Annotated in this window: 117 protein-coding genes and 1 tRNA gene (2 of these 118 cut by a window edge); 89 read left to right on the forward strand and 29 right to left on the reverse strand. The window is 38.0% G+C overall.

Annotation, left to right across the window (positions count from 1 at the left end; genetic code table 11):
* On the reverse strand, positions 1-741 hold the 5' portion of the coding sequence (gene nadE, locus G440_RS0117930; protein ID WP_026452556.1) for an NAD(+) synthase. 48 nt of this gene lie to the left of the window's left edge; 741 of the gene's 789 nt are visible here — the first part of the coding sequence; it begins with the start codon at positions 739-741; its stop codon lies off the left edge, out of view.
* 311 nt (positions 742-1,052) lie between these two features.
* Between nadE and gldB the strand changes: the two genes are divergently transcribed.
* The gene (gldB, locus tag G440_RS0117935; RefSeq protein WP_026452557.1) at positions 1,053-2,009 is read left to right on the forward strand and encodes a gliding motility lipoprotein GldB; all 957 of its coding nucleotides are present in this window, start codon (positions 1,053-1,055) and stop codon (positions 2,007-2,009) included.
* The gene (gldC, locus tag G440_RS0117940) at positions 2,009-2,350 is read left to right on the forward strand and encodes a gliding motility protein GldC (RefSeq protein ID WP_026452558.1); all 342 of its coding nucleotides are present in this window, start codon (positions 2,009-2,011) and stop codon (positions 2,348-2,350) included. Before gldB ends, gldC begins: the two co-directional genes overlap by 1 nt.
* Before the next feature lie 30 nt (positions 2,351-2,380).
* Here the strand turns inward: gldC and yihA are convergent, their stop codons facing one another.
* Positions 2,381-2,986, reverse strand: a complete 606-nt coding sequence (gene yihA, locus G440_RS0117945; protein ID WP_026452559.1) for a ribosome biogenesis GTP-binding protein YihA/YsxC — start codon at positions 2,984-2,986, stop codon at positions 2,381-2,383.
* A 105-nt stretch (positions 2,987-3,091) separates the two neighbouring features.
* A complete protein-coding gene (locus tag G440_RS0117950) occupies positions 3,092-3,856 on the reverse strand; it encodes an alpha/beta fold hydrolase (RefSeq protein ID WP_026452560.1) in 765 nt (254 codons plus the stop codon).
* A gap of 204 nt (positions 3,857-4,060) precedes the next feature.
* On the opposite strand from G440_RS0117950, the gene mraZ reads away from it, so the two are divergent.
* From mraZ to G440_RS0118035, 17 genes are all read left to right on the forward strand, one after another.
* Positions 4,061-4,534, forward strand: a complete 474-nt coding sequence (gene mraZ / locus G440_RS0117955) for a division/cell wall cluster transcriptional repressor MraZ (protein ID WP_026452561.1) — start codon at positions 4,061-4,063, stop codon at positions 4,532-4,534.
* The gene (gene rsmH, locus G440_RS0117960) at positions 4,521-5,417 is read left to right on the forward strand and encodes a 16S rRNA (cytosine(1402)-N(4))-methyltransferase RsmH (protein WP_026452562.1); all 897 of its coding nucleotides are present in this window, start codon (positions 4,521-4,523) and stop codon (positions 5,415-5,417) included. The genes mraZ and rsmH overlap by 14 nt, the downstream gene beginning before the upstream one ends.
* Positions 5,418-5,492: 75 nt before the next feature.
* Entirely contained in the window at positions 5,493-5,813 is a 321-nt protein-coding gene (locus G440_RS0117965; RefSeq protein ID WP_026452563.1) for an FtsL-like putative cell division protein, read from the forward strand.
* A gap of 70 nt (positions 5,814-5,883) precedes the next feature.
* The gene (locus G440_RS0117970) at positions 5,884-7,884 is read left to right on the forward strand and encodes a penicillin-binding protein (protein ID WP_026452564.1); all 2,001 of its coding nucleotides are present in this window, start codon (positions 5,884-5,886) and stop codon (positions 7,882-7,884) included.
* The gene (locus tag G440_RS0117975; protein WP_026452565.1) at positions 7,881-9,344 is read left to right on the forward strand and encodes a UDP-N-acetylmuramoyl-L-alanyl-D-glutamate--2,6-diaminopimelate ligase; all 1,464 of its coding nucleotides are present in this window, start codon (positions 7,881-7,883) and stop codon (positions 9,342-9,344) included. The genes G440_RS0117970 and G440_RS0117975 overlap by 4 nt, the downstream gene beginning before the upstream one ends.
* Before the next feature lie 3 nt (positions 9,345-9,347).
* Entirely contained in the window at positions 9,348-10,580 is a 1,233-nt protein-coding gene (gene mraY / locus G440_RS0117980; RefSeq protein WP_026452566.1) for a phospho-N-acetylmuramoyl-pentapeptide-transferase, read from the forward strand.
* Positions 10,581-10,687: 107 nt separating this feature from the next.
* Positions 10,688-12,025: a UDP-N-acetylmuramoyl-L-alanine--D-glutamate ligase gene (gene murD / locus G440_RS0117985; protein ID WP_026452567.1), complete on the forward strand. Its 1,338-nt coding sequence runs from the start codon at positions 10,688-10,690 to the stop codon at positions 12,023-12,025.
* Between the two features lie 66 nt (positions 12,026-12,091).
* The gene (locus G440_RS0117990) at positions 12,092-13,282 is read left to right on the forward strand and encodes an FtsW/RodA/SpoVE family cell cycle protein (protein WP_026452568.1); all 1,191 of its coding nucleotides are present in this window, start codon (positions 12,092-12,094) and stop codon (positions 13,280-13,282) included.
* Between the two features lie 107 nt (positions 13,283-13,389).
* A complete protein-coding gene (murG, locus tag G440_RS0117995) occupies positions 13,390-14,481 on the forward strand; it encodes an undecaprenyldiphospho-muramoylpentapeptide beta-N-acetylglucosaminyltransferase (RefSeq protein ID WP_026452569.1) in 1,092 nt (363 codons plus the stop codon).
* Positions 14,482-14,564: 83 nt separating this feature from the next.
* Complete coding sequence (gene murC, locus G440_RS0118000) at positions 14,565-15,941, forward strand: UDP-N-acetylmuramate--L-alanine ligase (RefSeq protein WP_026452570.1); 1,377 nt, start codon at positions 14,565-14,567, stop codon at positions 15,939-15,941.
* Positions 15,931-16,662, forward strand: a complete 732-nt coding sequence (locus G440_RS0118005; protein WP_026452571.1) for a cell division protein FtsQ/DivIB — start codon at positions 15,931-15,933, stop codon at positions 16,660-16,662. Before murC ends, G440_RS0118005 begins: the two co-directional genes overlap by 11 nt.
* Positions 16,652-18,004, forward strand: coding sequence for a cell division protein FtsA (gene ftsA, locus G440_RS0118010; RefSeq protein ID WP_026452572.1), 1,353 nt, complete (start codon positions 16,652-16,654; stop codon positions 18,002-18,004). Before G440_RS0118005 ends, ftsA begins: the two co-directional genes overlap by 11 nt.
* Before the next feature lie 93 nt (positions 18,005-18,097).
* Positions 18,098-20,071: a cell division protein FtsZ gene (ftsZ, locus tag G440_RS0118015; protein ID WP_026452573.1), complete on the forward strand. Its 1,974-nt coding sequence runs from the start codon at positions 18,098-18,100 to the stop codon at positions 20,069-20,071.
* Positions 20,072-20,221: 150 nt separating this feature from the next.
* Positions 20,222-20,671 (forward strand): GatB/YqeY domain-containing protein, encoded by a 450-nt coding sequence (locus G440_RS0118020; RefSeq protein WP_026452574.1) that lies wholly within the window; start codon positions 20,222-20,224, stop codon positions 20,669-20,671.
* Positions 20,672-20,697: 26 nt separating this feature from the next.
* Positions 20,698-20,771 (forward strand) — tRNA-Arg (locus G440_RS0118025).
* 45 nt (positions 20,772-20,816) lie between these two features.
* The gene (locus G440_RS0118030; protein WP_026452575.1) at positions 20,817-21,059 is read left to right on the forward strand and encodes a GIY-YIG nuclease family protein; all 243 of its coding nucleotides are present in this window, start codon (positions 20,817-20,819) and stop codon (positions 21,057-21,059) included.
* A 571-nt stretch (positions 21,060-21,630) separates the two neighbouring features.
* Entirely contained in the window at positions 21,631-21,996 is a 366-nt protein-coding gene (locus tag G440_RS0118035) for a SpoIIAA family protein (RefSeq protein ID WP_034259942.1), read from the forward strand.
* 15 nt (positions 21,997-22,011) lie between these two features.
* Here the strand turns inward: G440_RS0118035 and G440_RS0118040 are convergent, their stop codons facing one another.
* Entirely contained in the window at positions 22,012-22,455 is a 444-nt protein-coding gene (locus G440_RS0118040; protein ID WP_026452577.1) for a DUF1569 domain-containing protein, read from the reverse strand.
* A gap of 205 nt (positions 22,456-22,660) precedes the next feature.
* Between G440_RS0118040 and radC the strand changes: the two genes are divergently transcribed.
* The 6 genes from radC to G440_RS20845 are packed head-to-tail and all read left to right on the forward strand — an operon-like array spanning position 22,661 to position 28,148.
* A complete protein-coding gene (gene radC / locus G440_RS0118050) occupies positions 22,661-23,356 on the forward strand; it encodes a RadC family protein (protein ID WP_026452578.1) in 696 nt (231 codons plus the stop codon).
* Positions 23,357-23,362: 6 nt separating this feature from the next.
* Complete coding sequence (locus G440_RS0118055) at positions 23,363-24,658, forward strand: DUF7033 domain-containing protein (protein WP_026452579.1); 1,296 nt, start codon at positions 23,363-23,365, stop codon at positions 24,656-24,658.
* Positions 24,648-25,337: a YjjG family noncanonical pyrimidine nucleotidase gene (locus tag G440_RS0118060; protein WP_026452580.1), complete on the forward strand. Its 690-nt coding sequence runs from the start codon at positions 24,648-24,650 to the stop codon at positions 25,335-25,337. The genes G440_RS0118055 and G440_RS0118060 overlap by 11 nt, the downstream gene beginning before the upstream one ends.
* Before the next feature lie 51 nt (positions 25,338-25,388).
* On the forward strand, positions 25,389-25,934 hold the full coding sequence (locus tag G440_RS0118065; RefSeq protein WP_026452581.1) for a hypothetical protein: 546 nt from the start codon (positions 25,389-25,391) through the stop codon (positions 25,932-25,934).
* A 4-nt stretch (positions 25,935-25,938) separates the two neighbouring features.
* Positions 25,939-27,351 carry a DUF5723 family protein gene (locus tag G440_RS0118070; protein WP_026452582.1) on the forward strand — a complete coding sequence of 471 codons (1,413 nt, stop codon included), beginning with the start codon at positions 25,939-25,941 and terminating at the stop codon, positions 27,349-27,351.
* A complete protein-coding gene (locus G440_RS20845) occupies positions 27,351-28,148 on the forward strand; it encodes a hypothetical protein (protein ID WP_051285458.1) in 798 nt (265 codons plus the stop codon). The genes G440_RS0118070 and G440_RS20845 overlap by 1 nt, the downstream gene beginning before the upstream one ends.
* Here G440_RS20845 and G440_RS0118080 read toward each other — a convergent pair.
* Positions 28,145-29,422: a replication-associated recombination protein A gene (locus G440_RS0118080; protein ID WP_026452583.1), complete on the reverse strand. Its 1,278-nt coding sequence runs from the start codon at positions 29,420-29,422 to the stop codon at positions 28,145-28,147. The genes G440_RS20845 and G440_RS0118080 overlap by 4 nt on opposite strands.
* Positions 29,423-29,511: 89 nt before the next feature.
* Between G440_RS0118080 and G440_RS0118085 the strand changes: the two genes are divergently transcribed.
* On the forward strand, positions 29,512-30,282 hold the full coding sequence (locus G440_RS0118085) for a rhomboid family intramembrane serine protease (protein WP_026452584.1): 771 nt from the start codon (positions 29,512-29,514) through the stop codon (positions 30,280-30,282).
* Here the strand turns inward: G440_RS0118085 and rlmB are convergent, their stop codons facing one another.
* The 5 genes from rlmB to G440_RS0118110 all read right to left on the reverse strand — a co-directional run bounded on the left by rlmB (position 30,283) and on the right by G440_RS0118110 (position 37,875).
* Complete coding sequence (rlmB, locus tag G440_RS0118090) at positions 30,283-31,023, reverse strand: 23S rRNA (guanosine(2251)-2'-O)-methyltransferase RlmB (protein WP_026452585.1); 741 nt, start codon at positions 31,021-31,023, stop codon at positions 30,283-30,285.
* 133 nt (positions 31,024-31,156) lie between these two features.
* Positions 31,157-31,609, reverse strand: coding sequence for a hypothetical protein (locus tag G440_RS0118095; RefSeq protein ID WP_026452586.1), 453 nt, complete (start codon positions 31,607-31,609; stop codon positions 31,157-31,159).
* A gap of 20 nt (positions 31,610-31,629) precedes the next feature.
* A complete protein-coding gene (locus tag G440_RS0118100) occupies positions 31,630-32,943 on the reverse strand; it encodes a RagB/SusD family nutrient uptake outer membrane protein (RefSeq protein ID WP_245574893.1) in 1,314 nt (437 codons plus the stop codon).
* A gap of 137 nt (positions 32,944-33,080) precedes the next feature.
* The gene (locus G440_RS0118105; RefSeq protein WP_026452588.1) at positions 33,081-36,143 is read right to left on the reverse strand and encodes a SusC/RagA family TonB-linked outer membrane protein; all 3,063 of its coding nucleotides are present in this window, start codon (positions 36,141-36,143) and stop codon (positions 33,081-33,083) included.
* A 121-nt stretch (positions 36,144-36,264) separates the two neighbouring features.
* On the reverse strand, positions 36,265-37,875 hold the full coding sequence (locus tag G440_RS0118110) for a BamA/TamA family outer membrane protein (protein WP_051285459.1): 1,611 nt from the start codon (positions 37,873-37,875) through the stop codon (positions 36,265-36,267).
* Between the two features lie 403 nt (positions 37,876-38,278).
* On the opposite strand from G440_RS0118110, the gene rpsL reads away from it, so the two are divergent.
* From rpsL to G440_RS0118300, 38 genes are all read left to right on the forward strand, one after another.
* On the forward strand, positions 38,279-38,653 hold the full coding sequence (gene rpsL / locus G440_RS0118115; protein ID WP_014782632.1) for a 30S ribosomal protein S12: 375 nt from the start codon (positions 38,279-38,281) through the stop codon (positions 38,651-38,653).
* A gap of 93 nt (positions 38,654-38,746) precedes the next feature.
* On the forward strand, positions 38,747-39,223 hold the full coding sequence (gene rpsG / locus G440_RS0118120) for a 30S ribosomal protein S7 (protein WP_026452590.1): 477 nt from the start codon (positions 38,747-38,749) through the stop codon (positions 39,221-39,223).
* A gap of 3 nt (positions 39,224-39,226) precedes the next feature.
* Complete coding sequence (fusA, locus tag G440_RS0118125; RefSeq protein ID WP_026452591.1) at positions 39,227-41,356, forward strand: elongation factor G; 2,130 nt, start codon at positions 39,227-39,229, stop codon at positions 41,354-41,356.
* Positions 41,357-41,367: 11 nt separating this feature from the next.
* Entirely contained in the window at positions 41,368-41,673 is a 306-nt protein-coding gene (gene rpsJ, locus G440_RS0118130) for a 30S ribosomal protein S10 (protein WP_010181931.1), read from the forward strand.
* 258 nt (positions 41,674-41,931) lie between these two features.
* Positions 41,932-42,540 carry a 50S ribosomal protein L3 gene (rplC, locus tag G440_RS0118135; protein WP_026452592.1) on the forward strand — a complete coding sequence of 203 codons (609 nt, stop codon included), beginning with the start codon at positions 41,932-41,934 and terminating at the stop codon, positions 42,538-42,540.
* Positions 42,540-43,169: a 50S ribosomal protein L4 gene (gene rplD / locus G440_RS0118140; protein WP_026452593.1), complete on the forward strand. Its 630-nt coding sequence runs from the start codon at positions 42,540-42,542 to the stop codon at positions 43,167-43,169. The genes rplC and rplD overlap by 1 nt, the downstream gene beginning before the upstream one ends.
* A gap of 7 nt (positions 43,170-43,176) precedes the next feature.
* A complete protein-coding gene (rplW, locus tag G440_RS0118145; protein WP_026452594.1) occupies positions 43,177-43,467 on the forward strand; it encodes a 50S ribosomal protein L23 in 291 nt (96 codons plus the stop codon).
* Between the two features lie 26 nt (positions 43,468-43,493).
* Positions 43,494-44,321 (forward strand): 50S ribosomal protein L2, encoded by an 828-nt coding sequence (gene rplB / locus G440_RS0118150; protein WP_026452595.1) that lies wholly within the window; start codon positions 43,494-43,496, stop codon positions 44,319-44,321.
* Positions 44,322-44,324: 3 nt separating this feature from the next.
* Positions 44,325-44,603 (forward strand): 30S ribosomal protein S19, encoded by a 279-nt coding sequence (gene rpsS, locus G440_RS0118155; RefSeq protein ID WP_026452596.1) that lies wholly within the window; start codon positions 44,325-44,327, stop codon positions 44,601-44,603.
* 6 nt (positions 44,604-44,609) lie between these two features.
* The gene (rplV, locus tag G440_RS0118160; protein ID WP_026452597.1) at positions 44,610-45,020 is read left to right on the forward strand and encodes a 50S ribosomal protein L22; all 411 of its coding nucleotides are present in this window, start codon (positions 44,610-44,612) and stop codon (positions 45,018-45,020) included.
* Between the two features lie 4 nt (positions 45,021-45,024).
* Complete coding sequence (gene rpsC, locus G440_RS0118165; protein WP_026452598.1) at positions 45,025-45,750, forward strand: 30S ribosomal protein S3; 726 nt, start codon at positions 45,025-45,027, stop codon at positions 45,748-45,750.
* A gap of 18 nt (positions 45,751-45,768) precedes the next feature.
* Complete coding sequence (gene rplP, locus G440_RS0118170; protein ID WP_026452599.1) at positions 45,769-46,188, forward strand: 50S ribosomal protein L16; 420 nt, start codon at positions 45,769-45,771, stop codon at positions 46,186-46,188.
* Between the two features lie 11 nt (positions 46,189-46,199).
* A complete protein-coding gene (rpmC, locus tag G440_RS0118175; protein ID WP_026452600.1) occupies positions 46,200-46,391 on the forward strand; it encodes a 50S ribosomal protein L29 in 192 nt (63 codons plus the stop codon).
* Between the two features lie 15 nt (positions 46,392-46,406).
* Positions 46,407-46,670 carry a 30S ribosomal protein S17 gene (rpsQ, locus tag G440_RS0118180; RefSeq protein WP_026452601.1) on the forward strand — a complete coding sequence of 88 codons (264 nt, stop codon included), beginning with the start codon at positions 46,407-46,409 and terminating at the stop codon, positions 46,668-46,670.
* A gap of 2 nt (positions 46,671-46,672) precedes the next feature.
* The gene (gene rplN / locus G440_RS0118185; RefSeq protein WP_026452602.1) at positions 46,673-47,041 is read left to right on the forward strand and encodes a 50S ribosomal protein L14; all 369 of its coding nucleotides are present in this window, start codon (positions 46,673-46,675) and stop codon (positions 47,039-47,041) included.
* A 13-nt stretch (positions 47,042-47,054) separates the two neighbouring features.
* A complete protein-coding gene (gene rplX / locus G440_RS0118190; RefSeq protein ID WP_026452603.1) occupies positions 47,055-47,369 on the forward strand; it encodes a 50S ribosomal protein L24 in 315 nt (104 codons plus the stop codon).
* 2 nt (positions 47,370-47,371) lie between these two features.
* Entirely contained in the window at positions 47,372-47,923 is a 552-nt protein-coding gene (rplE, locus tag G440_RS0118195; RefSeq protein WP_026452604.1) for a 50S ribosomal protein L5, read from the forward strand.
* 3 nt (positions 47,924-47,926) lie between these two features.
* Positions 47,927-48,196, forward strand: coding sequence for a 30S ribosomal protein S14 (gene rpsN, locus G440_RS0118200; RefSeq protein ID WP_026452605.1), 270 nt, complete (start codon positions 47,927-47,929; stop codon positions 48,194-48,196).
* An 88-nt stretch (positions 48,197-48,284) separates the two neighbouring features.
* Positions 48,285-48,686, forward strand: coding sequence for a 30S ribosomal protein S8 (rpsH, locus tag G440_RS0118205; RefSeq protein ID WP_026452606.1), 402 nt, complete (start codon positions 48,285-48,287; stop codon positions 48,684-48,686).
* A gap of 15 nt (positions 48,687-48,701) precedes the next feature.
* Positions 48,702-49,244, forward strand: a complete 543-nt coding sequence (rplF, locus tag G440_RS0118210) for a 50S ribosomal protein L6 (protein ID WP_026452607.1) — start codon at positions 48,702-48,704, stop codon at positions 49,242-49,244.
* An 11-nt stretch (positions 49,245-49,255) separates the two neighbouring features.
* Entirely contained in the window at positions 49,256-49,612 is a 357-nt protein-coding gene (gene rplR, locus G440_RS0118215; protein WP_026452608.1) for a 50S ribosomal protein L18, read from the forward strand.
* A gap of 8 nt (positions 49,613-49,620) precedes the next feature.
* Positions 49,621-50,145: a 30S ribosomal protein S5 gene (rpsE, locus tag G440_RS0118220; RefSeq protein WP_026452609.1), complete on the forward strand. Its 525-nt coding sequence runs from the start codon at positions 49,621-49,623 to the stop codon at positions 50,143-50,145.
* An 11-nt stretch (positions 50,146-50,156) separates the two neighbouring features.
* Positions 50,157-50,336 (forward strand): 50S ribosomal protein L30, encoded by a 180-nt coding sequence (rpmD, locus tag G440_RS0118225; RefSeq protein WP_026452610.1) that lies wholly within the window; start codon positions 50,157-50,159, stop codon positions 50,334-50,336.
* Between the two features lie 14 nt (positions 50,337-50,350).
* Positions 50,351-50,803 (forward strand): 50S ribosomal protein L15, encoded by a 453-nt coding sequence (rplO, locus tag G440_RS0118230; RefSeq protein ID WP_026452611.1) that lies wholly within the window; start codon positions 50,351-50,353, stop codon positions 50,801-50,803.
* Positions 50,804-50,815: 12 nt separating this feature from the next.
* Positions 50,816-52,159: a preprotein translocase subunit SecY gene (secY, locus tag G440_RS0118235; protein ID WP_026452612.1), complete on the forward strand. Its 1,344-nt coding sequence runs from the start codon at positions 50,816-50,818 to the stop codon at positions 52,157-52,159.
* A gap of 97 nt (positions 52,160-52,256) precedes the next feature.
* Positions 52,257-52,472 (forward strand): translation initiation factor IF-1, encoded by a 216-nt coding sequence (gene infA / locus G440_RS0118240; RefSeq protein WP_026452613.1) that lies wholly within the window; start codon positions 52,257-52,259, stop codon positions 52,470-52,472.
* A 62-nt stretch (positions 52,473-52,534) separates the two neighbouring features.
* Positions 52,535-52,651 (forward strand): type B 50S ribosomal protein L36, encoded by a 117-nt coding sequence (gene ykgO / locus G440_RS21065; protein ID WP_009779203.1) that lies wholly within the window; start codon positions 52,535-52,537, stop codon positions 52,649-52,651.
* 3 nt (positions 52,652-52,654) lie between these two features.
* On the forward strand, positions 52,655-53,029 hold the full coding sequence (rpsM, locus tag G440_RS0118245) for a 30S ribosomal protein S13 (RefSeq protein ID WP_026452614.1): 375 nt from the start codon (positions 52,655-52,657) through the stop codon (positions 53,027-53,029).
* 100 nt (positions 53,030-53,129) lie between these two features.
* Entirely contained in the window at positions 53,130-53,531 is a 402-nt protein-coding gene (rpsK, locus tag G440_RS0118250) for a 30S ribosomal protein S11 (RefSeq protein WP_026452615.1), read from the forward strand.
* 201 nt (positions 53,532-53,732) lie between these two features.
* Positions 53,733-54,338, forward strand: a complete 606-nt coding sequence (gene rpsD, locus G440_RS0118255; protein WP_026452616.1) for a 30S ribosomal protein S4 — start codon at positions 53,733-53,735, stop codon at positions 54,336-54,338.
* Positions 54,339-54,359: 21 nt separating this feature from the next.
* Positions 54,360-55,352, forward strand: a complete 993-nt coding sequence (locus G440_RS0118260; RefSeq protein WP_026452617.1) for a DNA-directed RNA polymerase subunit alpha — start codon at positions 54,360-54,362, stop codon at positions 55,350-55,352.
* Between the two features lie 163 nt (positions 55,353-55,515).
* Positions 55,516-56,040: a 50S ribosomal protein L17 gene (gene rplQ / locus G440_RS0118265; RefSeq protein ID WP_026452618.1), complete on the forward strand. Its 525-nt coding sequence runs from the start codon at positions 55,516-55,518 to the stop codon at positions 56,038-56,040.
* Positions 56,041-56,110: 70 nt separating this feature from the next.
* On the forward strand, positions 56,111-56,518 hold the full coding sequence (locus G440_RS20375; RefSeq protein WP_245574894.1) for a hypothetical protein: 408 nt from the start codon (positions 56,111-56,113) through the stop codon (positions 56,516-56,518).
* A 336-nt stretch (positions 56,519-56,854) separates the two neighbouring features.
* Positions 56,855-57,826: a T9SS type A sorting domain-containing protein gene (locus tag G440_RS0118275; protein ID WP_026452619.1), complete on the forward strand. Its 972-nt coding sequence runs from the start codon at positions 56,855-56,857 to the stop codon at positions 57,824-57,826.
* Positions 57,827-58,229: 403 nt separating this feature from the next.
* Positions 58,230-59,351 carry a glutamine-hydrolyzing carbamoyl-phosphate synthase small subunit gene (gene carA, locus G440_RS0118285; protein ID WP_026452620.1) on the forward strand — a complete coding sequence of 374 codons (1,122 nt, stop codon included), beginning with the start codon at positions 58,230-58,232 and terminating at the stop codon, positions 59,349-59,351.
* A gap of 72 nt (positions 59,352-59,423) precedes the next feature.
* Complete coding sequence (eno, locus tag G440_RS0118290) at positions 59,424-60,710, forward strand: phosphopyruvate hydratase (RefSeq protein ID WP_026452621.1); 1,287 nt, start codon at positions 59,424-59,426, stop codon at positions 60,708-60,710.
* A 176-nt stretch (positions 60,711-60,886) separates the two neighbouring features.
* A complete protein-coding gene (locus G440_RS0118295; protein WP_026452622.1) occupies positions 60,887-62,173 on the forward strand; it encodes a citrate synthase in 1,287 nt (428 codons plus the stop codon).
* A 63-nt stretch (positions 62,174-62,236) separates the two neighbouring features.
* The gene (locus G440_RS0118300) at positions 62,237-63,151 is read left to right on the forward strand and encodes a dimethylarginine dimethylaminohydrolase family protein (protein ID WP_026452623.1); all 915 of its coding nucleotides are present in this window, start codon (positions 62,237-62,239) and stop codon (positions 63,149-63,151) included.
* 156 nt (positions 63,152-63,307) lie between these two features.
* On the opposite strand, the gene mgtE is transcribed toward G440_RS0118300, so the two are convergent.
* The 8 genes from mgtE to G440_RS0118335 form a co-directional block, all read right to left on the reverse strand.
* Positions 63,308-64,621 carry a magnesium transporter gene (mgtE, locus tag G440_RS0118305; RefSeq protein ID WP_026452624.1) on the reverse strand — a complete coding sequence of 438 codons (1,314 nt, stop codon included), beginning with the start codon at positions 64,619-64,621 and terminating at the stop codon, positions 63,308-63,310.
* 125 nt (positions 64,622-64,746) lie between these two features.
* Positions 64,747-65,370, reverse strand: coding sequence for a class I SAM-dependent methyltransferase (locus G440_RS0118310; RefSeq protein WP_026452625.1), 624 nt, complete (start codon positions 65,368-65,370; stop codon positions 64,747-64,749).
* A gap of 131 nt (positions 65,371-65,501) precedes the next feature.
* Complete coding sequence (locus tag G440_RS0118315) at positions 65,502-68,603, reverse strand: efflux RND transporter permease subunit (protein WP_026452626.1); 3,102 nt, start codon at positions 68,601-68,603, stop codon at positions 65,502-65,504.
* Positions 68,604-68,619: 16 nt separating this feature from the next.
* Positions 68,620-69,732, reverse strand: a complete 1,113-nt coding sequence (locus tag G440_RS0118320; protein WP_026452627.1) for an efflux RND transporter periplasmic adaptor subunit — start codon at positions 69,730-69,732, stop codon at positions 68,620-68,622.
* Positions 69,733-69,748: 16 nt separating this feature from the next.
* Positions 69,749-71,047: a TolC family protein gene (locus G440_RS0118325; protein WP_034259949.1), complete on the reverse strand. Its 1,299-nt coding sequence runs from the start codon at positions 71,045-71,047 to the stop codon at positions 69,749-69,751.
* A gap of 73 nt (positions 71,048-71,120) precedes the next feature.
* The gene (locus tag G440_RS20380; RefSeq protein ID WP_342663980.1) at positions 71,121-71,819 is read right to left on the reverse strand and encodes a sensor histidine kinase; all 699 of its coding nucleotides are present in this window, start codon (positions 71,817-71,819) and stop codon (positions 71,121-71,123) included.
* A 16-nt stretch (positions 71,820-71,835) separates the two neighbouring features.
* On the reverse strand, positions 71,836-72,492 hold the full coding sequence (locus tag G440_RS20385; protein ID WP_034259954.1) for a hypothetical protein: 657 nt from the start codon (positions 72,490-72,492) through the stop codon (positions 71,836-71,838).
* Positions 72,482-73,171: a response regulator transcription factor gene (locus G440_RS0118335; protein ID WP_034259956.1), complete on the reverse strand. Its 690-nt coding sequence runs from the start codon at positions 73,169-73,171 to the stop codon at positions 72,482-72,484. The genes G440_RS20385 and G440_RS0118335 overlap by 11 nt, the downstream gene beginning before the upstream one ends.
* Positions 73,172-73,487: 316 nt before the next feature.
* On the opposite strand from G440_RS0118335, the gene G440_RS0118340 reads away from it, so the two are divergent.
* The 5 genes from G440_RS0118340 to G440_RS0118365 all read left to right on the forward strand — a co-directional run bounded on the left by G440_RS0118340 (position 73,488) and on the right by G440_RS0118365 (position 81,204).
* A complete protein-coding gene (locus G440_RS0118340) occupies positions 73,488-75,668 on the forward strand; it encodes a S9 family peptidase (RefSeq protein WP_026452630.1) in 2,181 nt (726 codons plus the stop codon).
* 16 nt (positions 75,669-75,684) lie between these two features.
* A complete protein-coding gene (locus G440_RS0118345; RefSeq protein ID WP_051285460.1) occupies positions 75,685-77,268 on the forward strand; it encodes a peptide MFS transporter in 1,584 nt (527 codons plus the stop codon).
* An 85-nt stretch (positions 77,269-77,353) separates the two neighbouring features.
* Positions 77,354-78,760 (forward strand): peptide MFS transporter, encoded by a 1,407-nt coding sequence (locus G440_RS0118350; protein WP_026452632.1) that lies wholly within the window; start codon positions 77,354-77,356, stop codon positions 78,758-78,760.
* 35 nt (positions 78,761-78,795) lie between these two features.
* Positions 78,796-80,586 (forward strand): peptide MFS transporter, encoded by a 1,791-nt coding sequence (locus tag G440_RS0118355; protein WP_026452633.1) that lies wholly within the window; start codon positions 78,796-78,798, stop codon positions 80,584-80,586.
* Positions 80,587-80,670: 84 nt separating this feature from the next.
* Positions 80,671-81,204: a thioredoxin family protein gene (locus G440_RS0118365; protein ID WP_026452634.1), complete on the forward strand. Its 534-nt coding sequence runs from the start codon at positions 80,671-80,673 to the stop codon at positions 81,202-81,204.
* 26 nt (positions 81,205-81,230) lie between these two features.
* Here G440_RS0118365 and G440_RS0118370 read toward each other — a convergent pair whose 3' ends face one another.
* The 4 genes from G440_RS0118370 to G440_RS0118385 all read right to left on the reverse strand — a co-directional run bounded on the left by G440_RS0118370 (position 81,231) and on the right by G440_RS0118385 (position 86,386).
* Positions 81,231-83,255: a ComEC/Rec2 family competence protein gene (locus G440_RS0118370; protein WP_084426897.1), complete on the reverse strand. Its 2,025-nt coding sequence runs from the start codon at positions 83,253-83,255 to the stop codon at positions 81,231-81,233.
* 227 nt (positions 83,256-83,482) lie between these two features.
* On the reverse strand, positions 83,483-84,058 hold the full coding sequence (locus G440_RS0118375) for a C40 family peptidase (RefSeq protein ID WP_034259958.1): 576 nt from the start codon (positions 84,056-84,058) through the stop codon (positions 83,483-83,485).
* 120 nt (positions 84,059-84,178) lie between these two features.
* Positions 84,179-85,318: a lipid-A-disaccharide synthase gene (lpxB, locus tag G440_RS0118380; RefSeq protein ID WP_026452637.1), complete on the reverse strand. Its 1,140-nt coding sequence runs from the start codon at positions 85,316-85,318 to the stop codon at positions 84,179-84,181.
* 90 nt (positions 85,319-85,408) lie between these two features.
* On the reverse strand, positions 85,409-86,386 hold the full coding sequence (locus G440_RS0118385) for a D-alanine--D-alanine ligase (protein ID WP_026452638.1): 978 nt from the start codon (positions 86,384-86,386) through the stop codon (positions 85,409-85,411).
* A 258-nt stretch (positions 86,387-86,644) separates the two neighbouring features.
* Between G440_RS0118385 and G440_RS0118390 the strand changes: the two genes are divergently transcribed.
* Positions 86,645-87,280: a PASTA domain-containing protein gene (locus G440_RS0118390; RefSeq protein ID WP_026452639.1), complete on the forward strand. Its 636-nt coding sequence runs from the start codon at positions 86,645-86,647 to the stop codon at positions 87,278-87,280.
* Positions 87,267-88,313 carry an RluA family pseudouridine synthase gene (locus tag G440_RS0118395; protein WP_026452640.1) on the forward strand — a complete coding sequence of 349 codons (1,047 nt, stop codon included), beginning with the start codon at positions 87,267-87,269 and terminating at the stop codon, positions 88,311-88,313. Before G440_RS0118390 ends, G440_RS0118395 begins: the two co-directional genes overlap by 14 nt.
* Positions 88,314-88,317: 4 nt before the next feature.
* Here G440_RS0118395 and G440_RS0118400 read toward each other — a convergent pair whose 3' ends face one another.
* The 3 genes from G440_RS0118400 to G440_RS0118410 form a co-directional block, all read right to left on the reverse strand.
* Positions 88,318-88,617, reverse strand: coding sequence for a type II toxin-antitoxin system RelE/ParE family toxin (locus G440_RS0118400; RefSeq protein ID WP_026452641.1), 300 nt, complete (start codon positions 88,615-88,617; stop codon positions 88,318-88,320).
* A complete protein-coding gene (locus G440_RS0118405; protein WP_026452642.1) occupies positions 88,618-88,845 on the reverse strand; it encodes a hypothetical protein in 228 nt (75 codons plus the stop codon).
* Between the two features lie 122 nt (positions 88,846-88,967).
* A complete protein-coding gene (locus G440_RS0118410) occupies positions 88,968-90,725 on the reverse strand; it encodes a T9SS type A sorting domain-containing protein (RefSeq protein WP_026452643.1) in 1,758 nt (585 codons plus the stop codon).
* 581 nt (positions 90,726-91,306) lie between these two features.
* Between G440_RS0118410 and G440_RS0118415 the strand changes: the two genes are divergently transcribed.
* The 5 genes from G440_RS0118415 to G440_RS0118435 all read left to right on the forward strand — a co-directional run bounded on the left by G440_RS0118415 (position 91,307) and on the right by G440_RS0118435 (position 98,872).
* A complete protein-coding gene (locus tag G440_RS0118415) occupies positions 91,307-93,448 on the forward strand; it encodes a S46 family peptidase (protein WP_026452644.1) in 2,142 nt (713 codons plus the stop codon).
* 169 nt (positions 93,449-93,617) lie between these two features.
* Positions 93,618-94,586: an alpha/beta fold hydrolase gene (locus G440_RS0118420; protein ID WP_034259991.1), complete on the forward strand. Its 969-nt coding sequence runs from the start codon at positions 93,618-93,620 to the stop codon at positions 94,584-94,586.
* A 248-nt stretch (positions 94,587-94,834) separates the two neighbouring features.
* Entirely contained in the window at positions 94,835-95,875 is a 1,041-nt protein-coding gene (locus G440_RS20390; protein ID WP_051285462.1) for an alpha/beta fold hydrolase, read from the forward strand.
* A gap of 99 nt (positions 95,876-95,974) precedes the next feature.
* Positions 95,975-97,474, forward strand: coding sequence for an MDR family MFS transporter (locus tag G440_RS20395; protein ID WP_034259995.1), 1,500 nt, complete (start codon positions 95,975-95,977; stop codon positions 97,472-97,474).
* A 324-nt stretch (positions 97,475-97,798) separates the two neighbouring features.
* Positions 97,799-98,872, forward strand: coding sequence for an AOC03_06830 family ribosome hibernation factor (locus G440_RS0118435; protein ID WP_169718976.1), 1,074 nt, complete (start codon positions 97,799-97,801; stop codon positions 98,870-98,872).
* 435 nt (positions 98,873-99,307) lie between these two features.
* Here the strand turns inward: G440_RS0118435 and G440_RS0118445 are convergent, their stop codons facing one another.
* Positions 99,308-100,000 (reverse strand): hypothetical protein, encoded by a 693-nt coding sequence (locus G440_RS0118445; RefSeq protein ID WP_026452647.1) that lies wholly within the window; start codon positions 99,998-100,000, stop codon positions 99,308-99,310.
* Between the two features lie 501 nt (positions 100,001-100,501).
* Positions 100,502-101,395 carry a phospholipase A gene (locus G440_RS20400; protein ID WP_051285463.1) on the reverse strand — a complete coding sequence of 298 codons (894 nt, stop codon included), beginning with the start codon at positions 101,393-101,395 and terminating at the stop codon, positions 100,502-100,504.
* 145 nt (positions 101,396-101,540) lie between these two features.
* Here G440_RS20400 and G440_RS0118455 point away from each other — a divergent pair, with 145 nt between their 5' ends.
* The 13 genes from G440_RS0118455 to G440_RS0118510 all read left to right on the forward strand — a co-directional run bounded on the left by G440_RS0118455 (position 101,541) and on the right by G440_RS0118510 (position 114,404).
* Positions 101,541-102,419: a DUF808 domain-containing protein gene (locus G440_RS0118455; RefSeq protein ID WP_026452648.1), complete on the forward strand. Its 879-nt coding sequence runs from the start codon at positions 101,541-101,543 to the stop codon at positions 102,417-102,419.
* Positions 102,420-102,724: 305 nt separating this feature from the next.
* Positions 102,725-103,945, forward strand: a complete 1,221-nt coding sequence (locus G440_RS0118460) for a hypothetical protein (protein ID WP_026452649.1) — start codon at positions 102,725-102,727, stop codon at positions 103,943-103,945.
* 15 nt (positions 103,946-103,960) lie between these two features.
* Complete coding sequence (locus tag G440_RS0118465) at positions 103,961-104,485, forward strand: hypothetical protein (protein WP_026452650.1); 525 nt, start codon at positions 103,961-103,963, stop codon at positions 104,483-104,485.
* 13 nt (positions 104,486-104,498) lie between these two features.
* The gene (locus tag G440_RS0118470; protein WP_026452651.1) at positions 104,499-105,455 is read left to right on the forward strand and encodes a DUF6175 family protein; all 957 of its coding nucleotides are present in this window, start codon (positions 104,499-104,501) and stop codon (positions 105,453-105,455) included.
* A gap of 11 nt (positions 105,456-105,466) precedes the next feature.
* Positions 105,467-106,402, forward strand: a complete 936-nt coding sequence (locus G440_RS20405; protein ID WP_051285465.1) for a hypothetical protein — start codon at positions 105,467-105,469, stop codon at positions 106,400-106,402.
* Between the two features lie 180 nt (positions 106,403-106,582).
* Complete coding sequence (locus G440_RS0118480) at positions 106,583-107,122, forward strand: hypothetical protein (RefSeq protein ID WP_034259961.1); 540 nt, start codon at positions 106,583-106,585, stop codon at positions 107,120-107,122.
* Between the two features lie 233 nt (positions 107,123-107,355).
* Positions 107,356-109,758: a TonB-dependent receptor gene (locus tag G440_RS0118485; RefSeq protein WP_026452653.1), complete on the forward strand. Its 2,403-nt coding sequence runs from the start codon at positions 107,356-107,358 to the stop codon at positions 109,756-109,758.
* Positions 109,759-110,124: 366 nt separating this feature from the next.
* A complete protein-coding gene (abc-f, locus tag G440_RS0118490) occupies positions 110,125-111,762 on the forward strand; it encodes a ribosomal protection-like ABC-F family protein (protein WP_026452654.1) in 1,638 nt (545 codons plus the stop codon).
* A 113-nt stretch (positions 111,763-111,875) separates the two neighbouring features.
* On the forward strand, positions 111,876-112,586 hold the full coding sequence (locus G440_RS0118495; RefSeq protein WP_026452655.1) for a flavodoxin family protein: 711 nt from the start codon (positions 111,876-111,878) through the stop codon (positions 112,584-112,586).
* 20 nt (positions 112,587-112,606) lie between these two features.
* On the forward strand, positions 112,607-112,732 hold the full coding sequence (locus tag G440_RS21660) for a hypothetical protein (protein ID WP_342663978.1): 126 nt from the start codon (positions 112,607-112,609) through the stop codon (positions 112,730-112,732).
* A gap of 179 nt (positions 112,733-112,911) precedes the next feature.
* Entirely contained in the window at positions 112,912-113,277 is a 366-nt protein-coding gene (locus tag G440_RS21665; RefSeq protein WP_342663979.1) for a type 1 glutamine amidotransferase family protein, read from the forward strand.
* An 82-nt stretch (positions 113,278-113,359) separates the two neighbouring features.
* A complete protein-coding gene (locus G440_RS0118505; RefSeq protein WP_026452656.1) occupies positions 113,360-113,866 on the forward strand; it encodes a DUF4251 domain-containing protein in 507 nt (168 codons plus the stop codon).
* A 160-nt stretch (positions 113,867-114,026) separates the two neighbouring features.
* On the forward strand, positions 114,027-114,404 hold the full coding sequence (locus tag G440_RS0118510) for a PH domain-containing protein (protein ID WP_026452657.1): 378 nt from the start codon (positions 114,027-114,029) through the stop codon (positions 114,402-114,404).
* A gap of 272 nt (positions 114,405-114,676) precedes the next feature.
* Here G440_RS0118510 and G440_RS0118515 read toward each other — a convergent pair whose 3' ends face one another.
* Together G440_RS0118515 and G440_RS0118520 are read right to left on the reverse strand one after the other, a co-directional pair.
* On the reverse strand, positions 114,677-115,060 hold the full coding sequence (locus G440_RS0118515) for a DUF3037 domain-containing protein (protein ID WP_026452658.1): 384 nt from the start codon (positions 115,058-115,060) through the stop codon (positions 114,677-114,679).
* A protein-coding gene (locus G440_RS0118520; RefSeq protein ID WP_026452659.1) for a HipA family kinase crosses the window boundary here: on the reverse strand, positions 115,038-115,343 show its end. The gene runs 492 nt beyond the window's last position; the window shows 306 of its 798 coding nt (coding positions 493-798); its start codon lies off the right edge, out of view — the gene reads right to left on this strand; it ends in the stop codon at positions 115,038-115,040. Before G440_RS0118520 ends, G440_RS0118515 begins: the two co-directional genes overlap by 23 nt.

Below are 115,343 nucleotides of genomic sequence, written 5' to 3' on the forward strand. Positions count from 1 at the left end.
ATGCTGGTTAGCTTTATTGAGTCTGATGTAAATATCAAAAACTTCTTTCTTTTTTCCTGTAAAGTCTGTCGTAGATTTTCCCTGTTCACTCATTTTCATTGCCCATTCCAGTTCGTTATAGCTTGCGCCAAGCTGGTCTTCATCTGACCGGCTATCTCCAAATAAGCCGTCTGTTGGGGCGGCTTTCATGATTGAGTCTATAATGCCAAGTGCTTCTCCAAGTTGATATACTTCGCTTTTCATTAAATCGGCAATGGGGCTTAAATCTACTCCGCCGTCGCCGTATTTTGTAAAAAAACCGACGCCAAAATCTTCAATTTTATTTCCAGTTCCAGCCACGAGATATTTATGTAAACCTGCAAAATAGTACAGCGTCGTCATTCGTAAACGGGCGCGGGTATTCGCTAAGGACAGATCTAGAAAACTATCGTCGGTGGTTTGTGGTACTTGTGTTCTAAATTGTTCAAAGACGGAGGTCAAGTTTACCTCTGCATTGCTAACGTTAGAAAAATGTTCCTTTAAATGATTTATATGCGCCTTCCCTCTTGATACCTGATTTTCTGCTTGATGAATTGGCATTTCAACGCAAAGGGTTCGCAAACCTGTTTTAGCGCAAAGTGCTGAAACCACTGCCGAATCTATTCCGCCGCTAATCCCAATCACAAAACCATCCATCCCTGCTTGAATGCTGTAGGTTTTTAACCAATCTACAATGTGATCAATAACTTTTTCTGTTTTCATTTTTACCTATAGTGTTAAAGAATTGTGAATATAAATATGCTCGCAAAGACGCCAAGTCGCTAGGTTTTTTTAATTTTCTCTAAACTCTAAACTCTAAACTCTAAACTCTAAACTCTAAACTCTAAACTCTAAACTCTAAACTCTAAACTCCAAACCCTCCTTACGGCAGCCAAGCTTCTAAACTTCCAAACTTTTAAACCCATAAACTTTTTAACTCAATGCGCAAAAAAGTACCTTTGCAGCGCAAAAGTTGTTAAAGATAAAATTAATAAAAGGGAATGGCGTTAACCAACAATAACATTTTTTCTGCTATGAGATATATTGTGTTCGTTTTTCTTGGACTTCTACTTTTTTCCTGCAACAATTCTAACGATGTTGAAAAGGAAATTGATAAAATCCCTATGAATGTCGAAATAATTCGATTCGACAAGGAATTTGCCATGACCAAACCGAAAGATCTACCGAAATTAAAATCGGAGTTCCCTGCTTTTTTTCCAAAGCAATATAACGACAGTATTTGGATTGAAAAGTTGACTGATACGCTTCAGAATCAACTGGAAAATGAAGTGCTAAAAACCTTTCCTGAAGATAATTCTTTGATAGATATCCTTGTTCCACTATTTCAGCACATAAAATATTATTTTCCAGAATTTGAGACTCCAGTAGTGGTTACAACTACCTCAGATGTTGATTACCGCAATAAAGTTATTCTTACCGATAGTCTATTGGTGTTAGGTTTGGACAATTATTTGGGGAGCGACCATAAGTTTTATCAAGGGATTGATAAATATATTAGCAAAGAGATGAAACCTTCTCAAATGGGTCCTGACGTTGCAAAAATCTATGCGAAACAATTCGTAAAACCACCAAACAGGAGTTCTTTTCTTGGGCAGATAATTTATTACGGAAAACAGCTTTACCTGGAAGACTTATGGCTTCCAGATGCTACCGATGCTGAAAAAATAGGCTATACCGAAGACGAATACGCTTGGGCAGAAGAGAACGAAGAATACATATGGAGGTATTTTGTAGAAAAGGAATTGCTCTACAGTACCAATCCAAAACTGGGAGCCCGATTTATTAGTCCAGCGCCTTTTTCGAAATTTTATTTAGAAATAGATAACGAATCTCCTGGAATGCTAGGTCGCTATTTGGGCTGGAAAATAGTTCGAGCTTATATGGAAAGAAATAAAACAGATGTTCAGCGATTAATGATTCTGGATGCTGACGAAATATTTAAAAATTCAAAATACAAACCAAAGAAATAATGGCAATAAAACATACTTCCGAAATAAAGTTAAACATCGGGCTCGATGAAAATAAAATTCCCGAAACCATACAATGGACCGCAGAAGATGGCGGGATCACTAATGAAGAAACTAAGGCGGTAATGCTTTCTGTTTGGGACAATAAAAAAAAGGAATCACTTAGAATTGATCTTTGGACCAAAGATATGCCCGTAGATGAGATGAAGATTTTCTTTCACCAAACTTTGAGCGCTATGGCCGATACTTTTGAGCGCGCCACAGACGACAAGAAAATGAGCGCTACCATGCGTGATTTCTGTGAATATTTTGCGGAGAAATTGGAGCTAAAAAGAGAAGACTAGTTTAAGAAGCTAACAAAGCAGCAGGTCTTTTTAAAGGCCTGTTAGATTTTTGCTTATTTCTTCAATATAATTTAAAACCTCGTCTCTTCCTTCAGAATTACTGGCAGAGGTAACGAAGTATTTGGGCATTGCTTCCCAAGTTTCAAGCATTTTATTGGAATAAACCTCGATGTTTCTTTCCAAAGCTTTCGGTTTTAACTTGTCAGCTTTTGTAAAAATAATATTAAAAGGAATTCCGTTTTCGCCCATCCATTGCATAAATTCAAGATCAATGGGTTGCGGTTCATGCCGACAATCGACTAAAACAAAAGCGAGTATCATTTGTTCCCTTAGTTCAAAATAACTGGTGATGAATTTTTGAAATGTTTTTTTACTACTTTTTGAAACACGAGCATATCCATAGCCTGGTAAATCCACTAGATACCAATTTTTGTTGATAAGAAAATGATTTATAAGCTGTGTTTTTCCGGGTCTTCCAGAAGTTTTTGCTAGATTTTTTCGCAACATCAGCATATTAATTAGCGAAGATTTCCCCACGTTACTGCGGCCAATAAAAGCGTATTCTGGCATACGGTCTTTTGGGCATTTAGCGACATCGCTATTGCTCATTACAAATTCCGCGGATTTAATGTGCATTGTTTAAGATTTAAGCCCGCCTGCTGGAGGAGAGTTGTGAGTTATGATTTGTGAATGATAAAAAAAATGCATCATTAGCAACCTGCAACCTGTAATCAGAACTCCTTAGAATCCTCGTTTCTCTAACCAAGCATTGAGTAGTTGGTTAAATTCATCTGGATGTTCCATCATGGCGGCGTGGCCACATTTGTCAATCCAAAAAAGTTCTGAATCTGGCAAAAGTCGGTCAAATTCCACGGCAACATCTGGAGGTGTAACCTTGTCATTTCTGCCCCAGATTATACATGTTGGAGTATGCATTTTAGGTAGGTCTTTCGCCATGTTGTGACGTATGGCGCTTTTGGCTATGGCAAGGGTTCTAATTAGTTTATTTCTGTCGTTTACGGTTGTGTAAACATCATCTACAATTTCCTTGGTAGCAACTGCTGGGTCGTGAAAAACGTCTTCAGCTTTTTTCTTAATATACTCGTAGTCACCACGCTTTGGGTAGCTTTCACCCATGGCACTTTCATAGAGACCTGAACTGCCCGTTATCACTAATGCCTTTACCTTTTCAGGATACATTTTTGTGCAAAGCAAACCAATATGGCCTCCAAGGGAATTTCCAAGTAATATTACTTCATCGTATCCTAAATGATCGATAAACTGCGCCACATATTTAGCAAAGTTCTTAACATTAGTGCGTAACAAGGTCATTTTATAGATGGGCAATTCTGGCAGTAGAATTTTGTAACCCTTTGGAGGGAAGAAATCTGCCACACCATCAAAATTGCTCAAACCGCCCATGAGTCCGTGAAGGATAACGATAGGGGTGCCTTCGCCTATTTCTAAATATGAAAATTTTCCTTCTTTTTTTAAGTTTTCTGACATGCTTGTTTTCTGCAATTTAGAATGACAAAAGTAAACAAAATTATTTCATACAGTCTATATAAAATAAGGCTTTGTTATTCAGTAATTTGAATTCTTGTAGTTTCTAAAGTGGTGAAACTTATTAACAAAGTGGTAGAATGTGGTAAATTGTGGTAAAAGTTATTTATATTTGAATCAACAAATTGCAAATCGGTAATTTTCACAATGCTCAATCTAATAGGCACATACGAATGTAAAGCAGACGTAAAGGGACGCGTCATGGTCCCTGCGCCGTTGAAAAAACAGTTGGCTCCGTTTATGGCCGATGGTTTTGTGGTAAAGCGTGCCGTCTTTCAGCCTTGCTTGGAAATATACCCTATGAAAGAATGGGATGCCTTGATGCGAAAAATGGGCGATCTCAACAGGTTCACTCGAAAAAATAATGATTTCATCAGAAGGTTTACCGCTGGTGTAAAGATAGTTGAACTTGATGCAACGGGGCGTTTATTGATACCGAAAGATCTGCTCTCGTTTGCTGGAATAAGTAAAGAACTAGTTGTTTCATCCGCAATAAATATTGTGGAAATATGGGACAAAGATAGATACGAACAGGCTATTGATGATGCGGCAGATGACTTTGCTGATTTAGCTGAAGAAGTAATGGGGGATAAAAGCGATGGAGCTAATGGAATATCATAATCCAGTTTTGCTAAAAGAAACTGTTTCGGGGCTAAATATAAAGTCAGATGGAGTTTACGTAGACGTAACCTTCGGTGGTGGCGGACACTCGCGTGAGATTTTGGCGCAATTGGGTCCAGAAGGAAAGCTTATAGCATTTGATCAAGACAAGGATGCTTTGGTAAATGCTATTGACGATCCTAGATTTTTATTGATCAATCAGAATTTTCGTCTTATGAAGAAGTTCTTGCGCTTTCATGGATATAAAACGGTTGATGGTATTTTAGGTGACTTTGGGGTTTCGTCACACCAATTTGACGTTGCTGAACGAGGGTTTTCAACACGCTTTGAAGCTGAATTAGATATGCGTATGAACCGCGATAGCCGATTTTCTGCATATACGGTTGTCAACAAATATGAAGAGGTGGAGTTGAGAAATGTGCTTTCAAATTATGGTGAATTGAGAACTGCATCCGGAATGGCTCGTGCCATTGTTGAAGCGCGAGAAGAAGAAAAAATAAAAACAAGCGAACAGCTTAAAAAGGTATTACGAAGATTTTTGCCGGCTCATAGAGAGAATAAGATCTTGGCCCAAATTTATCAAGCTATTCGCATTGAAGTGAACCAAGAGTTGGAGGCTTTAAAAGAATTCTTATTACAAACCGAAGCGGTTTTAGAGACTGGGGGCAGAATAAGTTTGATAAGCTATCATTCTTTGGAAGATAGATTGGTAAAGCGTTACATCCGAAATGGAATGTTTGAGGGGGAGCCAGAAAAAGATGTTTTTGGAAATTTTGAAGTTCCTTTTAAAGCGGTTGGAAAATTCATTATTCCTTCCAAGAAAGAAATAAAGGAGAACAATCGTGCTAGAAGTGCTAAACTTCGCATTGCTGAGAAAATATAGATTTTCTGAAAAAGAGAGATGAGAATAAAGAGAAGAAAGTAAAGAATAAAGAATAAAGAGAAAAAGGATAGCGGATTGAAAGATGGTTTTTACAATATAATAAAAGGTAAGTTTTTAGTTAGTGATGACGCGCTCAAAAATTGGCGTTTCATCATTTTTCTTTCACTATTAGCTTTGGTGATGATTGCCAGTTCCCACAATGCTGATAAAAAGGTTCATAGAATTTCGAAGCTAAATTCGGAAGTAAAAGAATTGAAAAGTGAATATGTAGATGTGAGAATGATATTGATGCAATCGCGAATGGAGAGCAAAATAATAGCGGCCATGGAAAACAGAGGTTTACAACCTTCCATAAACCCGCCTAAGCGAATTCGAATTATTGAGAAGGAAGAGTAGCTTGATAGAAAGGGAATAAAGAGTAAATAATAAAGAGAAAAGAAGATACTGACCACTGCGTACTGAAATAATGGCTATAGAAGAAAAGAACATAATGAACCGTTTATACATCGTTGCTGGATGTATGTTCCTGTTTGCGCTCGCCATAAGTATAAAGTTGATGAACATACAGTTTATTGATGGTGAAAAATATCGGGAGCTGGCCAAAACAAGCACGGTGAAAAATTTTACTATCCCCGCCAATCGAGGTAATATTTATGCTGATGATGGCAGTCTTTTGGCTACTTCTGTTCCAAAATATGACATCCGTTTTGATGCTGTAACGATTTCTCCTGAAGATTTCAAAACAAATCTAAAGCCGCTATCTGAAGGTTTAAGTGCGATGTTCGGAAAGTCTGTTTCGCACTATCAAAATAAGCTCAGAAAAGCACGCGCTGACAAGAATAGGTATCTATTAATAGTTAAGAACTTAGGTTATTCAGATTATATTAAGGTAAAAAACTTACCACTTTTTCGAAAAGGACCATACAGAGGTGGAATAATCGTAGAACAACGCACGGTTAGGGAACATCCTATTGGGAAAATAGCCAAACGCACCGTGGGCGATGAAGCTTACGACCGTCCAGGATATTATGCTGTTGGTTTGGAAGGCGCTTTTAATGATCTGTTAACCGGAAAGGAAGGGCACCGTCTAAAGCAAAAAATTGCACAGGGACAATGGAAACCGGTTTATGACGAAAACGAAATTGAACCACAGGATGGTTATGATATTATTTCAACAATAAATGTGAACATTCAAGATATTGCGCACCATGCCTTGTTAAAACAACTAGAATATTACGAAGCGGAGCACGGAACCGTAATCGTTATGGAGGTAGCAACAGGAGAAATTAAAGCCGTTTCAAATTTGGGAAGAACTTCTTCAGGAACGTATTATGAAAAATTAAACTATGCTATTGGAGAGTCTCACGAGCCAGGGTCTACTTTTAAGGTTATGGCCTTAATGGCTGCATTGGAAGATAAAGTTATTGATACCAGTACAGTAATAGATACGGGAACTGGAAGAAAGGTTTTCTACGGAAAAGCAGTCAATGACTCACATCGTGGTGGTTTCGGTAAAATTTCGGCAGCGCGAGCATTGGAAGTTTCTTCAAATATTGGTTTGGCGACGATTATCGATGAACATTATGCTAAAAATCCTAATAAATTCCTAGATCGTTTAAAAAGTTGGCATTTAACCGAAAAGACCGGAGTTGCGATTAAAGGAGAGGGACAGCCATTTATACCACAGCCAGGTGGTAAAAACTGGAGTAAAAATGCACTGCCTTCTATGTCTTATGGTTATGGTTTGCGCATCACTCCGCTACAAACTTTAAACTTTTATAATGCTATTGCCAATCATGGTGTCATGGTGAAACCTCGCTTTATTAAAGAGGTACGTGCTTGGAATGAAAAAGTTACTGTTTACGATACTAAAATCACCAATCCTAAAATCTGTTCAGATGAAACGTTGGGGGCAATTCATGAAATTCTTAAAAATACGGTAGAACGGGGGACCGGTAGGTCATTATATTCTCCGGATTTTTCGATGGCTGGAAAAACGGGAACTGCACAAACCGAATATTGGATGGCAGACTTTGCGAGCAACCGTCGTTATGTGTCTTCCTTCGCTGGATATTTCCCTGCAGAAAATCCTAAATATTCCTGTATTGTGATTGTCCATAAACCTAGTATTAAAAAGGGTTTCTACGGAGCTGACGTTTCTGGGCCAGTTTTTAAAAGAATTGCCCAAAAAATATTTACTGAATCTCGAAATATTGATGCGGTGGAAGGAATCGAAAAAACAGATCCTGTTATCGAAAAAGACTTTGAACAGTATTATTCAAATCTGCAAAAACCAAGTGAAATCATCCCAAATGTTACTGGAATGGCTGGAATGGATGCAATTTCATTATTGGAAAACCTTGGGCTTAAAGTACAGATTGTAGGAAATGGAACAGTTTCCAAACAATCTATAAAATCTGGGGAAGCACTGAAAAAAGGACAGCAAATAACATTAAACTTATCGTGATTCTATTAAAAGACATACTCTATAAAGTTACTCTCGAAAAAGTCGTGGGAAGCACCTCTGTGGCCATTAATAATCTAGAATTTGACTCAAGGAATGTTTCTTTAAACGATGTTTTTATAGCAATAAAGGGAACTGTTTCAGATGGGCATCAATTTATCAAAAAAGCTGCTGATCAAGGTGCCTTGGCTATAATATGTGAAGAGTTGCCAGCGGATATTGTCAATGGAATTACTTACGTGCAGGTGGTTGATTCGCATAAGGCTTTGGCTATTATGGCAGCGAATTTTTATGGCAACCCTTCCGAAGAATTAAAATTAGTTGGAATAACCGGAACCAACGGAAAAACTACTATTTCATCACTGCTGTATCAGCTTTTCAAAAAAGCAGGGATGAAAACTGGATTACTTTCCACTGTAAAGATAATGGTGGGCGACAGGGAGTATAAAACTTCACATACAACGCCAGACTCATTGACGATCAACAAATATTTGCGTGAAATGGTTGATGCAGGTGTTGCGTTTTGTTTTATGGAAGTAAGCTCTCACGGAATTCATCAAAAGCGTACCGAAGCGCTTCAGTTTGTAGGAGGCATATTTACAAATTTATCGCACGATCATTTAGATTACCACAAAGACTTTGCGGAATACCGTGATGTAAAGAAATCATTTTTTGACGAATTGCCTAAATCTGCTTTCGCGTTGGTAAACATAGATGATAAAAATGGATTGGTAATGCTTCAAAATACGAAAGCAACGAAATATACTTACGCTTTAAAAACCTATGCAGATTATAAAGCACAGGTTTTGGAAAGCCAGTTCACCGGGCAACTTCTGAAAATGAATAATCAAGATGTTTGGGTAAAGCTCATAGGTGGTTTTAATGCTTACAATTTATTGGCAATCTATGGCGCTGCCCAACTTTTAGGTTTGGAGGATCTTGAAATACTTCAAATAATGAGCACCTTGGATAGTGTTGACGGTAGATTTCAGTATTTGATTTCGGAGAAAAAAATCACCGCGATAGTCGATTACGCACATACACCAGATGCTCTGAAAAATGTTTTGGAAACTATTAATAGCATCCGAACCGGAAATGAAGAGGTTATTACGGTTGTTGGTTGTGGTGGTGATCGCGATGCGAAAAAACGTCCCGTGATGGGGAATATCGCCGCTTCGTTGAGTACCAAAGTGGTTTTTACTAGTGACAATCCGCGTACTGAAAACCCCGATACGATTATTGAGCAGATTGAAACTGGAGTATCTGCAGAAAATTATAAAAAAACAATTTCAATAACAAACCGGAAGGAAGCTATTAAAGCAGCTTGCCAGATGGCGCAGGAAAATGATATCATATTAATAGCTGGAAAAGGTCATGAAACCTATCAAGATATTAATGGGGAACGTATCGATTTTGATGATTTTAAAATAGTAAACCAACTTTTAACAGCCCTAAACAAGTAACCCATGTTGTATTATCTTTTTGAATATCTGGATAAAACATACGATCTGCCAGGAACGGGTTTGTTTAATTTTATCACGTTTCGCGCGGCCTTGGCGGTTATATCATCACTTTTCATTGCTACTGTATATGGGAAGAAAATAATTGCTTACCTGCGGAAAAAACAAATTGGCGAATCTGTCCGTGATTTAGGTCTAGAAGGACAAAATGAAAAGGTGGGAACGCCAACAATGGGAGGAATTATAATCATTCTCGCAACATTGGTTCCTGTTTTGCTTTTTGCAAAACTTGAAAATATATATGTGATTCTGTTGATTGTAACCACACTTTGGATGGGAGTAATCGGTTTTATTGATGATTATATCAAAAAGTTTAAAAACGACAAAGAAGGATTGCCGGGGAAGTTTAAGGTAATTGGTCAAGTAGGTTTAGGACTTTTTGTTGGTGCTACTATGTTCTTTCATCCCGACATTGTTGTGCAGCGAAAAATTGACAATCCCGTTGCTCAAACCGAGATAAATTCCAATACCCCAACTACTGAGCATTATGTTAGAGATAAGTCTATGCTCACAACCATACCTTTCGTAAAGGCTAATGAATTCAACTACTCCGAACTTATAAGTTGGGCGGGAGAAAATTACAAGAGCTATGTGTGGTTGATTTTTATTCCAATTGTAATTTTCATTATTACTGCGGTTTCAAATGGCGCTAATCTTACTGATGGAATTGATGGGCTCGCGGCTGGAACTTCCGCAATTATAGGAATTACCCTCGCGCTGTTTGCGTGGGTTTCAGGCAACGTTATTTTTTCAGACTATCTCAATATTATGTACATCCCCAACACGGGAGAAATGACCATATTTATTATGGCTTTTGTTGGTGCGCTTATTGGGTTTTTGTGGTACAACGCCTATCCAGCTCAAGTTTTTATGGGTGATACAGGAAGTTTAACCATTGGCGGAATTATCGCTGTAATAGCCATCGCCGTTCGAAAGGAATTGTTGATACCCATTCTCTGCGGCATCTTTTTAATGGAGAATCTATCCGTGGTTTTGCAGGTAGGCTGGTTTAAATACACGAAGAAAAAGTTTGGTGAAGGAAGGCGCATTTTTAGAATGTCGCCACTACATCATCATTATCAAATAAAGGGCTTTCACGAAAGTAAGATTGTAACAAGGTTTTGGATTGTAGGAATATTTTTAGCAGTCATTACGATTGTAACATTGAAAATTAGGTAAAAAAGTTGAAGCGTTTAGATATTTATGAACTTGCCCGCCTTAAAAGGGTTTATGAAAACACTTTCCGGCTTTTAGACCTGATTAAAGAAAAATAATATCAATGAATTATGAAACAAAGAATTGTAATTCTTGGTGCTGGTGAAAGCGGTGTTGGAACTGCTATTTTAGCCAAAATGAAGGGGTTTGAGGTGTTTGTTTCAGACTTCGGAAAAATAAAAGAAAAGTACAAACACGTTCTTTTAAATAATGGGATTGAATGGGAAGAGGAAGGTCATTCTGAAGAAAAAATTCTCTCTGCCAATGTTGTGATGAAAAGTCCGGGAATTCCGGAGACGGCGCCAATAGTCAAAAAATTGCACGCGAATGATGTGAAAGTGATTTCAGAAATTGAATTCGCTTCAAAATTCACAACGGCGAATATCGTAGGGATTACCGGAAGCAACGGAAAAACAACTACCGCTTGTTTAACATACGAATTGTTGAAAAATGGTGGATTGAATGTCGCTTTAGGTGGAAACATCGGGAAAAGTTTTGCGGAACAAGTTTCGGAAGCGAGGTATGAAAATTTTGTTTTGGAACTCAGTAGTTTTCAGCTTGACGGAATTGAAACCTTTGCGCCACACATTGCACTTTTGATCAATTTGAGTCCAGATCATTTGGATAGATATGATTACAAATATGAAAATTATATTGAATCAAAATTCAGGATTATAATGAATCAGACCTCTGAAGATTATTTTATATATGATGCGGATGATGTAGAAATTATAAAATGGCTTTCAAAAAACCCCATAAAATCGCAGCCACTACCTTTTTCGGTTAAAAGAGAACTGAAACAGGGAGCATTTAAAAGAAACAACGAAATAATAATAAAAATAAATAATAAAGAATTCAATATGCCAATCGCAACAATAGGAATCCAAGGAGAGCACAATGTGAAAAATGCAATGGCCGCTTCAACGGTAGCTACCTTATTAAGAATTAGAAAACAAACCATTCGTGAAAGTTTGGAAGGTTTTCAAGGCGTGGAACACCGACTTGAAAATGTTTTAAAAATTAATAATGTGTTGTATGTAAACGACAGCAAAGCAACCAATGTGAACGCTACTTTTTTCGCGCTAGACAGCATGGAAAACCCAACGGTTTGGATTGTTGGCGGGGTGGACAAGGGTAACGAATACAGCGAGCTTATGCCATTGGTAAATGAAAAAGTAAAAGCGATAATTTGCTTGGGTGTGGATAATGAAAAATTGATTGCAGCCTTTGGAAATATTGTGGATACTATTGTTGAAACTGATTCAATGGCTATGGCGGTTAAGATTGCGTACAAATTGGCTGAGCGCAACAATACCGTTTTACTTTCTCCTGCCTGTGCGAGTTTTGATTTATTTGAGAACTACGAAGATCGCGGAAGACAATTTAAAGAAGCAGTCCGAAATTTATAAATATCAAAACCACAAAAAAATAAGCAATAACAATAAATAATAACAATAAACAATAAGTAATAATCAGTGCGAAACATATTCCAATACATACAAGGTGACAGGGCGATTTGGGGGATCATCGGTTTTTTGGCGCTCTTTTCCTTCTTGCCAGTTTATAGTGCGAGCAGTAATTTGGCCTATATGTATGGCGATGGAAGCACTTTTCCATATTTATTCTGGCATTTTGCACATTTAATTTTAGGTTTTGCAATTTTATACGGCGTACACAAAATTCCTTACAACTATTTTAGAGGCTTGTCAATCATAGCGGTTCCCATTGTAATTATATTGTTGGTAGTAACCATGGCTGAGGGAAAAACTATTGATGGGGCCAATGCCAGTCGTTGGATCCGAATTCCTTTTGTGGGGGTTACTTTTCAAACTTCAACGTTGGCAGGTGTAGTTTTAATGACTTACGTAGCACGCTATTTATCACGAATAAAAGATAAAACGCTCACATTCAAAGAAACTATATTGCCCTTATGGTTTCCAGTATTTTTTGTACTTGCTTTAATTCTGCCGGCCAACTTCTCCACAACAGCCATTTTCTTTGCGATGGTAATAGTTTTGGTTTTTATTGGGGGTTATCCACTTCGTTATTTAGGAATTATTTTAGGTGCGGGGTTAATTTTTCTTATGCTTTTTGTCCTTAGTGCGAAAGCATTTCCTGGCGTGTTTTCTAACCGTGTGGATACTTGGATCAACAGGGTTGAAAATTTTGCCGACAATAAAGATACCGATGCAGATTATCAAATAGAAAAAGCAAAAATAGCTATAGCATCTGGTGGAATAACAGGATTAGGACCCGGTAAAAGTGTTCAGAAAAACTTTTTACCGCAGTCATCCTCAGATTTTATCTATGCTATTATAGTGGAAGAATTCGGCCTTGTAGGTGGTCTCTTTTTAATGCTGCTCTATTTGTTATTGCTATTTAGAATTGTTGTGGTCGCGCATAAATCCACCTCGATTTTTGGGAAGCTACTCGTTGTTGGTGTAGGCATGCCGATTATTTTTCGGGCCTTGATAAATATGTCTGTGGCAGTCGAGTTATTTCCTGTAACCGGACAAAATCTGCCATTGATTAGTAGTGGAGGTACCTCAATATGGATGACGTGTTTGGCAATGGGAATGATTTTAAGTGTGAGCGCAAAACGTGAAGTAGTGGTAAAAGAAGAAACGGAAGAAAATCCATTGGATATTTTAAGTGAAACAATATAACCGTAGAGACGCATTATAACGCGTCTAGGTTAAAAAGAAAAACGAAGAACAAAGAACAAAGAACAAAGTGTAAAGAAGAAAGAAAAAAGAAAAAAGAGTAGAGAAAAGTGAAACCAAAAAAATTCATCATATCAGGCGGAGGAACTGGGGGGCATATTTACCCGGCCATTGCCATTGCGAACGAGTTAAAATCTCGTTTTGCAGATGCTGAATTTTTATTTGTTGGCGCCCAGGATCGAATGGAAATGGAGAGAGTGCCGCAGGCAGGGTATAAAATAAAAGGCCTTTGGATTTCTGGTTTACAGCGAAGTCTGTCTTTACAGAATTTAGCATTTCCGCTAAAGTTGGTTTCCAGTTTAAGCAAGTCACAAAGAATTCTTAGGCAATTTAAACCTGATGTAGCCATCGGAACCGGCGGATATGCCAGTGCGCCTTTATTGCGTATGGCTGCAATGAGAAATATTCCTTGCTTAATTCAGGAACAGAACAGCCACGCAGGAATAACGAACAAATGGTTGAGCGGAAAAGTGCAAAAAATTTGTGTGGCGTATGAAGGTATGGGTGCATTCTTTCCTTCAGAAAAAATAAAGTTAACAGGTAATCCTGTTCGGCAAGATTTGCTGACTACTATTTCAAAAGAAGAAGCCATATCATTCTTCAATTTGAAAAAGGAGAAGAAAACGCTGTTGGTTTTAGGTGGGAGTTTAGGGGCGAGAAGGATAAATGAACTCATTGAAAAGTCATTGCCATTTTTTGCAAAACACAAGCTGCAGGTAATTTGGCAATGCGGCAAATTTTATGAAGAAACATATAAAAACAAAGGAAGTGAAACCGTGCAAATACATGCGTTTTTAAACAGGATGGATATGGCCTATGCGGCAGCAGATTTTATAATTTCAAGAGCGGGTGCGCTTTCTGTTTCTGAGTTGTGTTTGGTGGGTAAACCGGTAGTTTTTATTCCATCTCCAAACGTGGCAGAGGATCATCAAACGAAAAACGCAACGGCAATTTCGGAAAAGAATGCGGCCTTGTTGATTAGCGAAAGTGAGCTGGATTCCAGTTTTGAAAATAATTTTTTAGAATTGATTGCTTCCGAAGAAAAACAAAACACACTTTCAGAAAACATAAAGAAACTGGCAAAACCAAATGCCACAAAAGATATAGTTGAAGAAATTGAGAAACTATTAAAAATGAGTTGAAGAGTTGAGATGTCGATGAATTTAGGGGCTAAACTTCTAAACTCATCGACTAAAATTAAATTTTGAACCTTGAATTTTAAACCTTGAATAACATTAAAAACATACAAACCTTCTATTTCATCGGTATCGGTGGGATTGGGATGAGTGCGCTCGCACGTTATTTCAAAATGCAAGGGAAGGCTGTGTTTGGTTATGACAAGACTTCAACCGATCTAACTGACGCATTGGTTTCCGAAGGAATTCCGGTGACATTTACTGATGAAATTTCAGAAATCCAAGCAGAGGTTGTTTCGAATGCCTCGCCTGCCGATAGGAGGGAAAACGTGTTGGTGGTTTATACCCCTGCAGTTCCTAAGAATAATAAAATTTTAAACTTTTTCTTATCAGAAGATTTTACAATCGTGAAACGCGCCGAACTTTTAGGTGAAGTATCCAAAAATACACTTTGTCTTGCCGTTGCCGGAACGCACGGAAAAACAACAACTTCGGCGATTTTAGGCCATTTGTTAGCAGCGTGTAATATGCCGGTTACCGCGTTTTTAGGCGGGATCGCTGAAAATTACAATTCGAATTTTATTTACAAAGGCAGCGAAATAACCGTCGTGGAAGCAGATGAGTTTGATCGCTCCTTTTTACAACTTAGACCAGACATCGCCTGCGTTACTTCGATGGACGCGGATCATCTGGATATTTATGGAGATATTTCAGAAATCGAGAATGCCTTTATAAGCTTTGCTGATTTGGTTGAAAAGAAGGAAAATCTATTTGTTAAAAAAGACCTTCCGCTTAACGGGTTGTCGGTTGCGGTAGAAGAAACAGCCGATTATTCAGCTCAAAACATTAGAATTGATAATGGAGCTTATTTGTTCAATTTAAAAACTCCTTCAGAAACTTTTAAAAATTTAACTTTTAATCTTCCTGGGCATCATAATCTTACAAATGCCGTTATGGCATTAGGGATGGCAATTTTAGCAGGAAGCCCCAGAGATATGCTGCCTAAGGCTTTAGCATCTTTTACGGGTGTAAGGCGAAGGTTTTCATATAAAATAAAAACGGAAGAACTAGTCTTGATTGACGATTATGCCCATCACCCAACAGAATTGGATGCACTTTATCAAGCAGTTGAGGAAATGTATCCAAATGACCATAAGCAGATCGTTTTTCAGCCACATCTTTTTAGTAGAACACGTGATTTTGCGGAAGCATTTGCAAAAAGTCTTTCACAATTTGATGAAGTTGTATTGTTGGATATCTACCCTGCGCGCGAAGAACCAATAGAAGGTATTACTTCGCAATGGCTGTTGAATCAGGTTACTGTAACAAAAAAAAGGTTGGTGTTTAAATCTGCTTTACCCGAAGTATTGTTAGAGTCTAAATGTAAGGTAAAATTGTTGGTAGGTGCCGGAGACATTGGTGTTGAAGTGAATAAGATAACTGAAAAATTGAAAAATGAAGCGTAGTCTAGTAATACTTAAGTTTCTCATTTTGCTTGGGCTGATAGCCTTTCTTTTCAGTTTTACTAAGAAGCGAAATGATAACAGAAAACTGACCAAGATTGAGGTGGAATTCCTTGACGATAACAGTCCGTTTATCACCCATAATACAGTTAATAAATTGTTGATACTAAATCAAGCAAAGGTTACGGACATAGACAAAGAAGGTTTAGTTTTGAGAAAGATGGAAAAGCGGCTTTTGGAAAACCCTATGGTTCGTACTGCCCAGGTTTATGTGACGATTGATGGTACTTTAGGAGCGAAAATTGAACAACGAAAACCAATAGGAAGAGTGTCTGCGTCGCCAGATTACTATTTAGATGAAGACGGAAAGCGCATGCCATTGTCTGAAGTCTATTCGGCTAGAGTTCCACTAATTACTGGAGATTCAGAGAATGATTTTAATGAAGTTACCTCCTTACTTCTGAAAATAAATAAGGATGAGTTTATGAAAACAAGTGTAGTGGGGATAGACAGAAAAAAGGATGGCGATATAGAATTGGAGCTTCGAAAGACGAATTTGAAAGTTCTCTTCGGAAAGCCAGAAGATATTGATAAAAAGTTTCAAAACTTTAAGGCATTTTATAAAAAAACAAAAGAAGATAGTACCCTTTTTGGGTACAATTTGGTAAACTTGAAATTTGATAGTCAGGTAATTGCCACAAAAAAATTTGGCCATGGAAAATGATAATATTGCTGTAGGATTAGACATTGGGACAACCAAGATAGTTGCCATGATTGGAAGAAGAAACGATTATGGAAAAATGGAGGTCTTAGGAATAGGGAAAGCGAAAAGCCTCGGGGTTCACCGTGGGGTTGTAAACAATATTACCCAAACTATTCAGTCTATCCAACAAGCAGTGCAAGATGCAGAAACATCTTCAGGTATGAAGATAAAAGAGGTTGTTGTAGGCATTGCAGGGCAGCATATACGCAGTCTACAACACAGTGATTACATTACACGTCAAGATGGAGAAGAAGTGATTACAGAAGAGGATATAGAAAAACTCTGTAATCAGGTTCATAAGTTGGTTATGCTCCCGGGCGAGGAAATATTACACGTGCTTCCGCAAGACTTTAAAGTGGATAGCCAAGCCGAAGTTAAGGAGCCTATTGGAATGTACGGAGCGCGATTGGAAGCAAATTTCCACGTGGTTGTAGGTCAGGTTTCCTCCATTAGAAATGTTGGTAGATGTATAAAAAGCGCTGGATTGGAGCTTTCGGCGATTACGCTGGAACCTTTGGCTTCTGCGAGAGCAGTTTTGAGTCAAGAGGAAAAGGAGGCGGGTGTTGCGCTAGTTGATATTGGTGGTGGAACTACAGATTTAGCCATTTTTAAAGATGGAATTATTCGTCATACTGCAGTGATACCTTTCGGTGGAAATGTGATTACTGATGACATTAAAGAGGGATGCTCCATTATTGAAAAGCAGGCGGAACTTTTAAAAATAAAATTTGGTTCTGCATGGCCAGGGGAGAACAAGGATAATGAAATAGTTTCCATTCCTGGTCTTCGTGGAAGAGAGCCCAAAGAAATCAGCTTAAAGAATTTGTCTAAAATAATCCATGCGCGCGTCATTGAGATTATCGAGCAGGTTTATATGGAAATTAAGAATTACGGGCACGAGGAGCAAAAAAAGAAACTTATTGCTGGAATAGTTCTAACTGGTGGCGGGGCGCAGCTTCAGCATATTAAACAATTGGTAGAATATATTACAGGCATGGATACTCGCATAGGTTATCCCAATGAACATTTAGCTGGTGATAGCGATCCTGAAACTACGAGTCCAATGTATGCTACTGCGGTAGGATTAGTGCTAAACAGTTTGGAGAGCAAAGGAAAATCCTCTCTTATGAAACGTTTTCCAACAGAGGAAACCAAGAAAGAGGAGGATGAGAAAATAGCTTCGGAGGCAACTACACATAAAGAAGTAGAAGAAGAAATTAAAGAAGAGGAACCAAAAGACCGAAAACGATTTTTCGATAAGTGGGCGGAGAAGTTTAAGGAATTTTTGGATAACGCTGAGTAAAAAGATATTCAGTCCCGATAGCTATCGTGAGTGGCAGTATTCAGTAAATAAGGTAAAGAAAAATAAAAAAAATTGCAATAAAAAATAATAATTATGAGCAGCAACACAGAATTTGATAACATTTCATTCGATCTGCCCAAAAACCAATCCAACGTGATTAAGGTGATTGGTGTAGGGGGTGGCGGAAGTAACGCAATTAACCATATGTTCACTCAGGGCATAAAAGGAGTTGACTTTGTAATCTGCAACACAGATTCCCAGGCATTGGAAAACAGCCCTGTGCCCGTTAAAATACAATTGGGCGTTTCCTTAACAGAAGGCTTAGGCGCTGGGGCAAACCCAATGGTGGGTGAGCAATCTGCCGTGGAAAGTATGGAAGAAATTCGCAGCATGCTTACCACGAATACGAAAATGATTTTTATTACCGCCGGCATGGGCGGTGGTACAGGTACAGGTGCGGCGCCAATTATTGCAAAGATGGCAAAGGATATGGACATTCTTACAGTTGGAATTGTAACGATACCATTTCAATTTGAAGGAAAAACTAGAAATGAACAGGCACATATTGGGGTTGAAAAGCTACGCGCAAATGTGGATTCATTGGTGGTAATCAACAATAATAAACTGCGCGACGTTTATGGAAACCTAGGTTTTAAAGCCGGTTTTTCAAAAGCTGATGAAGTTTTGGCAACTGCTGCTCGTGGTATCGCTGAAGTTATAACGCATCACTATACGCAAAACATTGACCTTCGCGATGCCAAAACAGTGCTTTCAAATAGTGGAACAGCCATCATGGGAAGTTCTATTGCTTCGGGTGCTAACAGAGCAAAAGAGGGAATTGCCAGAGCATTGGACTCTCCCTTGTTAAACGACAACAAAATAAAAGGTGCTAAAAACGTCTTGCTGCTTATCGTTTCTGGTTCCGATGAAATTACCATCGACGAAATTGGTGAAATCAGTGACCACATTCAAAATGAAGCGGGACACAGTGCAAATATTATTATGGGTGTTGGCGAAGAGGAAAGCTTGGAAGGTTCAATCTCCATAACTGTTATTGCAACAGGCTTTAACTTTGAGCAACAAAACGAAATAGTAAATACTGAAACTAAAAAAATAATACACACGCTGGAAGACGAGCAAAAAGCCGAACAGGACTTAACTCCGAAAGCTTCTGCAACTTCTGTGCGATTACCTGAAGCACCAATAAAAACGCTGCCTAAAGCCGAAGCTCCCGTTGTAAAACACACTTTGTTTGATACGGAAGAGGAAGAAGTGGAAGAAAAACCGCCTTTTGAGGGTTATATAGAAACTACCGAACTTCTAAAATCGCTTAATATTTCCTATAAAGAAGTACAGGCAAAAAAGACTGAGGAATTTGACCAAGTTGAAGTTAATAAAATAAACGTCAATGAATTTGTTATCATCGAGGCGCCAAAAAAGGAAGAAGTAAGTAAGCCAGAAGTAGCTGCCAATGAAAGTGATGAACAGATATTAATGTTTGATCTTCCTATAAATCCAACTCCGAAAAAAGCTGCGGATAGTGAGAAAAGAGAAGATACTAATTTTTTTAATTTGAGTGAAATTGAAGTTCAGGATCACGTTGAAGTTGTACCTGTTACGGAAGTTTCAAATGATGGAATAAAGCGTTACAGTTTAGACGATTATCAAGAAGTAGAAGATCGTTTAAACAGTGCAAAGCCTTCAAAAGCTGAAATAGAGGAAATAGATGAAGAAGTAGCATTCGAAAAAAGAACGCTTTCAAAACCTGAAGTTGACGAAGCTGCTACTCCAGAAACGGAGGTTGATCCCTTAAATTCACCAATTTCAAAATTGTTGATAGAGCGCACGGAGGAACGCAAGAGAAAAATGAAGGAGTTTAATTATAAGTTTAAAAACAGTCCTTCCCGTATAGACGAAATAGAAAAACAACCGGCTTACAAGCGTATGGGGATTGATTTGAATGAGACTAAAAACGAATCAAATGTTTCGCGTACTTCCGTGAATACAGATGATGACGGAATTGAATTGCGTAAAAACAATTCATTTTTACACGACAATGTAGACTAAATCGCAGTTTTTCACTTAGAGCGGGCCCGAATTTCAGTAATGATTTCGGGCTTTTTTATTATTTCTTTATTGGAGCGCGTAATTCTAAGATTTAAGTGTTTCGCATTTCCCGTTAATTCAGTATCTTCGCACTCTATAAAAAACAGAAAGATGAGCTTACAAGAAAAGGTAATGGAAGCGATGAAAGCCGCGATGAAAGCTAAAGATACGCAGTCCTTGGAAGCATTGCGATCTGTTAAATCTGCCTTGCTTTTGGCACAGACAGAATCAGGTTCAAAAGTGGAGTTGAGTGAGGAGGACGAAATAAAGTTGTTGCAGAAACAAGTAAAACAGCGAAGAGATAGTGCTGCAATTTACACCGATCAAAATCGTGCAGATCTTGCCGAGCCAGAATTGGCTCAAGCCAAAGTAATTGAGCAGTTTTTACCGGAACAATTAAGTACAGAAGAAGTAAGTAAACTCATTGAAGAAATAATCGCTGAAACCGGTGCCTCTTCTATGGCAGACATGGGAAAGGTAATGGGATTGGCAAGTGCTAAATTAGCAGGAAAAGCCGATGGCAAAACTATTTCGACAGTAGTGAAATCTATGCTTTCTTAGAAAGAATTAATTAAGTTATTTTAAATGGCCCAGTGGCGCAACTGAATAGCGCATCAGATTTCGGCTCTGAGGGTTGGGGGTTTGAATCCCTTCTGGGTCACTAAAAAAAAGTCTTGTTTTTACAAGACTTTTTTTATATTACACTATGTATTATGTCTATATTTTAAATAGTCAAAAGGATGGAAGGCTTTACAAAGGTCTAACAGATAATCTAGAAAAACGAGTGCATCAGCATAATCTAGGGCAGAATAAATCAACCAAAGGTTTCTTGCCATGGTCATTAGCTTACTATGAGGAGTTTCAAACTAGAATAGAAACTAGAGCTCGAGAAAAATACTTTAAGTCTGGCGAGGGGAGAGAATTTCTGAAAGGTAAATTAAATTTGTAATTATATAGAATAGTAAAGCTACGCAACTGAATAGCGTATCAGACCTGCCTGCCGGCAGGCAGATCCCTTCGCGGTCACGAATATATGAAAAAGCTGTACATCAAATCAAGCTCGCTTGAATTTGTAAGTACAGCTTTTTCATTTTCGACCCCGATAGTTATCGGGAGGAGCTTTGAGGGCTGCGCGTAGTGAATCCCTTCGTGTACGTTTTTCGGGTCAAGCCCAATTGTTGTGTTTATGCAAAAATATCCATCAAGACCTTACAGGTTTTTTCAAACCTGTAAGGTTTAAACAGAAGACCAACGATTTGAATTTGTAACTACAGCTAGTTCATTTTCAAAGCAAAGATTTGTGAGATGGGCACTGCGAATCCTTTCTTGAATTACATCAGTTTAGAACTCACTCAAAATTCTTTAGATTTACTTTTTTTCACCAACCGCCTTTCCCAAATAAAAAGATGCGTTTTTGCAACCCATTAAAAATGTGTTAATTAAGGCAATGTTAATATTAATTATGCGCAACAATTCTTAACTTGAATCTCCAAAAAAAGTTTAACAAAAATGCAAAAATCATGTTTACAATCATCAATGGACTTCCTGAGGATATCTTGGGAGTTGTTATTTCCGGAAAAATCACTAAAGAAGATTACGACCAGCTCAATCCATTATTGGAGAAGCACAAAATGATGCACGGTAGCATTAAATTCTTTGTTGAAATTGAAGAGTTGAATTATACTGCCAAAGCTATGTGGGCAGATTTAAAAACGGGACTTCATTACTGGGGAAATATAAAAACCATTGCCATTGTAACCGACAAAGAATGGCTAGAAAAATTCATGGAAGCCTTTGCTGTGGTTATTCCGGGAATGAAGATAAGAGGCTTTGCACTAAGCGAGAGACAACAAGCTTTGGAGTGGTTAAAAGAACAAGAAGACTAACGAGGTTTTTGTTTTCTAAACTCCAAATTGTTTCAGATGATGATCCAAATGTTTGTATTGCATCTGGCCCCATTGCTGTTTTGTGAAATATCCAAAACCAGGATGGGCTTTCCATTCTTTCCGTTTCTTTTGACCCTCAACTTCATCCAATAAGGCTTTTAGGTTACGCTTTTCAGTATTAAAATCTCTCGGTTCGCTTTCCTTTAAAAACTTCGCGGTTGGCAAATTCTTTCGATAAGGAGTATCGTTATAAAGTATTTTCTTAAAGAACAACTTGGCCAATATATTTGGTTTTAGTCCATAATCATTCTTCTCCAGCATAATATTGAAAGTTCCTTGGCAGTGGTGCAGCATTTGACCAACAGCCATCTTGCCCCATTGCTTTTCTGAATTTTCGGAAAGCAGATTAATTCTATCTTTTATTTCAGAATAAGCTTCCGGATCAAAAAGTGATTTCATTTTCTCAGGGTTTAAATTTGCTGTACTAAATATATGTAATAAATCTAGAAGTGGAAAGTCGCGGAATGTGATTTCTACTAAATCTATTTTTCACGCAAAACCGCTGCTGATGAATTCCTGGTAAAACATACGAGAAAGCTTTATTTCTTGGAATTTGGATTTTGTGTTTTGGAAATTAACTATCTTTAAGAAAATTGATTCTACTATGGAAGAAAATAATTCATTTTCCATAAAAAATTGGAACGAAGACGACCGCCCTCGCGAAAAGATGTTGCTAAAGGGCCGTGTTGCATTAAGCGATGCTGAACTTGTAGCGATTCTGATTGGTTCTGGTAGCAGGAACGAAAGTGCCGTATCCTTGAGTCAGCGTATTTTGGCTTCCGTAGATAATAATTTAAGCGAATTGGGCAGGCTTTCAATTGCGGCATTAATGGAGTTTAAAGGTATTGGGGAGGCAAAGGCCATCAGCATTGCAGCGGCTACAGAACTCGGCCGAAGAAGAAGAACGGGAGAGGCTTTGGAACGAAAAAAGATCACTTCCAGTAATTCCGTTTTTGAATTTATACAACCCATTATTGGCGAACTTCCACACGAGGAATTTTGGATACTCTATTTAAATAATTCAAATAAAGTGATAAGAAACGTTCAACTCAGTAAGGGTGGCATCACCGGAACTGTGGTAGATGTTCGCTTAGCTTTTAAGGAAGCGCTTCAAATTGGTGCGGTTGGAATTATTTTGGCTCATAACCATCCTTCAGGTACTTTAAAACCTAGCCAAGCAGATATTCAATTAACAAAAAAACTAAAAATTGCAGGCGACAGCTTAGACATAAAAGTGCTTGATCACCTTATAATTACTGAAAAAGCGTATTTTAGCTTTGCCGATGAAAATATGTTGTAACCCACTATGTTGTTAATATACACTCGAAAACTTACGCCGCGAATTTCCTATATTTTTAAACATATTTGCCTGCGAATCTTGGGGATTGATGTTTCTTTTACCTCTGTTATTGAGGAGTTTATTTCGTATGGCGGCCCTAAAATTTCCTATGGAAAAAAACCTTTGGGCAATGAACTTTTCTTTCAGAGTTATGGCCTACTAGAGCAGCAAGGTTTGGAAGCAATTGACGTCACAGTAAAAAAATGGAACGATACGTACGGTTTCTTTTCAGTTTCACCCAGTAGTGGGCTGCCTTTTGATATTTTTTCATCTAGTTTTTATATGATTACGCGTTATGAGGAATTCCTTCCACATGTTAAAGATGAAATGGGGCGCTTTATGGCTTCGGAAAGCTTGGCGTATAAAGAAGGATTCTTGCAGCAACCCATAGTGGATATTTGGACTTATTTATTTAAAGATAAGTTGTTGTCGGTTTTTCCGGAAATGAAATTCCCAAAGAAACAACTTACAGTGCATACCGTTATTGAATCTGCACAGCCGTATGCTTACAAGCAGAAAGGTTTTTTCCGAACTGTTGTGGGCTATATTAACAGTCTTTTTAGGGGTGAATTTCGAAAGATTGTGGCACGCACCCAAGCGATTGTAGGCTATAAACGCGATCCCTTAGACACATTTAAATGGATTGTAAACATTGCAAACAAAAGTAATTTTGACCTGACCATTTTCTTTCTTTTAGGAAACTCCCTTTCTTTTAATGAAAGTATGAACACTCATAGACAGAAGTTTAAATTGCTAATAAAATATGTTGCGGATTATCAAGAAGTAGGATTGATTTTTTCATATAATTCACTGAGGAATTATGAAATGTTGAAAAGTGAAAAACGCAGAATGCAGGAAATAACCAATCGCTCCTTGGTAAGTTCGATGAACTCAGAATTCCTTGTGAACTTGCCTGATATTTACAGACACTTGGTGGAATTGCAAATAACAAGAGACTTTACCATGGTTTTTCGAAATACAAATGGATTTAGAGCGGGCACGTGTACCCCTTTTCTTTTTTATGATTTGGATTATGAAGTTAAAACCCCTTTGATTATATATCCTTCGGCATTGTCTACTTCTGCTTTTCAACAGAAATATGCTTCGGATATTGAAAAAACGGTGCTAAATACTATCGATACTGTTGCCAAGGTAAACGGTACATTCACTATGATCTTTTCGAACAAGGATTTTTCTTCTACGGAGAGCAATAAAGTATGGCGACGCATTTATTCAGAAAGACTACAGGAATATGTACAATAGTGAAATAACCGACGTTTTTTTCGATTTAGATCATACCCTTTGGGACTTTGACCGAAATTCCGGTTTAGCTTTTCAGCGTGTTTTCCAAAATCATAAAATAAAGCTTTCGCTTTCTCAATTTTTACGGGAATACGAACCGATCAATTTAGCTTATTGGAAACAATATAGGGAAGAGCGCATTACAAAAGAAGAACTTAGAAGAGGCCGACTGTCAGAGACCTTTGATGTTTTAAAAATGAAATATTCGTTAGAAATTATTGATGCACTTGCAGACTCGTATATTGATGAACTCTCGGGCGACAATCACCTTTTTGTGGGAACATTTGAAATATTGGATTATCTATCCGAAAGATACCAGCTGCATATTATTACCAATGGTTTTAAGGAAGTGCAACATTTAAAACTTCGAAATAGTGGAATCAAGAATTATTTCCGCAGTGTGACCACTTCAGAAGAAGTAGGTTTAAAGAAGCCGCATCCTTCCGTATTTAACGCCGCATTGAAAAAAGCATCCGTAGCTCCAGAAAAGAGTATCATGATTGGTGACAGTTTTGAAGCTGATATTGTGGGTGCGAATAACGCCGGAATGCACACCCTATTTTTTAATTATAGAAAGGAAAAAGTATCGCCTCCTTTCACTTCTGTGAATGAGCTTTTACAAATAAAAGAGTATTTGTAGTAATATTGGGGCATAAATTCCGTTAGTAGTCAGTACTTTATCCCCATAAAAATGATCAGATCAATAGCATTAGGAGTTTTGACGATATGTGCATGTCTTTTCTTTACGGCGTGTATAAAAAATACCGATTTTGACCAAGCTGAAAATATAGTCTTGACGCCCGTTATTGACTTAGACTTGATATACTTTAATCTGCGTACAAGTGATTTTTTAGATTCCATAAACGCAACCCCCATACTTACGGTTCGCGATACAACGCAGGTTAAATTCTTGGACGATAGCACATTACTGAAAAATTTGGAGCGTGTTGAGTTCTATTTTAAGTTCACCAATAGTATTCCGCGTGATTTTCAAGTTGATTTTCAGTTTTTAAGTGAAATGAATGATACCACTTATTTTGCTGAAACACCAGTGGATCAAGGTACGCTCGCGATTCCTGTAATTACTGAGTTTATTGAAAATGTTGAAGGAGATGCAATCGGTCAACTTACACAGGCCAATAAAGTTGTGGTTTCGGTAACTATACCAGCTTCTAGTGAAAACCTGGACGGGAGCCTAAACCTCAAATCCAAAGCCACTTACTTTTTCGGAAACTAATTTCATGCGAAATATAGTAGTTTACATATTTTCCCTGATGGGCTTTTTTGCTATTTCGCAAAATAAGCAAATACTCTATGGCTTTGATGAAATACCCCAATCCCTACTATTAAACCCTGGCGGTAGGATTCTTCAGAAAAAACATTACGGGATTCCTTTCTTGTCGCATATTCACGTTAATGGCGGCTCTTCTGGCGTATCTGTTTACGATATTTTTAAAGATGGAAATAATGATATCAATGATCGCATTACACGAAAAATATTCGAAATGAAGAATACCGATTTCTTCACAGCAACGCAACAAATAGAGCTTATCAATTTTGGATGGGTCTCAAAGAATAAAATCTACTTTTCAGGTGGAATATATCAGGAGTTTGATTTTATAACCTATTTCCCAAGAGATCTGGCCATTCTCGCTTGGGAAGGAAACCGGGATTATCTCAATTATGAATTTGATTTGGGTGAAGTAAGCACTACTGGAGATTTTATGACGGTATATCATTTTGGTCTCAATAAAAAAATTAATGATAAACTTACTGTTGGTGCTCGCTTAAAGCTATATTCCAGTATGTTCAGCTTTCGTAGTGTTAATAATTCCGGAACTTTTGTTACCCGTTTAGGTGATGAAAATTCGGAAAACATCTATGAACATACGGTAGAAAATGCGGACGTAACTGTAGAAACTGCCGGTTATGCTTCTTTGCGGGACATGGATGGAGCAGGAGAGGTGGCCAAGAATATTTTAGGTAAGGCTCTTTTTGGTGGAAACATTGGAGTAGGAGTGGACCTAGGTTTTACCTACCAGATTAATGACAATTGGAGCGTGTCCGCAAGTGCTTTGGATATCGGAGCTATTTTTCATTCCAAAGATGTTGAAAGCTATCATGCCCACGGCAGCTATACGTTAGACGGAATTAATTTAATTTTTCCGTCATTGGCAGATGGAGAATCGACTTTCCCGTATTATACCGATTTAGAAGATGAAATAGAACGGGAAATTCCCATAGATACAATTCACAAGGGATATACGCAGTTTAGGCCCGTAAAGATCAATGCTGGATTAGTATATGGTTTTGGCAGGTCCAACTTCTCTGAAGCCTGTGATTGTCTTAATATGGGTAGTGGTGGTTCCCATATACAAGCTGTGGGATTTCAATTTTACGGTATTTTCAGACCCAAAGGGCCACAGGTGGCAGGAACTCTTTATTATTACAGAAGACTTACCGATTTTATATCGGCAAAGGCCACATATACTGTAGATCCGTTTTCGTTTTATAATGTGGGTCTCGGCGTTTCTGCGAATATTGGAAAGATTAATTTTTATTTAGGAGCGGACAATCTCCTTAAATACGGAAACCTAGCGAATGCAAAAAGTGTATCTTTACAGCTAGGTTTCAACATAATAATTGACGATTGATGATACGATTTATATTTATTTTCCTTTCCTTGTTACTAGGAGCAAATGCAATTTCGCAAAATACAAACTTGAGTGACTACAGCTATGTTGTTGTTCCGGAAGAGTTTGAGTTTTTAGAAAAGGCGGATCAGTATAAGATGAATTCCATGGCAAAATTCTATTTTGAAAAATATGGTTTTAATGCTTATATGTCTGATTCTACTCCCAACGCAAATCGTTGTGATGGGCTTTATGCAAACGTCGAAGAATTACGGACTATTTTAGGAACCAAACTCCAGATAGTTCTAAAAGACTGTGACGACAATGAGATTTACAGGGGTACTGAAGGTAAAAGTAAATATAAAGAGTTTGAAAAAGCATATCAGGATGCACTGCGAAAATCTTTTAGTAGTTTAGAAGCTATGCGAGTACATCAAAAGGATGTTGTTCTTATAGCGACTGATACCAGCAAAAAAACCGAGGCTAAAGAAACAATAGAAAATCCAAAGATGCTGGAGCTTACAAAACCTAAGGTTTCACGAGTTTCAGGAAATCTGTTGCCCGACGCCAAATTTTCAAACTATTCCAATTCTGGAAAATCATTTCTGCTTCGTAAAACAACTGAAGGTTATTCTTTATATGAAGAATCTACCAGCGCCGCAGATGGACTTCTTTTAAAAGGGAAAATAATTTTGATGGATACGGTCGTGAAATATATGGATACCTCCGGTAATGTTGCAGACGCGGCTTTTGATGCCACAGGAAATCTTATCATTAAGAAAGATGGTTCTTCTACAGTCTATAAGTTCGAAATCTAAAAATTGTATTTCTCTTTCCAAAGTTGCTTAAGATAATTCTTTAGCGAAGTTTCCTTTGGATTGTTTCCAGGTTTATAAAACGTGGTTCCCTTTATTTCTTCAGGTAAAAACTCGTGTGGCACAAAGTTGCCTTCATAATTGTGGGCATATTCATAGTTCTTCCCGTGGCCCAATTGCTTCATAAGCTTGGTTGGTGCATTGCGGATTGACAATGGAACTGATAGATCGCCCGTTTGCCTAACTAGCTGCTGAGCCTCTCCTATGGCTTTATAGGAAGCATTGCTTTTGGCGGAAGTTGCCAAATAGATTGCACATTGGCTTAAAATAATCCGCGCTTCAGGGTAGCCAATGGTGTTTACGGCATGAAAAGTGCTGTTGGCAAGTAAAAGCGCGTTCGGGTTTGCCATTCCGATATCTTCAGAAGATAAAATTACCATACGTCGTGCAATAAACTTGATGTCTTCACCTCCTTCAATCATGCGTGCTAGCCAATATACGGCGGCATTTGGATCACTTCCACGGATTGATTTTATAAAGGCGGAGATAATATCATAATGCTGATCGCCAGTTTTATCATAGAGCACCGTGTTTTTTTGTGCTTTTTGCATGACCAGATCGTTTGTAATTACAACTTCATCCTCTTTTTCTGAAAGTACGACCAGTTCTAATATGTTGAGTAGTTTTCGCGCATCACCTCCCGAAAGTCTGATGATGGCTTCGGTCTCTTTTAACTTTACTTTTTTCTTGGAAAGAATTTCATCTTCCTTTAAGGCTCTTTTCAACAGGGCCTCCATGTCTTCCCGGCTAAAAGGTTCCAAAACATAAACCTGACAACGGGACAATAATGCGGGAATTACTTCAAAACTAGGATTTTCAGTAGTTGCTCCAATAAGTGTTATCCAGCCTTTTTCTACCGCACCCAATAGCGAGTCTTGCTGCGACTTGCTAAACCGATGAATTTCATCAATAAATAAAATTGGATTTTTTGTCGAGAATAGATTGTCACTTTTCTTCGCTTTCTCTATTACTTCTCTTACGGCCGCCACTCCGCTATCTACGGCACTCAAAACGTAAAATGGTCTTCCACTTTGGTTGGCAATAATGTTGGCGAGGGTAGTTTTCCCTGTTCCCGGTGGTCCCCAAAAAATCATAGAGGGCATCATTCCTGTACTTAATTGTGAAGTCAACGAACCTGTGGGACCAACTAAATGTTGTTGACTTAAATAACCTTCAAGGGAGTTGGGGCGGATTCGTTCGGCGAGGGGTGCGTTCATATTTTCAAAATTACAATTTTAATAAATCGGTTTCACTGACAATTTATCATAAATTTGATTTGGGGATTGTTTTTTGTAATAAATGCAGTATGTCAAAATCTAACCAATTAAATTTTAGTCCGGAAATTATAGGCTATCCATTGCTTTTCGTAATGGTGCTTTGGATTGTTTTTTGGATAGAATCTAGGTTTGGAATTAATTTAAATCGTTATGGAGTCTATCCTCGAAAATTGGAAGGGCTGCGTGGCATCATTTTTAGTCCGTTTATTCATGGTAGTCTTAAGCATCTGTTTAATAACTCGGTTCCATTATTCGTATTGACTGCTGCACTTTTTTATTTTTATAGAGATATACGTTGGAAGGTATTGTTGTATGGATTGCTATTAACCGGTTTGGCTACTTGGTGCATAGGTAGAGCTTCGTTCCATATTGGTGCGAGCGGAGTCGTGTATATGCTAGCCGCCTTTTTATTCTTTAAAGGGATTTTCTCCAAACATTATCAGCTTACGGCTCTGGCTCTAGCGGTGGTATTTATTTATGGCGGTATGTTGTGGTATGTTTTTCCAGTTAATCCTGAAATTTCTTGGGAAGGACATCTCTCTGGATTTGTTATAGGATTGGTGTTCGCTTTTTTCTTTAAAGGAAATCCAGTCGAAGGCAAAAAATATGAATGGGAAAAAGAGGGGTTTAACCCCGAAAACGATCCCTTTTTAAGACAATTTGATGACGACGGAAATTTTATTGAACTGCCGAAAGAAGAACCTAAGCAAGACTTAGAAACAGATGCTGACGAGCAGAAACCAAAGTCTATTAGAGTGGTTTATACTTTTAAGAAAAACAGCAAAGACGATGTCGAATAATTATTGGCGACGTTGCCGAACCACTTCGTATAAAAAAGCACCACAAGCAACGGAAACATTCAACGAATTAATTTCTCCAAGTAGGGGAAGTGAAGCTTTCTGATCTACCAAACCAAGCACAGATTTCGAAACACCTTTTCCTTCTGAACCCATAATTATGGCCAAGGGGGTTTTCATGTCTACATCGTATATTTCTGAATTTGTTTTTTCAGTTGCGGCAAGGGTGGTAATTCCAGAGCCTTGCAAATAAAAGATCGCATCTTTTATGTGTTCAACTTTGCAGATTGGAATTTTGAATATAGCTCCAGCTGAAGTTTTTACGGTATCGCCGGAAACTGGTGCGCCGCCTGTTTTTTGAATTATTACTGCATCCACTCCTGTGCATTCCGCAGTACGTAGAATAGCGCCGAAATTTCGAACATCGGTAATCTGATCCAAGATTAAAAATAGAGGTGCCTTTTCTCTCGCTAAAGCCTTTTCAACAACAGTTTCTAAGCTGTGAAAGGAAACAGGTGATGTAACGGCAACGATTCCTTGATGATTTCCTTTTGTCAGTCTATTGAGCTTTTCAAATGGAACGGTGCTCACTGGAATATTTTCCTTTTCAAGATCCTTGATAAGGCCTTCAATTTTGTCACTATCAATTCCTTTTTGCACGAATACCTTATCAAAAACAACTTTTGATTTTAGTGCTTCTTTAATAGGGTAGATGCCAAAGATGGTATTTGTTTTATCGCTCATGGATTTTATGTAATTGGAATTCTTTCGACGTTTAAGCTTACAAAGGTAAATAGAATTAATCTGGTTTGTACAAAAAAAAGGCATCCCTTAAATTTAAGGGATGCCTTGGTAAATTATTTAGGTTGGGCAAAAATTATTGTCTTAACCTTACTTTTGTTACTGCCCCAGAAACCACGTTAGCCGATCCTTCAATTGCCAAAGAGAAAAATTCTTTTTCTTGCTCCATAGAGGCGTTGGTTCCATAAACCATTATTACACCTTCTCTTGAATTTGCAGGTATAGTTACAGTTTGGTCAAACCTATAGTTATCGGGATTAGTTTGTGCTTCAGGTGGTACAGTAGAATTGTCTAAAATTGCTGGAACAGCAATAATATTAAACTGTCTGTCAGTATTGGCAAGATCACTAGCGAATACTTTTATATCTACACTTTTTTCGCTACCAGTTGGAACACTATTTATGTTTCTTGTGATATCTGAAAATCCAACTACCGTTTTACGGTCTGTATCATAGTCATCATATGTTTCACAGGAACCAACGAATAGTACTAAAGCAACGAGTGTAATTATTATATTAATTTTTTTCATTACGATTATTTTTAAGGTTATTAATATCCTGAATTTTGCTGAATATTAGGATTAACGTCTATTATACTTTGATCAATTGGTAACTGGAGTTTATTACTTCCGGCAGATAGTGTTTGTACATCAGACGGTACGCCTGAGCCATCTCTTAAGTCTCCAAATCCATCACGTTGTACTCCCAAGCCCCAGCGTTTAAGGTCTATAAATCGTTGTCCTTCAAAAGCAAACTCTAGACGTCTTTCTAGCTTAATAGCATCGAATAAAGCTTGGCCTGTTTCACCTCCTGTAAATGTAGTGTATCTTCTGCTTCTTACCACATCCAGGGCAGTTCTTGCTGCACTTTCATTTCCTAAACGGTAATAAGCTTCAGCTTTATTCAAATAAGCCTCAGCAGCACGAAGAACTTTAAGATCAACCAAACCATCATAAGATCCGTCTCTACCAAACCATTTTACAATCGCATTATAATTATTTCCACCTTTTTTCCCATCCGCGATATAGGCTTCTTTTCTAATGTCGTTATCAGAAAACTTAGTAAAAAAGTTATAATCTACAACATATTCTGGAGTTAAGTTTGTAAGAGATCCCTGGCTATATGCTACGCCTACTCCTATTCCTAATGTACCTACCTCGTTAGGTATGTAAAATAATAATCCGTCTTGGTTTGCATCTTTCCATACACCAACTACATTATCTATTGCAGCGGGCATTTTAGTTACCTTATTTGCCGCAGCAACTGCAAGATCATTTTTACCCATATATAAGTAAACTCTTGAAAGTAATAAGGCAACACCTTCTTTGTTAAGGCGACCTACAGGATTGGTTTCATTTATACCTGCTAGTGCTTCTGTTAAATCAGTTACAATTTTTTCATAAGTTGCTCCAACAGTTTCTCTTGCAGGAAGCGCGTTAGCATCTGCTTCCGTTACGTAGGCTATTCCTAAACTAGAATTTGCATCTCCGGATTGTGTAGGAAGTTTAGCGAAGAAAATCACTGAATTAAGATGAGCAAATGCTCTTAGCGCTTTTGCTTCTGCCATGATATTCTCTTTATTATCTCCCTCAAACGCAACGATATTCTCTAAGATAAGGTTAGCGCGATTGGCTATTCGGTATGTTTGTACATACGTATTGGCTAGAGGGCCATTTGCTGCAACATAGCGCCAATTGTGTAAAGTGCTACGTGTACCTCGACCATCTTGCGCAATAGTTACGTTATCTGCCAATACGTCTCCAGCATCTATCATACCACCGCCATCGCTTCCGCCATACATAGAGCCACTTGTGAATCCAGCATAGGCTCCTCTGATAGCATTTTCATAATCTGCTGCGGACACATACGCATTTTCATTACCAAACTGATCAAATGGTATTTGATCTAGTTCATCCTCACACGCAGTAAACCCTATGAGAATAAATGCTACTACTGATATTTTTAAAATTATTTTTTTCATTTTCTGTCTTTTTTATTCAATTAGAAACTTACGTCAATACCCATTTGGTAAGACTTTGTGTTTGGATAACTATATAAAGTGGTTTCTCCCGGAGCAACAGTATCTGCGAAAGATATTGATTCACCTGATGAAATTCCGACTTCAGGATCACCCCAAAATTTTGTAAATGTTAACAAGTTTTGACCTTGTGCATAAATTCTAAGTGACGTAATAGGGGTTTTTTCTAAATATTTCTTTGGAAAAGAGTAAGATAAAGTAACGTTTCGCAATCTTATATAATCTCCTTTTTCTAACCATCTGTCAGAACCATAGTAATAATCTCTATCTGAAACAGCATATTTTGGGCTAGGTTTTACATCTGTGTCTCCAGGTTGTTGCCAATAATTAAATGCGTCAACACTTTGATTAAAGCCTATATCGCCTCCATCATAGTTAGAGCGTGCTCGAACGATGTTATTTACCCAGTTTCCAGCTTTGAAGACAAAATCAGTGCGAAGTCCAAAGCCTTTATAAGTTATATTAGAAAAGAATCCACCTTCAATATCTGCAATAGTAGATTTTCCTTGGAATACTCTATTTTCAATATCTTGAGGAAGTTCATCGCCAAAATATTTATTACCATCTCCACCATAAAATTGACCTCTTCCAGTTACTGGATCTACGCCTGCGTAGCGAACAAGAAAATGTTCGTTAATTTTTCTACCTTCTTCCCATCGAATATTTGTGTTTTCAACATCAATAGGTTTTCCCTCAGGTAAACTAAGAATTTTATGGTCTAGGAAGAGAACATTTCCTCCAAGCGTCCAGCTAAAATCTGGGGTTCTAAAAACCTCTCCTTGTAAAGATACCTCTAACCCTTTATTTTCTATATCACCAATGTTTTTCGTTATGGTTCCAGCACCCGTCTCATATGCTGTTCTTACTGGAAACAGTAAATCAGTAGTTTTTCTGATGAAATAATCACTCACAAAACGCAATCTATTGTTAAATGCATTAAATTCAACTCCAACGTTAGTAGTAGTAGTAGTTTCCCAACTTAAATCTGGATTTGCAATTTGATCTGGAATAGTACTAGATCCACCAGGGTATGAGTCAAAAGTTACTGTTCCTTGTGCTTCGTATCTAGAAAGACCAGAACGGTTACCTACAGAACCATAAGATCCTCTAAATTTAAGATCGTCTATGAAATCAACATCAAAGAAAGATTCGTTAGCGACATTCCAAGCAACACTTCCACTATAAAAATTACCCCATTGTACATCAGCTCCAAAGTTTGATGAACCGTCGCGACGAACAGAACCGGATACGTAATAACGTTCTTTATAGTTGTAGTCTGCAAACAATCCATAAGAAACTAAAGTTAATCGGTTTCTATTACTTCTAGCCTCTCGTTTAAGCGCTCCATTTGTTTGGGTGCTTAACAAAGGCGATGGAAATTGAGTAGATTCTGCCAAGATGCGGTTAAACTCATTCATGTTGTACTCATAAAGACCAAGAACGTTTAAATTGTGACCATCAGAAGATAAATTGTAGTTTAATCTATTGCTTAATGTTAAATCTAAACGGTGATCTTGGAAATCTCTTTTCAGACCACCTTCAATACCAGCAGCTACTCCAGCAAGATACGATCCTGGTTTAACGTAATATTCTGTTCGGCGTGCAAGCCAGTTTACCGCTGTTTGGAATTCATAACTCCAGTTTTTACTTAACTGAACTTGGGCATTAATGCTAGCTAATGTCGTGTTATATATATCTAATTGAGGTTCGTCTTCAAGTGCTTGTCTAATAGGATAGTCGGAGGCTCCGGAAGTATCATAAACAGGATCTCCGTTTTCATCCAAAACTGGATTTCCGAATTCGTCTAGTACAAATTCTGTGTCGTATGGACTTGTTTGATAGACAGCAAAGAACGGGTTTTGATCGTTGAATCTATCTCTAGGTTCATCACTAGTTGCTCTTGAATAACCAACGTTAACACCAAGCTTTAACCATTCTTTGGCATCAAAATTAACATTTAATCGAGAGCCTAATCGCTCAAAACCATCAATTTTATCAATAATACCAGTGTTACGATCGTTCGATACGGAAAAGTAATAATCCACTTTTTCAGCACCTCCAGCGAATGAAATGCTGTTATTCTGCTGGATTCCATCCTTTAAAATAAGCTTTTCCCAATCTGTTTGGTTGTCTAAATAAAATTGTCTTTCAGGAGATCCAGGTGCAGTTGCTACGCCAGGAAGCGTTGCTGCGGTAGATACTCCTAATGCATACATTTCTGCTTCAAATTGCATTTTTTGCCCCGCATCCATTAATGTATAGTTTTGATCAACTCTTGAAACTACACCATAACGTGAGCTATAACGAATGCTTGCATCTTTATTTCTAGTACCGCTCTTGGTTGTAATTACAACAACACCGTTTGATCCACGTGAACCGTACTTTGCAGTTGTAGCAGCATCTTTTAAAATTGAAATGTTTTCTATGTCTTCATTGGGTATTGTTGCCAAATCTACTTCACGAATGGGTGCGCCATCTACAATATATAGAGGGGATGAACCACCAGCAGTTAAAGATCCAGTACCGCGAATACGAACAAAAGCACCTTGTCCAGGCTTACCATTGGCTGCAGTTACCTGCACCCCGGCTGCTTTTCCTTGAAGCATATTGTCTATGCTCGTGGTTGGTGCCATTTGTGACAGTTCAGAAGCAGAGATTGAAACTACTGCCGATGTCTGTATCGATTGATTTCTTGTAGAATAACCAGTAACAACAACCTCGTCCAATGAAGAACCAGGATTTAGAGTTACATTGATTGAATTTTGGTTACCTACTTTAACTTCCTTGGTGTCAAAACCTACATAACTATAGGTAAGCGTTTGTCCCACATTTGCGGAAATGGAGTATATTCCATCAAAATCCGACTGTGTTCCAGAGCTTGTACCCTTAATTATAACGTTTGCACCAGGCAATGGTAGACCTGATTCGTCTGTCACCGTACCTGTAATAGTCTTCTGCTGTGCGAAGGTAAGTTGCACAACTAACGCTAGTAGTAGCGTCAAAATTCCACTAAACTTTGTTCTCATTTTTATAATTTATTTGAATTAGCCAGTCGCAAAAATCCTAATAAAAAGTTAATTACACAAGTATTTGCTCCCAATTTTTAGGATTAGTTTGTGACTAGCCAAGCTTTCGTGTAAAGATATCTTAAAATTTTGAAGAGAGACTGATGTGGATTTTCGTGTTCGAAAAATTGAATTTTTGATTTTCAGTATTTCCATTGGCAATATTAAACTTGAACAATCCAGCTTTGGTTCTTAGGCCTAGACCAATACCGAAGCTGTAGAGGTTTGTCTTTAATGACAGGGTTTTATTTTCAAAATAAGCTGCATCTATAATGCTGTGGATATAAACGCCATCATTAAACTGATATCGATATTCAGTATTTATTGTTGAAAAGAAGGAGGCGTCAATGCTGTTTTCATTGAAACCGCGGATGCTATTTATCCCTCCAAAGCGGAATAGTTCATTTACCAGATAGCTATCGCTAATTAAAATACTGGTCTGATTCTGTACAAAAATTGAATTTCGATAATTTAGATTGAAGATGTTATTGGCTATAGCTTCTAGGCGTATTTGATCGTCAGTGTTCCCTTCTTTTTCTCGTGAACCTACGCCGCCGTTAAAGGATAAAAAGGTTTTTATTGGGAAATTCTTTCGGTTTTGCGGTTTAAAGTAACTCGTTCCCGCAATCAGGAATTTCGATTTAAAGTCTACGATAGGTGTTCCTGCAATAACCTCGTCAAGTAGGTTGCTGGAATTGTTGTTTCTGTATCCTAAATAGGCTGTTGATCTTGGGTTAATTTGATAGGTGGCTCGCAACTCTTGTTCGGAGGTGACGAAGGAGCTATCTCTTTTAAAAATTTTAAGCTCACCACTTAATCCGAAAGGTGTTTGGAAGAGATACGGCAAGCTTGCCTTAACCCTAAAATTTACTTGTTCTTCGCCATCGGCTTTGTAATTAAGCAATAATTGCTCTCCGTAATTTAAATTGTTGTTGAGCTCAAGATTTAAATAGCCATTAAATTTTAATTTCTGCGTTTCTTCGTCGGTTGCGAAACCGAGAATTCCATCAAAAAGATTGTTGTTTTGCTTTTCGAGATAGAAATACACGATAGTGGAGTCTTTTCTGAAAAGTGCCTCGGGTGGTTTAATGGACGAAACAAAGCCTAGGCTGTTTAGGTTTTCATTTTGCCTGACGAGCTTCTCTTTATTAAAAACGTTTTTCGTTCGGACCCCCGCATAATATTTTAAAAACGAGCTTGGAAATTTTTCATAACCTTTTATAACAATCGAATCTACGGTTCTTTTATTTCCATTGTCAACAAGTAGCGAAGCTGTCAAATTGTTGTGGCTGTCTTTTTCGAACTCGTCAAGTTTTAAACGGGCAAAGGCATTTCCTTTTTGGTTGCGAAATGCAATGAGCTTTTTTAGTGAAATTGGAATGGTTTCAAAAGGAAGGATAAAATAGCTTGCGGTAATTTCTGAAGAGACGCGCTGCAATTCCTTTTTGCTAAAATCTTCTTCGGAATAATAAATCTTTATGGTCTGGTATTTTTTTCCTAGGAAGAAATCTGCCACATAGCTACTGTCATTTTCTTTTTTGATCTGCCGCAGCTCGCTTTCTATAAACCCCATGCGCTGTAGCTTTAAATTAACGGTATCTGTTGATTTTTTAAGAGTGGCTAAATCGGTAAAGGAAGTTTGCATTTGTAGCGAATCTTTCAGTGCCTGTGATATTTGCTGTTCGGTTTTCAAAGATAACGTGAGTTCCTGCGCATTTATTCCGAAGAAAAAGCAAGTGTATATATTAAGGAGTAGAAAAAAGTATTTAGTGTTTTTCAAATTGGTGTTCACTCTTCAGTTGTCGGTTGTCAGTTCTCAGTTGTCGGTTTGTCGGTTGTCGGTTTGTCAGACGAATCGGTCATCTGTCATCCGTCACCCAGCTCGCAGCATCCGTCATCCAACTTCCGTCATCCATCCCTTTCCTTCTCCAAAACTAACGTTTCAACTTGCGATTTCATATTTAAAATAAAAAAATATTGAAAGTATGCTGAAAATTAATTCAGTATGGTTTGATTAGTGAGAAAAAAAATTCTACATTTGCATCCCCTAAAAATAGGGGTGTTTTATTTTTAAACAGTAATAATACATATTTTATATGCCAACAATTTCACAATTAGTACGTAAAGGAAGGACCAAAATAACCAAGAAGAGTAAATCGGTTGCTTTGGATTCGTGCCCACAGCGTCGTGGTGTTTGTACGCGTGTATATACTACTACGCCTAAAAAACCTAACTCAGCTATGCGAAAAGTAGCAAGGGTAAGGCTTACAAATGGTAAGGAAGTAAACGCATACATCCCAGGCGAAGGTCACAATCTCCAAGAGCACTCGATAGTATTGGTTAGAGGTGGAAGGGTAAAGGATTTGCCAGGAGTTAGGTATCACATTGTTCGTGGAGCTTTAGACACCGCTGGTGTTGCAGGCCGCACACAACGTAGATCTAAGTACGGAGCAAAACGCCCTAAAAAGTAGGATCGCGATAGATTGCGATCAGGAAAAATGAAAACGGGTTAACTGTTAAGTGTTTATTTTAATCATTGACAAGTAACCATAACAAAACAACAAATGAGAAAAAAACAGGCCAAAAAAAGACCGCTGCTTCCAGATCCAAGGTTTAACGACCAGTTGGTTACGCGTTTCGTAAACAACATGATGTGGGACGGAAAAAAGAGTGTGGCTTTCAAAGTTTTCTATGATGCTATTGACATTGTAGATGAAAAGAAACAAGACGAAGAAAAAACTGCGTTAGAGCTTTGGAAAGATGCACTTTCTAATGTTATGCCTCACGTAGAGGTGCGTAGCCGTAGAGTTGGTGGGGCAACCTTCCAAATACCTATGCAAATACGCCCAGACCGTAAAATTGCAACCGCAATGAAGTGGTTAATTACATATTCAAGAAAAAGAAACGAGAAATCCATGGCTGCAAAATTAGCTGGTGAGATTCTTGCTGCTGCAAAGGAGGAAGGTGCTGCCGTTAAAAAGCGTATGGATACTCATAAAATGGCAGAAGCTAACAAAGCATTCTCACATTTCAGATTCTAAACAATGGGAAGAGATTTAAGTTACACAAGAAACATCGGGATTGCCGCGCATATTGACGCCGGTAAAACCACTACAACAGAACGTATACTTTTTTATACTGGCGTAAACCATAAGTTGGGCGAGACCCATGAAGGTTCTGCCACTATGGACTGGATGGAACAAGAGCAGGAGCGTGGTATTACGATTACTTCCGCTGCAACTACTTGTAAATGGAAATTTCCAATGGAAAATGCCCAGCCATTACCAGAAACAAAAGAATATCACTTTAACATTATTGACACTCCCGGCCACGTGGATTTTACCGTAGAGGTAAACCGATCGCTGCGTGTTCTTGATGGTTTAGTGTTTTTATTTAGTGCAGTTGATGGTGTTGAACCACAATCTGAAACTAACTGGAGGCTTGCGGATAACTATAAAGTACCTCGTATTGGTTTTGTAAATAAAATGGACCGTAATGGATCTAACTTTTTGATGGTTTGTCAACAAGTAAAAGATATGTTGGGTTCCAATGCAGTGCCAATCGTTTTGCCATTAGGTGAAGAGGCAGATTTTAGAGGGATAGTTGACCTTGTGAAGAATCGTGCAATTGTATGGCATGATGATACATTTGGAGCTACTTTTGATGTGGTGCCAATCCCTGAAGAAATGAAAGAGGAAGTTCGCATGTACCGTGGTAAACTTATTGAAGAAGTTGCTGCCTATGATGAAAACCTTCTTGAAAAATATATGGAAGATGAAGATTCTATTACAGAAGATGAGGTGCATGCTGCGCTTCGTGCCGCAGTAATGGATATGAGCATTATTCCAATGATTTGTGGTTCATCTTTTAAAAATAAAGGTGTTCAGTTTTTGATTGACGGTGTTTGCCGTTACCTTCCTTCTCCAATGGATAAAGAAGGTATTAGAGGAATTAATCCTGATACTGAAAAGGAAGAATTACGTAAGCCAAGTACAGAGGAGCCGTTTGCTGCTCTGGCGTTTAAAATTGCTACCGATCCTTTTGTTGGTCGTCTAGCTTTCTTCCGTACCTATTCTGGTCATTTGGACGCAGGTTCTTATGTTCTTAACAACCGTACTGGTAATAAGGAACGTATTTCTAGAATCTACCAAATGCACGCTAACAAGCAAAATGCAATTGACTTTATTGAAGCAGGAGATATTGGAGCTGCCGTAGGTTTTAAAGATATTAAAACTGGGGACACCTTAACTGCAGAAAAACATCCTATAGTTTTGGAAAGCATGGACTTCCCTGATCCAGTAATTGGAGTTGCGGTTGAGCCAAAGACTAAAGCTGATGTTGATAAATTAGGTATGGCTTTGTCAAAGCTTGCCGAAGAAGATCCAACATTCCAAGTGCGTACAGACGAAGCTTCTGGGCAAACAATTATTTCTGGAATGGGTGAACTTCACTTAGATGTTCTTATTGACCGTTTGCGTCGGGAATTTAGAGTTGAAGTAAACCAAGGACAACCACAGGTTGAGTATAAGGAAGCTGTTACAAAAGTTGCTGATCACAGAGAGGTTTATAAGAAACAATCTGGTGGTCGTGGTAAATTTGCTGACATCGTATTTACATTGGAGCCAGCTGAGGAAGGTAAAATTGGTTTGGAATTCGTGAACTCTGTAAAAGGTGGAAACGTACCAAAAGAATTTATTCCTTCTGTTGAAAAAGGTTTCAAACAAGCAATGACCAATGGGCCTCTTGCAGGTTTTGAGGTTGATAGTATGAAGGTTACTTTAAAAGATGGATCTTTCCACCCAGTGGATTCAGATGCACTGTCTTTTGAATTAGCTGCTAAAATCGGCTTTAGGGAAGTTGCTAAAAAAGCTGGAGCTGTAATTCTTGAGCCTATTATGAAACTTGAGGCACTTACGCCTGAGGAGAATATGGGTGATATAGTTGGTGACCTTAACCGTCGTCGTGGTACTATTACTAGTATGAGCGATCGTGCAGGAGCAAAAGTTATAAAGGCTGAAGTGCCGCTTTCAGAATTGTTCGGATATGTAACCACATTGAGAACTTTATCTTCTGGTCGTGCTACTTCAACTATGGAATTTTCACATTATGCCCAAACTCCTTCAAATATTTCCGAAGAAGTAATCGCAGCAGCAAAAGGAACCGCTAACGTTTAATAATTTCAGCAATGAGTCAAAAAATAAGAATAAAACTAAAATCTTACGATCACAATTTGGTGGACAAATCTGCTGAGAAAATCGTTAAGACCGTAAAGAGTACTGGAGCTGTAGTTACAGGACCAATCCCTTTGCCAACACATAAAAAAATCTTTACAGTATTGCGTTCTCCACACGTGAACAAGAAGAGTAGAGAGCAATTCCAATTAAGTTCTTACAAGAGACTTTTGGATATCTACAGTTCTTCTTCAAAAACAATTGACGCTCTAATGAAATTAGAGTTGCCAAGTGGGGTAGAAGTAGAGATCAAGGTTTAACAAATACCTGCGAAGGCAGGTATCTTCAAAGCCGGTTTGCGAAAACTGAGTCAGAGATCTTCGCAGTTGCGAGGATTAACATGTCCCGAGCTTGTAAGCGAAGGAAAAACGGTAAACAAAGTAATATTCGGGATCGAAATTATTTTGATCCCGTTTGTTTTTTAAATCAAAAAATTCTTTTCTCCTTTCTGCCGCGGCTGAAGGGGCAAAGCGAAAAACCGAAAATAAGTAATATTAATAATCAATAAATAATTAAATATGTCTGGGTTAATTGGAAGAAAGATAGGGATGACCAGCATCTTTGACGAGAACGGAAAAAACATTCCGTGTACCGTTATTGAAGCAGGACCCTGTGTTGTCACCCAAGTCAGAACCATTGAGGTTGACGGGTACAATGCTCTCCAACTTGGTTTCGATGACAAGAAGACTGTTACTAAAGCTGCCGAAGGGCACGCCAAAAAAGCAGGAACCGTTGCAAAACGCAAAGTTGTTGAATTCAAGGATTTTGGAGAAGATTACAAATTAGGTGACACAATTACTGTGGAACATTTTATTGAAGGTGAATTCGTGGATATCGCGGGTACATCTAAAGGTAAAGGTTTCCAAGGGGTTGTAAAACGTCATGGTTTTAGTGGGTCCGAAAGAACTCACGGCCAACAAAGTATGCTTAGGGCTCCTGGGTCTGTTGGTGCTGCATCATATCCTGCAAGAGTTTTCAAGGGAATGCGCATGGCTGGCCAAATGGGTAACGAAAGAGTAAAAATAGATAATTTAAGAGTTTTAAAAGTAGTTCCTGAAAAGAATCTACTTGTGGTTAAAGGAGCAGTTCCTGGCCATAAAAACGCTTATGTAATGATCGAGAAATAATGAAGGTAGCTGTATTAGACATAAACGGAAAAAGCACAGGTCGGGAAGTTGAACTTTCTGCAGATGTGTTCGGAATAGAGCCTAACAATCACGCGGTTTATCTTGATGTGAAGCAATACCTTGCCAATCAAAGACAAGGAACTCACAAAGCGAAAGAACGTGCTGAAATCACTGGTTCTACCAGAAAGATAAAGAAGCAAAAAGGAACTGGTACTGCTCGTGCGGGTAGCATCAAGTCTGGTATTTTTAAAGGTGGTGGTAGAATGTTTGGGCCTCGTCCAAGAAGCTACTCTTTTAAATTGAACAAAAACCTAAAACGTTTGGCGCGTAAATCTGCGCTTTCTATGAAAGCAAATGACAAAGCGATCTACGTAATGGAAGAGCTAAATTTTGATGCTCCAAAAACGAAGAATTTTACATCAGTTTTAAAGAGTTTAGGGCTTGATGAGAAAAAATCTTTATTTGTGTTGGGAGACTTAAATAATAATGTATATTTGTCCTCTCGCAATTTGAAAGGTACTGAAGTTATAACTAGCTCACAATTAAGTACTTATAAGATTATGAATGCAAACAGTGTCGTGCTGTTTGAAGGTTCTTTGGAAGGAATTGAAACAAACTTAAGTAAATAGAAACAAGATGAACATCTTAATTAAACCTATAATTACGGAAAAAGCTACCAAAGATGCTGAAGACAAAAACGTTTTTAGCTTTGTAGTGAACCCAAAGGCGAATAAGGTAGAAATCAAGAAAGCGGTTGAAACTGCTTACGGAATTTCTGTTGAAAAAGTTCGCACAATGAATGTCCGCCCTGATAGGAAGACCCGTTATACAAAAACAGGTGTCCAGACTGGTAAAACGAATGCTTATAAAAAAGCAATCGTACAGGTGGCGGAAGGTGATACAATAGATTTTTACAGTAACATCTAAGGAAGCTTAGATTTAATTAGACACAAATGTCAGTAAGAAAATTAAAACCAATCACCCCGGGTCAGCGTTTTAGGGTTGTTAATGGTTTTGACGCCATTACAACCGATAAGCCGGAGAAGTCTTTACTTGCTCCGAACAAAAGATCTGGTGGTAGAAACAGTCAAGGAAAAATGACCATGCGCTACATAGGTGGTGGTCATAAAAAGAGATATCGAATAATCGATTTCAAACGCGACAAGGCAGGAGTTCCTGCTACTGTTGCAAGTATTCAATACGATCCAAACCGTACAGCGTTTATTGCGCTTTTGAACTATCAAGATGGTGAAAAGCGTTACGTAATTGCTCAGAGCGGTCTACAAGTTGGACAAAACATCGTTTCTGGTGAATCAGGAATTGCTCCAGAAATTGGAAACGCAATGCCGCTTTCAGCTATCCCATTAGGTACAGTTATATCTTGCATCGAGCTTCGTCCCGGACAGGGAGCAATTATGGCTAGAAGTGCTGGAACTTTCGCACAGCTTATGGCGCGTGAAGGTAAATATGCTACTATTAAATTACCATCAGGAGAAACTAGATTGATCTTAGTTAATTGTTTAGCTACTATTGGTGCTGTATCTAACCACGACCATCAGTTATTGGTTTCAGGTAAAGCTGGTAGAAGTAGATGGTTGGGTAGAAGACCACGTACAAGACCAGTAGTGATGAACCCGGTAGATCACCCAATGGGTGGTGGTGAAGGTAAATCTTCAGGTGGTCATCCACGTTCTAGAAATGGGATACCTGCTAAAGGTTACAGAACCCGAACTAAAACGAAAGCAAGTAATAAATATATCTTAGAACGTAGAAAGAAATAAGTTATGGCAAGATCGTTAAAAAAAGGACCGTACGTTCATTATAAACTAGACAAAAAAGTTCAACGAAACGTTGATGATAATAAGAAGACCGTAATCAAGACTTGGTCGCGTGCTTCTATGATCACTCCGGATTTTGTTGGCCAAACCATCGCTGTTCACAACGGACGTCAATTTGTTCCTGTGTTTGTAACAGAAAACATGGTTGGGCATAAACTAGGAGAATTTTCACCTACAAGATCATTCCGTGGTCACGCAGGTGCTAAAAACAAAGGTAAAAAATAAGAGGCCATGGGAGTTCGTAAAAGAGAAAGAGCAGAAGCAATCAAGGAAGCAAAGAAAACTATTTACTTGGCTAAATTGAACAATTGCCCCACCTCACCAAGAAAGATGCGTTTAATGGCAGACTTGGTGCGTGGTGAGAAAATAGACAAAGCACTTAATATTTTGAAGTTTAGTTCAAAAGAATCTTCACGTAAATTGGAGAAACTACTTTTGTCTGCCATCAATAACTGGCAACAAAAGAATGAAGACGCTTCATTGGAAGATGCAGATCTTTTTGTTAAGGAAATCCGAGTGGATGGTGGTACAATGTTGAAAAGACTTCGTCCAGCACCGCAAGGCCGTGCACACAGAATTAGAAAGCGCTCCAACCACGTAACACTGGTATTGGCAGCTAACGATAACACACAAAGCAATTAATTAAATGGGACAGAAGACAAATCCAATCGGAAATCGCTTAGGTATCATTAAAGGTTGGGAATCCAACTGGTACGGAGGCAACGACTACGGCGATAAATTGGCCGAAGACGATAAGATCAGGAAATACATCCACGCGCGTTTAAGTAAAGCTAGTGTGAGTAGAGTAATTATTGAGCGTACGCTTAAGCTTGTAACCGTTACTATAACCACTGCCCGTCCCGGTATCATTATCGGAAAAGGTGGCCAGGAAGTAGACAAGCTAAAAGAAGAGCTTAAAAAAATTACAGATAAAGAGGTACAGATCAACATTCACGAGATCAAAAGACCTGAACTTGATGCGCATTTGGTAGCTGCGAGTATTGCACGCCAAATTGAAAGTCGTATTTCATACCGTCGTGCTATTAAAATGGCAATAGCGGCAACAATGCGAATGAATGCTGAAGGTATTAAGGTACAAATCTCAGGACGTTTGAACGGCGCTGAAATGGCACGTTCAGAATCTTACAAAGAAGGTCGTATCCCATTATCAACTTTTAGAGCCGATATTGACTACGCTTTAGTTGAGGCGCACACTACTTATGGTAGATTGGGTGTTAAAGTATGGATTATGAAAGGCGAAGTATATGGAAAGAGAGAGCTTTCCCCACTTGTTGGTTTGTCAACCGGCAAAAAAGGTGGTGGTAAAGGTGCTCCAGGACGCGGTGGCAACAAAGCACGCCGCAGAAAGTAATTTTTTAAATAGAAGAAAATGTTACAACCTAAAAGAACAAAATACCGTAAACAACAAAAAGGTCGTATGAAAGGCAATGCCGGTCGTGGCACGCAGTTAGCATACGGTACCTTCGGTATAAAATCGATGGAATCTGAATTTCTTACGGCGAGACAAATAGAAGCAGCTCGTATTGCTGCTACTCGTTTTATGAAAAGAGAAGGTTCTATCTGGATTATGATATTTCCAGATAAGCCAATTACCAAGAAGCCCCTTGAAGTACGTATGGGGAAAGGTAAAGGTGCTGTAGAATATTATGCTGCTATTGTAAAACCAGGAAGAATGCTTTTCGAAGTATCTGGGGTTACCCTTGAAACAGCTAAAGAAGCATTGCGCCTTGCAGCCCAAAAGCTTCCCGTTAAAACTAAATTTGTAATGTCTCGGGATTTCCAAGCATAATTTTTTGACAAATGAAACAATCAGAAATTAAAGAAGCGTCAACGGCAGAACTTCAGGAAGCATTAGCTGACTCAAGGAAAGCGTATACAGAGCTTAAAATGGCACATACCATTTCACCATTGGAAAACCCAATTCAACTTAGATCCCAGAAAAGGGGGATAGCAAGAATAGCGACCGAACTAACTAATAGAGAAGTGCAATAATTGTACAGCTGAAAGATGGAAGAAATTAAAAGAAACTTAAGAAAAGAACGTACTGGGGTAGTAACCAGCAACAAAATGGATAAGTCTATTGTAGTTGCAGAGGTGAAAAAAATTAAACACCCTATGTATGGAAAGTTCGTGTCCAAAACGAAGAAATACGTTGCGCACGACGAGACCAATAACTGCAACGAAGGCGATACGGTAAGGATCATGGAAACACGTCCTTTAAGTAAAACCAAATGTTGGAGATTAGTAGAAATAATTGAAAGAGCGAAGTAATTATGTTACAACAAGAATCAAGACTCAAAGTCGCTGATAATACCGGAGCAAAGGAAGTACTTTGTATTCGTGTGTTAGGCGGAACAAAAAGAAGGTATGCTTCTATAGGTGATAAGATTGTAGTTTCTGTTAAAGAATCAACGCCTAATGGAAGTATTAAGAAGGGAGCCGTTTCTACTGCAGTAGTAGTGCGTACTCGTAAGGAAATCAGAAGACCTGATGGATCTTACATCCGTTTCGATGATAACGCTTGTGTACTTTTAGGCCCACAGGGCGAAATGAGAGGAACACGTGTTTTTGGGCCGGTAGCAAGAGAGCTTCGCGACAGACAATTTATGAAAATAGTATCATTGGCACCAGAGGTGCTTTAATATGAAAACTAAGATGACAAAGCTTAAGATAAAATCAGGCGATACAGTAGTAGTTACTGCCGGAGACCACAAAGGTTCTGAAGGTAAAGTAATGAAATTATTCCTTGACAAAAACAAAGCAATCGTAGAAGGAGTTAATATGGTTTCAAAACACGAGAAGCCAAGTGCAAAAAATCCGCAAGGAGGAATTGTGAAAAAAGAAGCTCCTATCCATGTTTCAAACCTTTCTTTAGTAGATCCAAAATCTGGTAAAGCAACACGTGTAGGTTATAAAATGGAAGATGGTAAGAAAGTACGGTTTTCAAAACAATCAGATCAAGCAATATAGTTATGGCATATTCACCAAGACTTAAAGAAGAGTACAAAAGCAGAGTGATCAACTCACTTACTGACGAATTTGGTTACAAAAACGTCATGGAGGTACCGAAATTGAAGCGTATTGTTGTTTCCCGCGGTGTGGGTGCAGCAGTTGCTGACAAAAAACTTATTGACTATTCAGTTGATGAGTTTACAAAGATAACCGGGCAAAAAGCGGTTTCGACAAATTCTAAGAAGGATGTTGCAAACTTTAAACTTCGTAAGGGAATGCCAATTGGTGTGAAAGTTACGTTGCGTGGAGAGCGTATGTACGAATTTTTAGACAGGTTGGTTACTTCATCTTTGCCAAGGGTACGTGACTTTAACGGAATTAAAGCTACCGGTTTTGACGGAAGAGGAAATTACTCTTTGGGAATTACCGAACAAATTATCTTCCCAGAAATCGATATCGATAAAGTGAAGAAAATTGAAGGAATGAACATTACGTTTATCACTTCGGCACAAACCGATAAAGAAGCGAAATCATTATTAAAAGAATTAGGGTTACCCTTTAAAAAGAACTAAGAGATGGCTAAAGAATCAATGAAAGCCCGCGAGGTTAAGAGACAAAAAACGGTACTGAAATATGCGGCCAAACGCAAAGCTTTAAAAGAAGCTGGAGATTGGGAAGGCTTGCAAAAACTACCAAAAGATGCCTCACCTGTACGTTTACACAATCGTTGTAAAATTACCGGAAGACCAAGAGGGTATATGAGAACTTTCGGAATTTCACGTGTTACGTTTCGTGAAATGGCCAATCAGGGCCTAATTCCAGGTGTAAGAAAAGCATCTTGGTAAGAACTTTTAGGGTTCTAAACAAAAGTATAAACTGGTGGTAGGTTTGTTCCGATTGACGGACAAAAACCACTTCCGCAAATATTGATAAATGAATATAGATCCAATTTCAGATTATCTAACAAGAGTTAGAAACGCTGCAAAAGCCGGACATCGCGTAGTTGAGATTCCAGCTTCAAATCTAAAAAAGGAGATTACAAAAATCCTTTTTGATCAGGGTTACATTTTGAGCTATAAATTTGATGACGACAGTACCCCACAGGGTGTTATCAAAATTGCTTTGAAGTATGACAAGCTTAGTAAAGAGCCCATAATCAAAAAAATCCAAAGAATTAGTAAACCAGGTTTACGTAAATATGCTGGTTCAACTGAACTACCTCGTATTTTGAATGGTTTGGGAATTGCTATTGTTTCTACTTCTTCGGGAGTAATGACAGGGCAGCAAGCCAAAGATCAGAATGTTGGAGGTGAAGTATTATGTTACGTTTACTAAAAAATAGACAAAGAGATGTCAAGAATAGGTAAAAGCCCGGTAGTAATCCCACAAGGAGTTACAGTTGATGTAAAAGACAACGTAGTTACCGTAAAAGGAAAATTAGGCGAGTTGTCTCAGGAGTTTTCTGATATAACCGTGAAAGTAGAAGACGGACACGTAATAGTGGAACGCCCTTCTGAATCTAAAGACCACACTGCAAGACACGGTCTTTATAGATCCTTAATCAATAATATGATTGAAGGTGTAAACAACGGATGGACCAAATCTTTAGAATTGGTTGGTGTGGGTTACCGCGCTAGCAATCAAGGACAAAAATTAGATTTGGCTTTAGGGTTTTCACACAATATCGTTTTGGACATTGCTCCAGAAGTAAAAGTGGAAACTATATCTGATAAAGGTAAGAACCCAATCGTAAAACTAACTTCGCACGACAAGCAATTGGTGGGACAGGTAGCGGCCAAAATCCGTGCCTTCCGTAGACCAGAACCTTACAAAGGTAAAGGTATCAAGTTTGTAGGTGAACAATTAAGAAGAAAAGCAGGTAAATCTGCATAACAAATAGAGTTATGGCATTATCAAAATACGAAAGAAGAGAGCGCTTGCGCATGAGGATCAGAAAAACTGTTGGGGGGACTGAAAGTCGTCCACGTTTGGCTGTTTTCAGAAGCAACAAAGAAATTTACGCTCAGATAATTGACGATGTAAATGGAAAAACCATTACTGCCGCATCTTCAAGAGATAAAGATATTGACGCTTCAAAAGTTAACAAAACTGAAGCTGCAAAAATGGTAGGAAAAGCAATCGCTGAAAAAGCTGCTAAAGCTGGTGTTGAAGCCATCGCTTTTGACAGAGGTGGTTACTTATACCATGGAAGAGTAAAATCATTAGCTGAAGGTGCACGCGAAGGTGGCCTTAAATTCTAAGTAAAATTATGTATCAAGATTATAAAAACGTAGAATTAGTAAAACCAGGAGGTCTAGATTTAAAAGACCGTTTGGTAGGTGTACAACGTGTAACCAAGGTGACCAAGGGTGGTCGTGCCTTCGGATTTTCAGCTATCGTAGTTGTTGGAGACGAAAAAGGTGTGGTTGGACAAGGACTTGGTAAATCCAAGGATGTTGCCAGTGCAATAGCAAAAGCTATTGAAGATGCCAAGAAAAACTTGGTTCGTATACCTCTAAACAAAGTAACGCTTCCACACGAGCAAAAAGGAAAATACGGCGGAGCTCGTGTTAACCTTCTTCCTGCAGCCCCTGGTACAGGAGTAATTGCTGGTGGTGCAGTACGTGCGGTATTGGAGGCAGTTGGGGTACACGATGTATTGTCAAAATCTCAAGGATCTTCCAATCCACATAACGTTGTAAAAGCAACTTTTGATGCCCTATTGCAAATGCGAAGTGCACAAACAATTGCTGATCAGCGTGGAATTTCACTTGAAAAAGTATTCAAAGGATAAATATCAAAGCGATGGCAAAAATTAAAGTAACAAAGGTTAGAAGCGTTATAAAGCGCCCACAAAACCAAAAGAGAACCATGGAGGCTCTTGGCCTAAACAAAATGGGTCAGACCGTGGAACACGAAGATACGCCAAGCATTCTTGGTATGATCAATAAAGTTAATCACTTAGTTTCAGTTGAAACTAATTAAGGAAACACAAAAAAATGGATTTAAGTAACTTACAACCCGCCGCAGGATCGGCGAAAAACAAAGGCAAGCGAGTAGGTCGCGGACAAGGTTCCGGTAAAGGTGGTACTGCCACCCGCGGACATAAAGGAGCAAAATCACGTTCAGGTTATTCTAAGAAACTTGGATTTGAAGGTGGACAAATGCCCCTACAACGTCGTGTTCCTAAGTTTGGATTTACAAACATCAACCGTAAAGAGTATAAGGGAATCAATATCGATACCTTACAACAATTGGTTGACGACAAAAAAATAAATGATGCCGTTGACTTTGAAACCTTGGTTGGTTTAGGTCTTGCTGGAAAGAACGAAATGGTTAAGATTTTAGGAAGAGGAGAGATAAAAGCAAAACTAAAAGTATCTGCGCACAAGTTTACTGCCTCGGCAAAAGAAGCTATTGAAGCTGCCGGAGGTGAAGTAGTAACATTGTAACAAAAGATAAGGATGAAATTTATCGAAACCTTAAAAAATGTTTGGAGAATAGAAGAGCTGCGCAATCGCATCTTGCTTACGCTGGGAATGCTATTGGTTTATCGTTTTGGGGCACAAGTCGTGCTTCCTGGAATTGATGCCGATATGCTTGCATCATTTGCGGGCAAATTCGATGCTGGAGGAATTGGTGGATTGCTAAACGCATTTACAGGAGGGGCTTTTGCCAACGCTTCTGTTTTTGCATTGGGTATTATGCCTTATATTTCTGCTTCTATTGTTGTCCAGTTGATGCAGATTGCGGTTCCTTACCTTCAGAAACTACAGAAAGAAGGAGAAAGTGGTCGTAAGAAGATCAATCAAATTACACGTTGGTTAACCATCGGTATTTGTTTGGTTCAAGCACCAAGTTATCTAGCGGGTCTTCCAGCAATGGGTGTGCCAGCAGAAGCCTTTATAATGGGGCAAAGCGTAATGTTCTACGTTTCCTCAGTAATTATTTTGGTAACAGGAACCATATTCGCAATGTGGTTGGGTGAGAAAATTACAGACAAAGGTATTGGTAATGGTATCTCCATACTTATTATGGTTGGTATTATAGCACGTATGCCACAGTCCTTTGCTCAGGAATTCGTTTCAAGAGTAATGGAATCTAATGGAGGATTGATTATGATCCTTATTGAATTGGTGATCTGGTTTGTGATTATCTTACTATCAATTATGTTGGTAATGGCAGTGCGGAAAATACCGGTTCAATATGCAAGAAGATCGGCAAGCGGTGGTTTCGAAAAGAATATTTTTGGAGCGAGACAGTTTATCCCATTAAAATTGAACGCTTCTGGGGTAATGCCTATCATCTTTGCGCAAGCAATTATGTTTGTACCAGCAGCAGTAGCAAGTGTCTCTGACAGCGAATTTGCGCAGGGCATTCAAGCTACCTTTAGTGATATCTTCGGATTTTGGTATAACTTGGTATTTGCAGTATTGATTATAATATTTACATATTTCTATACGGCTATTACAGTACCAACAAACAAAATGGCTGACGACTTAAAACGTAGCGGTGGATTTATTCCAGGTATTAAACCAGGATCGCAAACTGCTGAGTATTTAGATCGAATTATGTCGCAGATAACTTTACCAGGTTCTGTGTTCCTAGCCTTGATCGCGATTGCACCAGCATTCGTTGTTAAATTGATGGGAATTCAGCAAGGTTGGGCATTGTTCTACGGTGGTACATCACTACTTATTATGGTAGGTGTGGCTATCGATACGATGCAGCAAGTGAACTCCTATTTATTGAATCGTCATTATGATGGCTTGATGAAAAGCGGAAAAAACAGAAAAGCGGTAGCTTAATTAAAATTATAGTGATTATTAGATAGTATTTGTTACTTTTGCAAAAAAATTACAAATACTATCTTTTACCTATTTAAAGATAAATACCAATAATAGAATGGCAAAACAAAGCGCAATTGAACAAGATGGAAGTATAGTGGAAGCACTATCAAACGCAATGTTCCGTGTTGAATTGGAAAATGGTCACATTGTAACCGCTCACATTTCTGGTAAAATGCGAATGCACTACATTAAATTGTTGCCAGGCGATAAAGTGAAGCTTGAGATGAGTCCGTACGATTTAACGAAGGCGAGAATAACATACAGATATTAATCCCTGATAGCTATCGGGACGAACCTCAGGGTTCATTGAATACTAAATATAAATAAGAACAGATGAAAGTTAGAGCATCCGTAAAGAAAAGAAGTGCCGACTGCAAGATTGTACGCAGGAAAGGCAGATTATATGTAATTAATAAAAAGAACCCAAAGTTCAAACAAAGACAAGGATAAGTTATGGCAAGAATCGCAGGTGTAGATATCCCGAAGCACAAAAGGGGTGTAATCGCGTTAACGTATATCTTCGGAATCGGTAAAAGCCGTGCCCAAGATATTCTGAACAAAGCCGGAGTTGACGAGGATAAAAAAGTAAGTGAATGGAACGATGATGAAATCGGGGCTATTCGTGACGCTGTTGGATCGTTCAAAATCGAAGGTGAATTACGTAGTGAAGTTCAATTAAGTATTAAACGCTTAATGGATATTGGTTGTTACAGAGGTATTCGTCACAGATCGGGTCTTCCTTTAAGAGGACAACGTACTAAGAATAACTCACGTACTAGAAAAGGAAAACGTAAAACTGTTGCTAACAAGAAAAAAGCAACTAAATAACAGTTGATAGATTTTAGGGGAATGGTTTTGGTTGAATATTTTATAATTCTTCAGCTGAGATATCTTCCACTAAGCACTACAACCTAAATCACTAGAAGTTATGGCAAAGACAAGTCAAAAAACTACAAAATCAGTCAAGAAACGTAAGGTTAATGTTGAGTCAGTAGGTGAAGCACACATTACAGCTTCCTTCAACAACATTATTGTTTCCTTGACAAATAAAAATGGAGATGTTATCTCTTGGTCCTCAGCCGGTAAAATGGGTTTCCGTGGATCTAAGAAAAACACGCCTTACGCTGCTCAGTTAGCATCAGAAGATTGTGCGAAAGTTGCACACGACGCTGGTTTACGTAAAGTAAAAGTTTATGTAAAAGGACCAGGTAACGGTAGAGAATCTGCAATACGTTCTATCCACAATGCTGGAATTGAAGTAACTGAAATTATTGATGTTACTCCAATGCCACACAACGGATGCCGTCCTCCAAAAAGAAGAAGAGTCTAATATTATTTATTGTTGTTTTTTATTATACCTCCTCATCTGGCGAAATAATACACAATAACAATAAAAAATAATAATAGATAATAATCAATAATAAGTATCAATCTGAAGAAATTGAAAACTAAAGGATAGTAAAGACAGGATATATCCTGTCTCAACAAAATGACCTTAATTTAGTTTTTTCTTCAAAACCTTAAATTAGAAATGGCAAGATATACTGGTCCAAAAACTAAAATCGCCCGTAAATTCGGGGAAGCAATCTTCGGAGACGACAAATCTTTCGAAAAAAGAAATTACCCTCCAGGGCAACACGGGAACACCCGTCGTCGTGGTAAAAAATCTGAATATGCTATCCAGTTAATGGAAAAGCAAAAAACAAAATACACCTATGGTATTTTGGAACGTCAGTTTAGAAACATGTTTAAAAAGGCGAATGCTGCTCCTGGAATTACAGGTGCTGTATTACTTCAAATGTGTGAGTCTCGTTTAGACAACGTAGTGTACAGAATGGGGATTTCTCCAAGTCGCTCTGGCGCAAGACAATTAGTTTCTCACCGTCACATCACCGTTAATGGTGAAAAAGTAAACATTCCATCATACCAACTTAAAGCTGGTGATGTAGTGGCCGTTAGAGAGAAGTCAAAATCTCTTGAGGCAATCAACAACTCTTTGGCAAATGCAAGTCACGTGTATGAGTGGATTACTTGGAATGGCGAAAAGAAGGAAGGAACTTTCGTTTCTATCCCAGAGCGTATTCAAATTCCAGAAAATGTGAACGAGCAGCTAATCGTTGAATTATATTCTAAATAATTAAAACAAAGAAAGTCAATTATGGCAGTATTTAGTTTTCAGAAGCCTGATAAAGTTATAATGGTAAACTCGACCGATTTCGAGGGGAAATTTGAATTTCGCCCTTTGGAACCAGGTTACGGACTTACCATCGGTAACGCATTAAGACGTGTGCTACTTTCCTCATTGGAAGGATTCGCCATCACTTCGGTTCGCATCGAAGGCGTGGATCACGAATTTTCTACCATCGCTGGAGTAGTGGAAGACGTTACAGAAATTATTTTGAATCTGAAGCAAGTTCGGTTCAAAAGACAGATAGACGAAATAGATAACGAAACAGTTACCATTTCAGTTTCTGGTAAAGACCAGTTAAAAGCTGGTGATTTCCAAAAATTTATTTCTGGTTTTCAAGTGTTGAATCCAGACTTGGTAATCTGTAATATGGAGTCTAAAGTAAACCTTAACTTCGAAATTACTATCGAAAAAGGTCGTGGTTATGTTCCTGCTGAAGAGAACAAAAAAGCGAATGCTCCTTTGGGTACTATCTTTACAGATTCTATCTACACGCCAATAAAAAATGTGAAGTACAGCATTGAAAATTTCCGTGTAGAGCAGAAAACAGATTACGAAAAATTGGTTTTCGAAATACAAACTGACGGGTCTATTAACCCAAAAGACGCATTGACTGAAGCTGCAAAAACATTAATCCACCACTTTATGTTGTTCAGCGATGAGCGTATTACTTTGGAGGCAGATGAGATTGCACAAACTGAAACTTATGATGAAGAATCCCTTCACATGCGTCAGTTGCTTAAAACTAAACTAGTAGATATGGATCTTTCGGTTCGTGCGCTAAACTGTTTAAAAGCTGCAGAAGTTGATACTTTGGGCGACCTTGTATCTTTCAATAAAAACGACTTGATGAAGTTCCGTAACTTCGGTAAAAAATCACTTACAGAGCTTGAAGAGCTTGTAAATGTAAAAGGCCTAAACTTCGGGATGGATCTTGCAAAGTATAAACTAGACAAAGACTAAAGTAGACGTGAGATGTTAGATCTGAGATTTTAGAAGTCTCATATCTAACGTCTAACATGTCCAACCCGCCTGCCGGCAGGCAGGTCTATTAATTATTAATCCATCATAATTTGCTCCCAGCCTAAGGCTGGTCCAGTAGCAAGATGATGAAAATAAAAATGTCATGAGACACGGAAAAAAAATAAATCAATTAAGTAGAAAAACTGCCCATAGACACTCTATGATGGCGAACATGGCTAGTTCTTTAATTGAACATAAAAGAATCAACACTACCGTTGCCAAAGCGAAATCTTTAAAGCAATTTGTTGAGCCATTAATAACAAAGTCTAAGGAAGACACTACGCACAACCGTCGTTTGGTTATGGCAAAATTGCGTCAAAAAGAGCAAGTTGCTGAACTTTTCAGAACTGTTGCTCCAAAAGTAGGTGATCGTCCAGGAGGTTATACTCGTATAATTAAACTGGGGAATCGACAAGGTGATAACGCTGATATGGCAATGATAGAACTTGTTGACTTCAACGAGCTTTACAACGCAGGAAAAGCTACTAAGAAGAAAACCACACGTAGAAGCCGTCGTGGAAGTGGTTCCGGAACTGATGCTGCTGCTTCAACTGATGCAAAAGCTACTCCAGCAAAAGAATCTACCGCTGCTAAAGCTAAGGCGGACGAAGGAAAAGAAGAGGAATAATTTTCTTGATTCAAATATATTAAACGCCGCCAAGTTATCTTGGCGGTTTTTTTTTGAAAAAAAATACGCGATGAAAAATCTACTAATCGCATTGTTTCTTTTGACCACCTTATTGGTGCAAGGACAAGAAGAAGCATTCACAGAAAGAGTATGGCGGGTTAATTTTATAAATCCAGGAGTGGAGCTGGAAATGCCTGTTGCCGAAAAAAGCACGTTCTCAACAAATGTGGGTGTTGGCTACAATGGCACTTACCCCGAGTTAACCTATGGAGGAAATGGATTTGTTTATATAATCGCTCCTTTTTTAGATTTGCAATTTAAACAACTTTATAACTTTAAAAAGCGAGTTGCTAAAGGGAAGCAAGTTTCTGGAAATTCAGGTAATTTTCTCTCTGCAAGGATTATAACACATGGACCTTCAATGGCAGATAATGTATTTAGAAAGTCCGATTTCGATTTTGCAGTAGGTCCTACGTAGGCACTTCAAAGAGAATATGGAAATATTCATTTATTATTTGATGTAGGGCCACAGTTCTATTTTGATAGTAATGGAAATACGGGTTTTTGGCCTTTAATGGTGCAACTGAATATCGGTTTGAATTTGAACTCCAATAAAGATTGATTTTGTTCCAGTTAAAAGAATAACAAAGGGATAAGCGTTTTCGTTTGTCCCTTTTCACTTCCTGAATAATTACAATTTACATTAATATTAATTATAAAAAAAATTGATTTTTATTTGTCCAGAATTATTTTCACACGATCTTTGCGCGCTATTAATCAAATACTTATCTCTTGATTTTTGTATTTACCACTTATGATAAAGAAAATACTTTTACCTGTTTTTCTGTTTTATGGTGTCTTAATAAATGCTCAGAGCGTTTATGAATTTCAAACAGAAAATATTGCTTATCAAAATTTAGTTGAAAGCACATCGCTAAACAATGGTGACGTTTGGGATGATCCTGCATACACAATTTCATTGGGTTTCGATTTTATTCTGGGTGGAATAACGTATAATACCATTTATTTTCCAGCTGATGGATTAGGGGCAGAATTAACCACATTTCCTGCGTTAGAATTTGGTACTACTGCTGTAATTGTTCCCATAGGGCAAGATATGGTTGATCTAGGTGAAACCACTGGCGTTTCATTATCGCCAATTTCATATAAAATTGAGGGTTCTGCTGGGAACAAAATTTTAAAAATCCAATGGAGTAATGCCGGGTTTTATGATGATTCATTTGCTTCAGACTTTATGAATTTTCAGGTTTGGTTCTTTGAAGGGTCCAATGTTATTGAGTTTCATTATGGTTCAAGTCAAATCGATAATCCTTTCGAATCTTATGAAGAAGAAGCCGGGCCAATGGTAGCTTTTGCTCCACTATTTAATAATGATGATAGCGTTTTTATTCAAAATGCTTATCTTTTAACTGGAGATCCTGCCAATCCGAGTGTGGTTATTTTAGAAGGCGATGACAATGCCGAGGGATCGCTAAATGGTAATATACCAACAGGTACAGTTTACAGATTTACGCCAGAGTCTCTATCAACAGAAGATTACTCAAAAGCAGATTTCCAAATCTATCCAAATCCAACTTCTGATTATCTGAATATTAGAACCCAGTCTAATGACTTTACTTTCAGGATTTATAATGCACTTGGACAGAAGACAAATACAACAAAGGTTGAAAATGAAATCGACGTATCAAATCTTTCCAACGGAATCTATTTCATAAGAATTGAAAGTGAAACGGGATCAACTACCAAGAAATTTATAAAGCAATAATTAGGAGAAAATCATTCTGAGAATCTAAATTTTCGGAACAAGCCAAGAAAGGGATAAGCGTTTTCGTTTGTCCCTTTTTTTATGCTATTTCCGTAAATGACTTTAAGAATACACGGCAGTACAACTTTGCGTCTCTGCGTCCTTGCATGAAAATTTTACCACCCAAAACCATAAAGCCACTTCATCAAGAAAATTTCCCGCCACGAAAGTCGAGGTTGACGAAGGTAAAGAAGAAGAATAAATGAATTTGAATTCATTAACTAACAAAGGGATAAGCGTTTTCGTTTATCCCTTTTTTTATACTATTTTTGCAAAGAATTTGGAAAAGCTAGTTGCTCAGAGTTCGATTACGAACCTTTTCAACTTTTAACCTGAAACCAAAAACCTGAAACCCTTCAAAAGAATGAAATACCAAACACGAAAAAAAGCACTTATTTTATTGGCAGACGGAACCATTTTCTACGGAAAAGCGGTTGGAAACAAAGAGGGCTCAGCCTTCGGCGAGGTTTGTTTCAATACGGGAATGACCGGTTATCAAGAGATTTTTACAGATCCTTCCTATTTTGGACAAATTATGGTAGCTACCAACACCCATATTGGTAATTACGGAGTTAACAAAGACGAAGTTGAATCTGATGGGGTGAAAATTGCCGGTTTGGTAGTGCGTAATTTCAGCTATCATTATTCACGAGATGCTGCTGATGCTTCTTTGGAAGAATTTTTAAATGAAAACAACTTACTCGCAATTAGTGATGTTGATACGCGGGCATTGGTAAACTACATTCGCGACAATGGCGCAATGAATGCGGTAATTTCTACTGGTGTTGATAATATTGAAGGGTTAAAAAAGCAATTGGCAGATGTTCCGAATATGGACGGACTCGAACTCGCTTCAAAAGTGTCTACAAAGGAACCTTATTTCTACGGAAATGAAAATGCCAAGTATAAAGTTTCAGCCTTAGATTTGGGAATAAAGAAAAACATCCTTCGTCGGCTTGCAGAACGAGATTGCTATATCAAGGTTTTTCCATACAATACTAGTTTTTCAGAAATGGAAGCTTTTAATCCTGATGGATATTTCTTTTCAAACGGTCCTGGAGATCCCGAACCTCTTCTTAGTGCGATAGAAGTTGTAAAGACTGTTCTAGAAAAAGAGTTACCGATGTTTGGAATCTGTTTAGGACACCAAATGTTAGCTTTGGCTAACGGTATTTCTACTTATAAAATGCACAATGGCCACCGCGGAATTAACCATCCTGTGATGAACTTAATTACAGGAAAAGGTGAAATCACCTCACAAAACCACGGTTTCGCTATTAATAGAGAAGAAGCAGAGGCTAACAAAAATATCGAAATTACCCACGAACATCTTAACGACCATACAGCAGCAGGAATCCGGATGAAGAACAAACCCGCATTTTCAGTGCAGTATCATCCCGAAGCAAGTCCAGGGCCGCACGATGCTTCGTATCTTTTTGATCAATTTATAGAAAGTATTGAAAAACATAAATTGCAAACCGTATAAATTTAAACCTGACAGGTTTCCAAAACCTGTCAGGTTTTTTCAGATAATATAATAACAATAAATAATATATAGATGAGTATCATTATCGATATCAAAGCCAGACAAATCTTCGACTCTAGAGGAAATCCAACAATTGAAGTGGACGTAATCACCGAAAACGGTTTTATGGGCCGTGCGGCAGTTCCTTCAGGAGCATCAACTGGGGAACACGAGGCTGTAGAACTTCGCGACGGCGGAAAAACATATTTGGGAAAAGGAGTTTTAAAAGCGGTTAACAATGTAAGAGAAAAGATCGCTATAGAGCTTTTAGGCGTTTCAGTTTTTGAACAAGAGCTTATTGATAAAATAATGATCGATTTAGACGGTACTCCTAACAAGTCGAAACTTGGTGCCAATGCAATTCTTGGTGTTTCCTTAGCCGCTGCAAAAGCTGCAGCCAATGAATTAGGGATGCCTTTATATCGCTACGTAGGTGGCGTGAGTGCGAAAACCCTTCCGCTTCCAATGATGAATATTATTAATGGAGGCTCGCACAGTGATGCTCCTATTGCTTTTCAGGAATTTATGATTGTGCCAGTTAAGGCAAAGAACTTCACACACGCCATGCAAATGGGGTCAGAGATTTTTCACAACCTTAAAAAAGTTTTACACGATCGCGGTTTGAGTACAGCTGTGGGTGACGAAGGTGGTTTTGCACCAACTTTGGACGGCACCGAAGATGCTTTGGACACTATTGCAAAAGCGACTAAAAAAGCTGGTTACAAACTGGGTGATGATGTTATGATCGCATTAGATTGCGCTGCAGCGGAATTTTATGTGAAGAAAAAATACGATTACTCCAAATTTGAGGGTGAGAAGGGAAAAGTGCGTACATCAACAGAGCAGGCAGATTATTTGGCCGAATTATGCGAAAAATACCCTATCATTTCTGTAGAGGATGGAATGGACGAAAACGATTGGGAAGGCTGGAAATACTTGACCGAAAAAATTGGCGATAAAGTACAGCTTGTAGGAGACGATTTATTCGTGACGAACGTTGAAAGACTTTCAAAGGGAATTTCTGAAAAGATAGCCAATTCAATTTTAATAAAAGTGAATCAAATTGGAACCTTAACCGAAACTATTGCTGCAGTGAATATGGCGCATCGTGCGGGTTATACTTCAGTAATGTCCCACAGAAGCGGAGAAACTGAAGATAATACTATTGCAGATCTTGCCGTGGCATTAAATTGTGGGCAAATTAAAACAGGTTCGGCCTCCCGAAGTGATAGAATGGCCAAATACAATCAACTCCTTAGAATTGAAGAAGAGTTAGGCGATGTAGCGTATTTCCCTCAAGAAAAGGCTTTTAAATTTTAATGCTATAGTTCGAATTTGAAAAACAGCGGAAAATGGCGTTATCTTTTACACATGAATCCGCTGTATGACCTATGATTTAAGGATTTTTTAACCTAAGAATAGTCGATAATGTTAAAAAAATTCCTTGAAATTTCGTAACTTAGCATTTCTGAATAAATTAAAAAATATATTATTATATGGCAAAAATGGCAACCCTCGAGATAGATGGCAAAAAGTATGAGTTTCCCGTTGTGGAAGGAACTGAGAACGAACTGGGAATAAATATAAAGAGCCTTAGGGCAGACACAGGTGGTGTTGTAACACTGGATCCTGGCTATAAAAATACAGGAGCTTGTGAAAGTGCGATAACCTTTTTAGATGGAGAAAAAGGAATTCTACGTTATAGAGGTTATTCGATTGAAGAATTAGCCGAAAAAGCACATTTTCTGGAAGTCTGCTATCTTCTTATTTTTGGTGATTTGCCAACTGAGCAACAACTTAATAAATTTCACGCCGATATAAAGGCACAATCTCACGTTGATGAGGATGTGAAAAAGATATTGGATGGATTTCCAAAATCGGCTCATCCTATGGGAGTCTTGTCTTCATTGACTTCTGCCTTGGTTGCATTTAACCCTTCTTCGGTAAATGTTGATAGTGAGGAGGATATGTATAAGGCTATTGTTAAGATTCTTGGAAAATTCCCTGTACTAACAGCTTGGACTTATAGAAAACGTATGGGACTTCCATTGGATTACGGTGGAGATTCTCTTGGTTATGTGGACAACTTCCTAAAAATGATGTTTAAAAAACCAAGTGGCGAATACATTACCAATAAAGTGGTTTTAGAAGCACTCGATAAATTGTTGATTCTTCACGGAGATCACGAACAGAACTGTTCTACTTCAACAGTACGTATTGTAGGTTCATCTCATGCTGGTTTGTTTATTTCTATTTCTGCGGGTATTGCAGCCTTATGGGGACCACTTCATGGAGGGGCAAACCAAGCGGTAATTGAAATGCTGGAAGCTATTAAGGAAGATGGAGGAGATACTAAAAAGTTTATGGCAAAAGCCAAGGATAAAGATGATCCCTTCCGTTTGATGGGCTTTGGGCATAGAGTATATAAAAACTTTGATCCACGAGCAAAAATCATCAAAAAGGCGGCAGATGCACTTTTGGATGATTTAGGAATTGAAGATGACGTTTTAGATATAGCAAAAGCACTTGAAAAGGAAGCTTTGGAAGATCCATATTTTGTAGAAAGAAAACTATATCCAAATGTTGACTTCTACTCAGGAATTATATATCGTGCTTTGGGCATTCCAGTTGAGATGTTTACTCCAATGTTCGCTTTGGGAAGACTTCCAGGTTGGATAGCACAATGGAGAGAGATGCGCTTAAACAAGGAGCCGATAGGCCGTCCACGACAAATATATGTTGGGAAAACGCACCGCGAATTTCTTCCTGTAGAAAAAAGATAATTACGAATTTTTATTATATTTAAAAGCACTTCGGTATCGAGGTGCTTTTTTTATATTTGCGCTATGATAAAATTGAACGTTAACGACGAAATTTCTAGGCTACGCGCCGTAGTATTAGGAAGAGCAGACAGCAATGGCCCAGTGCCGAAATTGGAAGATGCCTACGATCCTAAATCGGCAGAGCATATTAAAGCGGGAACATATCCCAAAGATGAAGATATGATGAAGGAAATGGAAGCGGTAGCTGAAGTTTTTAAAAAATATGATGTAAAGGTTTTTCGTCCGGATTCAATAGAAGGTTATAACCAGATTTTTACAAGAGACATTGCTTTTGTGATTGAAGATAAGTTTATAAAAGCCAATATTCTTGAAGATCGCAGTAAGGAAATAGACGCTATACATTCAGTAATCGAAACGATAGATGCTTCAAAAATTATTGAGTTTCCTGAAAATGCACATATCGAGGGTGGAGACGTAATGCCTTGGGGAGATTATATTTTTGTAGGTACCTATTATGGAGATGATTACCCAAGTTATATTACTGCACGTACCAACATGAATGCTGTGAAACATCTTCAAAAATTGTTTCCGCATAAAAAAGTAAAATCGTTCAATCTTAAAAAAAGCAATACCGTTGCAGAAGACAATTCCCTGCATCTGGATTGTTGTTTTCAACCTTTGGGCCAAGGAAAAGCCATCATCCACAAAGAAGGTTTTTTGATTGAAGAAGAATATGAATGGCTAGTTGATTTCTTCGGAAAGGAAAACTGTTTTCATATTACCAAGCAGGAAATGTATAATATGAACAGCAACATTTTCTCTATTTCACCAGAAGTAGTTATTTCAGAAAAAAACTTTACACGTCTCAACACTTGGTTGCGTGACAATGGTTTTACTGTGGAAGAAGTTCCTTACGCTGAAATTGCGAAACAGGAAGGTTTGTTGCGCTGTTCCACCATGCCATTGATTCGGGATTAGAATACTAAATTATTCAAGTAAAAGACCCTTTTTAAAGAAATTTAAAAAGGGTCTTTTGTGTTTAATTAACTATTTTTCAAACTTCAAACTCCAAACTCCAAACTCCAAACAATTACTACGTTCCAAACGAGCTTCTCATTTGGTAGAGGTTTTCAATTACAAAAGCTTATCCGCCAAAAAGAAGGCAGCTACAGAAAAGAAAATAATAATTCCCGTAACGTCCACTAATGTTGCAACAAATGGAGCGGAAGCAGTTGCTGGATCTAACTTACACCACTTTAAAACAAAGGGAATCAGGGAGCCGGAAAGTGTTCCCCAAAGCACGATAAAGACTAAGGAAACAGAAACGCTTAAAGCCACTTCCAACCAAAATTCGCCATAATCGTAGAGACCGGTTTCTTGCCATAATAGAATACGTAAAAATCCAATGGTTCCAAGGATTAGACCTAATAAGAGTCCCGAAAGTATTTCTTTTTTCATTACGTACCACCAATCCCTTAGCTTTAACTCTTTTAATGCCATTGCCCGAATAATAAGTGAAGCAGCTTGCGAACCTGAGTTACCACCACTAGAAATAATCAATGGAACAAATAAAGCTAATACTACGGCTTTTTCAATTTCACCTTCAAAAAACCCCATTGCAGATGCCGTAAGCATTTCCCCAAAAAAGAGGATCACTAACCAGCCGGCTCTTTTCTTTACCAAATCTAAAAGCGTTGATTGCGTATAAGACATTTCTAAACCTTCCGTACCCCCAAATTTTTGAATGTCTTCAGTGGTTTGGTCCTGCACTTCGTCTAGGATATCATCAAAAGTCACGATACCAACCAAAACCCCACTTTCGGTTATAATGGGTAATGCCGACCGATCATACTTGTCAAAAATATCAACAGCATCCTCAATATGGGTGGTTGCCGAAATTGCCAAAACGTGCCTATCCATTAGCTCCGATATTTTTGTATCAGGTTCTGCAAGTAGTAATTGACCAATTCTAAGGTCATCAATCAATACGTTGTTTTCATCTACTACATACACAAAGTTTAAGGTCTCCGCTTTTTTACCTTCTTTTTTAATATGGGTTAAAACTTGAGTTACTGTTTTATCCGCTTTTGTTTGTATATAATGCGGCGTCATCAGTCGCGCGATACTATCTTTTTTGTAACCAATTAGACTGAGCGCAATTTCTCTTTCCTCATTATTAAGGAGATTGATAGAGGTCTTGATAAGATGATCGGGAAAATTTTCAAAAAGCTTGGTTCTATTATCGGGAGGTAGGTTGTTTAGTACTATTGAAAGTTCTTTATTGCCTAATGCTTTAATGATTTTTATCTGTACAGCGGGCTCCAAAAATTTAAAAACCTGTGTTTTTTTCTCTGGTGAAAGCATTAAAAAAGACAAGTTTCTTTCGTCGTTGTCCAATTCACTTAATTGCTCAGCAATATCTGCGGGGTGTTGATTTTGAAAATTCACCATAGCCAAAATATTTTTTAAGGTATTATGAAGAAATCTGTCGCTACAAAACAGTATTTTATTGTTGGGTAAACATACTTAACAAAAGTAGTTCGAAATCATAGATAAATTTTGAAAAAGCTGATTCAAGCTTTCTTTTTAAGGCTGCAAAAGATGAAATTTTGTGTCGTGTTGAACGGAGTTTGATGTTCTACCTCGTTGCACGCTGTTTTTTGAAATGTATTTGAAAAAAGGTTTACTAAACTATTTTCGGTGTATTGCTTTATCGCTATGCCGCTACATTTTTCGGGGCCTTTATCGGAAAATGTCCCAATTATTAAATGTCCACCCTGATTAAGGCTGTTGCTGGCTGTTTTTACATATTCAGCTATTTCATCTTCTTTGGTTAAAAAGTGAAAAGCAGCACGATCGTGCCAAATATCGTATTTTTCGGAAGGTTTAAATTCAGCAACGTCGGTCACGATCCACTTTACAAGCATGGCTCGTTCACCCAAGCGTTTTTTAGCGCGTTCAATTGCGGCATTGGAAATATCCAAAACTCGAATATCTGTGTATCCCAGGTCGAGTAAATAATCAACCAAGAAACTATCACCGCCGCCAATGTCAATTATTTTAGCATTCTTTAAAACACCAGCCTTTGCGATTAAATCTAGCGATGTTTCTGGAGTTGGTTGAAACCAACTTACCTCTGGGAGCTCTTTTGTTTGGTATATATTTTCCCAATGTTTTTTACGATCGAAATTTTCCATGAATGTAGCTTTCCAGCAAATCTATAAAAGTATTGCTATAAAGAAAATTATTTGTGATTTGGAATGCTAAGCCAAAGATGAAAAAAATGATAATCCCCAGAGATTATTAAAAGTAAAGAGAAATAAGAGTTTTACTCTTCTAATTTCTTTTTTTCAGAACTTCTATATGCCAAATAAAACATTTGTGGGAGCGCGGTAAGCGATAAAATTAGACAAATCAAGAGTCCTCCCACAATCATAATAGCTAGTGGTTTTTGGATTTCTGATCCCATACCAGTTGAAAGTGCAGCTGGTAATAAACCCATAGAACCCATAAGTGCAATCATTACAATTGGCCTAATTCTACTTTTCACCCCTTCTGCGATAGATTCTTTCAAATTGTATTTACGCATATTCTCCTTTATTGCCGCAATAAGAATTATTGCATTAATGGTATTCACTCCAAAGAGAATGATAAAACCAATTCCTGCTGAAATTCCAAAAATAGTTCCAGTAATCCACAGCGAAAAAAATCCGCCAATAAACGCAAACGGAATGGTAGACGCGGCTATTAGGGTATCTCTAATAGTTCCGAAATTGAAATAAAGTAAAAACAGAATCAATAATAGTACGGCAGGAACAATTACCGCCAATTGTTTACTGGCGCGTTCCTTACTTTCAAACTCACCTGCCCATTCCATCTTATTGGCTTTTGGAAGTTTTACATTTGCTTCAACTTTTTCCTTGGCTTCCGCAATTGTACTTCCTAAATCACGGCCTTCAATGCTAAAACCTACAGCAATATAACGACTACTCCCTTCTCGATAAATAAATGTTGGGCCGGTAATAAAATCTATATCGGCTATTTCCCGCAAAGGGATTTTATCGCCACTAAGTGTCGGGATTAATATCTCTCCAATCTTTTGCTGATTGTCGCGATATTCTTTTTGAAAACGAATATGTACATCAAACATACGTTCGTCTTCATAAAAAGTAGTGGCAGCTCTTCCGCCTATAGCCATTTCAACTACAGCTTGCGCATCTGCCATTGCCACGCCATATTTTCCCATTGGTATTTCATCGAATTTTATACGAAGTTCTGGGAGACCGATATTTCGATACACATTTAAGTCTTCAATCCCTTCAATGTCTTTGATACTATTTGCTACTTGATCTGCATATTCTTCAAGTTCAAAAAGATCATCACCAAAAATTTTTACGACTAATGAACTTTTTACTCCTGCCACATATTCCTCTACGTTATCTTGAATAGGCTGGCTAAATCCAAAAACTATTCCCGGATTAGTATGAAGCATGGTTCGCATTTCTTCAATAAGTTCTTTTTTACTAATCTTGCGCTCCCATTCTTTTTCAGGATGGAGTTCAATATGAAATTCAATATTGAAAAAACCTGTGGGATCTGTTCCATCATTAGGACGACCTACCTGATTTAAAACAAATTTCACTTCTTTAAAATCGCGTAGTTCATTCTTAATTTCTTTAGCCAAACGGTTGGATTCATCAATGTTAACGCTATTTGGCAATGTAGCACGAACATAAAGGGCGCCTTCATTTAGGTTTGGAATAAATTCGGTGCCGTAAAACATAAAACTGACAGTACACAAAGTTAGAAGTCCAAGAAAACCATAAAGTGTTGCTTTTTTTCGCCTACTACTCCATAAAAAAAGATTGAATAAATTGTTTTGGAAAAATCGGGAAATTCTGTTTTCCTTTTCCACAATATTCTTCTTAAGCAAAACCTTAATCATTGCTGGTACATAGGTTATGCTAAGGATTAGTGATCCAAGAAGTGCGTATCCTAAAGTAAATGCCAAAGGAGAAAACATTTTGCCTTCTACTTTTTGGAACGAGAAAATGGGTAATAATGCTACAATAAGTATGATTTGCGCAAAGACGATATAAGTTGCAACACTGCCCGCGCTCTTTTTAATTAGTCCGAGCTTACTCATTTTATTGAATTTTTCCATTCCAACTTCTTTGGCCTTTTTATCCATCGCCACAAACACAGTTTCCACAATAACCAAGGTTCCTTCCAGTAGTAATCCAAAGTCGATGGCACCCATAGAAATTAAGTTTGCGGGTAAATCTTGAATACGCAGCATTATTAAGGCAAAAAGGAAGGACAGCGGAATTACCGTTGCAACAATAACAGTGGTACGCCAATTAAACAGAAAGATGAAAACAATCAATGAAACTAATATAATTCCTTCCAATAAGTTTTTGCTCACTGTATTTACTGTAGCTTCTACCAAATCGGTTCGGTCAATAAAAGGTTCTATCAACACATCATCTGGAAGAATCCGTTCGTTGAGGTCAGCAATCTTCTTTTTGACGTTCGCAATTACGTCATCTGGGTTTTCTCCACGGAGCATCACCACAATTCCTTGTACTAAATCGTCATCATCTTGCAATCCCACAGAACCCAATCTAGGTTTTGCTGAGATATTAACTTCTGCTACGTGTTTTACCAAAATTGGAGTTGTGCCGCGAACCTCGATCAGGATGTTTTCTATATCCTCAATTCCTTCCAACAATCCAACCCCACGAACTACATAAGCCTGACTTCCTCTTTCAATTACATCGCCACCAACGTTGATATTACTTTTTGAAACGGCCTCATAAACTTCCAAAGGCGATAAGTCGTAATTCGCCAATTCCGTGGGATTAATTTTTATTTCATATATTTTTTCTTCTCCTCCAAAGCTCACAACATCTGCTACGCCAGGAACGGAAACTAGTTCACGTTCCACAACCCAATCTTGAATGGCGGTTAATTCATTAATTGGTCTATCACTCTTTAATACATAGCGAAAAATTTCACCTGTTGCGCCATAAGGTGGTTCAATTTCGGCTTTGGCACCATCGGGAAGATCAATTCCTTGCATACGGTTTGAGGCGTATTGCTGTGCGTAAAAATCATCAACATCGTCATCAAAGATTACGGTAACCACTGAAAGTCCAAATAACGAAATGGATCGTACTTGTGCTTTTTTAGGAATTGTATTCACTTCCTTCATTATAGGAAGCGTCACAAACTTTTCCACTTCTTCGGCACTTCGTCCCGACCATTGGGTTATTATTCGCGCCCTAGTGTTTGTAACGTCAGGGAAGGCTTCAATAGGTGTATGTATATAACTATAGATTCCCGCAATTAGTAAAAGGAATGTTAGGAAAAAGACGATGATGGAATTCTTTAGCGAAAAGCCAACGATGCCTTGGATAAATTTTTTCATTCTGAATTATTCTGAATTATTTCTGAAAGTTTTTAAGCTGTTCGTAAATGAGCAAATGGTTTTTTGAAACTATTTGGTCACTTTCCGCAAGTCCCTCTACGATAAAAGTGTTGCCGTTACCTTTGGAACTGGTTTTGATATTTCGTATTTCCATATCACAATCGTCTTTATAGACCACAACATAATTTTTGTTATTGTCAAAAACCAGTGCGTCTGTAGGAATACTAAGGGCAGAGATTTCACTTGTTTTTAGGGCGCTAACATCTACTAACATTCCGGGTTTTAATTTAAAATTTGAATTGGGCAAAACCACGCGCGCTTTTAAAACCTTTGCTTCCTCGTCCAATACCTGGGATATATTGGTTATTTTTCCTTTAAAAACTTCATCGGGATAGGAGAGTGTTTTTATGTCAACCTCCATGTCTTTAGTAATATTTCTAACATTACTGGCATAAATATTTACCATTACCCAAACATCATTAAGATCTGAAATTGTGAATAAAGATTCCACACCAGAAGAAATGGGCCCGCCATTGGTAATGGATTTTGCGGTTATAATTCCTGAATGTGGCGCTCGCATTTTAAAAACTCCTGTCTCGGGGCTTGCGCTAAAAAGACTTAACTGCGATTCTATTCGCTCTTTATCTGCTTTTAAGATTGCTAATTCGCTTTCTGAATTCATCAATTCTTTTTGTGAAGAAATACCATCGTCAAACATAGCTTGAGTTGCTTTTAAGCCTTGTTCAGATACTTTGATTTGTGAATTAATTGTCGTGGATTGAGCGTATAGTTCAGCGAGTTCAGCACTTCTTAAATCGGCTAAAACCTGTCCTTTTTTAACGTGATCTCCTAAGGAAAAATAGGTCTGCGAAATAATACCATCTACCAAACTTATAAAATGAACTAATTTGTCGGGATTGGTTTCCACAACGCCGGTTAGTGGAATATTTTCGGTTATTTTTTGAAGCTTGGGTTGTGCTAGGGCTATTTTTTCCTTAAAACTCTCGTCAATACAATAATTTTCTGCGTTGTATTTTGGAGGAAGTTCTTTGTTTTTGGAACAGCTACTAAGCAATAATGCTAATATGAATAATTGCAGAAGCGAAATGGATAGGATTTTATTTTTCATTTTATAGATTTTTATATTAATTGATGATGTCTTGGCCCACAACATAATTCAAGGCTTCCGCTTTTTCGTGAAGCTCTTTTCCTGCTTCAAGGATAATTTTTTTATTGCTCATATAGGCTTCCAGAAAATCGATATATTCCAAAAGACTAATATTTCTGTCGCCGAAATTTTTAGTGTAATTTTCTAAAAGTGAATCTAAGGTAGCTTCGTAATCTGGGTTAATACTTTCGAAAAAAGCAATTGCATCTGATAGATTTTTATAAGCCATTATCAATTCGTTTTCTACGGCAAGTGTTTTTTCTTGGTATAGGAATTCCGATTGTTCCATGCCAATTTTAGCCGCTTTTATATTTCCTTGATTCTGATTAAAAATGGGGAGGTCAATCTCAAAACCGAAACCAACAAAATTGTAAAGGATATTGCCTCCCCGATCATAATCTATTTTGAAAGTAATATCTGGAACGCGTTGCGCTCTTTCAAAAGCGTATAATTTTTCGTAATGTTTTTGATCCAGTTCGGCAATTTTTAGGTCGGAGCGGGTAGCTTTCGCCATCGTTTGCATCGATTCCAATTGTAGTAATTTAAATTGATCAGTATCGATGATGTAATCCTCATCCGTAAGCATCAATTGGATTTCGGCTGGCAAACGCATCAGCTGCTTCAGTTCTTTTTGCGCTGAATTAATATCCTTACCTATATCCTTGCTATTTCTTGAAAACTGTAGTTCCAAGGCTTTTAGGCGAATAAATTCACCTTTTGGAATGTGACCTTGGTTTACTTGTTTTTCATAAGCTTTTGTAAGCGTTTTGATGGCATCAATCTGGCTGTCATAAACTCTTTTATGAAATTGTAGGAATTGTAATTCGGTGAGTTGGTTTCGGAATTCAGCTTTTAGATTCCGAAGTAAATCTTCAAAATACTGCTCGGCTTTATCTGCGGAAACCTGTTCCAAAGCCATTAATTTTTTTCGTTTCCCAGCAGTTTGGATGAGTTGTTCAATGCCTACACCAAATTGTTGATGTTTTCCATAGTCGCCAAAGAGTGGAGGTAACTCTTCCCCCGAAACTTCCTTTTGCCTGTCGGTTGCCCAAAGGTTTACTTCACTTACGGAAAGCGTAGGATTGGGCCATAATTTGGCCTGAAGCACTGCAGCATGCGCTTTTGGAATTTCCAGTTTTTCTGCAATAAGACTCAGGTTTTGTTTTAAGAAAATTGCTTCTGCTTCCTGACGGCTGAAGTTCATTTGCTCTTGTGCTTGGGCAACAGTGATAAAAAGAAAGAGAAGTGCGAATATTGCTCGCTTGTAATAGTTCATAGATTTTGCTCCACTAGGTTATGGTGCAAAACTGAAACTATCGACCTTAAAAAGACCTTAAAGTCAATAAAGTTTAGCTTAAAGGAAAGCTGATATCGAACTGGATTTTATTACCCGAAGGATTGGAATAGGTTATTGATCCATGGTGTAACTCAACAATTTTCTTGGTAAGAACAAGGCCTAATCCAAAACCCGTAAGTCTAGGATTATTGCTGCCCTTATAAAAATGATCGAACAGATATTTCTCTTCTTCAGGAGCAATCGGGTTTCCTTCGTTGATAAAGGATATACTGATTTGATTAGCGGCGGTGCCATCAAAAATGATCTTTGCCTGAGGATTCAAACTATAGAAAATACAGTTGCGCATCACATTTAAAAATGCCTGATTTATTAGAAGTGTATTCGCTTTTAGCTCCAGTTGATTTTCGTGTATGTTATCAGGTTTAAAACTTATTTCAAAACGAAACTCAGGATTGGTAATCGAAAGTTCTTCAATACCATTGAATATCAATTCGTCCAATCTAATTGTTTCCAATGAGATTTCGTTTCCGGATTCGTTTTTGGAGATTTCTAATAATACGGTAATAACATCCGCCAACGACTTTGCCTTGTTGATTTGGTTTTCAATCACTTCATTTTTTGTCTTTTCATCTGGAATATTTTTAGCGCGTTCCAATTCAGAAACCAAAACTGCTATTGGAGTTTTTAATTCATGCGAAATATGTTGAGCGGCGTGTTTTTGAAAGGCGAAAGCATCGTTTGTACGATTGATAAGTTGGTTAAATTTGTCACCTAAGTATTTTTATTTCATAGCTAGTAGTGTCAATTTCAAGACCCTTAAAACTTTTATCATTGATGTTTAAATTCCCCACTTTCTCAGCGAGATTGGTAAGTGGACTGGAGATTTTTCGAGATAGATAATTCGAGATAAAAACTACGATTCCAGTAATTACAATAAATATAACGATGAGGGTATTTTGGAGAAAATTCAACTTGGTATATCCAAAAGCGTCATAGGCCTTGCTTAATGCGTAATAAGCTTTGGCATCGCTTTCAAGATACATTCCAATAACGTCGTATTTCTCTTCCTTAGTTTCTATCCATTGCTTTGCGGGTGACAGTTCATTTAGAATTGCTGCGGTCTCCTCAATTTGTAGATCGTCTACACTTTTATAGATGATTTGTTTTTGCTGGTCATAAATCAACATTTTTTCGTCGTAGAAATCGTGAATTGTCAGCTTGTCCATTATGGCGCTGAGGTTTTCACTCAACTCTTTATACTCCGTTATCAGACCAAGGGTATATTTTATCTTTTCCTTTTGGCGTTGCTGAAATTCTTCCTCGCGATATTCAGCAAATAATATGAATATAATAACTGAGGAAAGCGCCGTGAGGGCAATTACCGTAGTTGAAAAATAGAGCCGTATTTTGTTTTTAATTTTCATTTACATCCAAATAATACCCATAACCGATCTTGGTTTTGATGGTGTTTTTTCCAAATGGCTTGTCGATTTTATTGCGTAGAAAATTCATGTAAACCTCAATGGTATTCGTGTTTGCCTGAAACGAGCCACCCCAAATACTCTCTATCAAATCTGCTTTTGAAACTATTTCTCCGCTGTGTTCCATAAGTTTGAGGAGGATTTGATATTCTCTAGGAGTAAGTTTTATTTCTTTTCCCTGACGTAGCACTTTTTTTTGGTCTTTTTTCAAGACTATATCTCCAGTTGTGATTTTGATTTTTAAGCTTTCCTTTGAAGCATTTTGACTGCGTTTAATGAGTGATTTAATTCTCATTATTAGTTCACGCATAAAAAAAGGTTTGGTAAGATAATCATCGGCGCCACAATCGTAGCCTTGAACTTTATCTTCGAGTTCGGCAAATGCAGTGAGCATAATTACTGGCGTAACACTATCGTATTCTCGAAATAACTTGCAGAGATCAAAACCGTTTCGTCCAGGAAGGTTTACGTCCATGACTATACAATTGTAGCGTTTTTTTTTCAGCATGCGTTCAGCTAACAGTCCGTCGTAAACTACTTCTGGAAAAAATCCATCGGCATTTAATGCGTCTGAAATATTAAGGCTTAAAGTATGGTCGTCTTCTACAATCAAAATTTTCATAACTACAAAGATAGCATTTGCACTTTATAGGGTGTTGATGCGTTTATTCTAATTGTTTCTTGAAAATAATGAAAATAAACTTTCATATTTACCGTTCTTTAGAATTTCGATATAATTTCTTAAAAATGTTATAAAAAATCTTTTCACCCTTTATTTTGAGAGAGTTGTTTCAAATTCCTACAATAGTGACCAAATTGTTAGGCATTAGAACTAATTGGTATTACGATTAAATAAGGCTTCAAAGGCTTATTTAACAAAAAAACGACCCTCACTTTCACAAAAAATTAGTAAACTTGGCCTATCAAAATTTAACACTTTGAAAAAAATAATCTCTCTATCCTTTTTACTGCTGTTTTTTACAGCCTTTAGCACCCTTTTAGCACAACAAAAAGAAATTTCCCTTGAGGAGATTTTTAATGGTACTTTCCGAACGGAGGGCCTTGATGTGTTGCGATCCTTAAATAACGGAAAAGAATATGCCGTCTTGAATTTTGACAGACAAAGCAAAAATTCAACGGTTGATGTTTACGATTATAAGAGCGGCGAAAAAGTTCGAACACTTTTAAATAGTAAGGATTTAAACGGTATTCAGAAATTCATTTCCTATGAATTGAGCAAAGACGAATCCAAAATTCTGTTTGCTACAGATCGTGAACCAATATTCAGACGTTCTTCCCTTGGAACCTTTTATGTTTATGATATTAAAACGAAGGAGTTTAAACTTGTGTCCACGAACAAAGTTCAAGAGCCAACGTTTAGCAACGACGGAAGTAAAATTGCCTATGGTTTTGAAAACAATCTTTATATAAAAGATTTGAATTCCGGTGAAACGAAACAAATTACCCAAGATGGTAAAAAGAATAGCATCATCAACGGAATCACGGATTGGGTTTATGAGGAAGAATTTGCTTTTGTCCGCGCTTTTGAATGGAGCAAAACCGATGATAAAATTGCTTACATAAAATTTGACGAAACCGAAGTGCCTCAATTCACTATGGATATTTATGGCAACGATCTTTATCCAAAAGCTGACACGTTTAAATATCCAAAGGCAGGAGAAGCCAATTCCAAGGTTTCATTACATATCTATGACGTTTCTACTGATAAAACAGTTGCGGTAGATCTTTCAAAGTACAACAACTACTACATTCCTAGATTGCTTTGGACGCAGGAGAATAACTTGGTGAGCGTTCAATTAACAAACCGACACCAGAATGTGGTGGATTTAGTTTTTGTAAATACCACTGACAATTCTTCAAAATTGATTTTAAAGGAAAAAGATGATGCCTATGTTGATATAACAGACAATCTTACTTTTCTAAATAACAATAGCTTCTTTTGGACTAGCGAAAAAGATGGCTGGAACCATATTTATCAGTATGATGGCAATGGAAAACTTCTTAACCAAGTTACCAAAGGTCCCTGGGAGGTAACTAAATATTATGGCTTCGATCAAAACACGGGCCGAGTTTATTATCAAAGTACTGAAAACGGTAGCATCAACCGAGATGTGTACTCCATTCTTCCTTCAGGAAAAAACAAGGCGCGATTATCGCAAAAAACGGGAACAAACAGTGCCGATTTTAGTGCGGATTATACCTATTTCATAAATACCTTCTCCGATTCCGAAACGCCTTATGTTTATACCCTTCACCAAGCTAAGAATGGAAAATTGCTTCGCGAAATAAAAAACAACAACGATTTAAAAAACCGATTGGCTTCCTATAAAATCTCCCCTAAAGAGTTTTCAACCATAAAAATTAATGGAGAGGATCTGAATATGTATATGATTAAGCCTTTAGATTTTGATGACACAAAGGAATATCCGCTTTTTATGTATCAATATTCTGGACCAGGCTCGCAAAACGTGGCTAACAGATGGATGGGCAGAAATGATTATTGGCACGAAATGCTTGCTAATGAGCAAGATATTATCATTGTCTGTGTAGATGTTCGCGGAACTGGATTTAAAGGAAGAGACTTTAAAAAAATGACCCAAAAGGAATTGGGAAAATACGAAGTACAGGATCAAATAGCTGTAGCTAAAAAATTAGGAGGCCTGCCCTATATTGATGCTAACCGCACAGGAATCTGGGGATGGAGTTATGGAGGGTTTATGTCTTCAAATGCTTTGTTTCAAGCACCGGATACTTTTGAAATGGCCATTGCCGTAGCTCCCGTTACAAGCTGGAGGTTTTATGACAGTATTTATACGGAGCGCTATATGCAGACACCGCAGGAAAACCCTACTGGTTATGATGAAAACTCACCTCTTTCGCACGTAAATGGTTTGAAGGGAAAATTTTTATTGGTGCACGGAAGTGCTGATGATAACGTTCACGTTCAAAATTCGATGCGACTAGTAGAAGCTTTGGTGCAAGCTAATAAGCAATTTGATTGGCGTATATATCCCGACAAAAACCATGGTATTTACGGTGGAAATACCAGTCTACATCTTTATACTTTAATGACCAATTTTATTAAATCAAATCTGTAATAATTAAGTTAAACTAATGAATCAAGAAACTGATCAGCAATTAGTAAATCACCTTTCTAAACAAGGCATCGGTGACCAAATGGTTATGGGGCATCCCGCAGGACTGTTTATTTTGTTCTTTACCGAAATGTGGGAGCGTTTTAGTTATTATGGAATGCGAGCATTATTAACCGTCTTCTTGATAACAGAAGTTAGCAAGGAAGGCTGGGGATGGACTAGTGAAGAAGCACTACAATTGTATGCTTGGTATACCGGTTTGGTCTATTTGACGCCTCTTCTCGGAGGAATTATTGCCGATAAATTCACAGGTTTTAGAAAGGCTATTTTGTTAGGTGCCTTAATTATGACCTTAGGGCATGCGTCGATGGCATTAGAAATGGTAAGCCCAACTTTCTTCTACATCGGACTTGTATTTATGATTTTAGGTAACGGTATGTTCAAACCAAATATTTCTTCAATGGTAGGACAATTGTATCCTGATAACAGTGCCAAAAAGGATGCTGGATACACTATTTTTTATATGGGTATTAATGCGGGAGCGTTTTTAGGAATGCTGTTGTGTGGATACATCGGAGAAAAAGTAGGTTGGCATTATGGCTTTGGTTTAGCTGGAATATTTATGTTATTCGGAATGTTACAATTCTATTTCGGAAGTAAAATATTTGGAGAAATAGGACAACGGCCTCCGGCGAAAACAGCGCCTGAAATAGTAAAAGATCCGGATGATGATGAAGAGGCAATAGCAGCTCATATTGTAAGAGATCGTTTGATAGTTGTAGGGGTATTGATGGTGGCCAGTATATTTTTCTTCTTTGCTTTTGAGCAAGCGGGGGGATCTATGACTGTATTCGCTAAAAATTATACTCAACGCGTATTGGAAGGTAACGCTGGAACTATTTTTAAATGGGTGGATGCCATATTAACGGTATTTCCAATACTGATTGTTTCTTGGGTACTTTATGGGTTAGGAAAGAAAATATTTAAGAAATATCCCTTGACCATTATCTTTACTGCAATTTCATTTATAATTATTTGGATATTGGGTATCTGGAAAGTATACAGAGAATTTAATCTGGAGCAAACGGAAGTAACCGTTTCTTGGTTCCAGATTTTGAACTCCTTTTTTATCATCACTTTGGCCTCCTCTTTTAGTAAAATGTGGGAAAAAGTTTGGAATCCTTCCGGTCCTGTCAAATTTGCGATGGGCCTTGCCTTGGTAGGAGTAGGGTTTATTGTGTTGGCAATTGGTGCGAGTAGTATTCCTACGGGAGCTGAAACTGCTGCCGTAAGCATGATCTGGTTGATCTTGGCCTACTTTTTCCACACCATGGGAGAATTGTGCTTGTCTCCAGTAGGATTATCCTATGTATCAAAACTATCTCCCAAACGTTTGGCAGGTTTGTTATTTGGACTGTGGTTTACAGCTTCGGCAATAGCCAACTTTATTGCTGGAATGACAGGGTCATATATTGATAAGATATCGGAAACTTATTCTATGTCAACCTTCTTCTTCATCATTGCCGGAATACCCATGTTTGCAGCAATTGTACTATTATTACTAAATCCGAAGTTAAAGAAAATGATGCACGGAATTCATTAAGTAGTTAATGAACTTTCTAAGCGCGCATCAACAAGAAACGATAGAATAAATATCTTTAAGCTTTATTAACAATTAAATAAACTATATGTCAGACGCACTTCAATATCAAAAACAAAAGGAATTATTTGGACACCCTGTGGGGCTCTATATTCTGTTTTTTACCGAAATGTGGGAGCGTTTCTCCTATTATGGGATGCGTGCTATATTAGTTCTTTACTTGGTGGCAGAGTCAAATGGTGGGAATCCAGGATTGGGCTGGACCGATGGGGAGGCGCTTACGGTTTATGGTTGGTACACCATGCTTGTTTATGTGGCATCCATTCCAGGAGGTTGGATTGCAGATAAGTTTTTGGGTCAAAAACAATCTGTACTTGTTGGTGGTATATTACTTACTGCCGGACACGGAATTCTTTCTATTGAACAGATGTGGGCATTCTATACAGGACTGGGGCTAATTATAGCTGGTGTAGGTATGTTAAAACCGAATATTTCAACTATGGTTGGTGGTCTGTATAAGCCTGGTGATATTAGAAGAGATAAAGGGTTCACCATTTTTTATATAGGAATAAACGTTGGTGCATTTCTGTCTAGTATAATCGTTGGGTATGTTGGTGAAACTTATGGATGGCATTATGGTTTTGGACTTGCGGCAATTGGAATGGCCCTAGGTCTTATTCAGTATATGGCTGGCCAAAAACATTTAAAATATGTTGGTAATAACACTAGTAAATCTATTGATCCAGTGGAACAAGAAGCAATGAAAAAACCCCTATCTAAAATTGAAAAGGATAGAATGATTGTGTTGTTAGTCTCTTTTGTATTAGTGATTGTATTCTGGGGCGCGTTTGAACAAGCCGGTGGCTTGATGAATCTTTACGCTTCTGATAAAACCGACCGTATGTTGCTGGGTTGGGAAGTTCCCGCTTCGTGGTTTCAATCTTTGAATGCGATGTTTATTATTATTTTAGGAACTACAGTAGCTGCTTTCTGGGCGAAACGAAAGTTGAAAGGAAAAGTTTCTACCTCGCTATTCAAAATGTGCGTGGGATTAATTATTATGGGGACAGGTTTCTTCTTTATGACCGCAGCTGCTGGGCAGTATAGTATTGAAGGTTCTTCTGCAATGTACTGGTTGGTATTGGCATATCTGTTTCACACTGTTGGAGAGCTTTGTCTTTCTCCAGTTGCACTTTCATATATTACTAAATTGGCTCCGCTAAAGTATGCTTCCTTAATGATGGGTGTTTTCTTCGCAATGACCGGCTTCGGAAATTTACTGGCAGGTCTTTTAGGAAAATCGGCCTCAGATTTGGGAGAATATACGGTGTTTACTGGAATTGCAATTTTCTGTGTGCTCTTTGGTTTACTAGTTCTTTTGGTGAGAAAGAAACTAGAAAGTCTTACACATGGTGCAGAAGATAATGAGCGTGAAATTATAGACGACAACGAACCATACGAACTTGCAGATCCAGATATAAATAAAAACAATTAATATTTAGAAGTACAATTTAACCAAAGCATAAGCACATGAATACCGATATTGAAAATCTATTTAAAGACAAAGTTTTAGGACATCCTGCGGGACTTTTTATACTTTTCTTTACCGAAATGTGGGAACGTTTTTCGTTCTATGGAATGCGAATCCTGTTGGTGCTGTTTTTAACCGCACCACTCTTAGATGACAATCCTGGATGGGATTGGCCGAGAGAGCATGCACTTGCTTTGATTGGTACCTATGCTTCACTCTTGTATTTAACTCCGATTATTGGGGGTTGGATAGCCGATAAGATTACAGGCTATAGAATGGCAGTAGTGATTGGCTGTATTATAATGACCCTTGGACACGCTTCCATGGCCATTGAAACAACGGCTTCATTTTATCTAGGGCTTGCGTTTTTGGTTATCGGTACGGGTTTCTTTAAGCCGAACATTACTTCTATTATTTCTGAAATGTACAAAGGCAAAGAATCCAAGAAGGATGGAGCTTATACGCTGTTTTATATGGGTGTAAATGCCGGAGCATTTTTCGGAATGATGCTTTGTGGATATTTGGCAGAAAATTATGGTTGGTCTTGGGGCTTTGGTCTTGCTGGTATTTTTATGTTTTTAGGAATGCTTCAGTTTCTATTGGCACATAAAATGTTTGGCAAGATTGGTGCAAAACCTTCCAAAGTACACGAAGTAGAAATACCTCAAAATATAAATGAAGCAAGACCCGAACTGCGGGAAGACGGAGTTGAGGAAGCACCAATCAAATTGAACCCATTCACCATGTTTGACTATGTGTTGATTGTATTATCATCCGTAGGTGGTTTGCTCTATCTCTTTAATGACCCACTGGAGACTATCTATTCCAAATCTTTGGTGCCTTTTGAAATAGGAGGAATGAGCGGAACCAATATTGTGGTTCTAGCTGCTTTAGCCATGTTCTTAATCTTGTTAATAACACGTATCGCTCGCTATTTGCCAATAGTTCGCGATAGATTGATTGCAGTATCCATTTTTGGACTTTTTACGGTTTTCTTCTTTGCCTTCTTTGAGCAGTCACTTGGGTCTATGACGCTTTTTGCCCAGGATTATACGGATAGAAGTTTAACGGGTAATTCGGCAATTATCTTTAAAGTTATAGATACACTCTTGACTACGGTTCCTTTAATTATTATTACTTATGTTATATTTCTGCTGATAAAGAAAACTCATAATAAAATCGGTCCTTCAAACATAGCTTTATCTCTTGCCTTTATAGGTATTTGGGGATTAGTGATTTTTAGATTGATAGACAAATTAGGACAGACTGAATTAACCGTCGATGCCACTTGGTTTGGAATTCTTAACTCTTTCTTTATTATTACTTTGGCGCCGTTCTTTTCAAAATGGTGGGAAAGTAAATACAACCCTAGCGCTGCCGTTAAATACGGAATTGGATTAGTGCTTCTGGGTCTTGGGTTTGCTGTTCTTTCTTATGGCGCATCAGATATTCCAGCTGGAGCAATGACCGCTTCGGTGAGTATGGCTTTTTTAATATTCGCTTATTTACTTCATACCATGGGTGAACTATGTCTTTCGCCTTTAGGACTTTCCTATTTAAGTAAGTTGGTTCCCGCACGAATGATTGGTTTTATGTTTGGGGTTTGGTACCTCGCAATTGCAGTAGGTCAAAAAGCCGCGAATACCATGGGCGGAATGATCGATAAAATTTCGGCGGAATACTCTTTGGGAACTTTCTTCCTAATTTTCACCTTGATTCCAATTGCAGTGGGGATTGTAGCAATGGCTCTAAACCCTGTACTAAAGAAGTTGATGCACGGTATACGCTAATATACAATACGAAAAACATAAAAACGTTCCTCTTTGTGGAACGTTTTTTGTTTTACTATTTTTGAATTAATAAAAGAAATTTCAATGAAAAACATAATACTACTTCTTTTGCTCATTAGCGCGGGCGCCATAAATGCACAGGGAATTAATTGGATGACCATGAATGAAGCTTTGGAAGCCCAAAAAAAGGAGCCAAAAAAGATTTTTATGGACGTTTATACCACTTGGTGCGGTCCGTGTAAAATGTTAGATAAAAATACCTTTGGCGATAAAGAGGTTATCGAGTATGTCAATAAAAACTACTACGCGGTAAAGTTTAATGCTGAAGGAACCGAGAATGTCGATTACCAGGGTTTTGTTTATACCAACCCTAATTACGATGCAAAGAGAAAAGGAAGAAATTCGCAACATTTATTTGCGCACGCCATGAAGGTAACGGCATACCCAACTGTGGTGTTCTTTAAAGATAATGGAGATATTATTCAAGCAGTTCCAGGTTACCGAACGCCCCAACAACTTGAGATATTCCTAAAGATGATCCACAGTGATGATTATTTAAAAGTTACCACTGCCGAAGCTTGGGAAGCCTATCAAAAAGACTTTAAGCACACCTTTTAAATGAGTCTTTTAGTTTTATATTAAAACTATTTTATTGAGAAAGCTCCTTGTTTTGCCGTATGGTAAAATGGGAGCTTTTTTAATTTGCAGGTTTTCTCCCATTGGTTTACATAGCTGAAATAATTGCTGCCGTCCGCTATAACCTGCGTTGGTTTTAAACTGTCGATAATTCGGTTGAGGTTTATTCTTGGGCTATTTGTGATTATTAATGTGTGTATGTTTTTCTTCTTCGGAAAAAGACCTAAGCTGTCCAATACCAAGATGTTTTTCTTTTTATATTGAAAAATTTTGGGCAATACATCTTCTGAATAATTGCTAATATTAATGGCAGTTTTATAGGAATGGATAGGGTAGCTATCTGAATGAATTGTAGCTGAATCTTTTTTAAAAAGAATAAAGTTCTTTCCGTTTTTATAGCCAATTGAGGTGTGCTTACTCTTCTGAAAAATCCATAACTCGTTCCAAGGTATTCGGAATTCATCATAAATGTAAACCGCTATCAAGAGGGAGATTGCTACAAGTGAAGCCATCAATCTTTTATAATTTACCTTCTTAAAGAGAAAGGCCATTGCAATTATCAGGAGATAAAATCCCACGACTTTGAACGCTGAAAAGTGTATGCCTTTTAACAGGAAGGCATCCTGTGATGCAATAAAATGTATAAAGTCATTTAGGGCTTCCAAGAGATAATTATAGACTTCAGCTAACCAATCTGGCAAACTGTTTAAAGATGCTAAGAGTACAATCAAAATACCGCCACACATTAGGATTGCAAGAAATGGTAATACCACAATGTTTGTAATTAGAAACAAACCTGGGAATTGGTGGAAATAGTATAAGCTCAAAGGGAAAACGCCAATTTGCGCACAAATAGTTACCGATACAATTCCCCATGCATTCCGAAGTAACTTGTATTTTGAATACCCAATTTTTAGAAATATGGGTAGAAGCCAAACGATAAAAAATACCGCCAAATAACTAAACTGAAACCCAACTTTAAAAAGCCATAACGGATTAATGATTAAAAGCGTCAAAAACGAAAGAAATAAAGTGTTTAAGGAATTGCTCTCCCTGTTTATTAATTTCGCCATCGCGAAAAATGTAAACATGGTTACAGCTCTGGTAACCGAAGGTGATAACCCTGATAGAACTGCAAAACCCCAAAGCAAAACTACAATTATTACGGAATGAAGAAATATACCATATTTCCAGCGAGTTATTATCTTAAATAGGAACACGAATATAAAGTATAAAATTCCTACATGCAGTCCAGACACCGCTAAAATATGTACGGCACCAGCCGCTGCATAATCATTGTAAAGATTTTTATCAATGTCTCTCTTTTCGCCTAAAACCAAAGCTTGGATAATGGCGCGTTCGTCGGTTTTGAGTTTTGTTTTCTGTAGTTTTTCTACAAGAGAGGCTCTAAAGTTTTGGGCAGTGCCCAGTAATGTGGAAGTGCCTTTTCGTGTTTTTAGGATAGTCTTTTCTGAAACCCGTAACTGACCGTAGATTTCCATTGATCTCATATATTCTGAATAGTCAAATTGATGCGGATTCAGTGGCTTTGGAATTTCTAAAATAGGTGCGTAAACCAAAATAATATCATCTGGTATAATTGATTTCTGAAGAGAATCTTTTGAAATGTTCAACAGGATTTTTCCCTTTTTGGGTGAGCCATTTACTGCGAGTACAGTTGCGAAATATTTTAAATTGAATTTGTCTGGCTTTATAGGTTGCTCTATTTTAAGTTGAATTATTTCAGGAGTATCATCAAATTCAAGATGTGAATAATGCTCTGCCTCAAACTCTGGTAAGCGCATTTGATAACTTACATATCCAATTGCAAAAAAGCTTAGATAGGTGGCAATTCCGAAGAAAACCTTTTGAATAAGTTGATTTCGAGCGAAAAACCAAAAAAGGAAAACTCCAAAAAGTAACGCCAAGAGATAAGGTAATAAAAAGACTGAAATAGGATAGAAGCGCGAAGTGAGAATTCCCAACGCTAGAAATATCGAAAACCTTACAATTGCGAAGTTGATAAATCTCATACCCCAGATTTTAAGTGAAACCTAAAATCAATTGAGGAGTATTTATAAAGTTAGTGATTATTTCTAATTAAAGCAATTGTAAAATACTGAAAATTAACGTTTTGTTTTTTAGTGTTCTGGTTTTTCGGAGATATTATGAAAGTCTTTTCATTAGAAATAAAGCTATACAGCTTTAGCTATCATTGAGAATTTTTATTTGAAAATGGGGCTTCTACGTGAAAATACAATTAAATAACGCGTCTTACTTCAGCAAATGCTTTTTTCCAATAGGCTTCATCTAATGATGAAATAATAACACCTGCGCTGGTACTAGAATGAATAAACTTGACTTCGCCCCGTTTATTCTCTACTACAAGACCTACATGAGTGATTACATTTCTACGGCTCGTCTTAAAGAAAACAAGATCGCCTGGTTCAATGTTTTTAAAAGAAATTAGAACTCCTTCTTTTGCCATATCTCGCGATATGCGTGGCAAGCTTATATTTTCCTTTTCAAAAGCAACACATATTAAGCCAGAGCAGTCCATTCCCGCTTCGGTTGTCCCTCCATATTTATATTTTGTGCCTTGGAAGGTTTTCGCAAAATCAATGATATCCTTTTTTATTTCTTTCGGACTTTCCTCTTCAGCTTCCATATCTAAGTCAGCCAATCTTGTATTTTTTGAAGGCTTTACTTTTTTATTCGGCTTGGTTTTCGATGCGCTTTTTCCAATGATAGCTTCTGGCACTTTCCCAGTGTTCTTAGTGGTTCCGCAGGAAACTAAGAATAAAGTAAACAATGAAAGAAGCAGTATTTTTTTCATCAGTGGAGAATAGAAGATTCAAAGGTTAAATATATAAAAAATATTCCTTAAGCTGTGTTAAGGTTATATTTAAGAGCGACAGGCTTGTGACTTCCAAGAATTAATCCGGTGACAGAGAATTTACTTTTTCCGTTTTTCAGTGGGTTGAGGTTGTATGGAAGTATAAATTAATTTCGCGGTGTTTTCACTGGCACCACGGCCGCCTAAGGCTTTTTCGAGATCATAATAATCTAGAAACATGGCTGCGCGGTTATATGGTTCCAAAATATCCGTCAATTCTTTTTTAAGCCTTTTGGTATTAAAATCAGTTTGGATTAGCTCTGTGACAACGGTTTTTTTCAAGATGAGGTTTACTAAGGAAATATAATCCAGTTTAATTACGCGTTTGGCAATTTCATAGGAAACTCTGCTGCCTTTATAACAGACCACTTGCGGAACTTTAAAAAGAGCGGTTTCTAAGGTTGCTGTTCCTGAGGTTACCAATGCAGCGTGGGATATACTCAGCAAATCGTAAGTCTTGTTCGTCACAAAATGAATGTTCTTAAGGCTGAGAAAAGTTTCATAAAAGGACTTTTCCTGACTAGGCGCACCGGCAATTACAAACTGATACTCTTTAAAATTCTTTGCTGCAGAAATCATGATTTCCAGCATTTTCTTTATTTCTTGCTTTCGGCTACCGGGAAGTAACGCGACTATGGGTCTTTCATCCAATCCATTTTCACTTTTGAAGGTTTTTGGATCCACTTGAGGTTGGTTATAGACGGCATCTATAAGTGGATGGCCTACAAAGTGAACTGGGAAGTTGTGCTTTTCTTCATAGAACTCCTTTTCAAAAGGCAAGATGACGTACATCTCATCTATATCTCGCTTGATTTCTTTGATGCGGCCTTCTTTCCACGCCCAGATTTGCGGTGAAATATAATAATGGGTTTTATAGCCTTTTTGTCTTGCCCACTTGGCGATACGCAAATTAAAACCCGGATAATCTATAAAAATAATAACATCAGGATTAAATGTCTCAATGTCTTTTTTGCAGAGTTTAATATTTTTCAGAATGGTGCCGAGGTTCATGATTACTTCGGCGAAACCCATAAAAGCGAGGTCGCGATAATGCTTTACCTCTGTTCCTCCAGCCGCTTTCATCAAATCGCCACCCCAAAAACGAAAGTCCGCTTCCGCATCTTCCTTTTTTAAGGCTTTCATTAAATTGGCGCCGTGCAAATCTCCAGATGCTTCGCCCGCTATGAGGTAGTATTTCATTTTGAAAAAGTTGAAAGTTCAAGGTTAAAAGTTCAAGGTTAAAAGTTTATCGCGCAATACAACTTGAAACTTGAAACCAGAAACCTGGAACTATTTAATTACATTCTGTATCAATATATCAAAAAATTCTGTCAAGGTCATTCCGGCTTCCCTTACTTGCTTGGGGACGATACTTTCCGTGGAAATACCTGGGTTGGTGTTTGTTTCAATAAAATAGGGTTTTCCTTTTTCTATAATAAATTCGCTGCGTGTTACACCACGCATGTTCAGTATTTTATAGATTCGAATGGCTTCTTTCTTAACCATTTCGGTTTCTTTCTCAGAAATTCTTGCAGGCGTTATTTCCTGTGATTTTCCAAGATATTTGGCTTCATAATCGAAAAACTCATTTTCTGAAACTATTTCGGTTACTGGAAGCGCGATTATTTCATCACCATTGTTGTAAACGCCTACGGAGACTTCAACGCCCACCAAGGCAGTTTCGATAATTATTTCAGAATCTTCTGTAAATGCTTTTTCAATAGCAGGCATCATTTCCCCCATATTGTGCACTTTACTGATTCCGAAGCTAGACCCCGAGCGATTTGGTTTTACGAAGCATGGTAGCCCTGTTTTTAAAACAATTTCATTTAAATGAATTTCAGTCCCTTTATTCACATAATATGAATTTGCAGCCCGTACCCCAAAGTTTTTCAAAACGGAAAGGCAGTCGCGTTTGTTGAAAGTAAGCGCCGCGGAATAATAATTACTGCTTGTGTGTGGAATTCCCAGCAAGGCCCAGTACGCCTGAAGATAACCATCTTCGCCGGGCGTTCCGTGAATAGCATTAAAAACTGCATCTGGCTTGATGGTTTCTTTACCATTGCCAAAACTGAAATCTGCTCTGTTTACAGGATATTTGGTGCCGTCTTCAGCTACATGATACCATCCTTCTTCCAGAATGTGGATAGGATATACTTCATATTTATTTTTATCCAACGCATTGCAGACCACTCCGCCGCTGTTGATAGATATATCGAATTCGCTTGAATAGCCACCCATTGCTACGGCTATATGTTTTTTCTGCATAACAAATCTTTAAAAACTGCGTTTACAAAAGTATTAAAAATATATGCACTAAAGTTTTAAAGTTATAAGTGTCTATGCCTAAAGTTAACTGGCTTTAATGTTGAAAACGGCGGTTTAGAGTTGTACTTTTTAATAACATATTCTCAGTTTCATAAAATATAGCAAAAAAATAAAATTCACTCTTTAGGGGTTAGGGACACTTTCAGCAAAAGATACTACCTTTGGGCTTTCAATTTTTGTGCATTAACATAGCAACGTATGAATTTTTTTCAATTTATTTTTACCAAGGCTTTTTTAAAACAATTGCTGTTGGCCATTGTGACCATCTTTGTTTTGGGTTTTTTAATTTTATGGTGGTTGCGTATTACAACCAACCACAACGAAAGAATAGAAGTGCCAAACTTGGCCAAAATGTCACTGGATAAAGTTGAAGACAGGCTAAACGAGATGGATCTTCGCTATGAAATATTGGATTCGGCAAATTACAATCCTGATTTTCCAAAATACTCCGTGATCGAGCAGATTCCAAAGCCTGGTGAATTCGTAAAAGAAAATAGAAGACTTTATTTAACGTTAAACCCATCTGGTTATCGGCAGATAGAGGTACCGGACATTTTAGGACGTACGCGCCGTCAAGCAGAACCAACGCTTCTGGCCATGGGTTTTGTGATAGGAAAAATAAGTTATAGACCGCATATTAGTGACAACGTATTAGAAATGCGATATAAAGGAGAAAAGCTTGAGCCAGGCACTCCAATTCAAAAGACTTCGGTTATTGATTTGATTGTGGGCGATCAATCCCTTAACAGAATTCTATCTGATAGCGATGGAGCTTCAGATGAAAACAAAGAGTCACCGGACCAAAATGACGGAGAACACCATGACGAATTTTAAAGACGAAGATATAGAGGAAACCGGCGGCAATGATGATCTTTATGAACATTATCGCTTTACCGCAGACAAGGGGCAGAATGCGTTAAGGGTAGATAAATACCTGATGAACCTGATTGAAAAGGCCACTCGAAACAAAATACAGAAAGCGGCCGTTGCGGGAAACATTCACGTAAACGGTGTTCCCGTAAAATCTAATTACAAGGTAAAAGGGAAGGATGTGGTCACGGTGCTTTTTGAGCATCCACCTTATGAATTTTTGCTGGTTCCTGAAAATATTCCAATTGATATCGTTTATGAAGACGATGCTGTTCTTGTGGTCAATAAAGCCCCAGGAATGGTTGTACATCCAGGTCACGGTAATTACAGCGGCACGCTGATAAATGCCTTGACCTATCACTTTGATAACCTTCCGAATAACTCCAGTAACAGACCTGGCTTAGTCCATAGAATAGATAAAGACACAAGCGGACTTCTGGTAGTTGCCAAAACGGAGGAGGCGATGACGCATCTGGCCAAACAGTTTTTTGATAAGAGTACCGAGCGCGAATATGTAGCCTTGGTTTGGGGAAATGTGGAAGAGGAAGAAGGAACCATAGAAGGCAATATTGGTCGTCATCCTAAAAATCGTTTGCAAAACACCGTTTATGAAAACGACGACGAGGAGAAAGGGAAACCAGCCGTTACTCACTATAAGGTTTTAGAACGTTTAGGCTATGTTACTTTGGTTTCCTGTAGATTGGAAACGGGCCGCACGCACCAAATTCGTGTGCATATGAAGTATATTGGCCACACACTTTTTAACGATGAGCGCTACGGCGGTGAAAGAATATTAAAAGGAACAACTTTTTCTAAATACAAGCAGTTTGTAGATAACTGTTTTAAAGTATTGCCACGGCAAGCATTGCACGCAAGGACTTTGGGCTTTGTACATCCAGTTACCCAAGAATTTATGCGATTTGAAAGTCCTATTCCGGAAGATATGGAAGCTTGTATAGAGAAGTGGCGGAATTATTCGAAGAACGTTATTGAGTAGAAATCTACCTGCTTCGCTTTTTCCAGGTTTCGGGGTTGCGACTAGTGTGGATTATTGACAAAACTTCAATAAATTTTTCATCGACAACTCTATAGTGAATCCCAAAAGGAAATTTTTTCAAATAGCGAACTCTTGTGGTTTTGTATTTTAATTGATATAACTCTGGATTTTCAATTAGTGCATCAAGTTCAGAGTATAAGGAATGAAGAAATCGATTTGCAAGAGTAGAGTTTAGGAGGTGATAATACTCATAGATTTCATCTGCATCTTTTTGGGCGAGTATTCTAATTCGCAACTTATACATCTACTTTTCTTTAAAAGAATCTTTGAATTCTTGATAAGTAATATAATTATCTGGATTTGAATCGGCCTCCGCAACGCGGTCATCAAGAATCCTTTTATGAGCGTCACTCAAACAATAATCCTCAGATTGCTCTTTTTCCCGCATAATCAAATACAGCTGAAACTCCTCCATAGTCTTAAAATGGGTTTTGTCTAAGTTTAATTCTTCTTCTATATGGATTGTGGTCATGACAAAATACTTTTAATCAAATATAAGCAAAATCTAAAAATGATATTTGGTTAATACAAAAGCTCTTTCCCAAGTAATGAGGAAAGAGCTTTTGAGGTATATAAACTTTCTATTTTAAAAGTTTACTTCTTAATCCACTTAGCAGTAGAAGTGTGCTTTCCATTAGAAATGCTCACGAAATACATTCCGCTATTTAAATGTTTAAGGTTGTAACTTGAAGTTGTTTGCAGGCTTCTTTCTTCAGAAAAAACTACTTTTCCGTCAATGCTGTAAATTTTCACTTTCGCATTTTCTATTGTTGAAGGGATTTTAAATGTTAATATTCCTTCCGAAGGATTTGGAAATATGGAAATCTGTGAGTCAGAGTTTATGCTTGCGATGCCAGCGGTATTGTCCAATTCTACGAAGCCGGCGCGTGTATTGTCGCCTTTATAGCCATTCCGCTTTATGGTTTCTGGATTATAAGGAACATTGAGATTGTAGACACTTACAAAAGTAGAATCTACGCCCGCGCCAAAAGTTTGGGTATAGCTGTTTGCAGTGAGATCTAGCATTCCATCATCATTTACATCGCCTAAAACAGCTCCGTTTAAAAATGTAAACCCGCGGGTGCGAATAGGGAAACCATCTATTTGACCACTACCATCTAACGAGTATGCGTGAATATAACCTTCACCTTGGTCATCAGTCATAATGCTAGGGAAAATGATATCCAAAATACCATCATTGTTTACATCTGCAATAGAAAGCACTCCTTCGGTACCGCCATATTTATTTATTGGGAAATTGGGTAGATTATTGCCATCGGGATCTAAGCCATAAATAACGGGTAACTCTTCGCCAGGGGTAAAACTTGTAACTCGGTCTGACATAAATATATCAAAAGTGCCGTCTTCATCAAAGTCCAAAACTGTAGGTGGTGAATACGTCCACCCATCCAATAGAATTGGCCACCCTGCTTTGTAGTTGCCATCGTGTTCCATAACGTAGAACCCAGGGCTGTCGCCGTGATTGCTTCCAATTATTTCTAGGAAGTTGTCACCGTCAAGATCGGCAAGAATGGGGGATTGATAGGAGTATTTTACATTTGGATCTACTACCGGGAAACCGGGTAATACTTGCCCTTGATTATCAAAAACATACATTCCGCCAGAGGAGGCTGAAATTACCACATTAGGACTACCATCATTATTAACATCGCCTATGGATGGTGTAAATCCAGGTGTAGCGGATACTTCCACAGGCCAGTTCGCATTTATGGGAGTACCGTCCATTTTTATAGCGTGAACAAAACCTTGGGTGCCAGACACGCGTTCTCCGGTAACTATATCTAAAACACCATCGCCATCAACATCTGCGGCGGCAGGGGCATTTATCATCCAATGGTTGTCAAAATTAAGGGGCCAACCTGGGAGATCGTTGCCTTCCGTATCCATTAAATATACGCGACCGGCAGCAGGTATTCCACCAGTATTTAAAATAATTTCAAGATTTCCATCTCCATTTAGATCGGCAACGGTTGGAGGTAAGGTAATATTGCCGCTAATGGGTTTTGTCCAGAGAACGGTACCATCGCCCTTTAGCGCATATAAAGTGTTCCAAATTCCATATAGAATTTCATCAACTCCGTCGTCGTCCAGATCGGCCAAGGTGACGCCACGGGTGTTTTTAAAAGTTGGATTGGCAGGTTCGCCATACTGCCATAATTTGTCAAATTCTTGGGTTTGTTCTGGGTTGTTGTAACCTTCTGGCAAGGTGATGGTTCCAACAGAAATGGTTCCATCTTCATTGAGACTTGCTATTTTGCCTTGTTGCTGGGCAGTAATAACCGGTGCCATTCCGAATATGATCGCTGATAGGAGAGTAATTGTTTTTTTCATTGTGTTGGGTTTTATTGCTTTACTCTATAAAAATATCAATAATTCTTGGATTTTTAAGAATATAAAGATGATACTATTGAGTACTTAACTAAATAATCAATTGCGTTAGCGAATAATTCAAATAGTTACGTGCGCTTCTTCTCCTAACAAACATTTTTAATAAAATTTTCTGTTGTTGTTTAAGGGGAAGGTGCTTTGCTCTTCGAATTTTTTCAGCGAAGAAGTGGAACCCGCACGAGAATTTAATTTTGGTAGGGATTACAATTCGGGGGTCGGAAAAGGTTTCTGATTTTAGATTTTACGTATTAATAAAAAAATAATTCTTTCCAAACCCTTCCAGCGTTTAAAACGCTGGAAGAGTTATGAGTTTCTGTTACTCGGGTGGAAGGAGCGTTGGGTTTTATCTTTAACTAAGATTCCACCATCTTAACAAAAAGTTAAAGTTGTCGTACTTTAATGTTTTTAAACCTGTTTCAAGCCTTAAAGTAGGGAATCCGATTATATTTGCAACTTGGCAACTTTTACTGTTTTTTCAGTGGGTTGCTCAAGCTTTATTTTAATCATTAAACCCTCTTTAAATAATGAGAAAACTTATTCTTTCCCTTATTATCGCAGCTTTTGTTTTGCCAGTACAGGCAAACGAAGGGATGTGGTTTTTAATGCATATTGAGCGCTTAAACTACCGCGATATGCAAAAAATGGGGCTTCAACTTACGCCCGAAGAAATTTACAGTGTAAACCATTCCAGCTTAAAAGATGCCATCGTGCAATTTGATCGTGGATGTACTGCCGAAATTATTTCGGATAGTGGTTTGGTCTTGACCAACCATCACTGTGGTTATAGCAAAATTGCGGAGCTTTCTACTGCTGAAAATGATTACCTAACCAACGGATATTGGGCAGCAAATCACGCAGAAGAATTAAAGCCAAAAAGCCTGTCTGTTCGCTTTTTTGTAAGAATGGATGATGTTTCAAAACGTATTTTAGGTCAGGTAAACGATAAAATGTCTGAACTTGATCGCGAAGCTGCTATCAACCGTGAAATAGCAAAGATTCAAGAGGAAAATAGCGAAGATGGAAAATACACTGTTTCCGTAAAATCTTTTTACGAGGGGAACGAATTTTACTATTTCGTATATCAAGATTACAACGATGTACGTTTGGTGGGAACACCTCCTGCAAGCATCGGGAAATTTGGTGGCGACACCGATAACTGGGAATGGCCAAGACATACTGGTGATTTCTCTCTTTTCAGAGTATATGCCGACAAAGATGGAAATCCTGCTGAATATTCAGAAGACAATGTGCCATTGAATCCAAAACACCACTTAACCACAAGTCTTAAAGGTTTTGAGGAAGATGATTTCGCAATGATTTTAGGATATCCTGGAAGAACAAACCGATGGATGCCTGCTGGTGGAATTGAGCAAAACGTTGAATACGCATATCCAGCTTGGGTAGAGGCTTCAAAAACTTCTATGGATGTGATGAAAGGATATATGGATAAAGATCAGAGCGTTAAGCTTGACTACGCTTCAAGCTATGCTGGGATTGCCAATTACTGGAAAAACCGCCAAGGAATGATCGATGCGCTAAAACAGCACGAAACTGCTGATACCAAGCGCAAAGCTGAGAAGAAATTCCAGAAATGGGCCTCCAAAAAAAGCAATAAGAAATATGCCGATGTGATGCCGGTAATCAATGATTATTACAGTAAGACGAATGAAGCAAGTCAGCATGATAATTATTTGGGCTTGTTGTTGAGAACCCGTATGGCTACTATACCTTATCGTTTGGGTAAGTCGATTGGGTATTATTTGGAGCAGAATGACGCAAAAAAGGAGGAACTAAAACCAAAACTTGATGCTGAAATTGAAAACCTATACGAAGGTCTTTATGTTCCTTTAGAAAGAGATGTATTGGCTGCTCAGTTTAAACTCTATTCAACAAAGGCTAAAAACATTGCGCCTATGGTTGCCGAGATTGCCGATGAAGCCAATAAAACAGAAGATGGATGGAAGGAATATTTAAATGATGCTTTACAAAATAGCATTTTTGAATCTAAGGAAAAGTTGCAAGGCTTTATGGCTAATCCAGATGCCGAAGTTTTACAGAAAGATCCGTTACTCCTGCTTTCAAATGACTTGTTAACGCGTTACCGTTATAATTCTGAAGAGCAAAAGCAGTGGGACAATGATTTTGAACGTGCCTACAGATTGATGGTTCAGGGAATGCGCCTTCAAAACCCAGATGAGAAATACTATCCGGATGCAAATAGCACTTTACGACTTACCTATGGAAAAGTAATTTCTTTACCAGAAGATACTCGTAATGACGCCAATAAAAACTACTACACCACACTAAAAGGAACCGTTGCAAAATACCAGCCAGGGGATGCAGAATTTGATATGCCAAAGGAACTTATCGAACTATATGAGAAAAAGGATTTTGGACAATATGCAGATAAAGATGGCTACTTGCCCGTAAACTTTTTGACCGATAATGATATTACTGGTGGAAATTCTGGCTCTCCTGTTTTAAATGGAAAAGGAGAACTTATAGGAATTGCATTTGATGGTAATATTGAGGCTATGGCAGGAGATGTTATTTTTGATGACCAATTGCAACGTACTATCAGTGTTGATATTCGTTATGTTTTATTTTTAATTGACAAACTTGCCGGTGCCAGCCATATTATTGATGAGCTGACTTTGGCGAAGTAAATTATAGCAATTTAAAATTTGTTTTTTTAAATACCCCACAAGTCTTTTTTAATAGGCAGGTGGGGTATTTATTTTTCTGAGGTCGTAAGGTTTATTGTTAATTTTTTAGATTGGAAGAATTGATTTTCCTGCCTGCTATTCTCTCTATTCAAAATGAAATATGTTATTAATGAGGAATTTTAGAACTCTGCTGTTTTTGTTTTCTTTTATTTGTTTTGTTTCGTGCAAAAACGAATATAAGGAGTACACAAAAAAGCCTGATTATATTACCAGTCCCAGTGGGAAGCACAAAGCCTATTTTGATGCATATGACGAAACTTTAGAACAGTGGGGAATCGATTATGACGAGCTTTATATTACCACTTCACACGGAATTGCCCACGTTATAGTGAGCGGTAAAAGAAATGCGCAACCTGTGGTTTTATTTCACGGAATGAATGCCAGTTCCACCATGTGGTATCCAAACGCTAAGACCCTGGCTGAAGATTACCGCATTTTTGCCATTGATCTACTTACCGAACCTGGGAAATCTTATAAAACGGCCGACTTTAAAAACATTGATGAGATTACCGCTTGGAACCAAGAGGTTTTATGGGCTTTAAAACTGGAATCCTTTCACTTAGTTGGAGCTTCGCGTGGTGGCTGGTTGGCAGTGGATCTTGCTTTAAAACATCAAAATGATATAAAAAGTATGGTTTTGTTAAGTCCGGCGCAAACCTTTATTTGGATTCGGCCAACAACTGGATTATTAAAAAATATATTCAGCATTTTCGCTTCCAAAGATGAACAAATAGAAGGTAGTTTAGGAACGTTGTCTAAGAATACGAATAATATTGACGAAAGCTATTTAAAGCAATACAATATCGGGGTGAAAAATGATACGCTTCCAAAATTTATGATGCAGATGACCCCGTTTTCCCAGAATGAATTACAATCATTAAAAATGCCCGTGCTGGTATTGATTGGCGATGAGGATATCATCAACAATGAAAAAACGCTTCGCCTTGTAGCGCGAGATCTATCGCAAGGCCAAGGAGCTATTATCCCAAATGCGGGTCACTTTATATCTGTAGATCAAGCTGAGGTGGTCAATAAAAAGATCATTAGCTTTTTGGAAAACCTTGACGAATCAAAATAGGTGATTATTGCTCATAGCTTTTGTAAGTCTTTAGGGTTTAATAATTCTGAAGTATTCACTCTTTACATAACATATTTCCAAGTGTAATGTTGCTTAATTTTTGTCGTCATTAGCTTTAAAAAAGCTTTTGAATTTTAGAAATAGCTAGTGCTTCTTTTCCCCTTGTTAAAACTTGCTAAAATGAAATCTAGTAAAAATGAATTAAGCAATTTTGCATGTTTTTAAATTAAAATGAATAAATCGCGGAAATGGAAGAATTTCAAATAGTATCTTTTCTACTTCTTTTCCTATTTTCTCCTTCGGGGGATTTGGATAAAATTCAGCACGAAGATGAATATGCTGAATTCAAAATTAAACCTTCGTATATTACCACTCCTACTTCAGAGCGTGAGGATTATTTTGAGGCTTATGATAAGACGCTTCAACTTTGGGGGGTTGAATATGAAGACCTGTACATTAATACTTCAAAGGGAATAGCTCATGTTATCACCTGCGGCCCCAGAGATGGCGTACCTGTGGTATTAATGCACGGAATGAGTGCAAGTTCTACTATGTGGTATCCCAATGCGAAGGCCTTGTCCAGCGAATACAGATTATTTGCCATCGATTTAATTATTGAGCCTGGTAAATCCTATAAAACAGTGGATCTTAAAAATATAGATGAAATTACCGCTTGGTATGAGGAAGTACTCGATAAGTTGAAATTGGAATCGTTTCATTTGATAGGAACTTCTCGTGGTGGCTGGTTGGCTACTGATTTGGCGCTTCATTCTGAAAAAGTTAAAAGTGTAATTCTATTGAGTCCCGTTCAAACTATTTCATGGATGCGGCCAAGCGGGGGACTGTTGAAAAATATGCTCAATATATTCTATCCAAAAGAAAAGCGAGCTCTTCGCACTTTGGAAACCTTGTCCAACGATCCCAGTAAAATTGAAGAAGATTACATAGAGCAGTCTCGTCTCGCCTTAAAAAACGATACTCTGAAAAAGTTTATGCTACAGATGCGGCCTTTTTCCAATAAGGTTCTTGAATCTTTAAAAATGCCGGTTCTGGTTTTGGTTGGGGATCGTGATTTGTTCAACGGTAAGCGAAGCGTTAAACTGACAGAAAAGTATATTCCCGAAGGGGAAGGAGCCATTATTTCAAATTCAGGCCATTTTCTATCAATTGATCAGACGGATGAGGTGAACCAAAAAATGTTGGATTTTCTACACCATGTGGATCAAGAGCCGATTCTTCCGGAAAGGGAAACTGACTTACGAAAAATATCGGTTTTAAGACCTGAATAGATCTGCCAATTCTTAGTTTTTACGAAGCTTTTATTTCATTTCAAAACACCTTAAAGTATTTGAAGGACTATCTTTGTGCAAAAATCTGAAAAAGAAAGCATGCAAGAAAAGCCAGTGAAAGAAATGCGCAGGAATTGGGTTCTGTTTGCGCTGATGATCACTATGATGTTGGCAGCGATGGACAATACCATTGTTGCTACGGCCATCCCCCAAATTGTTGGGGATCTTGGTGGGTTCTCTCTTTTTAGTTGGTTGTTTTCAATTTATTTGCTCATCCAAACTATTACCATTCCCGTTTATGGAAAACTGGCTGATATCTATGGGCGCAAGCCTATTTTGATATTCGGAATAGTTATCTTTTTGTTGGGTTCGGCAGCTTGTGCTGCCGCATGGAATATGCATTCGTTAATTTTATTTAGAGGCTTGCAAGCTGTGGGTGCGGGTGCAATTATGGCTACGGTAAACACTATTGCAGGTGATATTTATACCATTAAGGAACGCGCCAAAATCCAAGGTTGGTTATCTAGTGTTTGGGGTGTATCGGCAATTCTGGGACCTGCAGTAGGAGGCGCTTTAGCCGATTACGCTTCTTGGCGATGGATTTTCTTAATAAACATTCCTATTGGGTTGGGAGCGATAGCATTGATTGTTATTTTCCTTCACGAAAGTAAGGAACATAAAAGCCATAAAGTTGATTGGGCGGGTGCCGCAGCCATGTTGGTTACTGGAACCGTTATCATGTTTGGCTTATTGCAAGGAGGACAATCGTGGCCTTGGTTTTCACTAAATACCCTTGTTATTATAGCGGTTGCTGTAGTATTGATTATTATAACCGTTCGTATTGAACGGAGAACGGCTGAGCCTATTTTGCCCGCTTGGGTTTGGAAGAAACGAGTGATTTTGGGTGCTAATTTAGCAACCATGGGAATGGGAATTGCTACTATGGGGCCAAATATGTATCTGCCGGTTTTTGCACAATCAGTTACCGGAGTGGGCGCAATTGCCGCTGGGTTTATTTTGGCGAGTATGAGCATTACTTGGCCGCTTTCCTCCGGCTTGTCGGGGAATTTATACCTGCGTATTGGCTTTAGGAACACGGCAATTTGCGGGATAACAATTGTTATTATCGGCGCCTCTAGTTTCTTGTTTTTACCGTTCCCTGGACCCGTTTGGACTTTGGTGGCGGTACAAATGACCTTGGGCGCTGGGTTTGGGTTAATAACCACGCCGTTAATGGTTGGTGTGCAGTCTACAGTAGTGTGGGGGCAAAGAGGGGTTGTTACGGGTACTAATATGTTTTCGCGATACTTTGGACAAAGTGTTGGTGCGGCAGTTTTTGCAGCCGTTTTTAATTCTTCTATTTCTGAAAAGTTGGAAAATGCACCGGCTCAATTTGACGGTCAACTTCCCAGTGTCAATAAAATGGTGGAGGTATTACAATCACATAAATCGGTTTCAGATGTTAGCTTATATTTAAGGGAAGCTTTCTTTTACGCGACACATAATGTTTATATAGGGATGGTGGTTGCTGGCTTGGTGACGTTAATTATATTATTGCTAACTCCAGCGAAGTTCCCAACGGTAGAGGATCCGCGATAATACTTTTGAACTGCGACTTCTCTGTGTAACAATCCATTCTGCCAAAACCTCAAACCTTAGCTTTTTTTGTTGTTGGAGTTCTGATCCTTCTTGAAAACAAGCAACTCGATTTTTCCTTCCTCATAATTATATTCCGATTTCTTCGCAACTGTTTTAGTCTAAAACCTATAGTGATTTATATCATAGTTTTTGAGTGATTTATGGCATAATTTGGTCATCTAGATTTTAGGGTCAAATTATTTAAAATCAATGAATTAATTAATGAAAATCGTGGGGGTTTAACCCTGTGCCAGATATAGTATATTAACGAAAAACCACAAGAAAATGAACATCACATTAAAAGAACTTAAAGACATCCGTTCGGAAAATTGTATCACTATTATTGCAACTACACATAGAACAAAGCCTGATTATCTCAATGACGGTTTACGTGTCAAAAACTTGATTAAGGAAGCTGAGGACAGATTGCTAGCTGATACGACCAAGCGAGATGCAAAAGGTTTAGTTGAAAAGCTAAATAAGCTTGCTTCCGAAATTGACCATAGCCAAAACCTGGAAAGTTTGATGCTTTTTGTGAACGATAAGGTTGCTGAATATACGCGCTTACCTATAAAAGTTGAAGATCGCGTGGTTATTGACGAAACCTTTGCCACTCGTGATTTGGTACGCGCCATGCACTTGGAGACTCATTATTATATTTTGGTGTTGAGTCAAGAGAAAATCAGATTAATTGAAGCGATGAACGATAAGATTGTTCAGGAATTTGGTAAACCATTTCCGTTTGAGAACACCCAATTCTTTTCTAAAAATCGCGCTGCTAATGCCATTGCTTCCAAACAGACCAGTTTGATAGCGGAATATTTTAATCAAGCAGATAAAAAGCTAAATGAACTAAGAAAAGGGAATCCGTTGCCAGTGCTGATTTGTGGTCTTGAGGAGAATCACAATGAATATATGAAAGTTGCAGATAAAAAACCTAGTATTTTCAATGTGTTTTTAGATAAAAACAAAATCAATGAACCATCACATGCTATTGTGGAAGAAGCTTGGGCGGTAGTGAAGGATTATGTGTTGAAAATGAATAATGAACGGAAAGAGGAGTTGCGAAAAGCCGTTGGTGAAAATAAATTCCTAAGCGACACCAATGAAATTTGGAATGCTATTTCTGAAGGGAAAATACAAACGCTTTTTATTGAGCAAGGCCTGTTTCAACCCGCCGTGCTGAAAGAGAATGAAATTGTTTATGTTGCTGATAAAGAACGAAATGACACGGGAGTGATTGATGATATTTATGACGAAATGATTGAAGCCAATATGGACTTTGGTGGAGATGTGGTGTTTCTTCCAGAAGGGGAGTTGTCCAAGTTTAATGGTTTTGGAGCGGTAACAAGATATTAGCTTTTCAAATAACTCAAACTCGTTGTGCATATTGATGAATATCATTCAATTTTGGTGAGATTTCATTTTTTTTACCTCTTATCCGCCTACGGCGGAAGAACTTGAAATTTCATCGGTATTCCCTTTAGGGTAAAAATCGATGAAATGTTCAAAATGCACAACGGGTAACTCGAATATAATTTTAAAAATGGTCTTGCTTCCTATTAGTTTTTCTCTTGGTAATAAGTTAAATAGGTAGAAACAAGGCTGAATTTTTATTGAAGGTTGTGTTCACTCGGAAAAATGAAATACTCCTAAATCCCCAAAAAGGTTCTCTGAATAGTTCCCTTCGGAATAAGCACTTTTATTGTCCATAGCGACTTCTGATTTTTCAAATTTGTCGTAATTGTTTGCTTTTCCTTGTTTGCTTTATGGAGATTCTTAGGAGGTCACCAATCAAATACTGGTTGGAACAGAGAGGGCAATGCTTATGTTTAGGTCCTGAAGCAAGGCTTCAGCAGTTTCCAAGGTTAGACCGCCTGCCAATACCACTTCACGGCTGCTTTGACGGGTTCTCATAGAGATCAAATAGGAACGTTGAGCCATTTTTCCACCAAGGTATTTTCCCATTAACGCAGAAGTTGATTTGCCACCAGATACTATACCGGTCAATGGCTCTGTTGAAATACTAGACCCAACCTTTTCTTCGCCTCTTGTACTAGCTTTGTTAATATAAAGGCGCGCAATTTCCGGAAATGCCCAGGAATTTTTCCCATTGGCAAGCTCCTTGTCGGAGATTATTAGTTTCGCTGGTTTGCGATGGCGTGCGCCAATCAATAGAAAGTATAGGAACACGGGGATGAAAATCCATATAAAAAATGGCACTGGACCGGAATGTCCCGAAGCTTTATCGGTTTGGTATAACCAATTGCCAATGAGGTACAATAGAAAACAAATTAAGATAATGGTCCAAGATGGTCTTGCGGGGCTTATATCAAATACAGTTGATTTACTTGAAGTAATATGGCGTTCATACTTGGCTTTACTGCTGTTGATGAGTGTCGTAAACCATACAGTTAAACCAAGCCGCTTGGCAAAATAGATCCCAATTATCAAAAGGCTAAGTAAGATTATAGTGCCGAATGTCATAATCTATTTTTTAAGTAATCAATGGACTATCCGAAATAATGGATGAGAATCCAGACATTTAAAGAAAAATCCATTAAAGGTAAATTAAAAATTTGAAATAACAATGTGATATTTAATTAGTTGTGCTCAATTCCATTTGTGTCCAATTTAAATATTACAAAATTCTGTTGAGTCAAAAATAACAGGTATTTAAAATATTTTTATTAAGTGACTGGCTATTGAGTTTACCCTTGAAATTTAACGTTTAAAAAGTATGCTTAATTGATTTAGACTAATTATCAGGCTATTAGGGAGCTAATCTTTTGTCTTACGTCCCTGCCTGCCGGCAGACTGGTTTCAGTCTCGATAGCTAACGGGACGGTCTTAAATCTTAGTCGGGCACAACTAGTTCAATTCATAAATGCAAAACTTTTGTTGTTTGGGACTATCGTAAGGTTGTTCGCGAAATACCTCAATACCTCATTAACCTAATAACTTATTCATCCAATAATCCTTTCATAATTAATACAAAGACAAGCCTACACCAAAAGTGGTTTGGTTGTGATTGTAGTCTATCAAACTTTCGCCATAACCCGTAAAAACCTGGGCGTGGAATTTTAGGTTTTTAAAGAAACGATACGAATAATCCAGTCTTGCACTGCCACGATTTTTTGAGCCGTCGCGCAAGGAATGGCGCGTGGCCAATTCAAAGTTGTGGTTTCCTAAATCATAACTAAAGGTCAGTTCCGCCCGGCCTATATAATCTTGAATATCCGGGTTGTCATCTTTATTATCGTCTTCGGGCAGTCGGATCCAGGGTTTTAAAACGATTTGTAACTTATTTACTTCCCAGCCAAACCGGAACATTACCCGATTCCAACTTCTACTCAGCGGGTTTGATCGGCCATTGCTTTGATGGTCCACTCCAACCCCTGCGAAAACACCCTTAAAATTTCCGATGCGATAAGGCGTGCCAAAAATTATAAAGGCTTCGGGTTGATAATTTGTTTCTCGAAACGGCCGGGAAAGTGTGTTGTTATAAAGTTGCCAACGCGAGCTTTGACTATAGGCACCCCAAACATCACCTCCTAGTTTATCTCCTAAAACATTGTGTAATATTTTTGTTTTAAAACTTAGCTGAAAAACCAGTTCAACCGGGTTATAAGGAATGGATACTGGAACTACGTTTTTTGGATTTCCGCTAACGGGCTGTTTATTTACGTTGGTTGAATAGTTTGCGAATAAAATATATACAGGCTTATAAGGTAGTATTTTAAATTCAACTTCTTTTGAGAGGGAGGTTGAGTCTAGTTGCCACTTTTCTGGTAGCGTTTGATAGCTATTAACATCTTGAGCCACAGCAATAGAAGGAAGAACAGTAAAGAGTATCGAAAAAAATAAAATGTAATATTTCATGAGGAATAATTGGAGAGCAAAGATAGATTTTGAATAATAAAGCTGATGTTAAGATTTCTTTATAATTTTCTGTAATAAATTAGTTTTTTAATTCATTCACTTTTAAGCCAACTTACCTATTTTTGTTCAATTCTAAAAAAAACCTATGGCTTCAGGAATCTTTGCAATACTCGATGATATAGCAGCATTATTGGATGATGTGGCCATGATGAGCAAGGTGGCGGCCAAAAAAACGGCCGGGATTTTGGGTGATGATTTGGCTGTAAATGCAGAGAAAGCATCTGGATTTGCTTCTTCACGTGAGATTCCAGTGTTGTGGGCTATTACAAAAGGTTCCTTTTTAAATAAACTCATTATTTTGCCAATTGCCTTTTTGCTAAGTGCTTTTTGGCCAACAGGTGTAACGATTATCTTAGTGTTGGGAGGCCTTTATTTGGCTTATGAAGGCGCCGAAAAAATATACGAATTAATTTTTCCACATGCTCATGCCCAAGAGAAATTTACCGACGAAGGATTGACAGAAAGTGAAATATTGGCAATTGAAAAATCAAGGGTCAAAGATGCTATTCTAACAGATTTTATTCTTTCCGTAGAAATCGTAATCATTGCTTTGGGATCTGTTGTTGGTCAGCCGCTTGTTTCACAAATTATTGTGGTCAGCTTAATTGCAATTGTGGCTACCGTTGGTGTTTATGGCATTGTAGCTCTTATTGTTCGTATGGATGAGGTGGGCTATAAACTGATAAAAAGCAGTAAAAAAGAAAAGAGCTTTAAAAAATCCTTTGGACTTCTGATGGTTCAAGCGTTGCCCAAGATTATTAAGAGTTTAAGCGTAATCGGGACTATTGCCTTAATCTTGGTTGCGGGTGGAATATTTGTTCATAATCTGGATTTCTTCCATCATTTGCTACCAAAACTTCCCTCCTTTATTCCTGAGTTTATTGTTGGATTGGCGGTTGGTTTTATTTGTTTATTGGTGGTTTTGGGTTTTAAAAAGGTTTGGACGCTTTTTAAGAAAGATTAAGAAGATCTAAATTCAAAAACTTCCTTTTAACAAAAGTTGATTATTTCCTTCCATCGAACCGTTTCAAAAGCTATTCTGCTGTGGTGGACTGCATATACTATCCGGTTTCCTAAGCGGAAACATTACTTCTACGGGACAACAACCAAAAACTTCAATTAATTTTTTCATATAAGTTATTGATAATTAGTTTTATAAAAAATACATTATGATTGTTTTATCTTCTTTACGGTATTCCGTAAAATTAAAATCGGGAAGCTTCGTATCGTTGAAAATCTATTAATTAACACTAACTAATTTTATTTATTATGAAGAAATTACTTTTTCTTAGCTTGTTTTTATGTTTTAATTTCAGTGTTTTCAGTCAAGAGGAAAGCAGTTTGGACGACTACAAACGTAGTTCCCTTTACACTTTTATGATTTCAGATTTACAACAAGAGCATAGCCAAACAATTCAGGATGCTTTTGCTGCGTACCCAATCCCTGACAAATTTAATGACCATAATAGCCAATTGAGAATGTTACCAAAATTGGTTGATGAAAACCTGTCAAAAAAGGAGTTAAAGGAACTTCAAAAAGATTCAATTACTCAGTTTCTTTCCAATAAAGCCATAGCAAAAGCAATGGTGGCCAAATGGTTTAACAGAAGTGAGAATGGCGGCTTTAATATGGAGTTGATCGCTTCAAGAGGTTCTTATAATGCATCAGATATAGATATAAAAGTTGCTAAGCAGAGTGAACGTGGATTAGCTATGATTGCTGATGCAGGCGAAGAACTGCTAAAAAACACTTTTGTAGTGGTTAATAACTTTAAGTATACCAATAAAGAAGAAGTTGCCAAAAAAGCAACTGGTCTTTTATCCGCGGTTTCTTCAACAGCTTCGGCTGCAGGAGTTGGAGGCGTGAGTATAGCTGCCGATGCCGCTAGTTTAGGAGTTGGAGTAATGGGTAAGGGTTATGTGATCAAGACGGATGCCCATTTATACAAACTTGTCTGGAATGAAGAGGTTGCAGCTATTTTCTACAACGACTATTGGACGGAGGACGAAAATATAGATGCCGAAAGAGTTGCTGCATTTGAGAATTCAGATATTTTTCAACTGGAGTATGTGGGTACTGAGACGGCTTGGGCTGATTTGCAGAGTACAGCATTTACTAAGAAATCAGATACTGAGTTGATTACAATTGCAACTAGAAAAGCTACAGACGCCGTTATTGCCAAATTGCAAAGAGCTTATGAGGTTTTCCGTACAAAGACTCCATTGTTGAGTGGTGATCCGCTATCTGCCAAAATAGGATTGAAGGAAGGTTTGGAAAAGGGTGATAAATATGAAGTCCTAGAACAGATAATTAACAAGGAAGGAAAAACTGAATATAAAAAGGTAGGGGTTATAAAAGTTGAGAAAAAAATGATTTGGGACAACCGCTATTTGGCTGATGAAGAAAACCCTTCGGAACTGGAGTATACAACTTTTAGCGGCTCGAAAAATAAATATTATTCGGGAATGCTTATTAGACAAATTAACTAAATACAACCAAAATTTATGAAACGTTCTTATCTATTATTTACGATTGTATTCATGCTTTTCGCAAATTTCGGCGCTCAGGCTCAATGGAAAAAAGGAAAAGCTCACAAAGACACCACGATTTGGCGTTACGACATTGAATGTGAGGGTGTAGCGAAACAAGGAGCCAAACTAGTTAAAGTTTGGTCTTACTCAAAAAATCCAAAACATGCCATTGCAAGCGCCATGCGGAATGCGGTCCATGGAATCATTTTTAATGGCTATGCAGGTGGTGGCCAAGGATGTACTTCGCTTCAACCATTGCTTAAGGATCCATCTATTGCAGAGGAACATGAGGCGTTTTTTGATGCCTTTTTCGAAGAGGGAGGTGAGTATTTAAAATACGTGTCCGCCGCAACCGATGGTAGTATTGCTCCGGGGGACCGATTGAAGGTTAGCAGGCGCGAATATAAAATCGGGGTTATGGTGAATGTGATGTACGATCAATTGCGCAAAAGACTCGAAAAAGAAAATATTGTCAAATCACTCACCAGTGGGTTTTAAAAATTTTATAGAAATGAAAGAATCAAAATTAATATTTTGTTTAGTTGCGCTTTTCAGCTTTACTATTGTCTTCGGACAGGCCAAGAAACCTACTTTAATGATAGTTCCAAGTGATGCTTGGTGTATCCAAAATGGATATTCAATGACTTTTGAGAATCAAGGTTCAACTGAAAAGATTGCTGATTATAAAAGGGCTTTTCAGGAAAACCCAGAAGTTTTGCAGGTAATAAGCCAAATAAATGGGATGATGGCAGATCGCGGTTTTCCTCTTAAAAATATGGAATCGGTTATAAAAACTATATCATCAAACAGTGCGGAGGATAATTTGAGACAATCTAAAACGTCTGGATCTGAAATAGCCGAAAACCCAATTGATGAATTCAAAAAGGCCGCGAAGGCAGATATAATCATTCAACTTACTTGGACGGTTAACAAAACGGGACCTAAAAAATCCATCAATTTCAACCTTCAGGGATTGGATTCCTATACGGACAAACAGATAGCTACAGCAACAGGAACCGGAGCTCCTTCTTTTTCTGCAGAAACACCTGTCCTCCTTTCTGAGGCGGTGCTTTCGCATATGGATAACTTTACGAACTCATTGCAATCGCATTTTGACGATATGTTTGAAAACGGACGTGAAATAATAGTTCGCATTCAAAAATGGGATGATTGGGACGGTGATCTAGAGACAGAATACGGTGGCGGCGATGAGCTTGGATTCGTTATTGAGGACTGGCTTCAGGAAAACACGGTAAAGGGCCGCTTTAACACAACTGATATGACTGAGAACATGGCTCTTTTTGAGCAGGTTCGAATTCCATTGTTCAATGACAGAGGAAATGCCATTGATGCGAGACGATATGTAAGGGATCTTAGTAAATTCTTGAGCAGTGCCCCATATAATATTTCAAACAAGCTTGTTATGAAAGGACTAGGACGTGCTACAATTATTTTAGGAAGTAAATAAAAGACCAAATTATGAAAAAATTATTTTTTACAATATGTTCACTTTTTGCAATAGCGATAGGTACAACACAAAACAGCGATTCCAATATTGCATTGGGTACTTATATACCCTATGAAATGGAACAGGTGCCCGCCGCTGCCAGACAAATTCTGGAGACTAAATTGGGACAAATGGTTACCAAAAACGGTATCAGTGATGTTTCCTATAATTCACGATTCATCATCACTCCCAACGTGTCTGTAATGAGCAAAGATGTAATAGGGTCTGCACCCCCAAAAATAGCGCTTAACCTGGACGTTACGCTTTATATAGGCGATGGCCTAAATGGCACGCTGTACACGAGCAAAAGCTTTAATGTAAAAGGAGTGGGCTCCAATGAGACCAAGGCCTATATTGCGGCCATAAAAAACATGAAAACCAATAGTGAGAACGTTCAAGTATTTGTGACGGAAGGAAAGCAAAAGATAATTGATTTCTTTAACAACAACTGCGAACTGATCCAAAAGGAAGCAAATACCTTGGCCAATCAAAATCGATATGAAGAAGCGCTGGGACTATTAGTGAACGTTCCCGTGAACAGTACGTGTTATGATAAAGTGGGAAAGAGTTTAAAAACGATGTATCAAAAAACCATAGATCGTGATTGTCAATTAATATTGGCAGACGCTACGGCTATTTGGACCGCAAATCAAGACTTGGCTGCCGCAAATGAAGCCGGTGCTCTCTTGGCGCGCATTGAACCGACTTCATCTTGTTACCCCAAAGTTAAATCGCTTTATACCAAAATTGAAGGAAGGGTAAAACAACTTAGTGATCGTCCTTGGGAGTATAAACTGAAAGTTCTGGACGCCAATATTGCCGCTGCTAAAGGGGCACGCGATGTGCTGATGGCCTATGCCAAAAACCAACCTAATACAGTAATGTACAATATTAGAGGTTGGTATTAATGTTGAAGTTTGATATATGAAAATTATAAGACCACGCAGAAAACAGCGTGGTCTTTTTTTATCATATTTATATAGAATGACCGTTGTAGCTATTTTTCAAGTCTATTTCAATAAAAAGATAGAAATGAACTTGCAGATACTTTCAATTTCACGAAATTTGAGTCGATATTAATCTTTTCCTTGAAACAAAGAATCATCGCCATATCGCTATTGTTTATTTTGATCGCGCCCGTGATTACCATATCGCTATATCTGCAATATGAAAAATCTGTTGTTCGCCGAGATGTAAAATGGAAGATGATTGCGGGACTGGACCAAGAGGAATTGGTGCTTCTGAAGTTTTCAAAGGAGGAAACCCAAAGCGAACTGCGGTGGGAACATTCCAAAGAGTTTGAGTATAAGGGACAGATGTATGATATTGTTTCCAAAGAAATAAAAGAGGATTCCATTTTCTATAGATGTTGGTGGGATCACGAAGAAACCCTCCTCAACAAAAAACTGACAAAACTAGTGGCAAAGGCGCTGGATCTAGACGAAAACAAACGCGACGCCCATTTAAACCTGCATATTTATCTGAGGTTGTTTTTTTGCACGGAATTGTTTATGTGGCAAATTACTCCTTCTCAGAAAACACCAATTGTTTATCAAGATTTTATACACGATACACATTTTACTTCATGGTGTTTTCCTCCACCTACACCGCCTCCAAAGTTAAGTTGATGTTTGTTTCGAATACATTTATCACTTCCATTTTGTAAAAATGGAACAATCACTTTTGAGGGTGCTGAAAAGTACAATCCGTATTTTTAATTACATAATTACTTCGTTTTGCTCAGAATTAGTATGTCGCCGCTTTGTTAATATACAGAGCCCTACGATCTAATTAGGTGTTTAAAACGAAAGCGGTAACTCTTTTTACAAGCCTCATGTTAATCAATAAATCAACTCATTAAATGAAAAAAATATTCATGTTATTGGTGATGTTCGGGTTTATAGGCGGTGCTTATTCCCAAACAATTACCATTAAAGATCAAGAAACCAATGAACCTATTGAATTGGTGACCTTAGCTGTTGGTTCAAAATTATTTACTACAACGAATTCGAATGGACAGGCAGATATTAGCAAGTTTAAGGATGCAACTGCCATTGAAATCAGGAGTTTTGGGTATAAAACAGTAATAACTAGTTATAGCGATCTGGGAGCAAAATCCTTTAATCTTTCGCTTCAGGAATCAAATTTAAACTTAGACGAAGTTGTGATATCGGCTACAAAATGGAGGCAGAGCAGTGACGATGTGCCTGCTAAAGTAATTTCTATAACGCCCCAGGAAGTGGCTTTACAAAACCCGCAAACGGCTGCGGATCTTTTAGGGATTTCAGGGAAAGTGTTTATTCAGAAAAGTCAACAAGGAGGTGGGAGTCCGATGATTCGCGGTTTTTCAACGAGTCGTTTGCTGTATTCGATTGATGGCGTGCGAATGAATACGGCTATTTTTCGTTCCGGAAACCTTCAAAATGTGATTAGTTTGGATCCCTTCGCCATAGAAAATACCGAAGTGGTTTTTGGCCCTGGCTCGGTTATTTATGGAAGTGATGCGATTGGTGGGGTGATGAGTTTCCACACCTTAACCCCACAATTTTCTTTGAATGATGAACCCTTGATCTCAGGAAAAGCAGAAGCGCGTTATTCTTCAGCAAACAACGAAAAAACCGGTCACTTTGATGTAAACGTAGGCTTTAAGAAATGGAGTTTTCTAACCAGTATAAGTTCGTTTGATTATGACAACCTGCGTCAAGGAAGTCACGGTCCTAGAGATTATATTAAGGATTATTACGTGCGGCATCAGGATAGTACAGATGTTGTGATTAAGCAGGAAGATGAATTATTGCAGATTCCAACGTCCTATTCGCAAATAAATATGATGCAGAAAATTCGATTTCAACCTAATGAAAACTGGGATTTCCAATATGGGTTTCACTATTCTGAAACATCTCCTTATGGAAGATATGACAGACACCAAAGGCAAAAAAATGGTACAGCGCGTTATGCCGAATGGGATTATGGGTCGCAAATTTGGATGATGAATAATTTGAGTATCGGTTATAATGAAGCCAATTCGATTTTTGATCAGATGAATCTTCGCCTTGCCCATCAATGGTTTGAGGAGAGCCGAATGGATCGAGCTTTAAACAAACCAGACCGAAGCATTAATGATGAAAATGTAAGCGCATATTCAATCAACGCCGATTTTATTAAAGCTACTGGCGACCGGAATACGCTTTTCTACGGACTTGAATATGTTTTGAACGACGTTAAGTCAACAGGTGAAATAACCGATATTACTACTGGAATAACCGAAGCCGGACCTACGCGATATCCAAAAAGCACTTGGCAATCTTTGGCTGCTTATGTAACGGATGAATACAAAGTAACAGATCGTTTCACTTTGAGTGCAGGTGCTCGCTATAACCAAATTATGTTGGATTCTGAATTTGACACTACATTTTATCCTTTTCCTTTTACCGAAGCTAGTTCCAGTAATGGCGCCTTAACAGGAAGTTTGGGAGGTGTTTATCGCCCAACAGATTCTTGGGTTTTAAGCGCTAATTTGGGTACTGCTTTTCGTGCGCCTAATGTTGATGATGTAGGGAAGGTATTTGATTCTGCTCCGGGACAGGTTGTGGTGCCAAACCCAGATCTCAAACCAGAATACGCTTATAATGCGGATTTAGGGGTTGCAAAGGTTTTTGACGATGTGGTAAAAATAGATGTGACTGGCTATTACACCCATTTAAAGAATTCGCTTTTACGCCGCGACTACAAACTCAATGGGCAAGATAGTATACTCTATCAAGGCGAGATTAGCAAGGTACAGGCAATACAGAATTCTGCTGTAGCGAATGTGTATGGCGTGCAGTTCGGCCTTGAAGTAAAGTTGCCAAAAGGTTTTGGGTTTAGTACCGATTTCAACTTTCAAAAAGGAAAAGAGGAACTTGAAAATGGAGAAGAAAGCCCAGTTAGACATGCAGCGCCGTTTTTCGGAATTTCTCGTTTGAATTACAAGGCTAAAAAACTTAGCATGGAAGTCAACTTTGCGTTTCAGGGGGAAAGAGAGAATGATGATATGCCAGAAGGCGAAAAGAAGAAAGTAGAACTTTATGCCTTGGATGAAAATGGAGGAATATATTCTCCAGCTTGGTACACCCTAAACTTTAAGGCGCTTTATAGAGCGAGCGATACTTTTGATGTTAGTGGAGGTATTGAGAACTTAACAGACCAAAGATACAGGCCCTACGCCTCGGGTGTTTCGGGAGCTGGACGGAATTTTATCCTTGCCTTGACCGCACATTTCTGATAGTAGTAAAATTTAGAGTTCACTATCACCAGACTGTTTAATACTGATGTTTTTATAGGTGAAGTAGGTCAAAAGCTTATTTTAATCTGAATTAATTTGAAGAGACCCGCGTTTGACTGACGCGGGTTTTTAATTAGTTCTGCTTGTGAAACAACTTATTGCCAAAACAATTCGCAATCAACTTCTTTTTAATAGTTTTGCAGCCTTAAAAAAACGACCTAGGACGAAAGGATACTTCGATAAACTCAGTGAGCCGCGTAGAACATAAGACAGAATTGCGGATTAAATTTTAAAACGTTTGTCTTACGTCCTACAGTCCTACGTCATAGAAACAGTCCTACGTCAATAAAAACAATATATTAGAATATGATTTCAATAGATAATCTTGCAGTAGAATTTAGTGGTGATACACTATTTAGCGATGTTAGCTTCGTGGTAAACGAAAACGACAAAATAGCCCTAATGGGAAAAAATGGCGCCGGGAAAAGCACGATGATGAAAATTATTGCAGGGGTACAAAAACCTACTCGTGGAAATGTTCGCGGGCCAAAGGATGCAGTAATAGCATATCTTCCGCAACATCTTTTGACAGATGATAGTTGCACTGTTTTTGAAGAAGCTTCTAAAGCCTTTAAACAGATTTTTGAGATGCGTGACGAAATGGATCGCCTCAATAAAGAACTGGAAATCCGTACCGATTACGAAAGTGATGCCTATATGAACATCATCACGAAAGTTGCTGAACTAGGCGAAAAATATTATGCTTTAGAAGAAATAAACTACGAAGCCGAAGTGGAAAAAGCCTTACGCGGACTCGGTTTTAAACGAAGCGATTTTCACAGGCTAACTTCTGAATTCAGCGGTGGCTGGCGTATGCGGATTGAGTTGGCAAAACTTCTACTTCAAAAGCCAGATTTAATTTTGTTAGATGAGCCAACAAACCACGTGGATATTGAATCGGTGATTTGGTTGGAAGACTTTTTGCTGAACAAAGCAAAAGCAGTAATCGTTATTTCGCACGATAGAACCTTTATTGATAACATCACTAATCGTACAATTGAAGTAACGATGGGACGAATCTATGATTATAAGGCAAATTACAGCCACTATTTGCAATTGCGTGAAGACAGAAGATCACACCAAATTAAAGCTTACGAAGAACAGCAAAAATTCATAGCCGAAACGCAACAGTTTATTGATCGTTTTAAAGGAACGTATTCCAAAACCAATCAGGTGAATTCCCGCGAGAAGATGCTTGAAAAACTTCAAGTTATTGAAATTGATGAAATAGATACTTCAGCCTTGGCCTTGCGCTTTCCACCGGCACAGCGCAGTGGCGATTACCCGGTAACCGCGGAAGGGCTTACCAAAAAATACGGCGATCACGTTGTTTTTAACGATGCCAATATGAGTATTTCCCGCGGACAGAAAGTGAGTTTTGTAGGAAGAAATGGCGAAGGGAAATCCACGATGATTAAAGCCATAATGGGCGAAATTGATTTCGAGGGAACCTGTGCTTTAGGCCACAATGCCAAAGTGGGCTATTTTGCTCAAAACCAAGCAGCTCTTTTAGACAAGGACTTGACTGTCTTTCAAACGGTAGATGAGGTTGCAAAAGGCGATATCCGTACCCAGATAAAAAACGTTTTAGGACGATTTATGTTCAGTGGCGATGCTATTGACAAAAAAGTGGGCTTGCTTTCCGGAGGAGAAAGAACACGTTTGGCAATGGTAAAATTACTATTGGAACCTGTAAACGTTTTAATTCTGGATGAGCCTACAAACCACTTAGATTTAAAATCGAAAGATGTGTTAAAGGAAGCACTGCTTCAGTTTGACGGTACCTTGATTTTAGTTTCCCATGATAGAGATTTCTTACAAGGACTTTCCGAAAAAGTTTTCGAATTCAAAGATAAACGCGTAATTGAGCATTTTGAAAGTATTGACGATTTTCTTCAACGCAACAGAATTGAGAATTTAAAGGAGATTGATTTGAAGGTTTAAAAGTGGGTTGAAGAGTTTAGAGTCGATGAGTTTAGAAGGTTTAAAAGTTTAGAATTAATGGTTATTACAACCTTTTGTTGAATAATGGTTATCTTTAGAAATAAAATAAAATCATGAAAAAACCAGACTTTTCAAAGCTAAAAGTACTTTACATTAACTGCACGTTGAAGCAATCTCCCCGCAAAAGCCATACTCAGGGCTTGATGGACGTTTCACAAAAAATAATGAAAGCCGAAGGTGTTTCCTTTGAAAACATTCGCCTAGTAGATCATCTAGTTGCTTATGGCGTATATCCAGATATGACTGAACACGGCGCAAAAGAAGATGCCTGGCCAGAAATTTGGAAAAAAGTTGATGAAGCGGATATTCTTATTGTTGGCACCCCAATTTGGTTAGGAGAAAAATCTTCGGTGGCCACAAACTTGATTGAGCGTTTGTATGCAATGAGCAGTCTTCAAAATGAAAAAGGTCAATATTATTTCTACGGAAAAGTGGGCGGTTGTATTATTACAGGTAATGAAGATGGTATAAAGCATTGTGCAATGGGTATTTTATATTCGTTACAACACGTTGGCTACAGCATTCCGCCACAAGCAGATTGTGGTTGGATAGGTGAAGCTGGTCCTGGACCAAGTTATATGGATAAAGAAAGTGGTGCAAAAAACAACGATTTCACCAATAGAAATACTACTTTTATGACGTATAATTTGCTTCATCTGGCAAAAATATTAAAAGAGAACGGCGGTTACCCTAAATACGGCAACTCTCGCAAGGATTGGGATGATGGCACTCGCTGGAATTTTGAAAATCCTGAATATCGTTAAAACAAACTCTAAGTAGTATTATGAAAAAGTTAAGTATTTCACTTATCGTGCTTTCACTTATTCTTGTTAGTTGTTTTTCCAACACAGATAAATCTACCGGTCCAGAACCTAGCCCGGCAGATCCTGAAGTTGTTGCTATAGCTTAGCGAAATGTTTTAAAACCTATAAATGATAGCCTGCCAATAATTGGTCTGTTAATGTACAACAGCGTTCTAACCACCGAAGTTACCGCTACTATGGAGGTTTTCGCAAAGCCCAATAAAGATGGGAAGAAGGTTTAACGATTGTTCCCGATTACACTTTTGAAAACAGCCCAAACCTAGATGTGCTTTTTGTGCCCAGCGCTTATGATATGTACACGCAGGTTCACAATCCGAAAATTGTCAATTTTATAAAAGAGCAAGATAAAAATACAGAATACACCGTCAGCAATTGTGCAGGAGCGCATTTGATAGGTGAATCCGGAATTGCAGATGGTAGAAAAATCGTTACTTGGATTGGTGGTGGAGAAGAGCTTCAAAAAAACTATCCTAACCTAAAAGTTCAAAATGATAGCGTTGTACGTTTTATGGAAGATGGAAAATACCTATCTTCCAATGGAAATTTAATCAGCTATGTTTCAGCATTAAATTTGTTGAAGAAAATGCAGGGCAGGAGCAAGTTGATTTTGTGGAATCCTACATATATCTGAAAGAACTCCAAGATTGGAAACAGTAAGGAAGTTGCAGTTTTCAGTCTCAGTAAGCAATAATTGAATTTAAAAAGGAATAGCTATGAAAACTCAAAAGATGCTAATTGGCTTCTTATTTTGCTTTATTCTTGGAAGTGTTTCAGCACAGGAGAAGGAACTAAAAGCAGATACAATTAATGGGACTATTAATAATGCTACGGCAACGATAGCAGAATTGTTAAATTCAAAAACTTTTGAGTTTATCGCGAATACTGTATTTCCATCTGGCGGAACTCCCAAGAATCTTGTTGGAAGTGGCTATTTCGTGACATTTTCGCCAGAAATAATTATAAGTAATCTGCCATTTTATGGAAGAGGATATACTGGTATGACGATGGGACGTGATAAAGGAATGCGCTTTGAAGGAGCGCCTAAAGATTTCAATATCTCAGACGGAAACGACTATGAAGTGAAGGTAACAGTGAATGGGGAAAGTGATACCTATGCTGTTTCAATGTCAGTAAGTGTTTCAGGCTACGCCACACTTTCCATTAGCAGTAATGATCGAGGACCAATTACTTTTCAAGGCGAAGTTGTTGCGGTTCAGTGATCAGTATTCAGTGGTCAGTATTCAGTAATCAGTGAGCAGTATTCAGTAGCAGTTTTCAGTGTTCCTTGTAATATTTAATGAGGCAGCAGGTTTCGTAATTACATCCTATATTCATCAACTTCTAAACCATTAAACTCCTCAACTCTTAAACTAAATAAAAATGAGCTTATTCAATAAAATCCTTGGAAACGCCAGCGAAGTTTCTTCAGAAAAACTAACCGAAAAATATACTCGTCTTTTAATTGAAGGCGAAGCGGTAGAACTTGGTTTTAAGCTTTTTCGCGATGTGTTTATGTTTACAAACAAACGCTTAATTCTAATTGACGTACAAGGAATAACAGGGAGTAAAGTGGAATACAAATGTTTGCCTTACAAACACATTTCAAGATTTTCATTAGAAACCGCCGGAACTTTCGATCTGGACGCCGAACTTAAAATCTGGATTTCCAGTGAAGACACGCCTACGGTAAGTAAGAAGTTTAATAAAAGTATCGATGTCTACGAAGTTCAGAAGTATTTGGCTGGGAAGGTTTTGTAGTGTTTAAATCCATTGTTGTCCAGAAAAGGATTTAAAACATAAGTCCTTCACTAGCGCCCGCCCGAGATCACGAACTTTATCTAACGTGCTTAAAGTACTGCCACTCCCGAAGCATCGGGAGCACTAATTCACACAAATTATCCCCATTGTCGAAAACAGATACGCAATCAGTATGGCTTTAATCTCACGAATTTAACAGACTTTCAGTCTGTACTAAACTCATAAACTCCTCAACTCATAAACTTTTAAACACCTAAACCCCTCAACCTTTTTCAAAGCACCAATTCCCCAAATAGCCGTTCCAAAGTCGCCTCTAAATCATCACTAAATCCGTTATGTGGACGAGAAGTTTGAATTGAAGAACTGCGTAGGGCGGTAAGCCATCTAAATCTATCGGGAATTTCCCATTGAGACACTGGTCCTCCATCTTTGGCACCGATGCAGATTTTATGAAATGCTTGAAGGTTTTTTTCTATTTCGTCAACTTCCAGTGCAGATGAAAAGAGGTTTAGCTTTGCAGTATCAATATGGCATTTACAGTTTAAATATTTAGCTCCCTTGCTGAAAATAATTATTCCAACATTCAAAAACTCCTCACGTTCTACGCGAGGTACCAATCGAATTACCGCATATTCATACAAGTGTTTCCCTGGCATCTTGAATCTGTTTTACAAAGTTGTTTGAATAATTTCTTCGCTGTACTAAAAATTGAAAATATACATTTCGAATTGCTTCGGAATCCATTTGAGAACCTTCCCACTCCAACCAATCGATAGGGATGAGGTTAGTTATTTCCTTCAGTTTGTCATTGGTGAGAAGTGAAATCATTTCGGCATTTATTTCTTCAACTAAAGAAGCTTGTGGTAATAAAACGTGATCTTTTATGTATGGAAATGGACTAATGGCAGCTTTCTCCCAATTATCCCACGAATGGTGAAA

Source organism: Aequorivita capsosiphonis DSM 23843, assembly GCF_000429125.1.
GTDB classification, from domain to species: domain Bacteria; phylum Bacteroidota; class Bacteroidia; order Flavobacteriales; family Flavobacteriaceae; genus Aequorivita; species Aequorivita capsosiphonis.

Coding starts and splice junctions, on each gene's coding strand:
- rpsH (WP_026452606.1), top strand. CDS start 48,285: ATGAATATAGATCCAATTTCAGATTATCTAACAAGAGTTAGAAACGCT.
- radC (WP_026452578.1), top strand. CDS start 22,661: ATGGAAGAAAATAATTCATTTTCCATAAAAAATTGGAACGAAGACGAC.
- G440_RS20395 (WP_034259995.1), top strand. CDS start 95,975: ATGCAAGAAAAGCCAGTGAAAGAAATGCGCAGGAATTGGGTTCTGTTT.
- fusA (WP_026452591.1), top strand. CDS start 39,227: ATGGGAAGAGATTTAAGTTACACAAGAAACATCGGGATTGCCGCGCAT.
- secY (WP_026452612.1), top strand. CDS start 50,816: ATGAAATTTATCGAAACCTTAAAAAATGTTTGGAGAATAGAAGAGCTG.
- rplW (WP_026452594.1), top strand. CDS start 43,177: ATGAACATCTTAATTAAACCTATAATTACGGAAAAAGCTACCAAAGAT.
- G440_RS21660 (WP_342663978.1), top strand. CDS start 112,607: ATGAAAAAGTTAAGTATTTCACTTATCGTGCTTTCACTTATTCTTGTT.
- G440_RS20400 (WP_051285463.1), bottom strand. CDS start 101,395: ATGAAATATTACATTTTATTTTTTTCGATACTCTTTACTGTTCTTCCT.
- rplX (WP_026452603.1), top strand. CDS start 47,055: ATGACAAAGCTTAAGATAAAATCAGGCGATACAGTAGTAGTTACTGCC.
- rplQ (WP_026452618.1), top strand. CDS start 55,516: ATGAGACACGGAAAAAAAATAAATCAATTAAGTAGAAAAACTGCCCAT.
- mraY (WP_026452566.1), top strand. CDS start 9,348: ATGTTGTATTATCTTTTTGAATATCTGGATAAAACATACGATCTGCCA.
- rpsJ (WP_010181931.1), top strand. CDS start 41,368: ATGAGTCAAAAAATAAGAATAAAACTAAAATCTTACGATCACAATTTG.
- G440_RS0117970 (WP_026452564.1), top strand. CDS start 5,884: ATGGCTATAGAAGAAAAGAACATAATGAACCGTTTATACATCGTTGCT.
- G440_RS0118300 (WP_026452623.1), top strand. CDS start 62,237: ATGATAAAATTGAACGTTAACGACGAAATTTCTAGGCTACGCGCCGTA.
- rlmB (WP_026452585.1), bottom strand. CDS start 31,023: ATGAGCGATAAAACAAATACCATCTTTGGCATCTACCCTATTAAAGAA.
- G440_RS20405 (WP_051285465.1), top strand. CDS start 105,467: ATGAAAAAATTATTTTTTACAATATGTTCACTTTTTGCAATAGCGATA.
- rplN (WP_026452602.1), top strand. CDS start 46,673: ATGTTACAACAAGAATCAAGACTCAAAGTCGCTGATAATACCGGAGCA.
- rpsM (WP_026452614.1), top strand. CDS start 52,655: ATGGCAAGAATCGCAGGTGTAGATATCCCGAAGCACAAAAGGGGTGTA.
- lpxB (WP_026452637.1), bottom strand. CDS start 85,318: ATGAAATACTACCTCATAGCGGGCGAAGCATCTGGAGATTTGCACGGC.
- rpsG (WP_026452590.1), top strand. CDS start 38,747: ATGAGAAAAAAACAGGCCAAAAAAAGACCGCTGCTTCCAGATCCAAGG.
- G440_RS0118395 (WP_026452640.1), top strand. CDS start 87,267: ATGACGAATTTTAAAGACGAAGATATAGAGGAAACCGGCGGCAATGAT.
- G440_RS0118355 (WP_026452633.1), top strand. CDS start 78,796: ATGAATACCGATATTGAAAATCTATTTAAAGACAAAGTTTTAGGACAT.
- G440_RS0118085 (WP_026452584.1), top strand. CDS start 29,512: ATGTCAAAATCTAACCAATTAAATTTTAGTCCGGAAATTATAGGCTAT.
- rplR (WP_026452608.1), top strand. CDS start 49,256: ATGGCATTATCAAAATACGAAAGAAGAGAGCGCTTGCGCATGAGGATC.
- G440_RS20390 (WP_051285462.1), top strand. CDS start 94,835: ATGGAAGAATTTCAAATAGTATCTTTTCTACTTCTTTTCCTATTTTCT.
- G440_RS0118460 (WP_026452649.1), top strand. CDS start 102,725: ATGAAGAAATTACTTTTTCTTAGCTTGTTTTTATGTTTTAATTTCAGT.
- gldC (WP_026452558.1), top strand. CDS start 2,009: ATGGCAATAAAACATACTTCCGAAATAAAGTTAAACATCGGGCTCGAT.
- ftsZ (WP_026452573.1), top strand. CDS start 18,098: ATGAGCAGCAACACAGAATTTGATAACATTTCATTCGATCTGCCCAAA.
- rplV (WP_026452597.1), top strand. CDS start 44,610: ATGGGAGTTCGTAAAAGAGAAAGAGCAGAAGCAATCAAGGAAGCAAAG.
- rpsL (WP_014782632.1), top strand. CDS start 38,279: ATGCCAACAATTTCACAATTAGTACGTAAAGGAAGGACCAAAATAACC.
- G440_RS0118405 (WP_026452642.1), bottom strand. CDS start 88,845: ATGACCACAATCCATATAGAAGAAGAATTAAACTTAGACAAAACCCAT.
- G440_RS0118260 (WP_026452617.1), top strand. CDS start 54,360: ATGGCAGTATTTAGTTTTCAGAAGCCTGATAAAGTTATAATGGTAAAC.
- G440_RS0118030 (WP_026452575.1), top strand. CDS start 20,817: ATGTATTATGTCTATATTTTAAATAGTCAAAAGGATGGAAGGCTTTAC.
- ftsA (WP_026452572.1), top strand. CDS start 16,652: ATGGAAAATGATAATATTGCTGTAGGATTAGACATTGGGACAACCAAG.
- G440_RS0118335 (WP_034259956.1), bottom strand. CDS start 73,171: ATGAAAATTTTGATTGTAGAAGACGACCATACTTTAAGCCTTAATATT.
- G440_RS0118495 (WP_026452655.1), top strand. CDS start 111,876: ATGAAAAAACCAGACTTTTCAAAGCTAAAAGTACTTTACATTAACTGC.
- rplP (WP_026452599.1), top strand. CDS start 45,769: ATGTTACAACCTAAAAGAACAAAATACCGTAAACAACAAAAAGGTCGT.
- rpsC (WP_026452598.1), top strand. CDS start 45,025: ATGGGACAGAAGACAAATCCAATCGGAAATCGCTTAGGTATCATTAAA.
- G440_RS0118275 (WP_026452619.1), top strand. CDS start 56,855: ATGATAAAGAAAATACTTTTACCTGTTTTTCTGTTTTATGGTGTCTTA.
- rplF (WP_026452607.1), top strand. CDS start 48,702: ATGTCAAGAATAGGTAAAAGCCCGGTAGTAATCCCACAAGGAGTTACA.
- rpsS (WP_026452596.1), top strand. CDS start 44,325: ATGGCAAGATCGTTAAAAAAAGGACCGTACGTTCATTATAAACTAGAC.
- G440_RS0118345 (WP_051285460.1), top strand. CDS start 75,685: ATGAATCAAGAAACTGATCAGCAATTAGTAAATCACCTTTCTAAACAA.
- mraZ (WP_026452561.1), top strand. CDS start 4,061: ATGCTCAATCTAATAGGCACATACGAATGTAAAGCAGACGTAAAGGGA.
- G440_RS20845 (WP_051285458.1), top strand. CDS start 27,351: ATGATACGATTTATATTTATTTTCCTTTCCTTGTTACTAGGAGCAAAT.
- G440_RS0118325 (WP_034259949.1), bottom strand. CDS start 71,047: ATGAACTATTACAAGCGAGCAATATTCGCACTTCTCTTTCTTTTTATC.
- rsmH (WP_026452562.1), top strand. CDS start 4,521: ATGGAATATCATAATCCAGTTTTGCTAAAAGAAACTGTTTCGGGGCTA.
- G440_RS0118385 (WP_026452638.1), bottom strand. CDS start 86,386: ATGCAGAAAAAACATATAGCCGTAGCAATGGGTGGCTATTCAAGCGAA.
- eno (WP_026452621.1), top strand. CDS start 59,424: ATGAGTATCATTATCGATATCAAAGCCAGACAAATCTTCGACTCTAGA.
- G440_RS0118505 (WP_026452656.1), top strand. CDS start 113,360: ATGAAAACTCAAAAGATGCTAATTGGCTTCTTATTTTGCTTTATTCTT.
- G440_RS0118055 (WP_026452579.1), top strand. CDS start 23,363: ATGTTGTTAATATACACTCGAAAACTTACGCCGCGAATTTCCTATATT.
- gldB (WP_026452557.1), top strand. CDS start 1,053: ATGAGATATATTGTGTTCGTTTTTCTTGGACTTCTACTTTTTTCCTGC.
- G440_RS0118445 (WP_026452647.1), bottom strand. CDS start 100,000: ATGACATTCGGCACTATAATCTTACTTAGCCTTTTGATAATTGGGATC.
- G440_RS0118510 (WP_026452657.1), top strand. CDS start 114,027: ATGAGCTTATTCAATAAAATCCTTGGAAACGCCAGCGAAGTTTCTTCA.
- G440_RS0118040 (WP_026452577.1), bottom strand. CDS start 22,455: ATGAAATCACTTTTTGATCCGGAAGCTTATTCTGAAATAAAAGATAGA.
- G440_RS0118365 (WP_026452634.1), top strand. CDS start 80,671: ATGAAAAACATAATACTACTTCTTTTGCTCATTAGCGCGGGCGCCATA.
- rplE (WP_026452604.1), top strand. CDS start 47,372: ATGGCATATTCACCAAGACTTAAAGAAGAGTACAAAAGCAGAGTGATC.
- G440_RS0118415 (WP_026452644.1), top strand. CDS start 91,307: ATGAGAAAACTTATTCTTTCCCTTATTATCGCAGCTTTTGTTTTGCCA.
- rpsE (WP_026452609.1), top strand. CDS start 49,621: ATGTATCAAGATTATAAAAACGTAGAATTAGTAAAACCAGGAGGTCTA.
- G440_RS0118465 (WP_026452650.1), top strand. CDS start 103,961: ATGAAACGTTCTTATCTATTATTTACGATTGTATTCATGCTTTTCGCA.
- murD (WP_026452567.1), top strand. CDS start 10,688: ATGAAACAAAGAATTGTAATTCTTGGTGCTGGTGAAAGCGGTGTTGGA.
- rpsD (WP_026452616.1), top strand. CDS start 53,733: ATGGCAAGATATACTGGTCCAAAAACTAAAATCGCCCGTAAATTCGGG.
- rplO (WP_026452611.1), top strand. CDS start 50,351: ATGGATTTAAGTAACTTACAACCCGCCGCAGGATCGGCGAAAAACAAA.
- G440_RS0118350 (WP_026452632.1), top strand. CDS start 77,354: ATGTCAGACGCACTTCAATATCAAAAACAAAAGGAATTATTTGGACAC.
- G440_RS0118375 (WP_034259958.1), bottom strand. CDS start 84,058: ATGAAAAAAATACTGCTTCTTTCATTGTTTACTTTATTCTTAGTTTCC.
- G440_RS20375 (WP_245574894.1), top strand. CDS start 56,111: ATGAAAAATCTACTAATCGCATTGTTTCTTTTGACCACCTTATTGGTG.
- G440_RS0118310 (WP_026452625.1), bottom strand. CDS start 65,370: ATGGAAAATTTCGATCGTAAAAAACATTGGGAAAATATATACCAAACA.
- G440_RS0118060 (WP_026452580.1), top strand. CDS start 24,648: ATGTACAATAGTGAAATAACCGACGTTTTTTTCGATTTAGATCATACC.
- G440_RS0118080 (WP_026452583.1), bottom strand. CDS start 29,422: ATGAACGCACCCCTCGCCGAACGAATCCGCCCCAACTCCCTTGAAGGT.
- rplB (WP_026452595.1), top strand. CDS start 43,494: ATGTCAGTAAGAAAATTAAAACCAATCACCCCGGGTCAGCGTTTTAGG.
- G440_RS0117950 (WP_026452560.1), bottom strand. CDS start 3,856: ATGTCAGAAAACTTAAAAAAAGAAGGAAAATTTTCATATTTAGAAATA.
- rpmD (WP_026452610.1), top strand. CDS start 50,157: ATGGCAAAAATTAAAGTAACAAAGGTTAGAAGCGTTATAAAGCGCCCA.
- rpsN (WP_026452605.1), top strand. CDS start 47,927: ATGGCTAAAGAATCAATGAAAGCCCGCGAGGTTAAGAGACAAAAAACG.
- G440_RS0118455 (WP_026452648.1), top strand. CDS start 101,541: ATGGCTTCAGGAATCTTTGCAATACTCGATGATATAGCAGCATTATTG.
- rpsK (WP_026452615.1), top strand. CDS start 53,130: ATGGCAAAGACAAGTCAAAAAACTACAAAATCAGTCAAGAAACGTAAG.
- G440_RS0118435 (WP_169718976.1), top strand. CDS start 97,799: ATGAACATCACATTAAAAGAACTTAAAGACATCCGTTCGGAAAATTGT.
- rplC (WP_026452592.1), top strand. CDS start 41,932: ATGTCTGGGTTAATTGGAAGAAAGATAGGGATGACCAGCATCTTTGAC.
- G440_RS0118470 (WP_026452651.1), top strand. CDS start 104,499: ATGAAAGAATCAAAATTAATATTTTGTTTAGTTGCGCTTTTCAGCTTT.
- G440_RS0118295 (WP_026452622.1), top strand. CDS start 60,887: ATGGCAAAAATGGCAACCCTCGAGATAGATGGCAAAAAGTATGAGTTT.
- G440_RS0118320 (WP_026452627.1), bottom strand. CDS start 69,732: ATGAAAAATAAAATCCTATCCATTTCGCTTCTGCAATTATTCATATTA.
- rpmC (WP_026452600.1), top strand. CDS start 46,200: ATGAAACAATCAGAAATTAAAGAAGCGTCAACGGCAGAACTTCAGGAA.
- G440_RS0118485 (WP_026452653.1), top strand. CDS start 107,356: ATGAAAAAAATATTCATGTTATTGGTGATGTTCGGGTTTATAGGCGGT.
- G440_RS0118410 (WP_026452643.1), bottom strand. CDS start 90,725: ATGAAAAAAACAATTACTCTCCTATCAGCGATCATATTCGGAATGGCA.
- G440_RS0118095 (WP_026452586.1), bottom strand. CDS start 31,609: ATGAAAAAAATTAATATAATAATTACACTCGTTGCTTTAGTACTATTC.
- G440_RS0118370 (WP_084426897.1), bottom strand. CDS start 83,255: ATGAGATTTATCAACTTCGCAATTGTAAGGTTTTCGATATTTCTAGCG.
- ykgO (WP_009779203.1), top strand. CDS start 52,535: ATGAAAGTTAGAGCATCCGTAAAGAAAAGAAGTGCCGACTGCAAGATT.
- rpsQ (WP_026452601.1), top strand. CDS start 46,407: ATGGAAGAAATTAAAAGAAACTTAAGAAAAGAACGTACTGGGGTAGTA.
- G440_RS0118065 (WP_026452581.1), top strand. CDS start 25,389: ATGATCAGATCAATAGCATTAGGAGTTTTGACGATATGTGCATGTCTT.
- G440_RS20385 (WP_034259954.1), bottom strand. CDS start 72,492: ATGAAAATTAAAAACAAAATACGGCTCTATTTTTCAACTACGGTAATT.
- G440_RS0118515 (WP_026452658.1), bottom strand. CDS start 115,060: ATGCCAGGGAAACACTTGTATGAATATGCGGTAATTCGATTGGTACCT.
- G440_RS0118035 (WP_034259942.1), top strand. CDS start 21,631: ATGTTTACAATCATCAATGGACTTCCTGAGGATATCTTGGGAGTTGTT.
- carA (WP_026452620.1), top strand. CDS start 58,230: ATGAAATACCAAACACGAAAAAAAGCACTTATTTTATTGGCAGACGGA.
- G440_RS0118390 (WP_026452639.1), top strand. CDS start 86,645: ATGAATTTTTTTCAATTTATTTTTACCAAGGCTTTTTTAAAACAATTG.
- G440_RS0118105 (WP_026452588.1), bottom strand. CDS start 36,143: ATGAGAACAAAGTTTAGTGGAATTTTGACGCTACTACTAGCGTTAGTT.
- G440_RS0118070 (WP_026452582.1), top strand. CDS start 25,939: ATGCGAAATATAGTAGTTTACATATTTTCCCTGATGGGCTTTTTTGCT.
- G440_RS0118315 (WP_026452626.1), bottom strand. CDS start 68,603: ATGAAAAAATTTATCCAAGGCATCGTTGGCTTTTCGCTAAAGAATTCC.
- rplD (WP_026452593.1), top strand. CDS start 42,540: ATGAAGGTAGCTGTATTAGACATAAACGGAAAAAGCACAGGTCGGGAA.
- abc-f (WP_026452654.1), top strand. CDS start 110,125: ATGATTTCAATAGATAATCTTGCAGTAGAATTTAGTGGTGATACACTA.
- G440_RS0118420 (WP_034259991.1), top strand. CDS start 93,618: ATGAGGAATTTTAGAACTCTGCTGTTTTTGTTTTCTTTTATTTGTTTT.
- yihA (WP_026452559.1), bottom strand. CDS start 2,986: ATGCACATTAAATCCGCGGAATTTGTAATGAGCAATAGCGATGTCGCT.
- G440_RS0118005 (WP_026452571.1), top strand. CDS start 15,931: ATGAAGCGTAGTCTAGTAATACTTAAGTTTCTCATTTTGCTTGGGCTG.
- G440_RS0118400 (WP_026452641.1), bottom strand. CDS start 88,617: ATGTATAAGTTGCGAATTAGAATACTCGCCCAAAAAGATGCAGATGAA.
- infA (WP_026452613.1), top strand. CDS start 52,257: ATGGCAAAACAAAGCGCAATTGAACAAGATGGAAGTATAGTGGAAGCA.
- G440_RS0118020 (WP_026452574.1), top strand. CDS start 20,222: ATGAGCTTACAAGAAAAGGTAATGGAAGCGATGAAAGCCGCGATGAAA.